Genomic DNA, 94,632 nt, shown 5'->3' with positions numbered 1-94,632 from the left:
CGCCAGCTGATCGAGTCGGTCAACGACACCCTCAAAGGCCAGCTCGACCTCGAACAGCACGGCGGCCGCACCATCGACGGCGTCGGCGTCCGGGTAGCCCAGCGGATCCTGGCGATGACCTCCGCGATCTGGCACAACCGCGCCACCGGCGCACCCATCACCAGGTCACTGATCGCCTACGACCACTGAGCCACATCGGAACTAATCGTCTAGATCTCGCACCCGAGCAGCAGATCGTTCTCGCCTGCGGACGAGGAGGTCGGTACGGCGCCGCCCGTCAGGTGCGCGCGCCTCGAGTTCTGCGGTGAACCCGGCGTCTTCTGCGGCTGGCGGTGCGCTCCTTCAGAGCCTTGTGCCTCGGGCTTTCCGGAGTCGTGGGGTGCCGTCGTCCGGTGCTGTAGTGGACCGCGACGGGGCGTCCCTTCCACAACCGCAGGAACATCCACTACGGGCAGCCCGGATCGTTCTTCCGGCACTCCAGGCATTCCAGGCACTCCAGATCGCCCTTGACGGTCTTGCCGTACAGCGACTCCCACAACAGCCGGTCCTCACGGACGTTGAGGTCGAGCTCAGAAAGGGTTGATCTCCCCGAGCTCCCTAAGAAATACACCGTGCTCCATACACCTGAAGCTGCGGGGAGCCACTGACAATGGACAGAAGGCGATTCTTGCCGGAGAGATCGCCCCTTCAGCCACCGACGCCAGCGCGAACTGCAGATCAGCCCGTTCTGCCTCTGCGGGAAGTGTCCTCGATGCGGGGCTCTGAAGTCCTGGTCGGTGCACGTCCCGAGCAGACGCGCGGATGATAAAGGTGAAGCTAAGCGTGTCGGGTCAGGTGCTGAGTGCGTGTCCGGTTGTTGCGTCGACGTGCTCCGGGATCTCGTCGTGGCGATCGCCCACGGTCGGTGTCCCGGTGGGTTCGAACATGAGGATGGCGGCGCCGGACGGAGCGTGCGGCCTGTGCTCTGTGCCTCGTGAAACGGTGAAGACCGCCCCCTGCGGGAGCAGGACCGTGCGCTCCCCGTCGGGCTCGCGCAGGGAGATGCGCAGCTCGCCGTCGAGTACCAGGAAGAACTCGTCGGTGTCGTCGTGTACGTGCCAGACGTGTTCGCCCTCGACCTTGGCGATGCGGACGTCATAGTCGTTGACTCGCGTGACGATGCGAGGGCTCCACAAGGCATCGAAGGAGGCCAGAGCCTTGCGGAGGGGAATGGGTTCGCTGCTCATGGGCTCATCCTGAGCTGTTTTGTATGGCCGCCGTGAGTGCTAGAAATCGCACATGGCGAAAGAATCCTCGCACGCAGCTCGCGCGACGGGCGTACACCGGGTCGTCGTGATCGTGGACGAGAACTCCAACCCCTTCGAGCTGGGCTGCGCGACCGAGGTCTTCGGTTTGCACAGACCGGAGATCGGCCGTGATCTCTACGACTTCAGGCTCTGTTCGCCCGAGCCCAGCACCCTGATGCGAGACGGATTCTTCACGCTCACGGGAGTCGCCGACCTGGAGGCGGCTGACACGGCGGACACCTTGATCGTCCCCAACCGGCCGGACATCGAAGTGCCCCGCCGTCCCGCCGTGCTCGATGCCGTCCGCCGGGCACACGCCCGCGGTGCGCGTCTGGTCGGCTTCTGCAGCGGCGCCTTCACACTGGCCGAGGCCGGAGTCCTCGACGGGCGCCGGGCGACCGCGCACTGGCAATGGGCGGATTCCTTCCGGACCCGTTACCCCTCTGTCCAGCTCGAAGCGGACGTGCTGTTCGTGGATGACGGTGACATCCTCACCGCGGCAGGCAGTGCAGCTGCGCTCGATCTTGGGCTGCATGTGGTCCGTCGCGACCACGGCGCCGAGGTCGCCAACTCTGTGAGCCGGCGGCTCGTCTTCGCGGCGCACCGGGACGGTGGGCAGCGGCAGTTCGTGGAGCGTCCCATGCCCGACCTGCCGGACAAGTCCCTGGCGCCTGTCCTGGCCTGGGCTCAGGAACGGCTGGACTCACCGCTCACCGTGTCCGGCCTTGCGGCGCGTGCGGCGGTCAGTCCAGCGACTCTGCATCGCCGCTTCCAGGCGCAACTGGGCACGACGCCGCTGGCGTGGCTGACGAGGGAACGGCTTGCTCTGGCGTGCCGGTTGATCGAGCGAGGCGAGTCCCGGTTCGAGGTAGTCGCGCGGCGCAGCGGGCTTGGCACAGCTGCCAATCTGCGCACACTGATGCGCCGCGAGACCGGCATCACACCGTCTGCGTACAAGCGTCGGTTCGGGCCGGAGGCGAGCTGACGGCGGGCATCCCCTGCCGACGAACCACGTGTGCTTCATCGTCTGCTATCGCCGGGGGCGAGCAGGCTTGTCAGCTCCGAGATCGCCTCGGGAGAGGGCTTGAAATAGCGGCGGACGTTCTCTGGGTTCTTGTGCCTCGACTTCGCCATCAGCATCAGCATCAGCAGGGAGGCACCATGCTCGCCTACGTGAGTGAGGGCGGAATGGAGGTACTCGTACAGATCCCAGTCAGTCCCCGGGCCGCGTACGGCGGTGAGCTCGTCCAGCAGAACCCGGGGCCGGGGCCTGGCCGTAGGAGAGACGGGCCAGGCCGGTGTCCGGGCGTCCTGTGCAGGAGCTCGCCGTCCGCGGCCACCGCATTGCGGTCGGCCAGGGGAGCTCCGCGCTTGAGCGGAGTAATGGCTGACGCCCGGCTGTCGAGGGGATGTTCGTCTCGTGAATTCACGCTAAGCTCCGTATCGGTGTTAGTTGCGTTGCGTTTCGTTGCGTTGAAGCACTGCGCAAGGAGCTCTCCTAACTCAGTGGTCTGAAAACCCGTTGGGAAGCAGGGCTCCTTTCGCGTTCTCGGAGGTACTCGTAGCTTGAGCACAGTGCTTGGCGACGTCTCCGATCTACAGACCGGCTTTCCCTTGAGTGCGTTGCCGGGCGCGTAAAGCAGCAGGCCAGAAGCTGCATGCCGTGATGCGCATCACTCTTTTCGGTGAGGGCAGTGCGGAAACCCCGGGAAAACCAATTAATCGCAGCGGAAACACTGAGCCCTTTTCAACCTCAGCGTGGCTGGTCACGCGGCTCGCCCCCGGTTGAGCCGGGCAGAGGCTCTAGGGGCAAGATGCCTTCGTGCCCACCATGGTTGTTGAGATCCACGTGCCGTTGCTGCCGACGCCCGAGCTGCCAGACGGCGCCTACCCGTTTCCCTGGATCGACGAGGTCGAAAACTTCCTGTCTGATCTCGAAGACCAAGGTGACCTGGAAGTCTTCGATGAGGGCGAGGAGGACGGGGACGTCTACGTCTTCTTCATCACCGGGGCCAGTCAGGGAGATCTTCTGGCGGTGGCGTCCCGCGTGGCCACGCTGGCCGGGGTCCCTGCGGGAACTATTGCGGTCGTCAGTACCGACGAGGCCGAGGAGTTCGGCCTCGGGCCACGGGTGGCGCTTCCACTGCCTGCGCTCTGAAGGCCGCTGCGGCGCCTCCGGCGGACTCGTCGAGGACCTGATCCTCCAGGGCGGCGTCGACACCTCGCTCATCCGCTGGGCGGCCGACGACGGCATCGGCCGCACGGCCCGCAACGGCCTGAACTTCGTCGAGCGCGGCTACGGCATCCGCGGCGCCCTCGGCGTCAGCGACCGCGCGCACACCGCCTTCTCCCAGCTGCGCGAAGGGGACATCAACTGGGACGCGGTCTTTTCCGCCGGTCCACGCTGTTCCACACCGGGGTCATCTTCGCCGGCCTGTCCGACACCACCGTGGATGTCGCCGACGAGGCCATGGCGGCCGCGCGGCGGCACGGTGTGACGGTCTCCTACGACCCCAACTACCGTCCGAGTCTCTGGGACGGCCGCGGCGGCCCCGACATGAGCGCAGCGACCATCGCCCACGCCCCGGCATCGGGCCGTCCGCCCGGCGCCACGGCCCTGGCGACGTCTGGCAGTCATCATCACCGCCTCGGCGACCCCCTGCGGGCGATACGCGTCTTCGCGGGCGCCGCCTTCTACGTGATCATCCTCGGGGAGTACGGCGAGGAAGCGGGAGTCCGCCGCTCCCACCGCTCCTGGCGGCACCCCGACGTCCTTCCCCGGCGATGACGACCACCTCGTCGCCGTCGGACCAGCGCCGACGGTCCGCCTTGGGCGGATTGAGGCGCAGCCCGTACCCGGGGGCCCGGTGGGCGTCGGCGTGGCTGCGGTAGCCGACGGCGCACTCGCCCCGGGCGCGTGCCGCCGCGACGACCGTGGCGAAGGACGTCTCGTGGCCGGTCACGACGTAGTCGGCGGCTGACCGCAGGTGGATCTGCGTGCCGCCGGCCGAGAACAGTTCGTCGAACACGTCCGCCAGGTGGGGGTTCTGGGAGATCTGCGCCATCAGCAGCCCGATGAGCTTGCCGCTGATGATCACGTCCGCTCCGGGGCCCAGTGGGGCGAGGGGCCGGTTGCCGTCGTCGGTGAGCTCGGTGACCACCGGCAGCTCCCGGCCGGTGCGCCGTTCGAGGTGGCGCAGGACGAGCAGGGTGACGAGCGTGCGGGTGTCCGGCTCCTCGGGGGGCTCACCGGCCCGTGGCTCCTGGCCGAGCACGATGACACTGTCGTAGGAGCCGAGCTCCAGGCCGGCCAGGGTCTCCGGGCGGGTGGTGTCGCCCCTGAGGGCCACACAGGTCCAGCCGGGGCCGTCGTCGTCGCCGACGTCACTGTCGTCGTCGCAGGCGGCCCCCACCACGGCCTCGTCCTCGTCCGCCACCACGTCGGCCACCGAACCCGGCGGTGCGTTGCGGCCCCACTCCCGCAGGACGAGGGGTGCGCGGCGGTTCCAGCCCAGCATCAGCAGCCGCTCCGGCCGGGTGTCCGACGGCCGGGGGCCCGCCACGGACTGCTCGTCGACCAGCGGCGCGCAGTCGGCGAGCTCGGCGGTGTCGTCGTCGGCGGCGATGACGAGGAGCTGGTCGTCGGGTTCGAGAACCGTCCGCGCGGGCGGGTTCAGCCAGGGCACCCCGCCGCGGATCAGCCCGACCGCGCTGGCGTTGCCGTAGGAGAGCAGCGCCTCGCCGAACTCACGGCCGGCCAGGGACGGGTGGGCGGCCGGGTAGAACTCGTCCCCGGCGAAGTCGAGCAGGCCGCGGTGGACCAGGGACAGTCCCGGGCGGCGCGCCGCCTGCGCGATCAGCCGGGCAGTGACGGTGTCGCTCTCCAGGACGACGCCCCGGGACCCGGCGGCCAGGCGGGCCGCGAGTAGGTAGCCGCTGTCGCGGACCGCCGCCACGACGGGCACGGTGACGTCGCCACCGCGCGCCGTCGCCCGCAGTGCCAGCAGCGCCTTGACGACGTCCGCGTCGCTGCGGGACTCGTCGGGCGGCAGCACGATGACCGAGTCGGCGGTGGCCGGACTGGTCAGCGCCAGCACGGCCGGGTCGGCCGACGGACCGCTGCGGCAGATCAGCCGGGTCCGGCCGGTCGGGCCGACCTTGCTCTGCAGGGACTCCTCCATGGCCGTCTTGTCCCGGTCGGCCAGGATCGCCACGGCCGACCGCCGGCGCTGGTTGGCGCCCGCCGCGACCAGTTCGCTCACCACCGTGAAGACCTGTTCCGACCAGCCCAGGACCACCAGGTGGCCGCGTTCCAGGAGCCTGGAGCGGCCGCGCCGCAGGGCGATGAGCCGCTCGGTGAGCCCGGTCGTGATGAGACCGACGAGGGTCGAGACATACACCAGGGCGACCAGGGCCAGCAGCACCGACAGCGCCACCTGGGCCGGACTGCCCGTGGTGCCACCCAGCCGCATCGTCTCCCCGGTCAGGCGCCAGATCGCCGCCACCTTCCCGGAGAGGGTGGCGGGGGCGTGCCCGCTCGTCCACACCAGCGCCGCGCTCACGGGGACGACGACGGCCAGGCAGACCATCACCAGCCAGCCCACCAGGGCCGAGGTGCCGCGTGCCAGGGTCGCGTCGAACCAGTACCGCGCTCGGGCGCCCGCCCCGGGCCGCTGTTCCACTGTGTTCCCCCTCCGCGCGCAGGTCTGTAGGGGGCAGTGTCCTGACCCGGCCTCGCGCGCCGGGCGGCAAGGGGCGCGATTCATTCCTTCGCCGTAATCGGGGGCAGGCGCCCGCCCCCGCGTGCCCCGCGCACCCGGTCACGCACCGGTTTGAACGGGGGCTTTCCCTCGTCCGTGGCAATTCACCACAACCCGGAGTGAACCGGTCCGGCGTGCCAGTAGAAGTTGCGGCATGACCGAGCATCACCAGGCTGACGCCGACCACGGCGGCCTGACCAGACGTACGCTCACGACGGCCGCGGGCACGACCGCCGTGGCCGCCTTCCTCAGCGCCGGCAGTGCGGCCGCCCTGCCCACGCAGTCGCCCCCGCGCAAACCCGCCCCGGCGGCGTCCCTCTCCGCCGCGCGCGGCGCGGACTTCGACCGCTGCCTCGCCGTCGCCCGGGCCCTGCTCGTCGTCGACGACGACGGTCGGCCCCTCGTCCCCGGCTACCGGCGCGTGCTCAAGGACGGCCTGCCCCGCACCCGGACGGCCAGGGCCAAGAAAGTCCTCGTCATCGGGGCCGGCCCGGCCGGCCTCGTCGCGGCGTGGCTGCTCCAGCGCGCCGGACACCACGTGACCGTCCTGGAGGCCAACGGCAACCGGGTGGGCGGGCGCATCAAGACGTTCCGCCGCGGCGGCCACGAGAAAGGGGCGCAGCCCTTCGCCGACCCGCGCCAGTACGCCGAGGCCGGCGCGATGCGGCTGCCCGGCAGCCACCCGCTGGTGATGGACCTCATCAGCCAACTGGGCCTGAAGAAGCGGCCGTTCTACTACGTCGACGTGGACGGCCGCGGACGGCCCGCCGCGCACACCTGGATCCACGTCAACGGCGTGCGCATGCGCCGCGCCGACTACGCCCGCGCCCCCCGGCGCATCAACCGCTCCTTCGGCGTCCCGCGCGCCCGCTGGGACACCCCGGCCGCGGCCATCCTGCGCTCGGTTCTTGACCCGGTGCGCGACGAGTTCAGCACGCTCGGGCCGGACGGCAAGCGCACCGACAAGCCGCTGCCCGAACGCATCCAGGGCTGGGCCAGGGTGATCCAGCGCTTCGGCGACTGGTCCATGTTCCGCTTCCTGACCGAGCACGCGGGCCTGGACGAGCGGACGGTCGACCTGATCGGTACCGTCGAGAACCTCACCTCACGGCTGCCGTTGTCCTTCGTGCACAGCTTCATCGGGTCCTCCCTGATCAGCCCGGACACCGCGTTCTGGGAGCTGGAGGGCGGCACGGCCGTCCTGCCCGACGCCCTGCTGGCCAAGGTCCGCGACACCGTGCGGTTCGACCGGCGGGTGACCCGGATCGAGTACTACGATCCCGACCCCGACCGGGCCGGCAGCGACACCCGGCACGTAGGCGCCCGGGGACCCCACGTGTGGGTGGACACCGTCTCCGAGGGACGGGGTGGCCCGGTCGTGCGCGAGCAGTTCACGGCGGACGCGGCGGTGGTGACCGTGCCCTTCTCCGGCCTGCGGCACGTGCAGGTCAGCCCGCCGATGTCGTACACCAAGCGCCGGGCGGTCACCGAGCTGCACTACGACTGCGCGACCAAGGTGCTGCTGGAGTTCAGCCGCCGCTGGTGGGAGTTCGACGAGGCCGACTGGAAGCGGGAGCTGGGCCGCATCGACCAAGGGCTCTACGACGCCTACCGCGCCGGACGGACCCCGGGCGACGGCAGCCTGCTCGGCGCCCACCCGTCCGTCCCGTCCGGCCACATCACCGCCGGCCAGCGCACCCACTACGCCGCGAACCGCGCCGTCAGCCGCGACCAGCCGGCCGCGGTCGACGTCGTCGGTGGCGGCTCGGTCTCCGACAACGCCAACCGGTTCATGTACCAGCCGTCTCACCCGGTGCCCGGCAGCGCCGGCGGGGTGGTCCTGGCGTCCTACAGCTGGGCGGACGACGCCCTGCGCTGGGACTCCCTGGACGACGAGGCCCGCTACCCGCACGCCTTGTGCGGGCTCCAGGAGGTGTACGGCCAGCGGATCGAGGTCTTCTACACCGGCGCGGGCCGCACCCAGAGCTGGATGCGCGACCCGTACGCCTACGGCGAGGCGTCCGTGCTGCTGCCCGGCCAGCACACAGAGCTGCTCACGTCCATCCCGGCCCCCGAGGGGCCGCTGCACTTCGCGGGCGACCACACCTCCGTGAAACCGGCGTGGATCGAGGGAGCGCTGGAGTCCGCCGTGCGTGCCGCCCTGGAGGTCCACTCGGCGTGAACCGCGCCGGGCACCGCTTCCCGTGCGAGGGGGCGGCGCCCGGCGTCTCGGCGGCCACACCCCAGCCAGCCGCGTCACCGACCTGTCCGGTCAGCACACCTAGTACTCCAGCAGGATTTCACTGTCTGACCTGGTCTTTTCGCCGGGTGGCGGGGATGTAGCGGGACTTCGATAGTGCGGGGGCGGTCTCACAGAGACCGCCCCTCGATCGTGCGACATCACCGCAGGTGGTGACAGCGGGCGGGGCAGCCTCCGAGGGTGGTCACCGAGTCTGCCGCCGCGCAGTGGGACTTCGAACTGGACGATCTCTTCCTGACCATCGGGCACCGCTTCGGCCGAGTCGAGCTCCGCCGCCGGATGCGGGACTACGTGCGCGGGCTGCTCGCCCCGGTCGCCCGCAAGGACAGCCGGCAGCTGGCCGAAGAGGCCGGCCACTCCACCCCTGACGGCCTGCAGCACCTCCTCGCCGGATCGAAGTGGGAGCCCGATGGCATCCGCGACGACCTGCGGGAATACGTCGCCGCCAAGCTCGGCGAGGCCGACGGTGTTCTGATCATCGACGACACCGGGTTTATCGAGGAGGGCAACACCTCCGCCCGCGGCCGGGCTCTACCGGTTGACTCCGGTGACGAGGGCGGTGCTGGTGCACAGGTCCACAAAAGGCCCCCGGTGCGCGTTGTGGCGTTGGGGATGGGGGTCTCGGTCAGGTAGGCAGCTGGTTGAGCTTGCGGATCTGCCGGTCGAAGGCCCGGGAGGGCACGAGGCGGCGCAGGGTGCTGACGCGTCCGGCGGTCGGTCCGGCGGGGTAGCGCAGCTTCGGCTTCGGGTCGGTCGCCGCGGCGACGATCGCCTTGGCGACGGTGGCCGGATCGTCACCGTCCTTCATCGCCGCGGCCATCACGCGCTCGAAGGCCTGTCGCTGCTGCTCGTAGACCGGCAGAGGCGTGGCGGGTTGTGGGGAGTTGGCCTCGAACGCGGTCCTGGTCACGGCGGGCTCCACGAGCAGTACGCGGACGCCGTGCTGGCGGACCTCGTGGTCCACGGACTCGGAGTAACCCTCGACGGCGTGCTTGGACGCGGCGTAGGCGGCCATGTAGGGCGCGGGGACGAACCCGAGGACGGACGAGATGTTGATGATCCGGCCGCCGCCCTGGGCGCGCATGTGCGGCAGGACGGCCCTGGTCATGCGGATCAGTCCGAAGACATTGATGTCGAACAGCTGTTGGTCCTGGACGAGGGAGCGTTCCTCCCCGGCGCCTGCAGAGCCGATGCCGGCGTTGTTGACCAGGACGTCGATCCGCCCGAACTTCTCGATCACGCGGTCGACCGCGCGGGCGACCGAGGTGTCGCTGGCCACGTCGAGGTCGAGGAACGTCACGCCCTCGCGGCGGTCGTCCCCTGAGGCTCGACGGCTCGTTCCGACGACCTCGAACCCTGCGTCGACGAGCGCGAAGGCGGCCGCCTTGCCGATACCTGACGATGCTCCGGTCACGAGTGCCACCGGCCGGTTTGTGGTCATGAAGGGCCTTTCTCGCTGATTGGATTATGACCGTAATACAATTACTCTAGGACGGAAGCCGGAGGGCGGCAAGCAGCCTCCCGGCCGGAGCGACGAGGAGGAGTGCGTGGCGCGCTACACGAAAGACCACAAGCAGGCGACGCGGCAGCGGATCATCGACGCGGCCGGCCGCCGGTTCAAGAAGGACGGCATCGACGGCTCCGGAGTCTCCACGCTGATGTCGGACGCGGGGCTGACCAACGGCGCCTTCTACGCCCACTTCGTCTCCAAGGAGGACCTCGTCGCGAACGCCGTCGCCGACCAGCTGGGCGCGCAGAACGCGAGCCTTGAAGCACTCGCGCCCGGCCGCGCCGGGCTCGAACAGTTCGTCCGCGCCTACCTGTCCCCCGGACACCGCGACGACCCCGAGAACGGCTGCCCCACCGCCGCCCTCCTCGACGAGATCGGACGCTGCACGGACGCGACCAAGCAGGCGTTCACCGACGGCCTGCTGACCGTCATCGACGACATCGCCGCCCGCCTGGCACCCGACAACCCGCCCTCGGCACGCGCACAGGCGCTCAGCGTCTTCGCCATGATGGTCGGGACGCTCCAACTCGCCCGCGCCCTGGCCGACCCCAAGCTCGCCGACGACGTCCTCGACCAGGGCGTCCACAACGCCCTCGCGCTCTTCGACGCCTCGCCTGTCCGTTAGGTCGTTTCTGATGGCTCTTGGACGGTGTCTCGGAGCCAGATGACGATCGCGGTGACGGTCAGGGTGCCGTTGAAGATGTAGTCGCGTTTGTCGTACCGGGTGGCCACCGCGCGGAACTGTTTCCACTTGTTCACGCATCGCTCGACTGCGTTGCGACGGCGGTACTGGACCTTGTCGAAGGCCGGGGGCCGGCCACCGGCTCGTCCCCGGCGCTTGCGGTGAAGCTGCTGGTCGTCGGGCTGGGCGATGGTGGCTTTGATGCCGCGCTGCCGCAGGTAGGCGCGGTTGTCGCGGCTGGAGTAGGCCTTGTCGCCGCGCACCCGGTCCGGCCGGCTGCGCGGGCGGCCCGGTCCGCGGCGCCGGACGCGTAGGCCGTCCAGCACCGGGGCGAACATCGGGCTGTCACCGCGCTGACCGGGCGAGGTCAGCCAGTGCAGCGGGCGGGCCCGGTCGTCGGAGAGCAGATGGACCTTGCTGGTCAGCCCGCCCCGTGAGCGCCCCAACGCCTCCCGCCCATCTGCCTCCTCACGCGTCCCGCCCATTTTTGCGGGTGGTCGGCCGGGGGCTTGCGAGGCGCTCCGGCCGCGTGCTGATGCGCCCGGCAGGACGTGGAGTCGATGTTCACCGCCCACTCCTGCCTGCCTGCCCGGCCAGCGAGCGCCCCGTCCGGGTCGCCGGCATCCGCCTCGATCTGTAACTCCTCAAGGACGGCCTGCCAGGTGCCGTCGGCCGACCAGCGGCGATGGCGCTCATAGACGGTCTGCCAAGGACCGTACCGTTCCGGCAGGTCAGGCCAGGGCACCCCGGTCCGGGCCCGGAACAACACCCCGTTGATCACCCTGCGGTGATCCGCCCACTGCCCACCCGGCTTGCCGTTACCGGGCAGGAGAGGCTCGATCTTCCGCCACTGCGCGTCCGTGAGCTCGTGTCGCCGCACCATAAGGGCGTCCTGCCCGGCCAACCAGGAGATCCACCCCGCCCACCCAAGAGCCATCAGAAACGCTCTAGCGCGCTCTTCGCCTCGTGGACGAGCCTGGCTGCCCCACGGAAAGCGGCGTACAGGCGCCGCTGCCCGTTCGGTGATGCTCTCGGGTCGTTTCACGGTCTTGCCCTCGTCGTAGCGGGTGGCGGGCCGCCGGTTCTTCGAGCCAGGTGGCCTTTCGGGCCGGGTGTTGTGGGTTTCGGTGCACGGGCGGGGCAGGGCAGATGCGGCCGGAGGTTCCGAAACCCCCGGCGGACGCGGGCCGGGGTGAGCCGACCGGGCTCGGCAGGCTTCTCCCACGACCGCCGCAAGTCGGCGGCCGCCTCGCGCAGGAGACGGATCTGGGTGTGCGCGGCGCCTCCATCGGCCCGGCGGTGAGGGCAACGCCGTAGAGGAACTGTGTTCAGTGCCCGCAAGAGCCGTGGAGAAACCAGGGAAATCGACCGTGTGTTCTTGCATTCGCTGGGCACCAGGAGCGACGGAGGTTGATAACAATGGTTCCCCTGCTTCTGGTTCTTCTGCTGGCTCTGATCCTCTTCGGCGCGGGCTTCGCGCTGAAGGCACTGTGGTGGATCGCCGTCATCGTGCTGGTCGTCTGGCTGCTCGGCTTCGTCATGCGCTCCGCGGACGCGGGCGGGCGTAAGGGACGCTGGTATCGCTGGTAACCCGCCAAGCAGCAGCATGCCTGTGGGCTCCGGATGCATCCGGAGCCCACAGGCATGTCCTGGATCAGGACATCTCTTCGGGCAAGCGGTGTAACAACCACCTTCCCGGGAACCGGGCCACATGTCTGGGGTCCGACGAAGCAGTGGAGCTTGCGTCTCCATACCACCGGACCCCAGCCACCCCGACATCCCGCTCCGCGCGTTCGCCAGACAACAGGTCACCCGTAAGTCGAGGCGCAGCCGTCAGGCCTCAGACCCGCCAACGGCCGTTGCCATGGCCCGGGAGAGCACTCCGCGGACCCCGGAAGGTCACGGCCGCCTGCTCCCGGCGCCGACCGTCGGGGGGGCGTGCACGGGCTGCGGTCAGGAGCCGACGATGCGGCGCACGTTGTCGACACCACCGCAGCCTTCCTTCAGCTGACGCTCGCGCTCTTCCACAAACGCCTCGCCCAGTTCCTCGCGGCGCTCCATGGCCACGTTCTCGCGCGCTCCGTTGAGGATGGTGCGCTCCTCTTCGTCGGCGTGATGGGTGACAGCCTGCACGAGATCTTCCAGCCTCTCGTCCCACTCCTGGGAGCCGACCTCGTCGACTTCAAGGAGTGCCAGGAGTGCCTTGTTGCCCTCCTCGTGCTCCTCCTCGCCGTGTTCCACCTCTTCGTCGTCGATCTTCTTGTAGCGCTTGAGTGCGGGATAGACCTTCGCCTCTTCCGCCAGTGCGTGCGCGATCAGCAGATCGGAGAATTCCCGCAGAGCGGCAGCCCGGTCGGCTTCGACGCTGCGCATCAGGCGAAAAAGCTCCTCCATCTTCCGGTGGTCCTGGAGAATGAGTTCGACGACGTCTCGTGTCTCTGCCATGGGAATAGGCACCACTTTCGTGCGGGGAACCTTGCCGAGATCCGGCTACCCCATCCACTGGAGTTCAGCGGGACAATCTGCTCGAACAACGAGCAGAACCCTGGACACCGGCCTGCACAGCCGCACCGAGAGACAGCCTGCCAAGGCGTCGGCATGAATGTGCACCACGTGTGTGAGCTGTCCTCATCGACCAGCTGGACGCCGCGGCATCGGCGACGTCGTCGTGGGTGATGCCGTGCACCCAGCGGGTGCCATCGCTGATCGGCTCGGTCTGCTCGGTCTGCTCGGTCGGCTTGACCAAGGTGTTCATCAGCTACTTGCGGGTGGCCGCGTCGATCACTGCGGTTTCGACGGTCTGTCCGTCCAGGCTAGGGGTTTCGGTGTCGAGAATGACCGCGTCGTCCGGTACCGGCAGCTCGCGCGCCGGCGCGGGTCGCCTCGCCCCATTCCGGGCACACAGGGCGATCTCGTCGGCGTACGCGGCGGCCGGGTCGGCGAACACTTCCTGAGAACCTCCGCCTTCCTCGGGCGCCGTCGGCCCATCACCACCGCGGCCCGGGTGGGGGCGAGGGCCGCATACTCACGCAGCGGCGACACCGCCCCCTTGGGCAGACCCCGGACGGCCTCCCAGCCCACGCCCGGCGTGTCCCGCACGGCCCGTACGTCGCCGAGCCGGAACAGCGCCACGGTGACCGTGCGGTACCGGCCGACCTGCGCTCGCCGCCCCCGTGCTCCAAGGGTGTCCGTGGGTGGCGAGTTCGCTTGAGCGACGGGCAGATGAACGGTTCGGGCCGGCGGGTGCCGTTCGTGCTCGGCGCGGTGCTCAGCCTGGTCGGCTTCTGGATCCGGCAAGGCGCCGAGGAGACGAGAAGCGCCGAACGGCAACAGATGCCGCGCCCCGGCCTGTTCGAGGCGCTGCGCCGCCATCCCCGCCAGTCCCTGCTCATCTGCGGCATCACGGCGGGCGGCACAATCGCCTGACACGAGGCCTGCTCGCCCACGCCCCCGCTCGTTATCGCTCGAACGCCGAACTGGTGAGGGTGCTGCACCGCCGAGCGCCGCAGCACGGAGGTGTCCGACGGAGCGGGCGTGCTGGTGTGCCTCGGTCGTCCGGTCGATGCGTGAACCGCGCGACCGGCTGCGAGGCCACCCGGACTGTCACCCTGCGGAACGGGCAGCCGGACGGTCCCCGTGCGGCAGGGCCCGCAGCGCCAGAACGCCGACCGTCGACCCGGCCGAGCAGGCCGCGCTCACCGAAGCACTCGGCGGCTGCTCGGACATCGTTGTCAAGGTCACCCTCGCCCCGCTGACCCTCCTGCCGCCGCTCCTGGCAGCGAACAGGGCGTCAGCGAGGGCCTGCCAGGTCGTGTGGCTGAGCGCCACCACACCGGGTGGTGCGGACCGTAGGCGGCGAGCAGGCGCAGGGTGGTGGCCGGCAGCGGCACCAGGCCCGGGTAGTCGCGGTAGCCGTCCGGCCTCAGATCGTCGCGGGTGGGGGCGTCGCTGTTCCACTGCCGCGCCAGTGCCGGCGGGCGAGTTCGTCGGCCTCGCGCCTGCGGGTCTGCATGGCGAACTGCCCGGCGTTCTAGGTGTTCCCTGGCAAGTCGTTGTGTTCGGCGTCCTTGCTGGACTTCTCCCACGAGGTACCGACAGCCGTGGCTCCTCTTTGTCCGCTAACGAGAGCGGGGAGAGGAGGAGAGCGGAGCGGTGGGAGGATTGCGAGGGTGATGGCAAGAACCAGTGACATCGAGAAGGCGGCCACCGTGCTGCGCGTCGGCGGCCTGGTGGCCCTGCCGACCGAAACCGTCTACGGTCTGGGAGCCAACGCGGAGGATCCCGCCGCGGTCTCGCGCATCTTCCAGGTCAAGGGACGCCCGTCCTCCCACCCTCTGATCGTCCACATCGACAGCGCGGATCACCTGGACGACTGGGTCGACAACGTGCCCGCGGCGGCGCGCCTGCTGGCCGAGCGGTTCTGGCCGGGGCCGCTCACGCTGGTCCTGCGGCGCGGCCGCCGCGTGCCCCTCGAAGCGACGGGTGGCCTGGAGACGGTGGCCGTTCGCGTGCCCGACCATCCCGTCGCCCTCGCGCTGTTGTCGGCATTCGGCGGCGGTGTCACGGCGCCGTCAGCCAACCGCTTCGGCTCAGTCAGCCCCACCACGGCGGACCACGTCCGTGCCGAGCTGGGTGCTGCCGTTGACTTCGTGCTGGACGGTGGCCCCTGCGAAATCGGCGTCGAGTCGACAATCGTCGACGTCACCGGCGAGACCCCGAGCATCCTGCGGCCCGGCGGCGTGACGCGCGAGGACCTCGAAGCAGTGCTGGGGCGTCCGTTCGCGGTTCCCGCGACCAGCCACATTCGGGTGCCCGGTCAGCATCCCTCCCACTACGCACCGCGCGCCCGGGTCGTGCTCGTCGAGCCCGAGAATGTCATCGCCGAAGCGGACCTCGCGCAGGAGCTGGGGCACCAAGTCGGCATCCTTCTTCCGCCGTTCCTTTCCGACGTCCCGGTGAAGGGGCACGCCGTGGTGGCGGTCCCCGCCTCGATGGACGCCTACGCGCGCGGGCTGTACAGGTTCCTGCGCGAACTCGACCAGGAAGGGTGTGATCTCATCATCGCCTCTTTGCCGGTGGAGAAGGGGCTGGGACTGGCGATCGCCAACCGGCTCCGCCGCGCCGCCGGACCCCGGTCCACGGTGTGACCAGCACCAACGCCATGCTGGAGACGTCGGGGGGCCTGTTAGTGGTTAGTGCCTCATGAGGTAGACGGTCCTGTGTACGCGCCGAAACCGACCTCGCGGGCGTCAACCAGCCGGAGAATGGCGGTCCGGACGGGATGGTTGACGCCATCGGCGACCCTGCGCCCGAAGTCGGCGGTGGGGGTGTCCGCGTGTCCGCCTGCCCAGTGCTGACCCTCGGCTTCGACGTCGACGAATACAGCGTTGTGCGCCGTGGCATTGCGGTAGGCGTCGTGGAAGGCGTTGGTACCGGTGGCATCCGGGTGAGGTGAGCGCGGCAGGGGACCGGCCGTGGCTGCACCTGCGCATCCTGCCAAAGGGTGCCGTCAGCGCGCCCGCGACGCGACGGCGGGTCACACCGAGCGGTCAGGATGCGGCGATCCCTGCCGCATCGAGGCCGTGGGAGGCGACGAGCTGTGCGCTGCCGTCGGCCAGGCGGTAGCGCAAGCCCACCACGGCGGTCTGGCCGGCGGCGACCTTGCCGGCGAGGACCCGGGAGCGGTCCAGCAGCAGGTCGGCGGTGTGGCTGATGTGCTCGGCGAGGATCTCCTCCGCCTCCACCCGTCCGGCGGCCCGCGCGGCCAGCACGCTGGGGGTCACCCGCTCGACGACGTCCCGGACGTACCCGGTCGGCGTCATGCCGTCCTCCAGCGCGGCGCACGCCGCGCCGACCGCGCCGCACGAGTCGTGCCCGAGGATCACGACCAGCGGGCAGCCCAGCACCTCCACGCCGAACTCGATGCTGCCCAGCACTTCCGGGCCCATGACATGGCCCGCGGTGCGCACCACGAACAGGTCGCCCAGGCCGCGGTCGAAGATGATCTCGGCGGCCAGCCGGGAGTCGGAGCACCCGAACAGCACGGCGAAGGGCTGCTGAGAGGGGGCGGTCTGGGCGCGGCGGGCGGCGTCCTGGTTCGGGTGCTCGGGGGTGCCGGCGACGAAGCGCTGGTTACCGGCCAGCAACAGCTCGAAGGCGTCGCGAGGCGACGGGGTCTGGATTTCGCTCATGGCCGCAGCCTATGAGCCGACACCCACCTGTCGCACCGCCTGGTCCCGCGGAGCTCGCCGAGGCGTGCCGCTGACGGCGTGGGCATTACCCCAAGGCGCCGGGGACGCCGGCACCGGAGGCGTACGGCGGTCGGTGCGGAACCACGGCGCGCGGCGCGGATGTCCCGCACCGTACGGCCGGCCTACCGCAGACGGGGGAAGCGCCGGCTGGCCCCCTTGGTGCAGGAACCCCCTGCTCGTCCTCCAGACCCGTACAACGAGCGAAGCGCCGCTCGCGCTGTCGGCCGAACGAGGACGAGCCGCCATGCGGTCCCGGCGCGGGGAACATCGTCGCAGGCGGGACCCTGGTCACCTCCTATCCGGCGCTGCACAGCAACTTCGGTCATGTGCGGCTCGTCGTCCCAGGCGACACATTGTTGGAGGCCGGGGCAACCGCCTCACCGCACTGAACGCCGCACCCCCCGATGCGGAGCGACCCGCGCGCCGGTGTGCCCCACTGTGCCGGCATACCGGCATCATCGTCCTTGCGTTGTGGTCAGGTCCGGCGACGAGCCCTGAGGACGCAGCCGGCGGCAGCAAGAGCGCCGGCCGTCAGGCCCACGCCGAGGCTGATGTCCCAGCCGGTCACTCCACCGCCGGACGCACCTCCAAGCCCGCCCTTGACTCCCCGCATCGGCGGGGTCGCCGTAGGAGCCACCGTGGACGGGGTGGCAGTACCTCGGCGCAGGAGTGCCTCGCAGGCGATCCCATCGTCGGGTCCCTGGTCCTCGTCGAGCCGATGAGGATCGCTGGGATCTTGGTTGAAGAAAGCCTGCGCGTCTTCCTGAAAGGCGAAGTCACGGCAGTCGAGGTCCTGGGCATGAGCCACACCGGATAACGGAGCGATCCACGAGACCGCCGCAACTATGGCTGTGACAGCGAGACGGATGGGCATGAACATCTCCTCAGCGCCGAAGCGGACCGTCAGCTTCGACCCTAGGAGCAACCCACCACCGAAGCCCGAGACCCTAGACCAAACGACTGACAGCGGCAGGACTGCAGGTGAGGCTAGTCACGTTCGACCACCTGCGGATTCTGGGATCGACCAAGCCCACGGAGACAGCGTCGGTCGACGCGATGGTCGCCGAACACCCATCAGCCGGAAGCGGGCCGTCGCGGTGTGGAGCGGGCGCCACCCGTGCGGGAGTACGCCAGCAGGCGGCCGATGTTCCGGAAGCGCAGGCCGGTGCTGGCCGGTGGTGGCCGGTGCTGTGACGCTTGTCCGGGCGCAATGGGTTCAGACGGTGAGTTGCAGCCTTTATCTGAAAAGGCGAAAGGTCGGGCTTCGGCCGGATCGTCGCAGTGACCCTCGTTGACCGTCTTCGCGTGCGAAGCACCCAAGCGGCCCGACATCCCGCCATGAAGTCCGCATTACGGGAAGAAACAACGAGGGAAAACGACCTCTCAGCCACATCGTCGGGCCTGGGGTGACTCCCCCTCAAGGCTCAATGCATTGCGAAAGTTGGTCGTATGTGCTGAGATCGACCATCCTGGAGCTTTTCGCGTGAAGGAACCGTCGTGCGTGCGAGTAGGAGAGCTGTGCAATCGCGTCGCACTACTGCCGCCCTGCATGTGGCGGTGGCGCTGTCGGTTGTTTCCTGGCCTCTTGCCGCGTGCACGCCTGGAGGAAACGCCTCGAGAGATCAGCCAGCCGCACCGGGCGTCTCTGAAGTTAGCGTGGCGCCCCGGTCCAAGGCTGAAAAAGAGGTTATGCGGCTGGTTCTCACTCACGAGGACTGGGGATTCTCTTTTCGGGTCGTTGAGGATCGCCATCCTCGCTGGAACGAATACGAGCAACCCGGCCGCCAGCAGTGCCAGTTACCGCGAAAAGACCCCGCTGTGATGCGGGCAGGATTCGAGCGGGGCGTCCTCAGTAATACCGTGCACGAAGACGGTCTTCAATCGGTGGAGTCCGCCGCGTTTCTCTGGCCCAGCACGCAGGAAGCTCGGATCCAGACCGCTTCACTGGCTAGGGCTTTCACCAAATGTCCCTCTCTGGTGACTGACAAGGGAGACTCCATCAAGGAGATTTCCCGGGCTCGCAACCTCTCCCTGGAGGGTGCCACGCTCGCCTTCGCCCGAACCGTACACATCACGTACAAGCCGGACCCTCAAGACCCGGGCCCGAACCGCATTCATCGATTCGAGGTCATCGCGTACACCGGAGATATCACGGTGAGGGCAACAGCCCACTACACTTCTCTCACTTCCGCACCGCAGCGCACCCGTATCGAACAGCGGGTAACGAAAGCTGTCCAAAAAATGTTGCATCGCAGCCGCCGCTGAAGTTGGTCTCGCCGACGACATACTTCGAGTGCCTCCGCAAGATCGCACGTTTCCTCGGGCGCACAAGGTCGCTTCGCCGACGTCGCAGACGTGCGCCACCACGCGAGCAGCTGCTCCGCGGGCGCGCGGTCTTCTTCTCCGGGCGGGAGGTGCTCTGTGCGGCCCGCACGCCGGAGCATGGTGACCGCGCTCGACGGGCACCCTCCCGGGCTTGGCAACGCCGTCGGATCACCATATGCGTGAGACCACGCCGGCATCGGGTGGCCGCCATACCTGCACGGGACCATCCTTCGGCCCGACCATGCCCCCGATCGTCGGACCGCCCAGCCCGCGCACTCATGAGCGAGGCGGCCGCCGGATCGGACAGCCGCCTCGCTCTGTATCCCTGCGCCCGGTCAGCCCCGGACGATGTTTTGGGCCTGGGGGCCCTTCTGGCCCTGGCCGATGTCAAAGGTGACGTGCTCGCCCTCGGTCAGCTCGCGGTATCCGCTGCCCTTGATTTCGGAGTAGTGCGCGAAGACGTCCGGTCCTCCGCCGTCCTGCTCGATGAAGCCGAACCCCTTCTCGGCGTTGAACCACTTCACGGTGCCGCTGGCCATACTGGTCGATCCTTCGTTCATGCCCGGGAACAGCCCTTCGCCCGGGCGTGCTCCGGCTCTGTGCACTCGCACGAGCCAACAGCCGTTGTACCCCAGAACACGGCGCTCACCCGACTGGCGACACAGCCGTTCTGGTTTTCCGGAGCAGAGCCGTCTTGCGGCCGCCGGGCCGACGAGTTCGGACAGTACGTCTTTCATGGCGAGCAAGCCGGAGGCGTCGGTGATCCCAGCCGCTAGGTCAGGCGCTGCGGGGCTTTCGGGGGGAGGTCTTCTTGGCCGTCTTCTTCGCGATGGTCCTGTGGGGGGCGGTGGTCTTCCGGGCGGCCGTCTTCTTGTCCGACATGTCGCGGGTCTGGGGCGTGTCCTTGCCGCGCGATGCCTTGGCCTTCGCGACGGACTGCTCCAGCGCCTCGGTGTACTCATCCGCAAACCCCTCCAGGCCCTCCAGCTCCATGCGGTCGATGAGGAGCAGTGCCTCGTCGATCTCCTCCTCGGACAGTTCCGCCATCTCGGGGGCCGGCTCGGAGGGGTCGCGGACTTCGTCGTCCCCGGGCAGCACGTGCAGGACGATCGTGTCGTCGCGGATCCGCAGTTCGGAAACCTCACCCCGCAGGCACCGCACCACGTCGGCGGTCACCTCGTCCGCCATCGGCCCGAGGCCGCCGGCGACGCGGGAGACAAGGTTGGCGGCCGTGTACTCCACGCTCTCGACGGTACGCCGGACGGGAGACCCATGAGCCGTCGCGCATCGGCAGCCTCCCTCTCGACGCGGCGCACACCCGGGCCGTCAACCGGTGGCGATCGCCGCCCCGGCGTACGCCACCGCCATCAGGGCCAGTACCGCAGCGGGCAGGGCCCGCACGGGCAGGTCGCCATGGCGCTGGTGAACCACCGCGGCAGCCACCATGAGCACAGCCAGCCCGGTTGCGGCGGCCACCCCGAGCGGGGCCGAAGCCAGGCCGAGCAGCAGTCGGCCGCTCCGGCCACTTCCAGCGTGCCGATCACACGGTAGAGCCCCGGCGACATGTCGAGATGAGCAGCTGCCTGACGCATGAACGGCACCGCGGCGATCTTCGCCAGGCCCAGGGGGAAGAAGACCAGGAACAGCGCGACAGCAAGGGTGGCGTGTGCGGCTGTCATGCCGATCTGTCCCTGCGCTCAGCGCCCAGGCGGGCGTAGTAGTCGATGAGGGCGGGGGCGTCCACGGCGCCCCGGTTGACGACCTGCTCGACCGGGACTCCTTGGAGGAGGCGTTTGACGGGAACTTCGAGTTTCTTGCCGGTGCGGGTGTGCGGAATGCCCGGTACTTCGAGGATCTCGTCGGGGACGTGGCGAGGTGAGGCCCCGGTCCGGATGGCTTCCTTGATCTTCTCGCGGAGCGGGTCGTCCAGGGTCACCCCGGCGGCTGGGACCACGAACAGCGGCATCCAGTAGCCGCCGTCGTCCTCCTCCGCGCCGATGACCAGGGCTTCCGCGATCTCGGGGAGGCGCTCGACCACGTCGTGGATGTCGGCGCTGCCGAGGCGTACACCGTTGCGGTTCAGCGTGCTGTCGGAGCGGCCGTGCACGATCACCGAGCCGTGGCTGGTGACCGTGATCCAGTCACCGTGCCGCCAGACGCCCGGGTAGGACGAGAAGTAGGCGTCGCCGTAGCGGGTGCCGTCAGGGTCGTTCCAGAAGTACAGCGGCATCGACGGCATGGGGCGGGTGACGACCAGCTCGCCGACCCGGTCCACGACCGGGAAGCCCTCGGCGTCGTGGGCGGCCAGCGCGACGCCCAGGTGGGGTGCGGACAACTCGCCTGCCCACACAGGGACGTTGGGTGCGCTGCCGGCGAAGCCGGACACCACGTCCGTGCCGCCACTGATCGACGCGAGCAGCACGCGCTCACCCACGTGGTCGCGGACCCAGGGGTAGGCGGAGGCCGGCAGGGTCGAGCCGGTGCAGCCGACCACGCGGATCGACGACAGGTCGTGCACGGACGGGTCGATGCCGAACTTGGCCATGCCCAGCAGGTACTGGGGGCTGGTACCGAAGACGGTCACCCGGTGGCGTGCGGCCAGTTGCCACAGGACGTCGGGCTGGGCGAGGGGCGCCGGGCTGCCGTCGTAGGTGCAGGTGGTGGCACCGGTCAGGAGTGTGGAGGCGACCAGGTTCCACATCATCCAGTGGGTAGTGGTGTACCACAGGAGCCGTTCGCCGGGGCCGAGGTCGGAGTGCAGGCCGAGCGTTTTGAGGTGCTCCAGCAGGACGCCTCCGTGGCCGTGGACGATGCCCTTGGGCAGGCCCGTGGTGCCGGAGGAGAACACGACCCACAAAGGGTGGTCGAATGGCACCGGCGTGCAGGTGAGTTCCTCGGTGCGGGTGGCGGCGTCCTCCCACGGGACGACCAGCGACGGGTACGCCCTCGACGGCCACGGCAGGCCCACGTGGCCCACCAGCAGCGTCGCCTTCAGCGTCGGCAGCGCGTGGGCGAGTTCAAGGGTGGCGTCGCGCCGGTCGTGGGCAGTGCCGTTGAAGAGGTAGCCGTCGGCGGCGATCAGGACGGTGGGTTCGAGCTGGGCGAAGCGGTCGGCGGCGGCCTTGGGCGCGTAGTCCTGCCCGCACACCGACCACACGGCGCCCAGGCTCGCGGCCGCGAGGAACGCGACGATCGCGTGCGGGGTGTTGGGCAGATAGCCGACCACCCGGTCGCCCGGTCCCACGCCCAGCTCGCGCAGGGTCGCGGCGACGGAGGCGACCTGGGCGCGCAGGTGGCTCGCGGTCACCTCGTAGCAGGAGCCGGTCTCGTCGAGGGCGATGACCGCCACAGCGTCGTCGGCGAGGTTACGCAGGGCGTGGTGGGCGTAGTTGAGGGTGGCGCCGGGGAACCAGCGGGCGCCGGGCATCCGCTCCTCGGCCAGCACCTGCTCGTACGGTGTGTCCGCGTCGATGTCGAAGTACTCCCACACCGCCCCCCAGAAGCCCTCCAGGTCCGTGACCGACCAGCGGTACAGGTCGGCGTAGTCGGCGCCGGACATCCCGACATGGCGGGCGAAGTCCATGAGGTTGCTGTCCGCGACGGCCTGCGGATCCGGCGTCATGAAAGGGTCGGGCACGCTCATCGTGTGACGCTCCTCAGCAGGCTGTCGTCGACGGTCCGTCGGGGCGGGTGGGGACTGCGGGTGGTGTGCAGGAGGGACGCCCAGGTGGTGGTGCCGGTGAAGTCCCGGCCCCCGGCGGGGACGACGTCCATCACGACGCGGTCGGGGCGCAGCAGGACGGCGTCCGCGCGGCCGGCGCGCAGCCAGGCGGCGAGTGTGCCGTCGTCGCCGAGGCCGGTGACGGGGATCGCCCGGACGCCGAGCGCGTGGGCGAGGGCGTTCAGCGAGGGCCAGGGATCGGCAGTGGTCAGGATGGTGAAGGAGTCGCCGAGCACCTCGTCGAGGCGGCTGCGCCGTCCGTCGGCGGTGATCCATGGTTGGGGGCAGTGCGTACCCGCAAGGCCCTTGCGGCGGCGGCGTACGAGGTGTCCCGTGGTCAGGGGCGGGCTGAGGTCGCGGCCGACCACCGTGGTGAGCCCGGGTACGCGGCAGGTCGCAGCCAGCACCCGGCGGCGGATCGCGGCGGCACTGTCCTGGCCGCCGGTCATGGCCCAGCCCATGGCGACCGCGAGCCGGATCACATGCCGGGCGTGCGGCTTGCGTTCACTCTCGTAGGTCTGCAGCATCCGCTCGTCACCGCCCTGTTGGAGGACGCGGGCGAGTTTCCACGTGAGGTTGTAGGCGTCCCGCAGACCAGAACACAGCCCTTGGCCGATGAACGGCGGGGTGAGGTGCGCGGCGTCGCCGAGCAGGAAGACCCGTCCGCTGCGCCAGCGGTCGGCGACGCGCGCCCGGAAGGTGTACTGCGTCTCGCGGACGATCTCGAAGTCCCCCTCGTAGGAGGGTGGCAGCCACGGGGCGACCAGCTCGCGGACCGTCTCCTGGCTGTCCCGCAGCCGGAACTCCCAGCGGTAGCGGTCCTCGCCGACACGCATGAAGGTGGCCGGCCGGTCCGGGTCGCAGACCTGGTCGACCCCCTCCCAGCAGCGCACGTCGGCTGTCGTGCGGACGTCGACGACGGTCCAGCGTTCCTCGAAGCGCAGGTCCTCCCATACGGCCCCGATGGCCTCGCGGGTGACGCTGTTGGCGCCGTCGCAGCCGAGGACCGCTTCGGCCCACAGCTCGTGCTCGCCGTCGTCGTCCCGGTAGGTCACGCGCACGGGGCCTTCGGTGTCGGGGCCGATGCCGGTGACCTCCACGCCGCTCCGCAGTTCGCATTCCGGGTGCCGGGTGAGGCCGTCGCGCAGCAGCCGCTCCAGCTCGGGCTGGTCGAACATGCTGGTCTGCGGGTAGCCGTGCAGACCGTGCCCGGTGCGGCGGAACTCGGCCATCACCCGGTGCCGGGCGTCCAGCAGCCGCAGCCCGTTCGCCGGGCGGGCGATCGCGGCGAACTCCTCCCCCACTCCTGCCGCCTGAAGGATCCTGCGCACCTCGTCGTCAGTGGCGACGGCACGCGGGAGCGGGTAGACGTCCTGGTGGCGTTCCAGGACGACGGTGCGGAGTCCGCGCCGGGCGAGGAGCAGGGCGGCGGTCACGCCCACCGGTCCGGCGCCGATGATCACCACGGGTACGTCCGCCCCGTCACGTTCGACGATCATGTTTGGCGTCTCACTTCGCGTCCGTGATAGGGGTGCGCTGCTCGCCGAGGTCGATCCGGCCGTCCGGCGTCGCGATCGTCGCCGTCATCACGTCACCCGTGTGCAGGTAGTGCGCGTTCTTCGCCTGCGACCTGAAGAACGCCTTCCATTTGACGGCGGGCGGCAGCAGGGCGCCGATCTTCTCGACCAGCTTGGGCGGGGCCTTCAGCGCGGTGCCACCGGGCGTGCCGGTCAGCAGCAGGTCGCCGGGGTCGAGGGTCTGGAAGCGGGCCAGCAGGGTCAAAGCCTGCGCCGGGCGGACGATCATGTCGGCGAGGGTGCGGTCCTGGCGCAGCTCGCCGTTGACGGACAACTGCAGTCGCAGGTCGAGGAGATGGGCGAAGTCGTCGGGCTCCAGCAGCGCCAGGTACGGCCCGGTCGGGGTGAAGGTGGGGTACGACTTGCTCTCGTAGAACTGCGTCTTGGTCAGCTGCACCTCGCGGGCGCTGATGTCGTTGATGATCACCAGCCCGGCGACGTACGAGGGGAGGTCCCGCTCCTCGACCACCGTGCCGATGGGCAGGGGCGCGCCCATGACCAGGCCGAGCTCGATCTCGTAGTCGAGGAACCTGACGTGGGAGGGGCGGGCGACGGCCTCGCCGGGTCCGCTGACCGAGCCGGACGCCTTGCGGAAGAAGGCGGGCGGGATGTCGCCGGTGAAGCCCGAGTCGCGGGCATGGCTGCGGTAGTTGACCATCTGGGCGACCACCCGGCAGGGCGTGGTGACCGGCGAGAGCGCCACCAGGTCGGCGACAGGCGTGCCCGGCTCACCCGAGAGTGCCGCGTCGCGTACGGCGTCACGGTCGGCGATCAGCTCGGCGGTGGTGACGGCCTTGGTGTCCACGGGGACGGCACGGTCACCGAGGACCGCCCACCATCCGTCGACCGTGCGCAGGACGTTCGTACTCATGTCATTGCCTTCATCAGGGGTCGGTCGGGGTCAGGAGTTGGCGGCCTTGAGCAGGCCCAGCAGGCGCGCCGCATCCATCTCGTTGTCGTCGCGCAGGGCCTGGATGACGTCGCGGACCCGCTGCGGGGAGGGGCTCGCGCCGAGGAAGTCGCGGGTGGCGGGCGGGCCCCACTGGGCCAGGCCGCTGGTCGACAGGGGTGCCCAGCCCGGCTCGACGTCGCTGGAGAACAGGTCGCCGTCGGCGAAGTGCTCCAGCATGAAGCGGTCGGGGTCGCGCCAGTAGTCGAAGAGCTGGCTGCCCTGGACGTGCCGACCGATACCCCAACTGTGCTTGTAGCCGCGCTCCTTGAGGTACTCGCCGCCGGCGGCGATGGAGTCCAGGTCGGTGACCTGGTAGGCGGAGTGGACGTACCCCGTGCCCGGGCCCAGGTGCATGGCCAGGGTGTGGTGGTCGGCCGGCACGTTGCCCAGGTCGCAGCGGATGAACGCCATCGTCGGGCCGCGGTCGCGCTGCCCGTCCAGGAACAGGAAGTCGGACACGATCATCCCGAGGGTGTCCAGGTACCAGTCCAGCGCCTGCGCGAACACCCTTGTCTCCAGCACCACATGCCCCAGCCGCTGGATACGGGAGGGTTCGCGCGGCGGACGCTGGGTGGCGTTCGTACGACGGTGATCCGTGCCGAAGTTGAACAGCAGTGGCCGCTGCTCCGGCAACGCGGGGAGCTGTTCGCCGCAGTGCACCACCCGCACCGGGAAGCCCGAGGGGTCGAGCAGGTCGACCGCCTTGCCGCCACCGGGAACGTCGGCATCCCGTACGGACGATCCGGTGGCCCGCGCCAGCCGGTCCAGGTCGGCCCGCTCCGCCGCACGGAACGCCGGGCCGATGAAACGGGACGTACGACCGCGCCGGATCACCATGCACGGCGAGCCCGCGAAGGTGCCCCGCAGCCACAGCCCACTCTCCGTGCGTGCGGCGACCTGGAAGCCGAAGTCCCGGGCGAAGACCTCGGCCCGCTCCAAGTCCGGCTTCTCGAACTCCAGCCAGGCCAGGTCCGCGACCTTGATCACGGGATTGCGGGAGCGACCGGGATGCTCACCGCGCAGGGCGCCCTGTTCGCTGTGCAGGTCCTGGTGGGCCGTCTTGACATCGGGCCCGTGGACGCGGGTTTCAGACATGGTGCCCTCCGAGCAGTATCGCTTCAATGAAGAAATCATCAGGTCTGACAATTCTGTCGTCAAGATATTCACGGCAGGATTGATGAACTCATCAGAGCTGCTATTGTCATCGCACGGGCGGGTAGACTCTGCGCATGTCTACGTCAGCACCGCCCAGCAACCGCTTCGAGCGGCGCCGCGCCGAGACCCGTCGGGCGCTCGTCCGCGCGGCCCGGCAGATACTGGCCGAAACCGGGGACACCAGCGCCAGCATCCAGGCGATCGCCGAACGCGCGGACGTCGGTTTCGGATCCTTCTACAACCACTTCGAGTCCAAGACGGAGCTGTTCGAGGCAGCCGTGGTGGACGCGCTGGAGGAGTTCGGCCGGAACTTCGATGAGCGCCTGACGGGGATCGACGACCCGGCGGAACTCGTCGCGGCGGGCTTCCGGCTCAGCGCCCGCATGGCCGACTCCCATCCCGAGCTGATGCAGGTCCTGCGCCGCCGCGGCCTCGGTCACATCCACTCGGACAACGGCCTGGCCCGGCGGGCACTGCGAGACCTTGAGGCCGGCCTGACGTCCGGCCGCTTCACCCCCGTCGATCCGGTGGTCGCCCTGACCGCACTGGGCGGAACCCTGTTGTCCCTGGTGGAGATGCGATTCGCCCGCCCCGACCTGGACGGCGACGAGGCCGCCGTGAACCTCGCCGAGATGGTCCTGCGCATGCTGGGCGTACCCCAGGACGACGCCCACGAAGTCGCCCGGCGCCCCCTCCCCGCCCCCGCCTCACCGGCCGCTTCCACGCGGTGAGCGACGGCTCGGCCGGAAGGTGGCCGAGCGGCCGGCGAAGTCGGCGCCGATCGCGTCCCGCCGGGGAATGACGGCGTACGGGTGCGGCCCTCGAGGACGTTCCACAGCGGGAGGGGGCCTGTTGAAAGGTCCTTTCACTATGAGCCTCCGATCAGGTCGCGTGGTCTGGTGCCGTGCGTCGCAAGGCACCGGAGCGCCCTCGATGGGGGTCCCCCGCTCGAGCGAGGCCGAGGGTGCGGGAGGAGCCACGTGGGCGGTCCGGCGACGCGGCGAGGTGCGGTGCCAGGCCGCGCGACCCGGGCGGGCATGGTGAAAGGACCCCTGAGGCGTGATCCACCCTGGTCAGCAGCGCCTTCAGCGAAGGGAGCAGCTCACCCTGGACGCTGCGGACGTCCGTGAAGGCGACCGGGGAGTGTGGGCTGCCGCGGCCGTCGGCCTGGTGATCAACGGAGCTGCGCTGTTCGGCACGTCCGCAAGATGCCGGAGCCGTGCCCCGCGATCGTCCGGCCCGCCCCACCCTCACCGGCGAAGATCTCTGCGGCGTAGGCCGCCATCGGCCTGATCGTGGTGGCCGCACTCGGCGGACCGACCGTCAGGGCCCGGCTCCGAGGCCCCGCCTGGGACAGGGAGGCGGGCCAGGTCACCCGAACCGAACCGCACGGAAGTGTTCCGCTGCGTCACCGCCGCCGGCCCGGCTCTCACCTCGTGCGCCCCTGCCCCATCAGGGGTGCGCGGCGAAGTACCGGGCGATGCCCGTGATCCCCTCGCTCACGGCTCCCTCGACGATGGGTGCCAGCGCCTCGGGAAGGATTTCCTGGCTGTAGACCACGCGTGAGCCGTCCGCGTCGGGAAGCACGTCGATGGTGCCCAGGTGGAAGTCGATGGGCTGAGGCATGCCTTCGACGAACCGGTACTGGAAGCGGCGCAGTGCGTCGTCCTTCGTCACGACGAGGGACTTCAGCGTGCCCTCGGCCGTGGTCAGGTGGCGGTGCGTGCCGTCGAAGTGCGCCTCCCGCACGGCCGGGAACCACTGCGGAATCATGCTCACGTCGGTGAGCACGGCCCAGACGCGGCCGGGGTCCTGTGCGAGTCGGGTGTCGAAGCGGAACGTTGCCAAGGGGAACTCCCTGGTTGTGGTGATGACGACTTCGGACAGGCGCCGTACGGCGAAGGATCAGAAGGGGTAGAGGGAATGCTCGGTGGAGAGGTGACCCAACGGGTGTTCGAGAAGGACTCGATGCCCCAGCGCCCTCCGAAGCGGCCGTAACCGGAGGCCGCGAAACCGCCGAAGGGTGCCTGCGGTTCGTCCCCCACCGACTGGTCGTTCACATGCACGATGCCGGTGCGGATACGGCGTGCCACCTTCAGGCCATGGGTGCCGTTCTCGGTGAGGATGCCGCAACTGAGGCCGTGCTCGGTGTCGTTCGCAAGGGCCACCGCCTCGTCATCGTCCGCGAAGGCCCTGACGGCGACGACGGGTCCGAAGGCCTCGGCGTGGTGCAGTTCCGCGTCCTCGGGCAGGTCGGTCAGCACGGTCGCCGGATACAGGGCCCCCTCCGGCCTGCCACCGCCGGTCAGGACGCGCGCGCCGTTGCCGACCGCGTCCGTGACCAGGGCAGCGACCCGCCACGCGGCGGCTTCGTCCACCAGCGGGCCGATGACGGTGCCAGGCAGGCCCGGATCGCCGCTCGGCAGACCGGCGACCTTCGCGGTGAACCGCCGGGTGAACTCGCCGACGAGTGAGGTGTGCACCAGGACGCGGTCGGCGCACATGCGGACCTGGCCGGAGTTCATGAACGCGGCGAACGCGGCGGCGTGTCACCCGCCACGGCACCGCTGTCACCGGCTCCGCATCCTGATGCACCCACCGCACCCCCGGTGCGGAGCCGCTCTCCCGGCTCCGCACCGGTCCTCGTACACGTCGCCCACCCGGCCGGGACTGCCCTGGCTGAACTCACCGGCGGAGGATCGCCACGCGGCGACCTGCGAAAATCCGAGTTGTTCAAGTCGCTGCCGGAAGTACCCGTGCGATCGACGCCGAGTTCGGCGTCGCGCAGGCCATGGTCGAGCAGCAACGGCTCCGACGACGTGCTGTCCTTCGTCGCGCCGTCGGCGATGGACAGCTGGAGCTTCGACGCGATGGACTTCGTCCGGCAGGCCGTCTCCCGTGGACTCGCACAGAACGACTGGTGCCTGACGAGCGTTCAGGCGGGCCTCGAGCCTTGGCGGAACGGCGTGGGGCAAGCGGTGAACTCCTTCTCGTCAACCGTCAACCGTCAACCTCGGCGGCGGCACACCCGGCCAGGAACTCCCGGCGGGCCCGCGGCATGCAAGGTGGCCTACAGCACCAGCGTGTGGCAGGGCGGCTTCACCGCCGATGTCACCTTGACCAACACGCATTCCACGCCGGTCAACGGTTGGAATCTCGCGTTCACCCTACGCGTGGGGCAGACGATCACCAGCGCGTGGAACGCCGGGATCTCTCCGTCGTCGGGAGCGGTCACGGCCGACAACCTGGCGTACCACGCATCTCTTGCGCCTGGCGGCCAGGTCTCCTTCGGCTTCCATGCCTCTCACAGCGGTGGCTTCACCTCCGGCCGCCTTCAACCTGAACGGCACGCCCTGCACCACCGCGTGATGTATTCACCATGACTCGCCTGATCCGAGCCGCCGGTCGGCCGGCCGCCCCACTGCCGAGCACACACCGGACCCGAGTCGCAGTCACTCACCCGGGACCCGCCCGCCAGGCTCGTGCCTGACGGGCGGCGGGTCCCGTCTTTCTCATGAGGCACCCGTCTCCGACTGTTCGCATGCGTTCCACCCGCGCACACGGTGGACATGAGCGGTCTTCGGGTAGGAGGTCTCGGCGTCCGAGCGTGGGCCGATCTCGAACAGGTCGATCATCAAGAAGAGCGGGTAGGTGGGAGCCTGACGCGTCCGCTTCACCATGACGCCCTCGCAGCCGATGATCGTGCCCGATGGCCCCCACACAGCCGTCCAGGTGTGGGGTTTCGAGGCGTCCAGAGGAAGGACGACTTCCGTCATGTCGGTTGTCAACCGCCTGTCCGAATGGGCTTTCACCCCGCACCGGGCGTGACTCTGCCCCTCGCCGACGGCGTCGGCGTCGATCTCGAAGACACAGATCTCACCGCTCTCCCCCTCCGACAGATGCTCCGTGCCCACAAGCCACGCCGCGAGCATGCACCCCTCGTCCACGCTCGCGCTCACCGTCACCTCCACCCGTCCGGCCGTGGGCGCCCAGAGCAGCCGCTCGGGGGTCTGCGTGCGGACGGCGAGTCCGTCGGAACGGTGTCGGTGTGTTCCCCGGTGAGATCCCACCGGGCCGGAGAACACGCCGGTCTGCACATTGGACACACGGAGCGGAGCGTCCTCCTCTCGCCAGTCCGGCTGGTCGGCGTCGATACGCAGCCGCAGTCCCGATTCGTCGATGTCGTAGCGTGCCCGAGACCGCTCGGGTGACGTCCAGTGAGGCAGATAGTGATCGACCCAGCAATCCTTCCTGAGCTGCGGAACGGCGAAATCGTCCTCGAAGTCAGGCTCACGAGCCGGAGAATCGGGGAGCAGCAGGACATCTTCACCCATGCCACCATCGTCCCAGACGACGGCCCTGGCCTGTCGGCGCTGCTCCCCCTGTGCGCGGAACGAAGCCGGCGATGTGCACAGCGCGTTGACTCATGAATGACGCGAACGCGACGTCGTCACCTGGCCGACTCAGCACGGGTCACGCCGGGAAGCCGTGTGCCCCGTTCCTTCGCCCCGTAAGATCGGATGATCTCGTGGGGGAGGTGGTCATGGGCAGGCGACGCCCCGGTACACCGACGCTGGAAGAGGTGGCCGCTCACGCCGGGGTGGGGCGTGGCACGGTGTCTCGCGTCATCAACAACGCGGCTGGTGTGAGGGAGTCGACGCGCGAAGCCGTGCAGCGAGCCATCGAGGAGCTGGGGTACGTTCCCAATCTCGCGGCGCGCTCCCTGGCCGGGCAGCGGACCGATGCCGTCGCTCTCGTCCTGACGGAGCCCGACTGGCGCGTGTTCGCCGAGCCGTTCTTCTCGGAGATCGTCCGCTCGCTCGGGGACGCGCTGGCGCACACCGGGATGCAACTGCTGCTGACCCTGGTGCGCTCGGACATCGAGCGCAAGCGCTTCCTGGAGTACGCGCGCGGCGGTCGGGTCGACGGGGTACTGCTGTTGTCCGTGCATGCGGGAGACCGGCTCCCGGACATGCTCGCCGAGGCGCGGCTGCCGACCGTGATGCTGGGCCGCCGCTCGGGCGACGAGTACGTCAGTTACGTGGACGCGGACAATGTGGGCGGTGCCCGCAGCGCCGTCTCCCACCTGCTGGCACGGAGCCGCGGAACGATCGCCACCATCACGGGGCCGCTGGACATGTACGTCGCCCAGTGCCGGCTGCGCGGCTACCGGGATGCTCTGACGCTTGCCGGCTTGAGGTACGAGGAGTCCTTGGTCGCCGAAAGCGACTTCTCGGAGGACAGCGGGCGCCGCGCCATGGCGGAACTCCTCGAACGGCACCCGGACATCGACGGCGTCCTCGCCGCGTCGGACACCACGGCGGCGGGGGCTCTGCATGCACTGCGTGCGGCGGGACGGCGCGTACCGGAGGATGTCGCCGTGATCGGTTTCGACGACTTTCCGCTGGCTCAGCGCACCGATCCGCCTCTGACCACCGTGCGTCAGCCGCTGGAGGAGATGGGCCGGGCCATGATCCGGCTGCTCCTGGAGGACATGGACGAGCCGTCGGTGGCCTACCGCCACGTCATCCTCCGCACGCAGCTGCAGGTCCGTGAATCGGCGTGACGAGCGTCTTCGCCCGCCGGGTGTCCCGAGCCGGAGACGACCGCCACGGGTTTCGGGAGCGCTCTCACTCGCTGGGCCGTGCCGGCGGTCCACCGCTCGGGTACATCGCCCGCCAGGCGCCTGCTGCCACCCGGATCCGGCCGCTACGTGTCCCCGATGACGATGATGTCCAGCGTCCGCGGTCCCTGCACGCCTTCGACGCGGTCCAGCTCGATGTCGCTGGTCGCCGAGGGACCGGACACGAGCGTCAGGGGCCGGTACGGATCGATGCGGCCAAGAGCCTCGGGCACATCGAAGACGATCTGGCCCTCGCGGACCAGGCAGATGTGCTGGTCCGGAAGGAGGGTCAGGGCCCGGCGCCCCTGGCCGGGGCCATGGTCGAGTATCACGGTCCCGGTCACGGCGATGGCGGTCGTGGCGGTGGTGAGCACCGCGTCCGCCGCGTCGAGCTGCCCCGGGGTCAGCGACGGGGAGTCCTGCAGCCGGGACCAGGGTCCTTGGGGAATCAGGCCGGCGGGAAGGCCCGGCGGGACGACCAGCGAACGTGCTCCGGTCCGCACCAGCGCGTCCTGGACCGCTATGGCGGCCCCCTGGCATGAGCCTGGCCGTCACAGGCGTGGACGCCGAGCACTCCGGGTCGCCTCCGCCACCGTCAACGCCATGTTGCAGGTCGGCGGCTCGATCGGCACCGCCCTGCTCAACACCCTGCCACCAGCGCCGCCACCGACTCTCTGACCGGCAAGGACCCCGGGGACCCCGCCGTGCAGGCCCATGCGGGCCTGGATGCCTACTCCACCGCCTACTGGTGGTCGGCCGTCTTCTTCGCCGTCGGACTGGTCATCAGCGTCATCCTCTACCGACGCGGCGTGCCGGAGCAGGACCCGGACGCCGCCCCCGTCGTACACATGTGACGTCGGAGAAAGGGCCGGACCGATCCGGTGTACCGGGTCGGTTCGGCCCATCGGCGCGCCGGCGTCGCCGGTCCTCTGCGGCGGGAAGTCGTACAGCCGACGTGGGTCCATATGACCGTTCCGGCCCCACCGAACACCGTGATGCTTGAGCATGCGGAGGTCGACCTCATCGTCGGCCGCAGACGGAGGTGGGCGATCGGCACCCTGGTCGAGCGCACCAGCCCGCTAGGGGCATCGTGCCGCGGAGACAAGACCCCCGCCGAAGCCATACCGGAATACCCGCAGGCCCATTGACCAGGTGATTCACAACGACTGCGGGATGCCGCCCGTCCCCGGTGGGAGAGCGGACGGCAGGCTGGAGGTGGCCCGAGAGCGTCGGCATCCCTGTCGGTGGGGTCAGCTCGTCACGCGGAAGGTGGCGTCGCTGCGTCCCGTGGCGGTGGTGATCGGGTCCAGCCGCAGTTCGTAGGCGTAGTGGCGGATGTAGTGGTCGGGGTGGTCGTACGACTGGAAGAGGACCAGGTGGGGTTGCGAGGCCGGCGACCTGGCGGAAGGTGGCGTCGGCGGCGAACTGGGCGGTGCCGTCGTTGTGGACCAGTTGGAAGTCGTAGTTGGCGTGGCGCAGGAAGTACCCGGGGAAGTTCACCGACTCGAAGGAGACGGTGCCGGGTCCCGCCAGGCCGGGTCTGAGCCGCAACTTGGCGTCCTCACTGGTGACGTTCTGGTCGATGCGTACGTCGAATTGGTGTGCCGCACGTACCGGTCCTGGAAGTCGTACGACTGCAGCCGGTTGACGGTGGTGCCGGGCCAGCGGGTGAGGACGCGGGTCTCCTCTCCTCGGCGGCCGTCAGGTTCAGGATCGAGCCGTGGCGCTTCTTCGGCCCGCCCACGTTGTAGCTGCTCGACGCCGGAATCTGGTAGGTGCCGATGGCGGAGGGGTGGTCGTCCTGCCCGGCATGTAACCACGCCCCGAGGCGTACTGGTCGAGGTAGAGGGTCCACTCGTTGCGGTCACGGAACCTCATCCACATCGGGCCCTCCACCTGGGAACCGGTCAGGCCGATGCCGGAGAGGTTGCCGAGAGTCGTCCAGGTCCCGAGGATCGAGTTGCTGCCTTCGAGGGTGATCTGGCCGTCGCCGGAGGCGCGCACGTAACGGTAGTTGCCACACCGGTCGGCACCTCGACGATCTGGGTGTCGATGAGTTGTCCTTGCGCCATGCCACCGTCGGGGAAGACGGCACAGTGGGTTGATGAGGGACTGGTGAACGCTGACCCGCCTATGCGACGCTTCAGGGACAACCAGCCTGGTCTGGTGAGAGGCCCCGCGCCGCCCTTGCTGGTCACCTTGTCGGTGACCGGGGCGCGGTACGGGTTGTCTTGCTCGGCTGTACGCCGCCCCACGCCGCGTGCTTGATGCCCTCCCCCACAGAGGGCGTGATGGGCTCGACCCCGGAAATCGAGGGGCGAACCGTGAGCGATCTCACCGTGCTTTCACAGCGGTACCCCGACCGCAGCGTGATCACCGTGCGCGGGGAGATAGATGCGCATACCTGTCCCCAGCTGGAGAGGGCCGCGGCCGCCATCCCGCTGAGCGGCAAGACGTTGTACGTGGACCTGTCGGGCGTGTCCTTCATGGACTCCAGCGGGCTGAACCTGCTCGTGCAGCTGCGTCGGCGCCTTCACGCCCAAGGCGTCGGCCTGACCGTCACAGGGCTCCAGCCCCAGCCCGCACATCTCCTGGAGATCACGGAAACCTACGCCCTCTTCACGGCCGATAGCACCGGGGTGGACGACTCGGATGAGGCGCTGACCGCATGACCTGTCCGGTCAGGTCAGCGGTGGACCAGACGCAAGGACTGCCGGACTGCGGGAGAGGGCGCACAGTCACGTCCCGTGCCCGAACTTCGTCGACGCCGACGAGCTTGGCGTCGGCGAGGCGGCGGTTGCCGTCGACGACGACGTATTCACCTGATGCGAGCTCTCTGTGTCCGCACCAATGCCGATGCCTGCAGCCGCCCCCAGGGGCGCACAGGAGGCAGCGGCGCGGACGGCGGCAAACTGCCAGCGGGCCCTTGCTCACCTCAGTCCGCTCATAGAGGCGAGCGGCCAGAGCCGCAGACAGAACGATGCCACTGGGAAGCTGGTCGGCGGGCCGCGTCAAAGGGGTGGGCTGGCCAGGCAGCCATGCCTGGCCGCGAGACGGCAAATGTCACCCGACCGGCCTACACGCTTTCGCGCCGGGCGAGCGCCATAGCCTCGTTCGGACCAGTCTGATCAGGAGCCTATGCCACCGCGTTCCCGTGATCACTGCTCCACCGGGAGGCGTCATGGTCGTGATTGCTCTGCTCCTGCCGGTGTTCCTCGTGCTCATGCTGTTCGGGCTGGACACGTTGGAGAACTTTTTGTTCCCCCAGCACACGAAAGAGTCCCAGCACACGAAAGAGTCCCAGCACGACGCGGAAGAATCTCGGAAGTCACTGGGACCTGCGGCAACCATCAGCTTCCTTGCGCCGTCTGACGAACCACCCGCTTAGTCCCCCTCAGCGACGGCAGGCTACAGCCGCCAGCCCGGGGCACACCCGCCTCGCACCGTCCAAGACGTCTACCTCGTGCGTGTGCGGCGGACGCGCGAACATGCTCGTCCTCCGGCTGCAGCGAATCCCCGGGGCCAGGCGGTTGCGCGGTCGGGTACGCGCGCATGGAGGGCTATGGTGCGGTGCGGCGGTCCCCCGTTGTGCGTGGCGGCTTGTCGGACTGCGCGTGGCGGAGGACGTGATGGGGCCCCGGCGCTGCTTCGTCCGCTGCAGCGGGCGTAGTTGTTCTTGTAGTACAGCTGGTGCGCCCGCTGGCCGGAGGTGTTGAAGCGGTCGTCGTCCAGATCCGGACTCGGTGATGCGGGCCGTGGCGGTAGAAATGCTGACGGAGCTGCTGGTGAGCACGGCGCTCCGCGCTTGGCGCCGCAACCTTCGCACCACCGTCGTATCGCACGCGTGGCAGTGCAGGTGCCACCGTTGGTGGCCCGCATGCCACCCGCGCCGGTCAGTTCACGAGGATCCGGTGGACAGCCGACCTATGGGGCGGCTGGGTGTCACAGCCAGCCGTTGCGACGGAAGGCCCGGTACAGCAGTCCTGCGCCCACAGCCATCACGGTGATTGCGCACGGGTAGCCGTAGCGCCAGTCGAGTTCCGGCATGTGGGCGAAGTTCATGCCGTAGATCCCGGCGATCATGGTGGGGATGGCGAAGATGGCCGCCCAGGCACTGATGCGGCGCATGTCGTCGTTCTGCCAGGTGCCCACCTTTGCCAGATGAGCGTCGAGGACGGAGGCGAGCAGGTCGTCCAGGGCGCGGACCTCGGTGTCGGTGCGGGTGAGGTGGTCGGTGACGTCACGGAAGTACGGCAGGACCTGCTGCGGCCAGTCATCCCGCGCGGTGGCGAAGGGCTGCATGACCGGGACCAGTGGCCCGACGGCGTCGCGGAACTCCACCACCTCCCGCTTGAGCGAGTAGATCTGCTCTGTGAGGTCATCCCGTGCGGACGAGAAGACGCACCGCTCCAGCTGCGTCAGGTCCGTCCGCACCTGCGCGGCAGCTTGTGCGTAGGCGTCGACGATCACATCGGTGACCGCGTGCAGGACGGCGACCGGTCCCAGCCGTGCCATGTCCGGCTGCTGCGCGAGCCGGCGCGCGGCCTCCACCGTGGGATCGTTTCCCCCGTGCCGGACGGTCAGCACGAACGACGGGCCGAGGAAGATCATTACTTCGCCGGTTTCCACATCCGCGCTCTGCTCGACGAACCACAGTGTCTTCACCGCCACCGCCAGGACATCGCCGTAGCGCTCCTGCTTCGGCCGCTGATGGGCCTGGACCGCGTCCTCGATCGCCAGAGGATGCAGCTTCAGGTACTCGCCCAGCCGCTGCAGCTCCTCCTGGCGGGGCTCGTCCAGGCGGATCCAGGCGAACTCGTCCTGCTTCAGCACCGCCAATCGATCCAGGACGGTCTGGCATCCCGCATCAGCCTGCCGACCGTCGATCGACTCGTACTCACCTGTCCGCTCCTGATAGATCGCACATTCCATGCTCATCGGATGCTTCCGCCACCGCATTCCATGCGCTACGGGAGTGCAAAGGGACTATCGCAGTGAGTCATCCGCACCGGGTGGCCACCAGACCTTCACGAAGGGCGGTTGCTGGCCGGCGGAACCCGGTGGAAAGCCGCTCGTGCGTTACTGGCCGGAGGGAGCCGTCGAGGCGCCCGACGGGACGACGCGAAGGACCTCCGGCCGGGCGCCTGGCCGCGCTGCCCAGCCGCTTCCCGCTTCGCACACGCCGCATACGGCGTCGCGGAAGTCCAGGACCATCACGCCGTCGATCTTCTCGATGCCGCCGGAGCCGAATCGGACCCACAGCGGGTAGGCGCCGAGGTCACCGGCGAGGGCAAGCTCCCGAGCGGACGCCGCGTCCGGTGGCAGATACTGCCACCCAGCAAGATCGCGTCGGTCGTCCTGGCCATGGTGCGCCACGAGCAGTGCCTGGCCGACATGGCCGGCGGCAACCATGTGTCCGAGACCACTGTCCGCCGCCGGCGCGACGAGCTGATCGCCCTCCTCGCCGCGCAGGCGCCGCGCCTGGACCGCGCCCTGAAGCAGGCCGCCCAGCAGGGCGGGGTGGCACGTCGGAGGGGCCGCGAGCCTGTTTCCGCTCTGCGCACGTTCAGCGGCCCCCCGCGGTGGGCCGCGCGATGCGCACCGGCTCCGGCATGGCCGGTGGCTGGCCATGCCTGGCCAGCCTGTCCGACGCCGCGCTGCGCGCACCCTGCGGATCGGGCTTGACCAGGTCGTCGACCGGTCCTCCATCCTCCGAGTCGCGTTGGACACCTGGGGCCGCACCGCACGCGGGGCACGGGGTGGCGTAGGCGGGGGCACGGGGGTTACCCGGCGGATATGGCCAGGTTGCATCTTCCAGGACGGACAGCGCATCGCATCAAGGACGAGGGGCAGGCACCGGAGGTGCCGACGCCCGAGGAGGCCGGGCCCGGGCCCGAGATCGAGCAGCGGGCCCCGGACGCCCCGACGAAGCTGCCCAGGCAGGCCTGGGGCTCTGTGCTCAAGGGGGCTCTGCGCGAGTTCAAGGACGACGAGCTGACCGACCGCTCGGCGGGCCTGACGTACTACGGGGTGTTGTCGCTGTTCCCGGCACTGCTCGTGCTGGTCTCACTTCTGGGCATCGCCGGGAAGTCGGCCACCGACACGGTGCTGGACAACCTCAAGCAGCTCACCCCCGGCTCAGCTCGCGACATCATCACCAGGGCGGTGGAACAGCTGCAGGGTAACGCCGGGGCGGGGTCCGTCATGGCGATCGTGGGTCTGGCGCTGGCGGTGTGGTCGGCCTCGGGCTACGTCGCGGCGTTCATCCGGGCGGCGAACAGGGTCTATGACATGCCGGAGGGGCGTCCGGTGTGGAAGATCCTTCCCATACGGATCGCGCTGACCGTGGTGCTGATGGTGCTTGCGGTGATCAGCGCGCTGATCGTGGTCTTCACCGGCGGCCTGGCGCAGCAGGCCGGGCAGGCTCTGGGGATCGGGGACACCGCTCTGACGGCGTGGTCGATCGCCAAGTGGCCCGTCCTGGTCCTCCTGGTCACCGTCATGATCGCGATCCTGTACTGGGCCAGCCCGAACGCCAAGGTCAAGGGATTTCGGTGGGTCACCCCCGGCAGCTTCCTCGCCCTGGTCATCTGGATGATCGCCTCAGCCGGGTTCGCGTTCTACGTCGCGAACTTCGCCTCCTACAACAAGACATACGGCACGATGGCCGGTGTCATCGTCTTCCTGGTATGGCTGTGGATCACCAACCTGGCCATCCTGCTGGGCCTGGAGTTCGACGCCGAGACCGTACGGCAGCGGGCCATCGCGGGTGGCTTGCCGCCGGACAAGGAGCCCTACACCCAGCCCCGCGACACCCGCACGTGGGACGAAGAGGACGTACGCCGCCTGGATGACGCATGATCGCGCCCTTGCCAGGAGAGGCTGATCCGGACTCCAGTGGCTTACTCCGTGGCATCTTGGGAAAACGTGCAGGCCATGAGGTTGCTTACGGCGTTGCGCGAATTTGATCGAGTGGGAACGCAGCAGGCGGCCCGCTATATCCCGCCCAGTGTGGGCAAGGCGCTCTCCGCGGTGGAGGAGAGCGCCGAGAGCACGAAGTTGTGGTGCGGCGCTGCCGCCGCAATGGCGTGGCTGGGCGGGTGGCGCGGCCGCAAGGCGGCGGCCGGCGGCCTGGCCGCCCTGGCGGTCGCGCAGCTGATCTCGAACGGCCTGTGCAAGCAACTGGCCGACCGTCCCCGGCCGCCGAAGGAGTGGTTCCCCCACGACGAGGCCGACGACCGCCCCGAATCCTCCTCCTTCCCCTCGGGACATACCGCCGCCGCTGTCGCCTTCACCGCCGCCGTAGCCCCCACATGGCCGGCCGCCGGTGCGGCGTGTGCCGTTCCCGCCGTCATGGTTGCGGTCGAGCGGGTGCAAAGCGGCGCCCACTACCCGAGCGATGTGACTGCCGGCGCCGCCATCGGCCTGGCCAGCGCCTGGCTCACCCGCCACGCTCCGCGCCTGTTCCTGCGCCACTGGACCTTCTAGCGGCCAGGACAGCGACTGCGCCGAGCACCCTGCCAGGCCCGGGAAGGCGGAGACAGGAAGCTGAGGCCTCGGCAATCCCGTGGTCAATGGGCACCTGCGGCAGATCAGGAGGTCACGCGAAGGTGTCAATTGACCTTGGCTACGACTCCCGCCCTGCCCGTCCGGTACGCGACCGGCCTGGACCCTAACGCCGCCTGTCGACAGGTCGGCAACTGCGCGCCATGTTCGTCGCCGTGGAGCACCAAGTCCCGCGCTGGACGGCGAGAGCCGACGCGCTCACCGCGCCGCGGCACAGCAGTGGCACCGCGCCGTCCTGGAGCGCGGCCCGGGTGCCCGGGTGTACGCGGCCGTGCGGGATGCCGTCATCCGCACGATCAGTCCCGGCAGATCCGCCTCGACTCCTCCGCCGGCGGGGGTGTACTTCCTGCTGTGTGCATCGGCAGCGCGGCGAGCCTGCAGCCGCCCCTGCACCATGACAGCGCCACGGGACAGTTAGATCATCTTGCGGAGGTTTCACCACACACCCACTTACACGCCCGCATTGATCTCGTTCGTCCGGTTTCACACACTTTGTAATGGTGAGCCGGACAGGGTGAGCCGAAACGCGACAAGAGAGAGGGTGAGACGGTGATCACCCACGAGCAGATTCCCACTGTGCTGGACCATCCGGTCTATGACACGGACGGCAACAAGATCGGCGAAGCCAAGCATGTCTTCCTCGACGACACCACCGGCCAGCCCGAGTGGGTGAGCGTGAGGACCGGCCTGTTCGGCACCAGCGAGTCCTTCGTACCCATCCACGACGCCTCCATCGTGGAAGACCACCTGGAGGTCCCCTACCGCAAGGACACGGTCAAGGACGCACCCAACGTCGACGTCGAAGCGGGCGGACACCTCTCCGAAGACGAGGAACACCGCCTGTACCAGCACTACGGCATCGACTGGGACGCGGCCTGGCAACAGGCCAACCAGCCTGGCGAGGGCGGCTGGGCCCGCCCCGGCACCGCCCCGGGGACGACAGTCCCTTCCGACGCTGACCTCGACGCCGCAGATACGGCCGCCATGTCCGGCACCGCACGCCCGGAAGCCAGGCAGGACGACGCCATGACGCGCTCCGAGGAGCGCATGCACGTCGGCACCGAACGTCGCGAGACCGGACGGGCGCGGCTGCGCAAGTACGTCGTCACCGAAGAGGTGCAGCAGACCGTGCCCGTGCGCCGTGAGGAGGTCCGCGTCGAACGCGAGCCGATCACGGACGAGAACCGGGACGCTGCCCTGTCCGGGCCCGACATCAGCGAGGCCGAGCACGAGGTCATCCTCCACGAGGAGCGCCCCGTGACCGAGACGGAGACGGTACCGGTGGAGCGCGTGCGCATGACGACCGACGAACGGACGGAAGAGGAGACGGTGCACGGCCAGGTCCGCAAGGAACGGATCGACACCGAAGGCGTCGACGAAGACCGGCGCGGCACCTGACAGAACCCGCATCCTGCGAGACGCACCGGTCCGCTCGGAACCTGCCCGAGCGGACCGGTCATATGTGTCTCGCAGTCCCGTCGCCCAGACACACCGTTGAGGGACACGCAGGTAAGGGTCGCCGCCGCAGGCCGCCAGCCCGCCAGCCCGCCAAGCCGCCCAAGCCGCCAGGCCGCCAGGCCGCCAGGCCGCCAGGCCGCACCTGCGGCTGCCCACATAACGGCGGTCCTTCGCCCTTGGGTCGCAGACCGTGCTTTGCCGCCCGCCCTGAACTCGCCTGTTCGGGGTACTCGCGCGCTCATCGAAAGGGCCGGTGCGCAATACAGCCCGGCCGGCAGGACTTTGGACGGACGGGAGGTGACCACCGTGACAAACACGCAGCCGCACCACGCCGGCAGTACGGACCGCTCCGGGCAGGAGCCGGTGGGCGAACTGGTGCAGCGAGCCTCGCAACAGCTGACCGAGCTGGTGCGCGGCGAACTGAGGCTGGCGCAGGCGGAAATGAAAGAGAAAGGCAAGCGCTACGGCAAGGGCGGCGGCCTGTTCGGCGGCGCCGGCGTCGTCGGTTTCCTGATGCTGCAGGCGCTCGTCGCGACCGCGATCGCGGCGCTGTCGGTGCCGCTGCCGGTGTGGGCGGCGGCGCTGATTGTCACCGCGGTGCTGGGTGTGATCGCCGCGATCATGGCCATAAGCGGGAAGAAGCAGGTCGAGCAGGCCGCGCCGCCCATGCCCGAGCAGACGATCAACAACCTGAAGGCCGACGTGGCCGAGATCAAGGAGAGTGCACAGCGATGACCCAGCCGCCTCACGACGAGCCCACCGCCGCCGACCCCGACGAGCTGCGCGAGCAGGTCGAGCAGACCCGCGAAGAGCTCGGGCAGACGGTCGAGGCGCTGGCGGCCAAGACGGACGTCAAAACGCGCGCCCAGGACAAGGCCGCCGAGGTCAGGGAACAGGCCGCCGCGAAGGCCAGCGAGCTGACGGAGCAAGCCGCCCTCAAGGCAGGGGAACTGAAGGCCAAGGCCGCAGACCTCGCCCACCATGCGCAGGACAGGATGCCCGACCCGGTCAAGGACAAGGCCGCCCAAGCCACCGAGCAGGCCCGGGCCAAGGCGGCCCAGGCCGGCCAGATGTGGCAGGAGAAGGCGCCGGAACGGTTGCGGCAGCAGACAGCCCAGGGCGCGCAGCTCGCACGGGACAACCGTCACCTGCTGCTGGCCGCGGCCGGCGTTGCCGTCGTGGCGTGGCTGGCCTGCCGTCGACGCAACGGATGAAGCAGGTCGCAGGCATCAATGATCGCCTGTAAGGCGGTCGGTCTGCCTCTGGGCGCCGTCAGCGGCATGCCGCGGGAGCGCTGTGCAAGCAGCTGCGGAAGATACTCGCCACTGACGCCCGGCTGCCGCGCATGAAGCGGCGGGAGGGCCGGTACGTGTCAGCGCCCATACCGGCCCTCCCACTCCGGACAGTACTCGTACGCAGGATGCTCACAGCCATGTCAGATCAGCACGCGGCTGCCGTGAAGACAGCCGCAGCAGTCATCGCCGTGATCCTCGTCGTTCGGGCAGCGGTCCTCCACCAGGGCGGACGAGCGCGACGCGGCCGCGCTGCCCTTCCGTACAGCAGTTGTCCGGGCCTCGATCCGGACGACCGTGTCGGTCACCTCGACCGACTCCACACACACGCCATCGATCGATCCCCAGTCGCAGCTGGCAGGTGCGCCGCTTAGGGGTCTGACAAAGGCGTTGGACGTGGCGGCGGGTGATCAGGCAGGTGGCGAGGCCGAGGAAGGCTTCGTGGATGTCGTCGCGTCGGTCCCAGCGGATGCGCAAAGCGACGGAAGCCGTGCAGTCAGGCGATGGTCCTTCGACCACCCGGCGGAAGACACCGAGGCCGGAGCCGTGTGCCTGGCGCCCTTCGGCGATCACTGGGCGGATGCCTCGCTGCCAGAGACCGGCCGGGCAGCACCTCTGTCAGGCGAGGACATTGCGCGGTGGCCGCCGCGGGGGACGCATGCGAGATCCCGTGCCCGGACGATGTCGGCGCGGTCAGCTGACGGTGACCCTGTCCCGCATGTATCGTCGACGAACTTCCCCGCCGAGGACCAGACGCCGGCGCCAAAGAGCCTCAGGGGAGCCGAGCACCGCTGCCCGGTGCAGGGGCCGGCTCCCGTTCCAGCAGTCCGGATCCGCCTTCTTCGTCGAGGCGCCGGCGGATGTCGTCGGCATCCGTCCGGGACGTACAGGTCCCAGGTCAGCGTCTTCGGCCACGCCGGCTCGACGCCGGAGCGCCGGGAACCGTCATGCGCACGTCCCTCACCCGGATCGCGCGGGCGACGACGCCATCATCCTGACCTGCGGGCCTGTGCCCACCAGGAGATCGGTCGGATGACTGACCGGGCAGGCCACTACCCCGCCAGGGCGGCGGTCACCATCGAGATGCCTCTTCCGGGGCCGCTGCACGTCGCGGGAAGCGGAGCCCATTGATGTCCCCCCTCATTAAGGGCGATGGGAGGGGGCACTCGTGTCCGACCGTGCAATCCCCTCACGTAGAAGGAGTCGACTCATGGTGATCGCCGCCGTGATAGCCGGGTGCGTGGTCCTGGCGGTACTGGCCTTCCTCGTCCCCCGCCTCTCGCGCCACCCCGAACGCGGCACGCAGCGTTCGCTCGGCGTGGGCGCACGCGCGGGCGGCAAGGCGCCCGGCCCTCTGGGCCGGCTCTTCAGCAAGCCTTTCCGCAGCGGTTCCCGCGCCGTGGGCCGCAGCGGCTCGGTCGGCCGCCGCGCCCGCGGCCGTATGCCGTTCTGACGCCGGCGCCACGCAGATCACGACGGACAGCCCGGACCGGCACGGTCCCGCACACCCATGCTGAACACATGGCCCCATACAGGAAGTGGTGTGATGAACAAGGATGCGTCGGACAAGCTGTTGGACGGGCTGACCGTGGACACCCGCCGGCGTGAGCAGCCGGTCGTGCTCGACCAAGCCGGGCGTCCCATCAAGACATGGCGGGAGAATTATCCCTACGACCGCAAGATCAGCCGCAAGGAGTACGAGCGGACCAAGCGCGTCCTGCAGATCGAGCTCCTCAAGCTCCAGCGGTGGGTCAAGGACACCGGCGCACGCCTGGTCGTGGTGTGCGAAGGGCGTGACGCGGCGGGAAAGGGCGGCACCATCCAACGCCTCACCGAGCGGCTGAATCCTCGCGGCGCCCGGGTGGTCGCCCTGGACAAGCCCACCGAGCGGGAGGCGGGCCAGTGGTACTTCCAGCGCTACATCGCGCACCTGCCCACGCAGGGAGAGATCGTCTTCTTCGACCGTTCCTGGTACAACCGGGCCGGCGTGGAGCGCGTCATGGGCTACTGCTCGAAGGACGAGTACGAGCTGTTCCTCGAACAGTGCCCCATCTTCGAGAAAATGCTCGTGGACGACGGCATCCGGCTGGCGAAGTTCTGGTTCTCGGTGTCCCGCTCCGAGCAGCGCACCCGCTTCGCCATCCGGCAGGTCGACCCCGTGCGTCAGTGGAAGCTCTCCCCCACCGACCTGGCCTCGCTGGACCTCTGGGACGAGTACACCGAGGCGAAGGTCGACATGTTCCGCGCCACCGACACGGAACACGCCCCCTGGACCGTGGTCAAGAGCAACGACAAGCGCCGCGCCCGGCTGGAGACGATGCGCAGCCTGCTGTCGCGCATCGACTACGCCAGGAAGGACGCCGAGGCGGTCGGCACACCCGACGCCCTCATCGTCGGTGCCGCAAACACCCTGCTCGAACCCGGCGAGGAGGACACGGCCCTGTCCCCCACACCTCTGTTTCCCCGAACCGACGGACCCGGCAGCCACCCCTCGTCCCGCTGACGGGAGGAGACCTTCTCCACGGGGACCGCTGTGCACGTCCCGCACACGCACGAGATCGGGGACGAGGTCTCCTGCGACGAGGCGCTCACCGTCGCCAGACACTGGAGCGGCCGCCCGGCTGCTCCTGGATGCCTCCGCCCGCGGCCACGCCAGCGGTCCCAGCAGTTCCCGCTCGCCGGCCTTCCAAGGGAGACGATCTGCCGGGGCTGTGGGGAACGGCTGAGGCCGGATGCCCGGCGAGCCGGGGGAGCCCGGCCCGGGGCGTTTTCTGTTCGTCGGCTTGTCGTTCCCGGCAGTGGCGGACAGAACAGCGCCTGCGTAGGCGCCTGACGGCTGTCCGGGGCGGTGTCGGCGAGGCGGACTGCCCGGAGTGCGGAGCCCGGTGGATGGCCGCCCGCCGCCACGTGAGGGACTACGAACGGCTCATCCAGCACTCCGAAAACTGATCACCTGGGCCGCCATCACCCTCATGACCAGGCGTCTCGCTCGGAAGGGCGCCACCCCGAGCTGGCCAAGGAAGCCGAAGCCGATGCCGACGCTGGTCGGCCGATGTTGCCGGGCAGTTGGCTCAAGGCCATGCCTTTGCTTCGGAATCTGTCGTCAGACCAGAGGCCGCGAGGAGGTCACTTATGATCATCGCGGACGGAACGCTCACTCGCGGTGAGTGATGATCCCATCGGCTTGGGGCCTGCCATGATCAAAGAGTTGCTTCAGGAACTCATGTCGACCGCGTTCGGCAGCTGGACTCCGCACGACGGGTGTCCGGATCCCGAAGTCACCGCTGCCGGGGAACGCTTGGGGATCTGCCTGCCGGACGCCATGCGTGACTACTACGCCGCCGCCGGCCGACACCCGCAGTTGATGGGCATGAGCGGCCACGAGCACACTCTCCGGGTAAGCGCACCCGAGCACCTGAGCGTCGAGGACGGACACCTGGTTTTCTGCGAGGAGAACCGCGGGCTCGCCCAGTGGAGCGTGCGCCCGGATGATGTCAACTGGCCCGACCCCAGAGTCCATGGCCGGAGCAAGCCCGGCGGGAAGTGGTACAGCGAATCCCGGAGACTGTCGTCCTTCCTGATAAACGTCGCCAGCAGGCAGGCCCTGAGGTCGTTTCCACATCAAGCCACGTGCCGGATCCGTGAACAGCAACTGGGGGCCATCGAGTCACTGCTCGGGTACCTCGGGTCTCACGAGATGCAAAAGGGCGGTCACTGGCTGAGCTTCATCGACCCAACGAGACGCGTTCTGGCCAGCTACTCCTACAACACCGACACACTGCGCGTCGCGGCCGTGGACCCCACCGCACTCGAATCCCTGCGCGAGCGCTCAGATCTGCCACTCAAACTGACATGAAGGGGCTATCCACACGCCTTCATACAGGACGGTGCATGCCGACCGATGCCGGGGCCGTCTGAGGAATCCGAACTACTCCAGCCCTCCACCTTGCTCGTACAGGTGCGTGGCGCGGAAGGGCCGCAGCGAGTGCGGCGTCAGCCTGCCCGACCGCGCCGGCCCGTCGCCGAACCGCGGCCGTACCTCGGCCAGCGACCAGGCCAGCAGCCGGCCCACCCCGTCGATCGCCGGCACCAGCCGCTGCCGGGGCCCGCTGCCCCGGGCTCCCTTCCCCACCCCCAGACGACCGGACCCGGTCTTTCAGGTATGCACCACCCGCAATCCGAAGCCATGATCAACCTCGCCATGGCCGACCTGCTGGCCCGCCGCCACACCGGCGAGAACACCATCTCCTGGCGCGACCCGACACCAGCACATCAAGCCGCATCCAGGGATGGAACACCAGGATGAAACGACCTCTCAGAACCCGTTCATCGACCACCCCGAGTGGGTCGAGGCGGCGGGTAGACCGACGGTGACGCGCGCTGAACTCCCTGTCACATCAAGGGAGTTCAGCGCCCCACCTGTCTCCTCGGTTACGAATCCATGACATGGGGACGTACAACTGGGATCGCCCGGCTCGAGTCGTACCCACTGAACGCGGCCTTCCGCGTACACAACCGACCGACTCGAAAGGCTCACGTATGTCCCGAGCACACCGCCGAACCCGTACCGCGCTCACCGCACCCCTGGCAGCCGCGGTGCTGCTCGCCGGAGGATTCGGCGCCATGGCTCTCACCGGGGGTCCGGCGCTGGCGGCCACCACATCCGCTGACGAGCAGGACGACTTCAACGGCGACGGATACGCCGACCTGGTCGTGTCGGCTCCGGACGCCACGATCTCCGGCAAGGCCAAGGCGGGCTACGTGGCCGTCATGTACGGCTCCGCCCATGGGGTCTCCACCGCCAACAAGAAACTCATCAGCCGCTCCACCAGCGGCGTTCCCGGCTCCGCCACCGCGAACCAGCGCTTCGGGACCAACTTCACCAAGGGCGACCTGGACGGCGACGGCTTCAGCGACCTGGTGATCTCGGGCGGCAGTCCCGGCTCCGTCATTCTCTGGGGCTCCGCCTCCGGACTCACCGGCGGCACGGCCATACCCGGGTACGGGCAGTCCCCCACGACCGGCGACTTCGACGGCGACGGCAAGACGGACCTCGCCTTGTTCGCCTACTTGTCCGGCGCCGGCGACGACCCGGCGAGCGGCGACGCCACCGTGTGGAAGGGACCGGTCACCCGTGCCGGACAGCCCACCGCCACCCTACCGCTGCTGGACAAGGCCGACTGGTGGGGTTACGACGCCCACGACGCGTCCTGCGCCACCAACGGCGGCTGCCAGGAGGACGGCGACTCGATCAGCGGGCCCATTCGCTCCACCCGGACCGGCGACGTCAACGGCGACGGCAAGGACGACATCGTCGCCTGGAAGTACGCGGGCGACGGCCAGTGGGGCAACCGCCTGTTCCTCGGCGGCGGCAGCACGGGCTTCACCAGCGGCTGGGTCCCCGCGGACGGCACGGCGACCGGTACGGGCACCGGCATCGGGGACGTGAACAATGACGGGTTCGACGACGTCGTCGTGGGCAACGACTGGAACGGCGGCAAGGTCAAGATCGCGTTCGGGTCGGCCTCCGGTCTGTCCGAGGAGCGCGTACAGACCTTCGACCAGGACCTGCCCGGCTTCCCCGGCGCGGAGGAGGAGGGCGACGGGCTCGGCTCCACGGTCTCGGTGGCGGACGTCAACGGTGACGGCTTCGGCGACATCGCGCTCGGCATCCCGGGCGAGGACATCGGCGACATCACCGACGCCGGGTCCGTCGCCCTGGTCCCCGGCAGCGCCTCCGGTGTCACGGGCGCCGGTACGCAGACCTTCCACCAGGACACCGCCGGGATACCCGGAGTCGCCGAGGACGACGACCAGTTCGGCGCGAGCAGCGCGCTGCTGGACGTCGACGGTGACGGCCACGCCGACCTCGCGGCCGGTTCCCTGGCCGAGAACAACTGGAACGGCGCGGTCTGGGTGCTGCGCGGCACGGCGACCGGTCTCACGACCACGTCGTCCCTCGCGTTCGGCGCCGCCGACCTCTCGGCGCCCGCCACGGGCGCCCGCTTCGGCGCGCTCCTGCGCTGAGCAAGCCCATCCGGCAACGGGGGTTCGGTGGGGCGGCCTGGTGCCGCCCCACCGTCATGTCCGGCCGGGGGCGAAGCGGCTTCAGCCGAGGTACGCGGGCCACCTCACCGCCTCGCTCCAGGTACGCCGGAACGAACATCCCCAGCACCCCGGGCGGCACGAACATCCGCAGCACCCGAGGCCATCGAGCGACGATGAGCCAGACCACCTTCAGGACGTGCGACCCGACGGTGTAGTCCGCCCGCCGTCGCAGTCGAACACGGCGGTGACGCTCCGCGACCGCTCCCCAAGATCTGTGCCAGAGCCCAGTTCTCATCGACATTACCGAGCCATTGGGTTCGCTCAGTATTGCCGTTGGCGGGTCAGGCGGGCTGCTCTTGCTGTCCGATCTGGCGTATCGCCGCCAGTGGGAAGGGGGTTGCCCGGCTCTCATGCCGGAAGTGGTGACAGAAGTCCCCCATCACTTCGGCGACCGGCGCGTAACGGCCAAGGACTGCCGCGATCGCAGCTGGGATTTCTCCCGGCGCCACCTGCTGGGCCCACGTGCGCACAAGCGCTTGGCGTTCTTCCGGCGCGCACCCGAACAGAGCGACGGCCAGCCAGTTCACCAGGTGCGTGAAGGTGTAGCTCTGGTCGTAGGTGCGGTGCTGCTCGAAGAAGTCGGCCTCGTCCTGTGTGAGCTCGAAGCGGGAGGAGATCGCGAGGCCGTAGTCGGCGAAGAAGAGCCGCCGACCGTCGGTCAGGATGTTCTGGAAGTGGGCGTCGAAGTGCAGCAGCCCGCGGGCGTTCATGAACGAGATGCCGGCTTCCAGCTCGTTGTCCACCATGGTGCAGGCCTGCTCGGCCACCTCGTCGCCGGCACCGATCTGGACGCCCAACCAGTCGTGCAGATTGTGCGGGAGGTACTCCAGGAACAGCGTGAGACTGGCCGACGACTGCTGGAGAGCTTCGATCCGACTGCGTACCTCTGCTCCGCCTCCCCAGTAGGCGACAGCTCGTTCGACATCGGCCAGTTCCTCGGGAAGCGGTTGGCCATGATCTGGGAGCACCCGCCAGTGGTACATCAGGGGGAAACCCTCGTAGTCTCCCGCGATCACCCAGTTCGTCGTCATGGTGTGCACGGCCAGTTCCCGCCAGGCTCCGAACCCCGGGCCGCCGATACTGCCCATGCCGTAGTGACAGAAGGCCGGCAGGCCGTACAGATTCGCCGTGGAATGAACGTTCTCCGGCCGCCGCTCCAGATCCGTCAGGCGTATCTGCTTGACGAAGACCGGTGTCCCGTCGACTTCCAGCAGCACTGTCTTCCCGCCGATGCCCGAACCGATCGGTGCGGCGGCGTCCACGAGCCCGCGCAGTCTGCGATCACTGCGCAGCGCCAACGATGTGGAAACGGCACCGTGGGCTGCCAGACGAGCAGCGCGGGACATGTCGGTGCGGGACATGTCAGTTCGCTCCAACTATGCCTCCAGCCGGGCACCCGCCTCTCGTGCAACCACTTCAACGAACGCCCTGGCAGGAGCTACCGCCACCCTCTCACGTCGAGGGCGATGGTCGCTCCTGGGGGCACAGACGGCGGCCCTGGCGTCCCGTGACATCAGTTCAGATCGACGTTGATCACGAACAGCCCTCGCCCGGCCCTCGGCTGGCGGACGCCCGCCGAGCTCTTCACCAGGCTCATCGCGACACAGGAGTGATCATGTGTTGCGACGCTCGCTCGAGTCCGCCGTTCAGAACGGCGGTGTCTCGTGCCACGGTCCGGTTGATCGTGCGGGTGGCTGGGATCGGTGCTGGTGGAGGACGGCTACGGCTTGCTCAACACGACCGAGGTCGATGAGGTACTCGGCAAGGTCATGGCTGTTGGTTGTCGGGTGAGGTGCGAGAGAGGTGACAGCCTCCTCAAGACGTCCGTCGCCAGCCAACAGCCTGGCAACGTGCGATACCGCGTACCACGTGTCGCCTTCGGGATGAGTCCTGGCCTGCTCAACCGCCTCGTCGACCCGACCGCAGGCGGCCATCAGCGAAAGCCGGATCCAGAAGAGCTCCCACTCCTCCTCCCCACGACGTGCCTCGAGGGCGTCGAGGTAGGCCAGGCCGTCCTGGGGTCGGCCCTGGTCGGTGTAGAGGGTGCAGAGTATGTGGACGATCCAGTCCTCGGCGCCGCCAGGAGCGTCGGCCAGTGCGCGCATCACCTCAATCGCCTCGTCGGCGCGGCCGTGGCGCGCCAGGAGTTGAGCGAGATCCACTGCAACGTGTGCCCGGCGGCAGGACGCATCGCCGGCATGCCGGTACACGGTGATCGCGCCCTCCACGTCGTCACGCTCCTCCAGGAGCTCCGCCAGACGCCGGGCGGCGATTCCGAACGGCTCGGTCGCCGCGTACGCATGCAGTTCTTCGATTCGGTCCTGCCGGGCCAGCAGATCGGCCAGCTGATCCCGGTTGTTGACTGAGGTCTTCTTCCGGGTGCGCAGCAGGGCGATGGCGTCGTCGACGCGGCCTTGGCGTTCACGGATCGTGGCGAGCAGTCCGATCGCCATGTCCGCGTCGAGGCCACGGCAGCACCACGGGTCGTCGCACCGGTGCTCGTCAGGGATCTGCGCGGCGAGCAGCGTGGCTGCTTCGTCGTCCCGGCCGGCGCTGGCCGCGACGTCGGTCAGTGCGACGGCGAGGGACCAGTCCTGAATGTGGGGCCGCAGGAGGCTGAATGCCTCGTCGCCCCGGCCGTGGCGGGCGAGCAGTCGCGCGTGGAATTCCAGTGCCTGCGGGTGCCCAGCCTCCATGCGTGATCGGGACAGCGCGATCGCTTCGTCGGCCCGCCCCCAGCTCTCCAGCGATTTGGCCGTGGTCCTGACAGCCGTCCACCAGCCTGTGGCCGCATACGGGGCGAGCACCTCCAGTGCCTGCTTCTCGCGGCCCTGACCGGCCAGCAGCCGCGCCCACTCCTTCGCGCAGAACCACTCCTCACGGCCGGCCCAGAACTGCACCTCGTCGGTATAGCCGAGTTCGAGAAGCCGGGAGACGAGGTGCGGCGGGATGCAGCCGGACTGTGTCCGGACCCGGTAGTCAAGATCACCGATTTCCACGACGACATACCGTAGCCCCACCCTCTGACAACGCCGGCAACACCCGTGCCTCACGCCAGGGCCGGCTGGGATCGTAGATGGCACTCCATTTTTGAACGCGTTCAACTCCTTGGTCTATGCTCACCGGTCAAGAAGGAGAGGTAGCCGATGAAGATCGTGATTCCTGGAGGCACCGGGCAGATCGGCGCGATCCTGAAGCGCGCGCTCGACGCCGCCGGCCACGAGGTCGTGATTCTCACCAGACACCCCGGACGCGAGGGCGAGGTCCATTGGGACGGGCAAACCCCGGGACCATGGACGGCGGAGGTGGACGGCAGCGACATCGTCATCAACCTGGCCGGACGCACCGTGAGTTGCCGGTACACGACGGCCAATCTGCGGGACATGATGGATTCCCGGGTCGACTCCACCCGGGTCGTGGGCGCCGCCATCGCGAGCGCTTCCCGACCGCCCCGGGTATGGCTGCAGATGAGCACCGCCACGGTGTACGCGCACCGCACCGACGCCCCCAACGACGAGGCCACCGGTGTGATCGGCGGTACCGAACCGGGCGTGCCGGACTACTGGGCGTACAGCGTCGAGATCGCCAAGGCCTGGGAGCAGACTCAGCAGCAGGCCGAAACACCGGCCACACGCAAGGTCGCTCTGCGCTCGGCCATGGTGATGAGCCCGGACCCCGGCGGGGTCTTCGCCGTCCTGCTGGGACTGGCACGCCTGGGTCTCGGTGGCCCCGTCGCCGGCGGGGCACAGTACGTGTCGTGGATCCACGAACACGACTTCGTGCGCGCGGTGCAGTTCTTGATCGACCGGGAGGACATCGCGGGGGCTGTGAACCTGTCGGCCCCCCATCCCCTGCCGCAGCGCGCATTCATGCGCGCCCTGCGCTCCGCATGGGGTGTACCGGTGGGTCTGCCCGCGACCAAGTGGATGGCCGAGGTCGGCGCGTTCGCTCTGCGTTCCGACACCGAACTGCTGCTGAAGAGCCGCCGTGTCGTCCCGGGCCGGCTGACCCAGGCGGGCTTTGACTTCCAGTACCCACAGTGGCCGCAGGCCGCGGACGAACTGGTGCGACGGGTACGTGAGCGGACCGAGGGCGGTTCAGCGGCACGGCGGTGAACGGACCCCGGGACGGCTGCCGCACCGGCTGCCCCGTCGGGCCCACGCACCGCACTACCCGGACCATCCGCGACAACCGCAGCAAGGCGTGCGGAGACACCCCCGGCATTCAGGGCAAGCCCTACCCCGCCCCGCGGCCCACCCGCCGTGGGGCCACGAGGGGCGTGGCCGGCCACGGCGGGCTGCTCGGTTGTGGGGTGGTTACGGGATGAAGCCGTAGCCCAACTGCTTGATGAGTTTGGTCTTGTCGCCCTTCAGGGACACCACGAGTGTGCGTGCCAGGGTGCCGCCGAAGCGGGTCCCGCCGTCGGCGGTCGGGACCGTGTCGATGAAGCTCTCCACCAGCCCGTTGGGCATCACGTAGTGCGAGTACTGCTGCGTCGGGGCATCCTCCGGGTTGCCCAGGACCAGTGCGCTGCCGTTGAGCGGCTTGTAGTCGCTGCGCAGGGACGAGCCGACGAATCCGTAGAGTCCGTCCCAGCCGCTCAGCCCAGGCGCGAACGTGAACTTGTGGCTGATGGTGAACAGGTAGTACTTGCCGTTACGGATGACCAGGTGGGGCCGTTCGGTCTGCTGGTTCACACAGTTGGCCGAGAGCAGCGGGGGCTGGAGCTTCCAGTTCTGCATGCTGTCGCCGTTGGCCGTGGCCAGCCCGATGTTCCCCGTGTAGTACTTGGCGTCCGCCGGCACCTCATGGCCGGCGGGGACGTCGCCTATGTCGCGCTTGGTGCACTGGTACGTGCCGGCGACACCGCCCGTGTTGCCCTCGAACAAGAGGTGGATCTTGCGGTCCCGGGGGTCTCGGAAGACGAACGGATCGCGGAAGGCGTAGATGATCGGGCCCGCCTGGGACTGTTCGAGGGTCTGGTACAGCTTGCCGTCGGCCTCGGCGATGATGCGGTGGTTCTTGAAGCCGCTGAACCACACGCGGTTCTTGTTCGCGTGGATCTTGCCGGTCGCCTGGGCCAGACGCTGCAGGGCGTCGTTGGGGTCGACCCCGCCGTTGTCGCGCCCGGAGGCGGTGTAGAAGGAGTACACCTTGTCGCCGACGAGCGCCGCCGAGCCGGCCCATTCACGTGAGCCGAACGAGGTGCCGGGCTGGAAGAGGTCACCGCCGTACTTCCAGCTCTTGGCGTCACGCGAGTAGAAGTAGCCGATCTTCGCGTACCAGTGGCGGTCGCCGAACGGCACCGAGCGCGGAGCCGTCAGCGAGAAGATGACGTGCCAGCCCTTGTAGGTGGCGGTCCGGGTGTTGAGCTTGGTGAGCGGCCAGGTGTCCCACAGCCACACCTTGTCGGTCATCACCGGGAAGTCCGGCGACACACGGGGGGCCGTGTTGGTCTTGTCCTGCCGGAGCTTCAACGCGTCCGCGCGGGACCAGACGGCGAAGTAGTCGTCGTCGGCGCCGTACTGCCGCGTGCCCGTCTGGGGCGAGGCCGGTCTGTCGGCGGAAGCCGGTGTCGCCACACCGCCCAGCAGCGCGACGGCCATCAAGCCCGTGGCCAGCCGGACCAGCACTCTTCGTGCTCTGCGCATGCGTCGTCCTTACACGTGGGGGGATCGAATGGAACTGAACTGGAAGCGCTTGCGATTCGCGCGTACCCCCCTTCCCTGCTGACACACCCTCAACTTCCGTCCCTGGAAATGAATTTCTGGGTTCAGGAGCCAGAGGGACGTCTCACGTGGTGATGTCGTGCGAGGGAGCTCGGTGCGGACACGGGCCCGGTCGGGCCCGTGGTCCTCTCGGATCAGTCGTGGGCGGAGGCGAGGTGCCAGACGACTGCCTTGTCCAGCTTCACCGAGCCGTTCTCGGCGAAGACCTGCACTCCCCGGCTCTCGGGGTCGGGGAAGATCTGGTCGGTGATCACGGCTTCGCCGCTGCCGCCGAAGACCTCGACGGAGGACCAGTCGACCAGGATCCGCAGCTTGACCTTGCCGTTCCTGGCCTTCAGGGGTGCGGTCTGGATGCCGGAGAACGTGCTGTTGAAGTCCACGGCGCCGGAGCGGGTGCGGTCGACGTACAGCTCCTGGGTCGTGGTGTCGTAGCCGATGACGGTTTCCTCGCCGCCGGCGCCGGTGCGCACCTTCAGGCCGAAGCGTTCGGCGTCCTTGAGGGAGAAGGTCGCCTCGATATCGAGTGCCTTGCCCTGGGCCGCGGGACCGATCAGGGGTTGTGTGGTGCTCTTGACGGTGACGCCGGTCGCCGTCGCGGGGTGCTTCTTGCGGAGGGAGTCCAAGCTGCTCACCGGCTTGCTGGTCAGCCGGATCCGACCGTCGATGGTGCGCAGGGCCATCTCCCGAGGGGCGCTCTGTGCTCCACGCCAGGAGGAGGTGGGGATGGCCCCGCTGTAGTCCCAGTTGTTCATCCAGCCGATCATGTAGCGCTTGCCGCTCGGCGCGTTCTCCCAGGACACGGCCGCGTAGTAGTCCTTGCCGTAGTCGGCCCAGTCGGCGCGCTGCACCACGGACTTGGCGGGCCGGTCAGCGGCGGTGAACTGATCGGCCAGGATGTGGCCCCAGCCGGCGGTGTTCATGTCGACGACCTGGATGCGTGCCTTCCTTCCGGCGTAGGGACGCAGGTCGAAGGAGGCCCAGTCCAGGGTTTCGCTGTCCGAGCCGGTGGCACTGCGGACGACCTCGCCGTCGACGACCAGGTTGACGGATGTCTCCCGGGAGACGGGCCGGGCCTTGGTGTCGGACAGCGTGATCTGGTCGACGTTGATGTGCCCCCAGCCGCCGGTGTTGTCGTCGACGACCCTGATCTGCGCTTTCTTGCCGGCGAGGTCGCTGACATCCCAGGAAGCCCAGTTGAGCGCCTCGGCGTCCTTTCCGGTCGCGCTGCGCACCACTTGGCCGTCGACAAGGAGTTCGAGGGCGGTGGGGTTGTCGGAACCGGCGGGGTGGTTGCCGCCGCCGATGAGGAAGTTGATGTGCTTCTTGTCGATGGTGAACTGCGGCGAGGTGAGGGTGCCGGTGGAGGAGTCGCCGTTCAGGTAGGTGTTGACCAGGCCACTGCCCAGGAATCCGGCGACTTCCTGCTGGTTGGGGAGGGTGCCGGTGGCCGGTGCGGAGCCGAAGGCGTCTCCGGTCGTTGTCCAGTCGCCGTAGCCGCCGCCTTCGAAGTCGGCGAGGACCGTCCCCTCGGGCGGCGGCCCCTGCTCCATGACCGTTCCGGACTCGTGCCGGTACCGCCCGCCGCCGATCTTGAAGTTCAGGTAGGGGCTGTCGACGGTGAATTCGGGTGAGGTGAGAGTGCCGGTGGTGCCGTCACCCGAGTGGAAGCTGTTGGCAAGGCCCTTGCCGTCGAAGCCCTCGACGGTCCGCTGCCCGGCCACCGCCCCGGCCGCCGGCCCGTCGCCGAAGGCGGTGCCCGTGGTCGTCCACGTCCCGAAGTCGGTTCCCTCGAAGTCCTGCACCACCGTGCCGGTGGGCGGGGTGTAGGTGCCCTTGTCGTCAGCGGTGAACCTCTCGCCGTCGAAGTCGCCGATGAAGTACTGGGCGGCCGAACCGCCCGCGATCCCACCGGGGTTGATGTTGACGACCAGGACCCACTTGATGTTGTTCTCGTCCCCGTCGACCGCGAGGGGGAACAGGTCGGGGCACTCCCACACCCCGCCCGTCGCACCGGCCGGCCCGAACTCGCTGAGCAGATCCCAGTCCTTGAGGTTCTTCGACGAGTAGAACTGCACCTTGTGCTCGGCCGACAGCGACACCGTCATCAGCCAGCTCTTGGTCGGTGCGTACCACTGGACCTTGGGATCGCGGAAGTCCCTGGAGCCGATGTCGATCACGGGGTTTCCCTGGTACTTGGTCCAGGTGCGGCCGCGGTCGAGGCTGTAGGCGAGCGACTGGGCCTGCTTGCCGCCGTTCTTGTAGGCACTGGTGTAGATCGCCACCATGGGCGGGTTCTTCCTGGTTCCGAAGCCGGTGGTGTTGTTCCAGTCGACGACCGCACCGCCGGAGAACACCATTTCCTCGTCGTCGTGCGACAGGGCGAGCGGCAACTCCTCCCAGCGCACGAGGTCCCGGCTCACCGCGTGCCCCCAGGACATGTCGCCCCAGGAGTTCCCGTTCGGGTTGTACTGGTAGAAGAGGTGGTACTCGCCCTTGTAGTGGACGAGGCCGTTGGGGTCGTTCATCCAGTTCTTCCGCGGAGTGAAGTGGAACTGGGGTCTGTAGGTCTCGGTGTACGTCGGGGTGTCGGCCGCGACCGCCGTCCGGGGGGCGAGTGGTGCTGCGGACAGGGCGCAGACGGTCGCCACCGCCGCGATCATCCGTGTACGGGCATGCCGGGATACACGTCCATGGCTCATGGTGTCTCCTGTGCTGCGGCTCTTCGCGCAGCGGAGCCTGCTGCCGGCGCGGAGCCGACCGGAAGTCGACGCCTTGCCGGCGCCGACGTCCACGGCGCCCCGACAAGAGGTGTCATCGTTGACTTATGTCAGCGATGACACCGAGTGGCCCGATGATGGGGGCACTCCGGTCGATGCGTCAACAGCCCGGGCGCCAGGTCACTCTCCGGGCGGCCGGCCCGACCGTCATGCGCGGCCGGCGATGGCGAACTGCTCCAACTGGCTTCGGGACGGCGGGTTGGGGCCGGCGACCGATCAGGTCAGAGCCGCCAGCCGGACGGCGAACCGGCGCGCTCGCGCGGCGTCACGGAGTCGAATCGGTGACCGGGGTCGCGTCGTCTGCCGGCCAGGGATGAACTGCGAATCGCCGCTGCGGCCGTCATCGTGGTGGCAATGATCACGACCAGGACGGATCCGTACCCCGTCACGCCCGCCTTCACCCTCCACTCCCCCGCTGGACTGATCCCGCTCCGCCCGGCCCGGTCCTCGCTGATGGCGCGACCAGCGCACTCGGCATCGACGCCGTGCAGTTGGGCGGGCCACGGAGGCACGCGTATGCCCCGGCGGTCGCGACCGCCGGGGCTGCTGCCCCTCACGCGGGCCTCGGCCCCTCGATCGCGTCGCTCCTCAGGAGCGCGGGAGCAGGACGATGCGGCCCGTGTGGGCACGGGACTCGATCATCCGGTGGGCCTCGGCGACGTCCTCCAGCGGGAGCGTGGCGTGCACGGCGTGCCTGACCGAGCCGTCGGCCAGGGCCTGCGCGAGCTCCTCGTGGTTGCGCAGGTATTCCTTGGGGCGGGCGGCCCGCCAGCGGGAGAGGGCGAAACCGGTGAGGTACTTCATCTCGATCAGCTGCATGGGGGAGATGGCAGGCACGGCGAGGCCGCCGCCGGCGGAGCCGTAGAAGACGAGCCGGCCGAAGGGGGCCAGAAGCTCCACGCCTTGGCGCAGCACCTCGCCGCCGACGCTGTCGAGGATGACGTCGACACCCTTGCCCCCGGTGGCCTCGCGGACCTGGTCGGGCCAAGTGGCGTCGGTGTAGTCCACGACGACGTCCGCGCCCATGGAGCGGGCGAAGTCGAGTTTGGCGGGGGAACCGGCGGTGGCGATGACCGGCCCGGCGCCCAGGCGCTTGGCCAGCTGGACGCTCAGGTGGCCGATGCCGCCGGACGCGGCGTGCACCAGCACGCTCTCGCCGGGTTCGAGCCGTGCCGTGCCGATCGTGCCGGAGGCGATGGGGCCGGGCGAGGGCAGGGCGATGGCCTGGCCTGCGTCCAGATCCTCCGGAACCGGCAGGACGGTAGCCGCGTCGACGACGGTGTACTCGGCGTACGCGCCGTGCAGGGTGAAGGCTCCCACGCGGTCGCCCTCGCGCACGTGGTCCACACCGGGGCCGACGGCCGCGACCCGGCCGATGACATCGCCGCCCAGAACGATGGGGAACTCAGGCTTCCACATGGGTGCGGGGAAGATGTTGCGGCGCATCTGGGTCTGTGCGAATCCGACGCTGACGGCGTCGGCGGCGATCAGGACCTCGCCCGGACCGGGCTCCGGGATCGGGACGTCCTCCACCCGCAGGACGTCGGGGTCCCCGTATTCGTGGAGACGGACGGCGCGCATCTGGTTCCTCCGGTCGTGATGGCGTGCTGCTGAGGCGCAGGGGTGTGAGGCAGTGGTGCGGGTGCGGCCGCCGGGGAACGGCGCCCGCACCGGAAGGGGCACCAGCGGGTCAGTAGCCGACCCCGGTGGTGGAGAAGGCGACCGGCTTGGCCGGATCCGCGTAGCACTGGAACGGGTCCCACTCGTTGGTGACCGGCTGCAGGCGGTACCAGCCGAACGAGGTGTCCGTGAAGCTGGAGCCGCCCGCACCGGTGGTGAGGGTGGCGGCGGACTCCGGAGCCTTGAGGACCACCTCGAGGTTCGGGAAGTCGAACTCGTAGCCGCCGGGCCACTCGCCGTCCGACTTCACGCGCAGGTCGTTGCCCGAGCGTTCGACCCAGAACTTGGCGGTGCCGACGTTGCTGCCGCCGGTGAGCCGGTAGCTCACGACCTTGGCGTTGGCCGGCACCCGGTAGTTGAACGACACCGAGTTCAGCAGCTTGTTGTAGTCGGCGACGGCCTTGATGGGGGCGGAGTCGAAGACCACCTTGAAGTGCTGGTTCGGCAGGACTTTCGCAGGAGCGGTGGTGGTGAAGTCACGCGAGTACTCCACCGGGATCCACTCGCCGGCATACCGGGTCTGGCAGATGTAGGGGAGCGTCGACGTCGTCGTCGTCCTGGCCGCCCCGGCGGACGCGGCCGCCGAGCCGGCCGTGGCCATGACCGCCGTCGCAGCGAGGCCCATCGCGGTCCCGATGCCCCCCGTCAGCTTCCACTTACGCTGCACTGATGTTCCTCTCTCGAGAACACGGGCTGGGGAGGTTCCCCTCGCCCGTGCACACACTCGAGGGTGAGGCTGGAGTGCTGTTCGAGTACCGATCCAGCCACACCGGCGACATCAGCCCACGCGCCGGAGGAATGCCTGTTCGAGTACGGCGAGCAATGTGTCGGGGTCCTGCACTCCGGACACCGGGGTTCCGCCGTCGACCACGACCGACGGCACCCCGTTCACACCGGCTGCGGCGGCCCGGCGCTCGTCCGCCCGGACCCGCTCGGCGTACGCGTCGCCGTCCAGCACCTCACCGGCCTCAGCGGCGTCCAGGCCGGCCGCCACCGCCAGGCGCAGCAGGACCTGGTGGTCGGCGATGTCGAGGGCCTCGGTGTGGTAGGCGTGGAACACGGCCTCCAGCAGTTCCTCCGCCCGGCCGCGGTCGGCGGCCAGTTGGATCAGCCGGTGCGCGTCGAACGTGTTGACCGGGCGAGACCGGTGGAGGTTCAGCTCCAGCCCCTCCCTGTCCCCGTGCGAACGGATCAGCGCCACCCGCGCGGGCACCGTCTGCGGGTCCATCCACTGCTCCATGGACTCGGCCGCGGTCGCACCCGGTTTCCGGTCCAGGCCGGGGTCGAGCTCGAAGCTCCGCCACACCACCCGTACCTCGTCGCGGTGGGTGAACTTCCCCAGGGCCGAGGCGATCCGGCGCTTGCCGATGTAACACCAGGGGCACAGCGGGTCGGAATAGATCTCTATCTGCATGTGTGACACCTGTTGTCCAGGAGTGCGCGGATGCGGTTCAGGCGACGGTGACGACGATCTTGCCCCGGGCGTGCCCGGTCTCGCTCTGGCGGTGCGCGTCGGCGGCCTGCTCCAGCGGGAAGGTGCGGGACACCTCGATGCGCAGCTTGTCCTGGGCGTACAGCGCGGTCAGTTCGGCCAGACGGTCCCGGGAGCGCTGGCTGAACACCGCACGCACCCCGAGCTCCTCGGTCCGCCCGAAGTCCACCAGGGTGGCGATCCGGTCGCGGTCCTTGACCAGCTCCACCGAGTCGTCCAGGGCGGAGCCGCCGATGGCGTCGAGAGCGACGGTCACCCCCTGGGGGGCGAGTTCGCGCACCCGGTCGACCAGGCCCTCGCCGTACACCACCGGAATGGCGCCCAGTTCCCGCAGGTAGTCGTGGTTGCGCTCGCTCGCGGTGCCGATCACTGTGGCTCCGCGCAGCTTGGCGAGCTGGACGGCGACGGTCCCGACGCCGCCCGCGGCGGCGTGCACGAGGAAGGTGTCGTTCGCGCCCACCTCCAGGGCCTCCAGGGCGGTGTGCGCGGTCTGCGCCGAGGCCGAGAACGCCCCCGCGGCCTCCCACGACATCCCGGCCGGCTTGGCGACGACCTGGTCGACGGAGACGACGAGGTACTCCGCGTAGCAGGACAGCAGGGCCCAGCCGAGAACCTCGTCGCCCACGGAGAACCCGGTGACGTCCTCCCCGAGCGCGTCGACCGTGCCGGAGAAGTCGTTGCCGACGATCTGGGGGAGCACGATCGTCTGCCCCGGCGGGGACCAGCCTGCGCGCACCGCGGTGTCGTACGCCTGCACGCCCGCTGCCCGAACCCGCACCCGAATCTGGCCGGGGGCCGGTTCGGGGGTCGCGACCTCGGCGGTGACCAGCACCTCGGGGCCACCGGGCTGGTGGAAGACAGCTGCCTTCATGACGTTCCTCATTCTTCGGTGGTGGTGTTCAGGGCCAGGCGCTCGCCGCCCGGCCCGCGTGAGAGAGCGGCGCGGGATGCTCCGCCGCTCAGTAGTTACCCAGCCCGCCGCAGACGTTGAGCGCCTGGGCCGTGACGGATCCCGCTGCGTCGGAGACCAGGTAGTCGACCATGGCGGCGACCTCGTCCACCTCGACGTACCGTCCGATCGGGACCCGAGTGGTGATCTTCTCCGCGGCCTCCTCGGCGCTGATGCCGTACGCCTCCGCGTAGTGCGCGCGCACCCGTTCCGCCATCGGGGTCTCGACGAAGCCGGGGCAGACCGCGTTCGCGGTGATGCCGGTCTTCGCCAGATCCAGGCCCAGAGCCTTCGTGAAACCGACCACCCCGTGCTTGGACGCGGAGTAAGGGGCCGCGGTGACCGCGCCCTGTTTGCCGGCCGTGGAGGCGATGTTGATGATCCGGCCCCAGCCCTTGCCGAGCATGCCGCCGGCGGCGAGCACCTCGCGCGTCACCAGGAACACGCTGTTGAGGTTGGTGTCGATCACGTCGTACCAGAGTTCGTCCGACATCTCGGCGACCGGGCCACCGCCGCTCCGGCCCGCGTTGTTGACCAGGATGTCGATCGTTCCGTACCGCTCCACGGCGCAGCGCACGAGTCGCTTCACCTCCTCGCGGTCGGCCACGTCACAGGTGGTGCCGTCCACCTCCATGCCCTTGTCCCGCAGGTCCTTCACGGTCTGAGCCAGACGGTCGGCGTCGCGCCCGCACACGTACACGCGGATGCCCTGCTCCGCGAGGTGGGCGGCGATCGCGAGCCCGATTCCGCTGGTTGCCCCGGTTACCAGCGCGACCTTGCCGTTCCCTGCCGCCATCATGCCTCCGCATCACAGTGATCTTGACCTTCCGGCCCCGGCGGGCCGTACGGAGGCTGACAGGCCGGTCTCGACCGGCACTCGAGACGCAGTCGAGGGGGCCGGTCGCCGAGCGGGAGGAGCCCGCCGACCCGGGAAGACGCCCACGACCTGATCTCGAGCGGTCTTTGAGATCGAGGGCGGAGCGTCGGACGAGCCACACGTGCCCGGAGCCCGGCGGCCGCGTCCGGCGACCCGTCGGCGGGTGAAGAAAGGAAATGTTGGATGCGCACCTTGAGAAGCGCCCGATGAACCGGCGCGTGGTCATCACGGGGATCGGCGTACGGGCCCCCGGAGGACCAGGCGTGAAGGAGTTCTGGGACCTGCTCACAGCGGGCCGGACGGCGACCCGGGCCATCTCATTCTTCGATGCCTCTCCCTTCCGCTCACGCGTCGCCGGCGAAGTCGACTTCCACCCGGAGGCCGAAGGGCTGACGCCCCGTGAGATCCGCCGGATGGACCGGGCGACCCAGTTCGCCGTCGCGAGCACGCGGGAGGCGGTGGCCGACAGCGGGCTCGCCTTCGACGCGATCGACCCGCACCGCGTCGGCGTGAGCCTCGGCAGCGCCGTCGCCGCCGCCACCAGCCTGGAGAACGAGTACCTGGTCATGTCCGACCGCGGACGCGACTGGGTCGTGGACCCGGACTACCTCTCCCCCCACATGTTCGACCACCTCAGCCCCGGGATCATGCCCGCCGAAGTCGCCTGGGCCGCCGGCGCCGAGGGCCCGGTGACCATGGTGTCCGACGGCTGCACATCGGGCCTGGACGCCGTCGGCTACGCCGTCCAGCTGATCCGCGAGGGCAGCGCCGACGTCATGATCACGGGAGCCGCGGACACACCGGTCTCGCCCATCGTCCTGGCCTGCTTCGACGCCATCAAGGCCACCACCAACCGCAACGACGACCCCGAGCACGCGTCGCGGCCGTTCGACGCCTCCCGCAACGGGTTCGTCCTCGCCGAGGGCAGCGCCATGTTCGTCCTGGAGGAGTACGGGAGCGCGCTGGCCCGCGGCGCCACCGTCTACGCGGAGATCACCGGCTACGCCACCCGCTGCAACGCCTACCACATGACGGGCTTGAAGAAGGACGGCCGGGAGATGGCGGAGGCGATCCGGGTCGCGCTCGACGAGTCGCGCATCGACCCCACGACCGTCGACTACGTCAACGCCCACGGGTCGGGCACCAAGCAGAACGACCGGCACGAGACGGCCGCCTTCAAGCGGTCTCTCGGGCAGCACGCCCACGACGTGCCGGTCAGCTCCATCAAGTCCATGGTCGGCCACTCGCTCGGCGCCATCGGCTCCATCGAGATCGCCGCCAGCGCGCTCGCCATCAAGCACAACGTGGTGCCCCCCACCGCCAATCTGCACACCCCCGACCCCGAGTGCGATCTGGACTACGTCCCGCTGCACGCCCGCGAGCAACGGGTGGACACCGTCCTCACGGTCGGCAGCGGCTTCGGCGGGTTCCAGAGCGCCATGGTCCTGCGCGCCCCGGGAGGAGCGACCTCATGAGCACCACCGTGATCACGGGTCTCGGCGTCACCGCCCCCAACGGCTTGGGGGTCGAGACGTACTGGAAGGCGCTCCTCGACGGGCGCTCCGGCATCGGCCTCCTCACCGGGTTCGACACCTCCCGCTTCCCGTCCTGCCTGGCCGGGCGGATCGACGACTTCGTCCCCGCCGACCACATCCCCGGACGCTTGTTACCCGCGACCGACCGGTCCACCCAGCTGGCCCTGGTCGCCGCGGACTGGGCGCTGTCGGACGCGGGCCTCCCCTGCGAGACCGTCGACGACTACGACATCGGAGTCGTCACCTCCAACGCGCTCGGCGGATTCGCCTTCACGCACAAGGAGTTCCAGGCCCTGTGGAACCAGGGCCCGAAGTTCGTCAGCGTCTACGAGTCCTACGCCTGGTTCTACGCGGTCAACACCGGCCAGATCTCCATCCGCCACACCCTGCGTGGCCCCAGCGCGGCCCTCGTAGCCGAGCAGGCCGGCGGGCTCGACGCCCTGGGCCATGCCCGGCGTACCATCCGCCGCGGCACCCCGGCGGTGGTGTGCGGGGGCGTGGACTCGGCCTTCGACCCCTGGGGCTACGCCTCACAACTGGCGGGCGGGCTGGTCAGCACGGAGACCGATCCCGGCCGCGCCTACCAGCCGTTCGGCTCCCGCGCCCGCGGCTACGTACCGGGCGAGGGCGGGGCGCTGCTGGTCCTGGAGGACGAGGCCACAGCCCGTGCACGTGGTGTGCGTGCCCCGCACGGAATCCTGGCCGGCTGTGCCTCCACCTTCGACCCGGCACCTGGCTCGGACCGGCCTCCGGCCCTGCGGCGGGCCATCACCGCGGCCCTCGCGGACGCCGGCCTCGGCCCGGCCGACATCGATGTCGTCTTCGCCGACGGGGCCGGTGTCGCCGAGCTCGACGCCGCCGAGGCGGCCGCCCTGCGCGAGGTGTTCGGCCCGGCCGGCGTGCCGGTGACCGCGCCCAAGGCGTTCACCGGCCGGCTCTACTCCGGCGGTGGGCCGCTCGACGTGGTCACGGCGCTGCTGTCCATCCGCGACGGGGTGATCCCGCCGACACCCGCACCTGACGGCGTGCCCTCCGAGTACGGCATCGACCTGGTGGCCGACCGCCCCCGCGAGTGTGCCGTTCGCACCGCGCTGGTTCTCGCCCGAGGCCGCCGCGGCTTCAACTCGGCGGTCGTCGTCCGTACCGCCGACCGCTAGTCCCGGCCGTCGGCCACGTTCCCTTCCCCGGACGGATGTCCGGGGGCCCTGCAGGCGGCCGCACACGTCCGCCTCCCCACCACCCAGGAGACCGCACCGATGACCACCGCCACCGCGCCCACCGTGGTGACCAGCGAGTTCTACGCGCAGGTCCTGCACTTCTACGCACACCAGATGCAGCACCTCGACGCCCGCCGCTTCGAGGAGTACGCCGCGTCCTTCACCGGGGACGGCGTCTTCCAGCACTCACCGGGAGCCGAGCCGGCCGTGGGCCGGGACGCGATCGTCCACGAGCTCGTCGAGTTCCACAAGAAGTACGACCCGGCCACCGTCCGGCGCCGCCACTGGTTCAACCACGTGGCCCTGGAGGCCCAGGCCGACGGCACCGTCAAGTCCACGGTCTACGCCCTGGTCGCCACCATCCGCCCCGGGGCCCAGCCGGAGATCACCCCCAGCTGCCTCGTGCACGACACCCTGGTGGTCGAGGACGGCGAGATCCTTTTGAAGTCCCGCCTGATCACTCACGACCAGGTGTTCTGAGGAGGGCCGGTGTCCACGACCACGCTCCCCGAGGGCGCGCGCCGGCCACGTCTGAGGGAGGTCGCGGACGGGGTCTTCGCGTACGAGCAGCCCGACGGCGGCTGGTGTCTGAACAACGCCGGCCTCATCGTGTCGAAGGGCCGGTCCGCGCTGATCGACACAGCCGCCACCGAGGCCCGCGCCAGGGCTCTCAAGGAGGCGGTCGGCACGGTGGTGTCCCGGCCGCCCGCCTACGTGGTGAACACCCATTCCCATGGCGACCACACCTTCGGCAACCACCTGTTCGCCGACGACGCGGTGATCATCGCGCAGGAGAAGGCACGCGAGGAGATGGCGGCGGTCGGCCTCCACCTGACCGGCCTCTGGCCGGACGTCTGCTGGGGCGACCTGTCCGTCGAGCTGCCCACCGTGACCTTCCGGGACACGCTCACCCTCCACGTGGGCGACATCCGGGCGGAGCTGATCCGGCTGGGCCCCGCGCACACCGCCGGCGACACCGTCGTCTGGCTCCCCGAACAGCGCGTCCTGTTCACCGGGGACCTCATCATGTCCGGGGCCACCCCGTTCTGCCTCATGGGTTCGGTGTCCGGCTCGATCGCGGCGGCCGAACGGCTGCGTGCCCTCGGCCCGCTGACCGTCGTCGCCGGGCACGGCCCCGTGGCCGGCCCGGAGCTGCTGGACACCACCCGGGACTACCTCAGGCTGCTCCAGCGCGTCGCCCGGGAGGGCGTCGCCACCGGCACCACGCCCCTGGAGGCCGCCCGTGCCACCGACCTCGGGCCCTACGCGGGCCTGCTCGACGCGGAGCGTCTGGTGCCGAACCTGCACCGGGCCTACGCGGAGGAGCGGGGCGCCGCCCCGGGGGCCCCGCTCGACGTGGAGCTGATGTTCTCGGAGATGGTCGAGTACCACGGGGGCCTGCCCGCCTGTCATGCCTGACCGTACGGCGCACCCGAGGTGTGCCACGTCCGGTCACCGTTGCCCCGCCCCCATGTTCCGCGAGGATCGGGTGGGGCAACGGCGTACCGTCAGGCGGCGGACGGAGCTCCGCTCAGCAGGCGGGCGTAGGCGCCGGCCGCGGTCGCGAACTGCAGACCGCTGTGCCCTGCCCCGCCGCTCACGTCGCGCGACCGGCGCTGCAACTCCTCCTCCTCGGCCTGGGCCCGGGTGCCGGCCGTCCGCAGCAGCCGGTCGACGGTGGTCGCGAGCATGTCGGCGGCGAGGGCGCAGTCACGGCCGTTGCGGGCGGACCCCAGGGCGGACCGGGCGCCCGCGTCCACGCTGCGGGCCACCCTCTCCAGCAGCAGCCCGGCTGCGTCGATCTCGCCCTCGGCACGGGCCAGCTGCTGCTCGAACGGGCCCGCCTCGGGGGCGGCGGTGATGCCGCCGCCCGCTGCCCCGAGCTTGCCGTCGACCAGCTCCCGCCAGCGGGTGAGCGCCCCTCGGGCGGCGCCGAGCAGCGGGGCGGCGAGCGTGAGTCCGTTGCCGGCCTTCAGCGGCACCTGGTGGCAGCCGGCGGAGGAATCGGGGGCGGTGCCGTCCAGGAGCACCTCCAGCGGGACCGACCGCTCCTCGGGGACCAGGACCCGGTCGAGCACGGCAGAGTTGCTGCCGGTGCCACGGAGGCTGACGGTCCGCCAGGTGTGCTCGACCGTGAGGTCGGCGCTCGGTATCGCGAGCACCCGGACCGCGGGCGGCATGGCCTCACCGCCCGGCACCCGGGCGGCGACCAGCGTCCAGTCGGAGAAGTCCACCGCGCTGACGTACGGCCAGGTACCTGAGACGAGCCAGCCGCCGGGTACCCGCTCGGCCTTGCCGGCCGGGATCAGACCGGCACTGACCACGGTCTGCGGGCCCTTCTCCCAGACCGCCTCCCGGCCGGCCGGGGGCAGGTAGGCGGTCAGCCGCCCCGCGCTCGCGGTCACCGAGGCGCACCAGGCGGCGGAGGTGCAGCCCTCGCCGACGACGGCAACGGCCGCCAGCAGGTCGGCGAAGCCGCCTGCCACGCCGCCGGCCTCCCGCGGCGCGAAGTGGCTGGTGAAGCCGGCCTCGATGAGGGCCTCCACCACGGGGCGGGAGAGCCGGCGCTCGGTGTCGGCCTCCCGGGCGTACCGGGCCGCGAGCGGGGCGGTCGCGGCGGCCGCCGTCATCAGGGGGGACACAGTGTGTTCATCGGACATCGTCACGGCTTCCTCCGGAGGGTCGGGTGGGCGGGCGCCGGCGCGGCCGGTCTCAGACCTGGATGCCCAGTTGGTCGGCGGCGGCCCGGAACGCCCCGGCGGGGTCGGGCAGTTTGTCGAGCGCGTCGCGGTAGCCGGCGCGTACGGCGGCCAGCCGGTCCCTCTCGGCCGGGTCGTACAGCACGGCCTCGAGTCCATGCACCACCGAGCGTTCGTCGAAGACCTCGGTCCGCACGACGGTGTCGGTGAAGGGGTTGTCCCGTAGGACCCCCTGCAGGAACTCGGTCCAGCGCAGTGGCCATCCGTAGAAGGTGTCCACCACGCCCGGGAAACCGTCCAGCCAGGTGCGGACCCCGGGGGTCAGGCCGCCCAGCGCCTTCGCGAGGCGCGCCGTACCGGCGGGCCCTTCGACCCTGTGGGAGTTGACGGTGAGCAGGCCCGGCACGTCGAGGAGGATGGCCCGCTCCAGGGCGTACGAGGTCAGGAACGCCGAGGCGACGGCATCGACGGCGCCCAGAACGTCGTGGTAGCGGCGCACGGTGGTCACCGGCTCGATGTGGACCCGCTCGGGCGGCAGGTCCAGCCCTTCGAAGTAGGGGCCGAGCACCACGAAACGGGTACTCTTCGGCAACTGCCTCAGGTAGTGGCCTAGCAGCCGGGGCAGCCGCCTGGCCGTCTCCCGGGTCAGGGGCGCGGCCCGGGTCTGCATCGTGTACTGCCACGGGAGGGTGGGGAACAGCAGCAGCCGCTCCCCGTCCCGGGCGCCCAGCGAACGGCGCACCTCGTCCCGTCGGGCGGTGGTCGGCGGGCGCAGGACCGGGTTGGCCCGGTAGGGCACCGCTCGGGTGCCGGACGGGTCCTGCGGCCGGTTCACGGGAACGGGCAGGAGGCGGACCGGCATCGTGCGGTAGTTGTCGTCGATGACGGCCGGCCTGCCGAGGAGGTCGACCTGCGGGGCGGTGCTCCCCAGGTCGTACAGGTCGATGGGGATCACGGGGACCCCGAGGTCCTGCACGTACCAGGGGTCGGTCTCGTAGTTGACCCGGTGGGTCACCCAGTGCGCCAGGTAGTCGCTCAGCACGATCGCGTCGGGCGCGAAGGAACGCACGACGCGGGCCACCGCGTCCCGGACCCGGTGGCCCAGCTCGGGGCCGACGGTGGTCCATCCGTGGCCGGCCGCCCGTATCTGCGCCTCGTTGTAGGCGTCGACGACGAAGTGGCTTTCGACCCCGTCGCCCTTGAGCCGGTTCGCCAGGTCGACCCCCACGGTCGTCTCGTGCAGGGTCTGGGCCAGCATGGACAGGAACAGCAGTCGCATGGGATCCCCCCGGTCCGGCCCGGCCCGTGGCCGTGGCCGACGTGTCAGACGGTGGCGCGGGTGTCCGCCAGCCGCTCGATGGCGCTGACGGCCTCGGCGGCGGTGGGCAGGCCCGCGATCTCGGTGGCCAGCTCGCCGGCACGGTCGCGGTAGGAGGGCGTGGCGAGCATGTCGTCGCAGACGGCGGCGATGTTCTCGGCGGAGTCGTCCGCCGGATCGACCATCGTCGCCGCCCCGTACTCGTGCAGGCGGACGCTGTAGTCCACGCAGTACGGGAGGTAGGGCACGAGCACCTGCGGCACGCCGTAGGAGAGGTAGCCCATGGTGGTGTTGCCGCCCGCGTGATGGACGGCCAGGTCGCAGGTGGGTGCGGCTTGGTGGAGCGGGATCCAGCCGGCTCGCACGTGAGCGGGCAGCGGCCAAAGCTTCTCGGCCACCGGTTCGGGCGCGGCGACCAGGAGTTCCACGTCCAGTCGCCCGACCTTCTCCACCAGCCCTCGGAGGATGTCGAAGTCCGACTCCGGCGTGACCCTGCTGCCCGCGGACACCAGAACCCGGGGCCGGTCGCCCCGGCGGTGCATCCATGGCGCGACCGGCTTTTGGGTCGAGTAGGGCACGTAGCGCATCATCTGCGCGTCCGGGGCGTCGCCGGGGCGCAGCGAGGGCGGGCAGATGTCGATGTACAGGTCGGTCCGGGGCATCTCGTACAGTCCGAGCCGCTCCAGTTCCGGGCCGAGTTCGGCGGCGGCCGCCAGGTCGATCGTGCGTGGTTCGCCCATGTCGATGGCCTGCTTCACGTACGGGGCGCCCGCGTACGCGGCGACGAGCGGGGCGGCGAACGCCAGGGCGCCGCCCACCACGACGTCCGGACGCCACCGGTCCGCCAGTTGCAGCAGCCCGTCCAGGCAGGCGGCGGCGTACCGGCCGAAGGTCCGTCCGTTGAAGATGTACCGCTCGTGCAGGTCCTCGGGGATCGGTACGCGCACTCCTCGCCGGTCGACCAGCGCCTCCTGCATCGTCCTGGTGGACACCGGCACCCCCGGGATGCCGGCGGCGTTGATGGTCCCCATGCAGTTCTCGGGAGCCGCCATCAGGACCTGGTGGCCGGCGTTGCGGGCTTGCTGGGCCAGCGGGACGATGCCGAAGATGACCCCGGAGGTGCCGCCGGCGACGAACAGGATCCGCATCGTCAGACGCTCTTGCGTGCGGTGATGATGCGGTAGCCGAGGTGGTCCCGTTCCAGCTGGGAGACCTTCCCGATCATCGCTTTGAACCCCTCGGCGAACGCGGCGCCGCCCTTGGCGACCACCTTCTCGTAGTTCTCCTCGACGATCCGGTCGATGCGGGCGGCGGACTTCCGCAGGTGGGCCTCGGCGTCGTAGTTCTCCTCGATGGTGAACCCGGCCTTCTCCAGCATCCCCGTGTACTGCTGCGGCGTGGGCAGCGAGTCGACGGTGAACCCCTCCACGAGGACCGCACGCCACTCGTCCGACAGCTCGGTGGTCTCGGCGTAGTCCGAGACAATCAGCACCCCGCCGGGGGCCAGTACCCGGTACATCTCGTCGAGAGCGGTCTGGCGGTCGGAGAGGTACATCACCGACTCCACGGCCCATACCGCGTCGAACGAGCCGTTGTCGTAGGGCAGATCCATCGCGTCCACCCGCTCGAAGTGCACCCGGTCGGAGAGCCCCGCCTCCTCGGCGAGCCGAGTGCCGGTGGCGACCTGATCGGCGCTGACCGTGATACCGGTGACCTTCCCGCCGGTGGCCTGGGCCAGGCGGATCGCGGGGCGGCCCTGGCCGCAGCCGACGTCGAGCAGGCGCGACCCCGGCTTCAGGCCGGTCCGCTCGATGAGGACATCGGTGAGGCGGTCCTTGGGATCCGTCTCCGGGTCTTCGTCGTCCCACCACCCGATGTGCAGGTTCTGGCCCATGAAGATCTCCCAGAGCCAGCCGCGATCGTCGTAGAACTCGCCCACTTCGTCCGGGGAGAGGGCCTGGTGCTCCGCCATCGGTGCGACTCCTCGCTGTCGTGCCTACGGTCGAAGGGAGACGTTTCCCACGGCAGGTCGAGGCGGGCTCGAAGCGCGATCGACCGGCCGCCTGGCCCGGATGCCCCTTGACCGGATTTCGAGGTGCCCTCGAGGGCGGCCCGCCACACTGATCGCATGAAGATCCTTTTCGTGGGCGCGGAAGGGGAGAAGGAAGCAACCGGCCCGGTCTTGTTCGAGGCCCCGCTGGCCCAGGCGGCGCGCAATGCGGGACACGAAGTGATCATGGCCGTCTCCGAAACGGAGTTGCCCGCCGTGCTGGAGGCGGGCGTCGCGGCAGTCCCCCTTCCCGACGCTGCTCCCAGCGACGGCCGCCGCGACGGGCGGGCGCTCGGCCGCCCGGCCGCCGGCTGGGTCGTCGCGCTGACCGATCTCGCCGACTCCTGGCGCCCCGATCTCGTCATCGCCTCGGACCCGGCCCATGCCGGCCCGCTTACCGCACATCACGCCGGCGTCCCCTGGGTCCACTTCGCCACCGGCCTCGAGGAATCACACCCGACCGACCTCGCCGCGGCCGCCGAACCCACCCCGGAACTGAAGCGCTCCGGCCTGCGGGCACTGCCGCGGCCGTCCTTCTCCCTCAGCGTCCTTCCCGCCGCGCTGCGCCCCGCCACCGCGGCCAAGGCCCTCGCGCTGCGGCACATCCCCTGCGCCCCCCAGGTACCGCTCAGCCCCTGGATGTACGCCGCCGGGCACCGGCCCCGCGTACTGGTTGCCATGGACGGCCCCGCCGACCCGGATGGTGGCCTCGGCCCAGACCGTTCGGCCGCCCTCCTCTCCCGGCTCGCCGGCATCGAGGCCGATCTGGTGGTCTCCACCACCGACGACGAGACGGCCGCCCGGCTCGAACCGCTGCTGCCCCCCGGTGGCCGGGCGGGACGCCTTCCGCTGGACGTACTGGTGCCCACCTGCGACCTGGTGGTCCACACCGGAAGCGCCGACGCCACCCTCGCCTGCCTGGCCCACGGCGTGCCGCAGCTCTGCGTGCCCGGCGCGAGCGTTGCCAGGAAACACGGCCTCGCCGAACGCATCGCCGCCCTCGGCGCCAGCCGCCTGCTCCGCGTCGGCGGCCGCGCCCCCGACGGCGACACCGACTCCCACGCCGACTGCCACGTCGGCGCCGATGCCGATGCCGCTGCCGCTGCCGCTGCCGATACCGATACCGATACCGATACCGATACCGCTACCGCTACCGCTACCGCCAGGATCGCAGCGTCCGTACGCGAGATGCTCGGCGACTCCTCGTACCGGGCCGCCGCGAGTCGGCTGCGGGAGGAGGTCCACCGCATGCCCGCGCCCGACGCGCTCATCGGCCGGTTGAAGCAGTCCGCGGCGGCCCACCGCGCGCCTCGCCGGACACCTGCCGCCCAGGCAACCAAGCACACCGCCCGCAACCTCCCGCACCGACCACCGGAGCTCTGATGGCCTCCTCCTCCGCCGCCCCGTCACCGGCCTCGGCCTCCGTACCCCGCCCAGGAGCGCTGTTCGTGTTGCTCCTGGGCTCGACGCTGACGATCATGGCCGGGACGGTGATCGCCCCGGTCGTCAGCGTCATCCGCGGTGACCTGGGGGTCAGCGGCACTGCCGCCGGCCTCATCCTGACCGCCCACGGCCTGTCCCTCGCCGTCGTCAGCCCGCTCGTCGGCTGGGCGATCGACCGATGGGGGGTGCGCACGCCCCTCGCGGCCGGCCTCCTGTTGTACGGAGTGGCCGGCGGCGCGGGCCTGTTCGCGGACACGTACGCCACCCTGATCACCAGCCGCTTCCTGTTCGGCATCGGCGCGGCCGCCCTTTTCAGCGGCACCACGGTGGCTCTGCTGGCGCTCTACCAGGGCCCGGAGCGCGACAGGGTGGCGGGCTGGCGCGGCACCGCCATCAGCCTCGGCGGTATCGTCTGGCCGCTGGTGGGCGGCGCACTGGGCAGCCTCTCCTGGCACGGCCCGTTCGCGGTGTACCTGCTCGGCATCCCCCTCGGGATCGCGATGCTGGTCGTTCTGCCCAAGGTGCCGCCCGCACCCCGTGGCAAGGGCGTCAGTGCCATCACACTGATCCGCCGTCAGCCGATCCTGCTCACCCTCTACGGGCTGTCCCTGTTCAGCTCGTTCCTGCTGTACGTGCTGGCCGTGTTCCTCCCTCAGCGACTGACCGAGGTCGGTGTCGCCGACCCGTTCGTCATCTCCCTCGTCACCACGAGCACCTCGGTGTCGGGCAGTCTCATCGGTTTGTTCTATGCCGGCCTCAAGGGCCGCTTCGGCTACGTCAACCTGCTGCGGACGGCCCTGGCGCTGTGGGCCCTGGCACTGCTCGTCATCGGTATGTACGGTCACCCTGCCCTGCTGACCCTGGGCTCCGCGCTGTTCGGTCTGGGCAGCGGAGTCTCGGTCCCGGCGCTCGCCATGATGATCGGTGAGACCGCCCCGCCGGCCCTGCGCGGGCAGGTCATGTCCCTGTCCGGCACCGCCAACTTCATCGGCCAGTTCGTCGCCCCGCTGGTCGTGGGCCCGGTCATCGGCGCCACGTCGATCGGCACCGGCTTCCTCGTCGCCGCGGGCCTGGGCGCCGCCGCGCTCGTGCTCTCCCTCGCCATGCGCTCCGGTGACGGCGGCGCCGCCGCCGAGTCGGCAGGGCCGCCGTCACCGGAGGACCGGCCGAAGGCCGACCCGAAGACCCAGGGCCCCGTGCAGGACCACGCTTGACCAACACACGGGCACTGGTGCTCACTCGGGCCCTGGCCTGACCCTTTGCGTTGCTTCCCCCGCTAACCAGCGCCTGGCCTGGGCCTGTTGCTGTTCACCTCGAGAGCGTGCGTGCTCGGTGCAGGGAAACGGCCGGAATCGTTCCGACCTCGTCTGCCTGGCCAAGTCCATCAGCGGGTACCGGACGCTCATGGCCCCGACACTCATCCGCCCCGAGTACGACGTGTGGAAGCGGGGCGAGCACAACGGCACGCTCCGCGGGTACGACCCCGGGGTCCGCGCGCTGTCGCTGTTCTGGTCCGACCGTGCTCTGGAGAACCGGACCACCGCCCTGGGCGAGCAGGTGCGCCGCGCCCTCACCGAGACCGCCCGCCGGCGCGGGCTGGCCCGGGGTCTGCCCTTCGACCGTCCCGGTGCGGTCCGCGACGGGTGCGACGCGCGTACGGGGCCTTGGGATGTTCGACGAAGCCGTCGCCTCGGTAGGCGGTAGTCGGTAGGCGGGTAGGCGGGTAGGCGGACGCTCACGGCCTGAACGGGCCTCATCGGGTCAGGCCGGACGAGGCAGGTCAAGACCTGTCCATAACGAAACCCCTCGACGGCCGACGCGCCACGGGGCGAGCGAAGGGAACAGCGGATGTCGGCCGACTTGGCGGGTTTCCTAGGAGTCGTTCTGGTGGCCTACCTGGTCCCCGGCCCGGACTTCCTGGTGGTGGTGCGCTCGGCGGCCGAGCACCCCGCAAAGGGACGAGCCGCGGCGCTGGGCGCCCAGACCGGGCTGTGCGTGCACATGCTCGCCGCCGCCGCAGGACTGTCGCTGATCGCCGCCCGCTCTCCCGTGATTTACGACGCCATCAAACTGCTCGGCGCGGCCTACCTGGTCTACCTCGGAATCCGGGCGGTCCTGGCCGCCCGGCGGGCCGCCCGCGAGCGCCGCGCAGAGACAGCAGCGGCAGAAGGCCCGAAGGGGCTTACCGCCCCGCGGGCCTCGGCCCCGGACGAGCCGGCCCGCGCCCGGTGGCGGTCCGGCTTCACCGAGGGCTTCCTCACCAACGTGCTCAATCCCAAGGCGGCGTTGTTCTTCCTCAGCATCCTGCCGCAGTTCGTGCACGGCGGCGGCTCGACCGCGCGGCACATCTTCTTCCTCGGCATCCTCGACGTCCTCATCGGCGTCGTCTACTGGTTCGCCCTCGTCTCCGTCGCCGCACGGCTGCGCGCCTTCCTCACCCGGCCGAAGATCCGCCACCGCTGGGAGCTGACGACCGGTTGGCTGTTCATCGCCATCGGCGTCGGCGTCGCCGCGGCCTCCTGAGGCGGGGACCGGGCACACCGGCCAGGAGGGGGTCCGATGCCTCCCCCAGCAGCGCACCCGCACTCCGGGCTCACCCGTATCCTGCGTCGTCCGCTCCCCCGTCGCCGTTGCCCACCGCTCGGCGAGCAGTTACGCGCGCATGCGTTCTACGCATCGGCATGAACCACGAAGTCGCAACCCTCGGCCGCCACCACGAGGACTCCGTGTTCTTCACCGGATGGCAGTGAGGCGCGGCGCACTCGGGTTTCCCACTGCGCTGGCCACAAGGTCGTCGCATCCCAAAGAATTCCCTCCAGGGGCACGTCGTCCAGCTTGGCGTTGGTGAGGTCTGCTCCGACGAAGTCGTTGCTGGCCCGCTCGACTTCTGCGACGACCTTGACCAGCGCGTCGGCGTGCTCGCAGCTTTGGACGAGGTCGTCGATGAGGTCCTGGGCGACCACCTCGACTCCGAACAGATAGGCGCGTCCCGTCGTCACGAGGGCGGCGACAGAGGGAGCCAGTTCCTCATCCACGAGTTCCCGGATGCTGTGGAGCTCATCGGCGAGGCGCTCGGCCGGATCGGCGAGTGCGGACTCGACAGCGTCGAGATAGTCCAGGCCGGTGACCGCGGCCTGGGACCGGTGCGGGGCGGGCCGCCGGGACATGCCCTCGAGGTGCTCACGGAGGTGTTCCACCGCAGTGTCGGCGCGGCTCAGCGGTTGTGCGCTGTCGCCCGCGAGTGCACAGAGGTCCTGAACGATACGGACCGCGGTGCGCACCGCCTCTGCCAGATCGAGGGGCCAGTAGTTGCGGACCAGGCGAAGCGTCTCTTCGCGGTATTTCACCCGGATCGTTGCAGGGCGGCGTGCCAGGGGGCCCCGGGCGCCCAGTCGTGCTTGGAACGCGGAATCCCGCTGAGCGGCACAGGCGTCCTGGGACATACGGCGGCTGACGGCCGTCCCGGTGGCGCGGTGGGTCGCAGCCAGCAGACGGTCCAGTGCGAGGTCCGGGGTACGTAGTTCGGGCGGCCCGCCATGGGTGTTGAGGCGGTCGACCACGGCAATGCCCAGGCGGTGGTGCACAGTCGACAGCAGGGCGTCGAGGTGGTCGGGGCGGTCGCCGTCGTCCTTCCTTTCCGCTGCGCGGGGATCGCTGCCCATCACGCCTTCCTCCTCTCGTTGGTGAACCGGCCCTCCAACTGCAGGCCGCGCTTGAGTGCTGCTCTCGCGCGGGCCAGGTTCTGGCGGACAGCCGCCTGGGTGGTGCCCATGGCGCGTGCGCTTTCCTCCGTGGTGAAGCCGTCCAGGTGCCAGGCCATCGCGGCACGTTGCTTGGCGGGCAGCTGATGCAGCAGACAGATAACCCGCCGTTCCTCCTCCCCCAGCTCTGCCGCGTGGGCCGGGGTCTGCCAGCGCAGGCTGGGCTGCGGTTCAGGCAGGTCCGCACAGGTCTCTTCGAGTTTCACCTGCTGGCTCACCCAGGACCGCCAGGCCACCGTGCGCAGCCAGGCGCGAGGGTAGGTGATCGTGACTCCCGGGGCGCACATCTGGGTGAAGGCGTCCTGCGCGGCATCCTGGGCCTCGGTCCATGACGCTCCTTGCAGAAGCAGGAAGCGGACCAGGGCCGGGTACTGCTCGTCGTGCAGGGCCCCTGCGAGCTGGATGCCCGGCAGCGGGACGGCATCTGTCTCCAGCGGCTCGGCAAGGTGCAGATCAGTGCTGACGACCTCGTCCACGCTCCCCACCCCCGCTCCGGCCAGCGGGCTCCGCCTCGTGGCCATCACGGTGGGAGACGGGCGCAGCGGACCGCCCAGTCATGCAGCGGACCCGCTCTGTCTGCTCCGCCTCACTGATGCGCCTCAGCTCCACAGACACGTTCAACCGCTGTCGAGTGATCTTCCCAATGGCGTTGATGACGCTGACGGCCACGGTCACCACCGCTGCGGTGATCACAGGCTCCATTCCGCACCCTTCCCTTTCCTGATTCGGGCTTCCAACCCCACCCTCACGGACACGACGCACCTCAACAGTGGCTCGACGCACAGGAGTTGTGACAATGGCCTGGTCACGGGGCTGCCGCCGCGACGGGAAAGCATTCATGGGGACAGTGAGGCCACAGCACAACCTCGTGCCGTCGGACCGCATCCTTTTGAGCCGCGTCTTCACCAGCGCGGTGAGCTGATCAGACTGCGTTGCGGGGCTTGGCCGGCGATCTCTCCTGCTGCGACCACGCGTCTCCGGCCAGGTCGGAACGCGAAGACATAGGGCGCCAGTTGACAGGCAGTCAGCCATGATCGGGAGTCGATCAGTTCCCGCTCTGTGCGGCTGCCCGGCCGAAATCGCGGGGTTCTGCCGTGGCGACCACCTCCCGCCCGGCCCCCACAACGGAAGGTTCCTCGATGGACAGTCACATCGTGCAGGTGAAGATCCACCCTGCCATCGGTGTCGCCCGCGTCGGCAACAGCGTCGAAGCACCCTTCATCGGCCCGGAATCACCGGACCAGAAACCGGCGGACCCGGGCTCCTACAAGGACGGTTCCGGGGCGCTCCGGAGACAGGCCGCCCGGTTCCGTGTGTACGGCTACAACGCCGCGGGGGAGGTCGTACGAGAGCTGAAGCCGGGCGCGGAGGGTGTCACCGAGATCCAGTGGACGGTGCATCTGGCCAACAAGAAGGCCGCCTGGTACCAGTTCCATCTGGCGCTGGACATCCCCGAGGGCAAGACGCTCGCGGCAGAGCAGTACGCCCGGCGCAACGCCGACGTCGTGGGCGCCGAGAGGAAGAAGCTGGTCAACGATCCCGGAAGCCGCACGGTGAGCGGCTCCAAGACCGAGACGCAGAAGTTCGACACCGGCAAGATCATGGGCAAGGCGGTGTACCTCGGCGAGATCTCCACCCGTTCCGACGGCCGCTTGGTGGTGCTCGGCGGCCGGGGAAGCTCCGCCTCCTACAGCAACCAGCCGATCACCGGGGTCGCCAACAACAACACCTGGTACGACGATGTGTCCGACGGCCCGGTGACAGCGAAGGTCCGTATCGACGGCAGGGAACTGACCGCCGTCCCGGCCTGGGTGGTGGTGGGACCTCCGCACTACGCCCCCGGCGTGAAGTCCATCCGTACCCTCTACGACCTGCTCTTCGACGTCTTCGTCCAGGCCGGTACGCTGACCCGCCCGCAGCAGATCTCGTTCACTGATCACATCGAGCCGATACTGCGCCGATTCTGCGATCTGCAGTGGGTCAACCAGGGTTTCGCGACCCAGTTCGGCTGGAACGGCCCGAACTTCTTTCTCTCGCCGGCGATGCGCAAGAGGCTCGCCGATCCCTCCAACCGGAGCCGGGAACTGCGCCGCCAGACGTACGCCGCCCTGCGCGACTACGACCGGGACGGAAAGTCCCCGCTGCCGTGGCCGTGGCTCTACGGCGACGCCATGGCCAGCAAGCCCAAGTCCGTCCTCCAGCACCTGGCTCTGTCACCGACCCAGGACTGGATGCTGCAGCGCTGGGCGGACGGAAAGTTCCAGGCCGCACCCCTGCGGCAGCCCCGCCCCTCGGTCGACGACGCCCCTGCCGCCGAGCAGCCCGGCCTGCTGGACCGGGCGGCCCTGGAGAACTGCGCCGCCGACGCGTTCCACCCGGGATGCGAGGTCACCTGGCCGATCAGGCACGCGAGCATGTTCAGCGAACCCTTCCGCATCCGGCACCGCGCCCCCGGCACCGCTGAAGTCGACTTCGGGCCCACCCTCACTGCGCAGGAGGCGGTGGCCGACAACGGCCCACTGCACGCGCAGGGGCCCGGAGACCTCACTCGCTGGATGGCCGCCCCCTGGCAGGCGGACACCGCGAGCTGCCGCTCCGGCTACGAGGTGCTGGCCAACCTGGGGCCCCGGTACAGCCCCTACCTGCCGACCTTCTGGCCTGCCCAGGTACCCAACCATGTGCTCAAGCTGGAGGACTTCGAGAAGGTCAACACGCCGCCGACCGGGAACAACGACAGCGCGCGCGAGGAGGCGTTCGAGCGGAGGGCGACCTGGCTGCGCGGACTGAGCGGCACCATGAACCAGCAACGCACACAGATGATCAAGGACTGGCACAAACTCGGCATCGTCGAGGTGCGCGACTACACCGTGGGCGACGGGAAGTTCCCCGAGAAGATCCTGGTGGAGTCACACCCGGGACAACCGCTCGATCAGGCCCCGGACACGGCGAACCTCGTCAACCTGCAGGTGCCCGAGGCGGGCCCGCATGTGCTGGCCGCGGTGGCGGGCACCGGGCCCGAGGCAAGGCTCGCCCCCGAAGCCGTCGAGGCTCAGTCCGCGGCACGAGTGGTCGGCGCAGCCGCCAGGGCCACCGGCTACCGCGAGGAAGAGATCACCGCCGGATACCTCGAGAAACTCGACCCCTTCCGCGAGGCGCGATGAGCACCGCGCCCGCTTCCGGCACGGACACCTACGACGTCGTGGTGGCGGGCGGCGGCCCTGCCGGTTGTGCCGCCGCCCTCGTACTCGCCCGTGCCGGCCGCTCGGTTCTGCTGGCGGACGCCGGAACCGGGCCGCCCAAGGTCGGCGAGACACTCGTGCCCGCCGGGCGGGTTCTGCTCGGCGACCTCGGCGTCGCCGACCGCGTTCTCGACTCCGGACACCTGCCCTGCTACGGCACCCTTTCCGCATGGGGTTCGGCCGACCTGCACGCCGTGGACTTCATCAACGACCCCCACGGCCATGGCTGGCACCTCGACCGGCAGCTGTTCGATCGGCGTCTGCGCGATGCCTCCCGCGCGGCGGGCGCCGAGGTCACCGAAGGCTCGGCCGTACGCGAAACAGCGCGGACACCCGACGGCGGCTGGACTCTGGTCCTGCGCGGCGGCACAGGCACCACCGACAACCGGTCCGGCACCGGCACCACCGACAACCGGTCCGGCACCGGCACTGCCGACAACCGGTCCGGCACCGCGCGCACGGTGCGCTGCCGCTGGGTGATCGACGCCACCGGCCGCGCCGCCGCGATCGCGGTCCGGTGCGGAGCCCGGCGGCAGATCGGTGACCGGCTCACAGCCCTGTACCTGCCACTGGCGCCGGACCCGCTGGACACCGACCGCCGCTCACTCGTCGAGTCCGACGAGGACGGCTGGTGGTACACCGCCCCACAGCCCTCCGGCAGGCGCCTGGTCACCTACTTCACCGACGCCGACCTGCCCGCCGCTTCCCACACCGCACAGCACTTCAGCCGACGGATGTCGGCCACGCGCCATCTGTCCCGACACGTTCGCCAGGACCGGCCCCCATCCACCGCGCCCCGCCGGGCCGCCGCCCACACAGCGCACCTGGACCAGGTGTACGCAGACGGCTGGACCGCCGCCGGGGACGCCGCCGCCGCCTTCGACCCGCTCTCCTCCCAAGGCGTACTGACCGCCCTCTACACCGGACTCAGCGCGGGCCTGGCCGTCGACGCCCGCCTGAACCGAGGCCCCTCCGGCACCGACTCAGCCCTCATCGCCTACGCCGACAAGGTCGCCGCTACACGAAACGCCTACCTGCGCGGCCGTCGCGTCATCCACACCCAGGAGTCCCGCTGGACTGACCGCCCCTTCTGGACGCGACGTCAGGCCTACCCCGGATGAGCCCACCCGACGAACGGCATGCTGTCGGAGCGTGTTCCCAGCATGATCGACGTGAAAACGGGAGGCGGCACATGGGGTCAGGGCCGGCGGGAAGGGCGGCATGACCAACCCCCCTCTCGACGAGGAGCCCGCCGAGCATCTGCGCTTCGTCCAGTACCTTCACGCCATGGAGTCCGTCGGCGAGGCGGAGGAGGCCGACCTGGTGGCCGCGGTCCTGCGTGACCAGGACGCGACGATGGCGGACAGTGCGGTGGGCCGCCATCTGGACCGCCGGGCCGAGAACTTGTTGACCGATCCCCGGTTCGTCGCATGGACCCAGGCCATGGCCGAGGTGATCGCGGATCGCGACTTCCTCACCCTCCGCCTGCGTGAGTGGGATCTGCTCAGGACCATCGCCCTCGATGGCCCCTGGACTTCCGAGGAACTCATCGGAGCAACCGACTGGTTCCAGCGGCTGGTTGCCACCACGCAGGTTGTGGCCTCTCCCAAAGCCCTCAAGCTGCTGGCCGAAGACGGACGGACCCGCCGCATCCGAAACGCGGCCAGCCGTCAGCTACGACACCTGGACCAGCCCAACTGATGTTTCTACGGGCGCCAGGAGGTGAGTCGGGCAGCGGGCGCAGGTCACCCGCCTCGCGCGGCTCCGGTCAGCCGGCGCTGGCAGATGCGCGCGGTGATCGTGTCGCGCGCGCCCCGGAGCGCGCGGCTGCCTCGACGTGAGAAGGTCCGACAGCTGCGGCCCTCGTGGCGCGGTAGGTGCTCGGGCTGAGGCCCTTCAAACGTTTGAACGCGGCGCTGAAGCCGAACGCGTCGGCGTAGCCGACGGATCTGGCGATCTCGGCGATGCTGAGGTCGGTGTCGGACAGCAGCACCTCGGCCTCGTCCATGCGGCACTCGGTGAGGTAGGCGAGGGGTGGGCGGCCCATCAGTTGGGTGAAGCGCTTGGCGAACAGTGCCCGTGAGACACCGGCACGGGCGGCCAGGGAGGCCACGGTCCAGGCTTGGGCGGGCCGGTCGTGGAAGGACTGCAGGGCGGGTGCGAGAACCGGGTCGGCCAGGCCCCGGTACCAACTGGGCGCGTCGGCGCCCGCCTTGTCGAACCAGCTGCGCAATGTGCACACCAGGGCCCAGTCGAGGAGCCGGTCCATCAGCGCCTGCGAACCGGCCGAGTGCTGGGCGGCGTCGGCGGCGGCCGTCTCCAGCCAGTCACAGACCTCGGCGTCCTCCTTGACCACCAGGACGGGCGGCAGGGCACGCACGAGCCGCTCGTGGCGGTGGCCCGAGGCGCGGTAGGCGCCCACGATCAGCGCGGTCGCCTGTTGCCCGTCGGCGCCCCAGTTGATACCGCCCAGTTCCCGGGTGCTGCACCCCGCGCTCTCGGTGAAGCAGGCGATCTCGTAGGCGGCGTGGGGACTGTGCACGGTGGTGGGGTGGTCCACGAGGTGGAAGGGTTCGGGTCCCCGCACGATGGCGGTGTCGCCCGCGCTGATCGCCCGCTCCGTCGCGTCGGGCAGCAGCAGGGTGCCGCCGCCTCGCAGCACGCTGATCATGATGAGCGGCGCGGCGTCGGCGAAGCGGATGGTCCAGGGCGCGGAGAGCACGGCGTGACTGACGACCGAACCCTCGGCCCGGATGCCGCTCAGGAGCGAACTCAGAGGATCCACATCCTCATCGTAGACGCTCTCCTATGTTTCGGAGCGTATCTCCCATGGATCATCTACGACTTCGGGGCTGTACTGAAGTCGTTCATCCAACCGGCCGAGACCACCGGGAGATACCGTGACGCAGCACGACAGCCGTTCCACAGCCCTCGTCGTCGTCGCACACCACCGCACCGATTCCCTCACCGCGCACACGGCCCGGCGGGCCGCCGCCCGGCTCGAAGCCGCCGGCTACCGCGTCGACCTGCTCGACCTGCACGCCGAGGGGTTCGACCCTCGGATGAACGTGGCGGACCAGCCGGACTGGGGCGACCGGGAGAAGAGGTACTCGGACGAAGTGCACGCCCACATGCAGCGCATCCTCGACGCCGATGCCGTCGTCGCCGTCTTCCCGGTGTACTGGCAGAGCGTGCCCGCCATCCTCAAGGGCTGGATCGACCGCGTATGGAACTACGGGTTCGCCTACGGACGCAGCAAGCCCCGTCTCGCCGGCAAGCGCATCCTGTGGCTGGGTCTGGCCGGCGCCCCTGGCGACGATCCGGTCGTCGAAGGGATGCACGCCCTCCTGGAGAGCAACCTGAGCGAGGGCATTGCCGCTTACTGCGGTTTCTCCCACTCCACCGTCGGTCTGCTCACCGACGCGGAGGAGCGCCCTCAACGCCTCGATGCCGAAGGCAACCTCCTGGTCGGCGACGCGATCACCGGTGCCGAACGGGAGGCTCACTACGCGGACTTCGACCGCCGAGCGGGAGAGATCCTGGAGAAGTTCATCGCCCAGGAAGTTGTGGCGGCCTGACCGTGGCCCTCGGTGAGTCTGCGGGTCGGTGCGCCGTGCGCGCCGGCCCGCGTGTCCGGCACGCACGGCGGCGACCCCGACCGGGCGAGCACCCCGACGCGAGCCGTGACGGCTGAGCTGTCTGGGGTGTGTGGAGTGACAGTGCGCTCTGGGATGTGGCGTTGCTGACTTCTCGCACCGATCCAGTGCGGCAGTCGGCTCGACGGCAGTACAAACGGGCAGTCGGCGGCACAGAGGGGACGGCATGGACGCGGTCTGGCTTGGCGTGGTCATGGTGGTGACTTTGGGCCTGGGGGTCCTGTGGAGGCTGCACAGGTATCCCGGCGGTTGGGCCTTCGCGTTCAGCTTCAAGTACGAGAAGGACCGCGAGGCCCTGGCGAAGGCTCGCGACAAGGCGCGTGCGCTGTCCCGTGCCGCGGCTGCGGCGGAGTCCGCTGCGCTGGCCGGACTCACGTCGGCGGAGGCCGCCTACGAACGGAGGTTGCGTCAGCTGGAGCAGCAGATCGCGCGGCTGCGGAACCCCGGAACCGGTAAGCGGTTGGACGGCCTGGGCGAGCTCGTCTTGTTCGAGCACGTCCTCGTGGTGACGTCCGGCCCTCGAACGCGCTCGATCGAGTTGGCCGGTCTCGATGCCCGCTTCGACACGGGCCGAACGAACCACTCGATCTACCTCACCGACGTCACCGGGCGGGTACTCCGCGCGAAATTCCCTCACCTCCTTCCCTCGACGGATGACCAACAGCGATTCGACGAGGACGCGGTGCGCGACTTCACCGTGAACATCCAGAACGCCGTCGCGGAGGAGAACACCTTCCGTGCCAGGCTTCCGCGCCAGCTCGCCCAGGCCGAGCGTGCGCTGGAGGAGGCTCGTGCCGACACCCGGGCGCAGGAAGCAGCGCGCCAGGAACTCGACCGGGTGCGGCAGCACAACCGCCAGGACCCGCACCGCAAGGTCGCGGACTCTGAACTGGAGGAAGCTCTCGAGGAGTGGGAAACCCTCACGGGACGGGTACCGCCCAAGTAGCCGAAGTAACGGACGTTCCGGGAAAGGTGGCGACACCAGAGAGCGCCGAGGCCCTCTTCGCCTTGTCACGACCGACCTGATGGCCCACCCTCCACCGGCGAACCCTCATCTGGGGCGACCCGACATCGCAGACACGTGAGCTCGGCGAGGTAGGTTGTGCGCCATGAGTTCGATCCCCGAACGCGAGCGGTTCGCTGGGCGTCTCGCGGGCAAAGTCGTCGTTGTCACGGGAGCAGCCCGCGGGCAAGGGGCGGCCGAGGTTCGGGCGCTGACCCGTGCCGGTGCCACTGTGGTGGCCACCGACGCGCGTCCCGACGGCGAAGGATGCCGGCGGCTCGACATCAGCAGTGAGAGCGACTGGGACGAACTGGCCGCCGAACTGCGCGAGACGTACGGCCAAGTTCACGGGCTGGTCAACAACGCGGGGATCATCGAGAGGAAGCGGCTCGAGGACGTGCGCCCCGAGGACATGGCACATGTGCAGGCGGTGAACACCACCGGTCCGCTGTTGGGTATTCAGCGCCTGTCCCCGCTCATGCCGCCCGGCTCGTCGGTCGTGAACATCGGGTCGGCCACCGCACTCACCGGCTATTACCCCGTCGCCTACACGGCGAGCAAATGGGCCCTGCGTGCCGTGTCGAAGATAGCGGCCACGGAACTGGGGCCGAAGGGGATCCGCGTCAACACGGTGCTCCCCGGCTACATCGAGACCGAGATGACCGCTCAGGCCACGAAGGCTTTTCGTGACGCGACCATCAAAGAGACACCGCTGGGCAGGAGCGGGACGGTCGACGACATCGCACCGCTCGTGGTGTTCCTGCTGTCCGACGAGGCGTCCTTCATCAGCGGTGCGGAGATTCCCGTGGACGGGGGACTCACTGCGCACGGCGGCGTCAAGTCCATCTCGGACGCGCTGAGGCATTGAGCGATCCGTCGCTCCGACGGCTCGTCAGACGTAGGTCAGCTCAGCAGCAGGTCAGGTCAGGTCAGCGGCCGGTCGGTTGACGGTCCATTCCGGTCCCTGGCCACTGCCACGGCAGCTGTCCAGGCGCCGTCCGCCCACACAGCACTGTTCGAGCGCCGCTTCATCGGGGGATCGGCGTGGCGCCGGTCGCGGCGAGAGACAGGTCCCAGAGCCGGGCCGCCCCGTCGGGGTCGATGGCGTAGGCGCGGACGCCGCCGTCGTCCATCGGGGTGTCGGGGGCGGAGACGCGGGCGACCTCGCAGTCCTCCAGGTAGAGGCCGCCTCGGCCCTCGAGGAGCGGGGACACGGCGGCCCACAGCCCGGTGGCGGCCCCCTGTGAGGCGGTCTTGAAACCATCGCCGACGACGTTGCCCTGCTCGTCCACCCAGCCGCGGTCGATCTGCGCCTGGAGCGTCATCTCCCGCTGGAGTCCGGTGATGATCTTGCCGGGGTGGAGGGCGAACGCCCGGACTCCGTCGCCCTTGCCGACGGAGTCGAGGTGTACGGCGAAAAGGGAATTGGCCGTCTTGGCCTGGCCGTAGGCCAGCCATGTGTCGTAGCCGGTGCGGAAGTGCGGGTCGTGCCAGCGGATGCCGGTCAGGGTGTGCCCGGCCGAGCTGTTGACCACGACGCGCGCGCCGTCCGCGGCCACCAGGAGCGGGTAGAGCTCGCAGACGAGGGTGAAGTGACCGAAGTGGTTGGCGGTGAGCTGGCCTTCCCAGCCGGGGCCGAAGCGCCGCTCCGGGGTCGCCATCACTCCGGCGACAGCCATCAGAAGGTCGATCCGGTCGAACCGGTCGCTGATGTACGCGCCGGCCGACCGGACGCTGTCGAGGTCGGCCAGGTCCATGGAGAGGACCTCGCAGTTCTTCACCTCCTCCAGCGCGGCACGGGCAACGTCAGGGCGGCGGGCCGGAACGACGACCCGGGCTCCGGCGGCCGTCAGAGCCCTGCTGGTCTCCAGGCCGAGCCCCGAGTAGCCCCCGGTCACCACGGCCGTCATACCGGACAGGTCGACGCCGGCCATGACGTCCTCGGCGGTGGTGGAAGCGGACAGGGACGAGCCGAGCGGCTGCTGATCAGTGAGGGTCATGTCGCTGACGCTACGATCTAGAGGGAGGTCTAGATCAAGTCCCGAAGTGACAACAGCGGCAGGGAGTGACAGGAGTGAGCGGCATGCCGACCACCCACGCCGGCGCGCAGTCGCTGAGCATCGGAGAGGTGGCCGAGCGGACCGGACTGAGCGTGCACGCGCTGCGCTTCTACGAGCGCGAGGGGCTGCTCGTCGGGCCGGTCCAGCGCACGTCGGGCGGGCGACGGCGCTACACCTCCGCCGATGTCGAATGGCTGCTGATCTGCGTCAAGCTCCGCGAGTCCGCCATGCCGCTCGCCGACCTCAAGCACTTCGCCGAACTCGTACGCCGCGGGCCGGGCAACGAAGCGGAACGTCTGCGCCTGCTCGACGCCCACCGGCAGCGCGTCGACGCGCAGATCCAGGCACTGGAGGAGTGCCGGTCCCTCATCGCCTGGAAGGTCGACGTCTACGCCGAGCACCTCGCCCGCGGTGAAGCCGACGGGCTCTGGGCCCCGACAACCTGAGGCGGGCGTTGCGGCCGTGACCGCGCGGCCTGGCCGCAGACGCCGGTCCGGTCGACGAGCGGCGCCGACAGGGCGCCGTCGACTGCCCGTGTCGAGCCGCAGCAGCGCGGTGTCCGCTCCCCCGCGCCGCCGGAGACAACGGTCGCCCGGGCGCGGGGGCTGCCGTTCAGGAGCGGAAAGCCGAGGGCCACGGGCTTGGTGGGCGCCCGCTCCGCGGTCGGCGGGACCTCAGGGCCCGCGTGACGACGTGGGCGCAGGTGCAGACGACGACGTCGGCGACGAGGAACCGACGTCCGCTCGAACCGCTCCCCCGCACGCCGACCGGTGGCGGCGGCCCCGCGCGGCATCACAGCAGCATGACAGCGGCGTATTCGACGGGGTTCGGCCATTCCGACCCGCTGGCCGGTGGGCGTCTGGCGTCGGGTGGGCAGCACGCGCATCGTGGATGTCGAGGGCTTCGAGTGACGGCGCACTGGACCGGTGGGCCACGGTGATCGGGAGCCTTGGGGGACAGGTGCAATTCCGGGTGCTGGGGCCCGTCGAGGTGTGGGTCGACGGGCAGAGGCTGCCGCCGTTTCCGCGCAAGCCGACCGCGCTGCTCACCGCCGGGCTCGTCGAGGCCGGAAAGCTGGTGTCGGTCGACCGGCTGGTCGACGCGGTGTGGGGTGATCATCCACCGGCGTCGGCGGCGAAGCTGGTGCAGGGGTACGTGCTCAGGCTGCGGCAGGTGCTCCACAGCACGGGCGCCCGAGAGGTGATCACGACCCGTCCTCGTGGCTATGTGTTCGAGCCGGAGGAGGGGCAGTTGGATCTTCTGCTGTTCCAGGAGCTGCTCGAACGGGGACGCGCGGACGTCGCGCGCGGCGAACACGGTGAGGCGGCGGATCTCTTCGAGGAGGCGCTGGGCCTCTGGAGGGGCCCCGCGCTCGGCGCTCCGACGACGCCGCTGCTCCAGGCCGAGGCGACACGGCTGGAGGAGATCCGGCTGACCACCGTGGAACGCCTGCTCGACGCGCGGCTGGCGCTGGGCGGCGGGGCGGAACTGGTGGGTGATCTCACCGGGCTGGTGGCCGAACATCCGCTGCGGGAACGCCTACGGGTGCTGCTGATCACCGCCCTGGACCGCTGTGGCCGCCGGGCGGACGCCCTGCGTGTGTATCGCGAGGGCCGTCGCCTCCTGCACGCCGAGTTGGGTATCGAACCCGGCCCCGAGCTTCGGGGGGTGCATGCCCGGCTGCTGGCGGCCGACCAGCCCGCCGAACCCGAAGCCGGGGCGCGCGCTGCCGCCGCCGGCCACGGAGCCGGCGTTGGCACGCGAACCGCAGGCGGAGCCGTCGGCGAGGCGTACGCGCGGTGGGAGGTACGGGCGAGGCAGGAGCCCGGCGAGGCGCCGGCTCCCGCACAGCTGCCCGCCCCGCCGAAGTGGCTGACCGGCCGTGAGACGGAAACGGCCCGTCTGGAGGCCGCGCTGCGCGAGGGCGGCGAGCACGGCCGGGTCTGTGTCGTGCACGGGATGGCAGGCGTCGGCAAGACGGCACTGGCGCTGTATGTCGCGCACCGGGTCGCGACGGCCTTTCCGGACGGGCAGCTCCATGCGGCGCTGGGTGGTGGGGACCCTGCCCGGACGGCCGACCCGGCCGAGGTGCTCGCGGGCTTCCTGCGCGCGCTGGGCATCGGACCGGGCCGCATTCCCCCTTCCCTCGCCGAACGAGCCGCCGCGTTCCGTACGCTGCTGGCCGGTTCGAGGGTCCTCGTGGTGCTGGACGACGCCGCGGACGAGGAGCAGGTGCGGTCGCTGCTGCCGGGCGCGGGCGGTGGCAGCGCCGTACTGATCAGCAGCCGCAAGGCCCTGCACGGGCTGGACTCCGCCGAGCGGGTGGGCCTGGACGTGCTGGACGCCGCGCATGCCCTGCAACTGCTGGCCCGCCTCACGGGTCCTGACAGGACGACGGCGGAGCCCGAGGCGGCGGCCGAGATCGCCCACTTGTCCGGAGGGCTCCCGCTGGCGCTGCGTATCGCGGGATCCCGGCTGGGGACGCGCAGCGCCTGGCCGCTCGGAGCGCTGGCCGAGCGGCTGCGCGACGAACACGTCCGGCTGGACGAGATGGCCTCCGGGGACCTGGACGTGCGGGCCGGGATCGAGGTCAGCTACCGCGCGCTCCCGGAGTCGGAACGGCTCGTCTTCCGTCGGCTCGGAATGCTCGAGTCACCGGATCTCGCGCCCTGGGTGGCCGCGCCGCTGGCGGGCATCGACGTGGCCGACGCGGAACGTCTGGTCGACCGGCTGGCCGATGCCCATCTGCTGGAGCCGCTGGGGGCGGACGGTACCGGCCGCGTACGGTACCGCTTCCACGACCTGGTCCGGCTGTACGCCAGGGAACGCGCCGACCTGGAGGACACCCGGCAGGACCGTTCCTCGGCGCTGTCACGGCTGCTGCGTACCTGGCTCGCGCTCACCCGCCGGGCCGGGGACCTCGACCCCACCGGTGTGCCGCACCTCGTGCCCCAGGGCCCCGGTGACGACACCGACTTGGGGCTGGGCCGGCGGCTGCTGGCCGATCCGCGCGCGTGGCTGCGGGCCGAGCACGGTTCGCTGGTCGCGGGGGTGGTGCTCGCCGCGCGCCTCGGTCTCGACGAGGAGGCGTGTGACCTGGCCTCGGCGCTCGTCCAGGCGTCCTTCCGGGTGAACAACCAGTTCGAGGAGTGGCAGCGGACGCACGACGCGGCTCTCGCCGCCGTCCGCCGGGCGGCGAACCCGCGCGGGGAGGCCGTACTGCTCACCGGCCTCGCCCAACTGCGCTACGAGCAGGACCGGTTCGAGGAGGCCGACCGCTGCTTCCGTGAGGCGTTGGCCGGGTTCGCGCGGCTGGGCGACCTCGGCGGCCGGGCCACGGCCCTCGCGGGCATCGCCGCCGTCGGCAGGGAACGGGGCAACTTCACCGAGGCGACGGCCTGTCTGGAACAGGCGCTGACCGCCTTCGAGACACTCGGGGACGTCGCGGGGGAGGCGAGTGCCCGTTACGACCTCGGGTCGATCCTGCGGGAGAAGGGCAACTCCGCGGAGGCGATGGTCCACCTGCGGAAGGCGCTCACGATCTACCGGTCGATCGGCAGCCGGCGTGGTGAGGGGCTGGCGCTGCGGGCGATCGGCCTGGTGCACCGTGCCGACGGTGACCTGGAGCGCGCGGAGGAGCAGTGCGCGCGGGCCCTGCACCTCCAGAGGTCGGTCGGTGACCGGCTGATGGAGGCGTACGCCGTCCAGGCGTTGGCCAAGGTCCGCTTCCGGCTGAGGCCCGACGACGCGGAGCTGCCCGCGCTGCTCGGCGCGCTACGGGTGTGCCGGGAGCTGGACGACGGGTTCGGTGAGGCCCTGCTGCTGCGCACACTCGGTGAACTGCACCTCGCGCAGGGACGGGTGGACGAGGCGTCGGCCTGTCTCGGGCAGGCACTGGACCTGTGGACCCGGCTGAGGCATCCGGTCTTCCGCGCCCGCACCCTGCGTGATCTGTCCCGTCTCCACGAACTCGTCGGCGACCGGTCCCGCGCCCGTGCGCTGCGTCAGGAGGCGCTGCTGACGTTCCAGCTCTACGGCACTCGGGAGTACGGCGAGCTCCGCGCTCTCGAGGAGGAGGATCCGAGCGTGCACACGGGCTGAACCAGGACTGAACCGGCACTGCGCTCCGGCTGTACCGCCGTCGCCCACAGTGAGGGGGCAGCGAAGGAACAGACCTGAAACAAGGGGGAAGAACCAGATGCGCAAGCGCACCATCGCGACCCTTTCCGCATCCGCCGCGCTGGCGGCCGTGACCGTCATGGCACCCACCGCGTCCGCCGAACCGAACCCGCCCGGCTGCGACCGGGGAGCCTTCTGCATCTACTCCGGCCCGGATCAGACGGGTTCGCTGCTGGTGGAGAGCCAGGGCAACTGGTCGGGCAGCGTGAGTGGGCGGTCCGTCTTCAACAACGGTACGAGCTTCCCCGGCGCCGACCACATCCAGCTCACGTGGACCTACAACGGGGGCACGTTCAGCGACTGCCTCCACTTCAACCCGGGCCCCGGCGACTACAAGTGGAACTTCGTGTCCGGCGTCGTCTTCAAGCAGGCCACCTGGCGTGGCGAGTGCTGATCCGCGTCACCGCACGCACGGCCGCCGCGGATGTCCGCGGCGGCCGTGCCGTGTCCCGGGGAGCGGTACGGTCCACGGCCACTGAACCGCGTTGTGGTGGGAGCGCTTGTTGACCGTCATGCGCCGTGTCGCACCGCCGCGCGCCCTGTGGTGATAGGGGGTGGATCGTCAGAATGTATCCCCGGCTCTGTTGGTGAGCCGGTTCGGCAGCACGGCCTGCCTGCTGCGTGAGTGGCCCGCCCTGACCGTCGGTCGGTCATGGCTTCCGGCAGACGGCGTGGCTGTCTCTCGGGGCATCGACGGACGGGTGAGGGTGCAGCGTGGTGGAGCCGCTTCGGTACGGGGTCGATCCCGGGCGCGTGGGACCGTACGAAGTGATGGGCCGTCTGGGCTCCGGCGGGATGGGCAGCGTGTACCTTGCCCGCAACCTGGGCGGCAGGCGCCTGGTGGCGCTCAAGACGATCCGCCCGGAGCTGTCGACGGTGCCCGGCTACCGCGAACGCTTCGCCCGCGAGATCGAGGTCGCCAGCAGAGTCCGCAGTCCGTACATCGCCCAGCTCATCGACTTCGATCCTGACGCGGAAGTGCCCTGGCTGGCGACAGAGCTTGTCCACGGCCCCGATCTCGCGGAGGTACTGACCTCGTACGGTCCGCTGCCGGCCGACAGTGTGCGGGTCCTGGCGGCGGGTCTCGCGGAAGCACTCGCCGCGATCCACGACGCGGGCATCGTGCACCGCGACGTCAAGCCGTCCAACGTCATCCTCGCGGAGACCGGCCCGCGTCTGCTCGACTTCGGGGTCGCGCGCCCGGTGCGGCAGGCCGGACTCACCTCGACGGGGCAGTTCGTCGGAACTTCCGCCTATGCCTCCCCCGAGCAGTTCCTCACTCAGGAGGTGGGGCCGCGCAGCGACATGTTCTCCCTCGGCGTGCTTCTCGCCGAGACGGCGGGCCGGGTCGCGGGCTCCTCGGAGCGCCCGGCACCCGCCCTCGACGTCATCGGGGGCAACACCCCTGCACTGCCGTCCCTGCCCCACGATCTGCGCACCCTCGTACGCGAGTGCCTCGCCCGAGCCCCCGCCGACCGGCCCGCACCGGCCGAGGTGCCCCGCATGCTGGCCGACCTACCACGCCCTGTGCACCAGGGCGGCCGGCCGTGGCTCCCGGCGCCCGTCTTCTCTTCCGTGCGCCAAAGCTCCGAAGCACTGCGGGCCCTCACACACCCGGCGACGGCCCTGGACCCCGGCCGGATGGACCAGGACCAGCCCACGGCGACAGCGGGCTCGGCATTCGTCGGCACCACCGGCGCCACGGCGATGCCCGGTTCGCGCCCTCCCGCGCCCGGCGTCCCGGCGGGGAGGAGGCCGGCCCTCCTCGTGGGGGTCTCGCTGGTCGCGGGTCTGCTGGTGGCGGCGGGGGCGGTGCTGATCGGGCGGGCCGGTGACTCCGGTGCCGGGCTCGGCGCCCAGGACGCCTCGCCCGGAGCGACCGTCACCGTCACGGCCTCGGCACGGCCGTTCGAGGACAAGCCGAACGCCCATACCGACCAGCCCCGGACGACCACCTCCCCCGTGCGCCCTTCGGCGGAGACCGCACGGAAGCCGTCGGCCCCGACGCCCAGGCAGCCCACGTTCACCCGAGGCGTGCTGGGCGTCTCGCGCTACCAGGACCCGGGGTACGCCGCCACGGTGACCTCCGTGACCGCGAAGAACCACCAGCTGACGGTGGCCCTGCGCGCGAGGGGAAGGGCCGACCTGCGGGACGCGACCACCACGTGTCTCGAAGTGCGGGGGCCGGACGGGACGTTCACCGTTCATCCGTTCGCTCAGCGAGCCGAGACAGCGCGGGCCGGTGCCTTCGAGGGGACCCTGACGTTCCCCCTGCTCGTGTCCGGGCGGTACGCCCTGCGCTACTCCTGCCAGAGCGACTACTCGGCGGTCGAGCTGGGCACGGCTCGTGTGCCCCGCGTCAGCATCTCCCGCTACAGCGACGAGTACTTCGCCGTCGTCCTGTCCACCGCCCGCACATCCAGCGGGCTCCAACTGGTGTTCGCCTCCACCGGGAGATCGGACCTTCGGGACCCCCGTACCTCCTGTCTGAACCAGGGCGGCGTGCCCGAGGGTCCCCTGAAGGTCCGGCTCGACCGCAGCGAGACCACGCTCGATCACTTCCACTACGGCGTCATGGACTTCCCGCCGGTCGCGGCGGACAGCAGCTTCACCTACTCATGCCTCGACGACTACAGCGCCGCCCCGCTGGCCTGATCGCCGGCGCGTGCGGCGCGTCGGCCGGCCAGCACGGCCAAGGGAACGGTGGCGGCCCAGCTGTAGATGGCGGCGCCCGGGGAGACGCTCGCGATCCCCACCGAGGCCAGGAAGACGATCGCCTGGGCGGGGAGCGGGACACTGCGCCAGTTCGCGCCCGCCGCGCGACTGAGGTGCAGATCGAGCGCGTACAGCACCAGCGCGGCCGCGCCGATCACGGCCCCGTACAGACCGGGGCCGAGGAAGCGGTCGCCGTAGTTCTCCAGGACGTGGGTGGGGAACGGGATCAAGGAGATCAGCACCAGGAACGCGACATGGAGCCAGAAGGCGTACGGGCCGATCTCCGTGGCGTTCCGCACCGCGGTCTGGTGGGCCCGCCAGAACAGTGCGATGACCACCGCACTCAGCAGGAAGGCACCCAGCTGGGACTGCACCTCGTCGAGCGCCCGGCGCAGTTCGGGCCCGTCGAGCCCTTCGGGCAGATCGATGTCCAGCACGAGCAGTGTCATGGCGATGGCTGTCACACCGTCGGTGAGAGCGAGCATCCTGTCCCTCGGCACGAGGTCCACCTGGGTTCGGGCTCGTCGCCGGTCCGGGCTTGGGTTCATGGCACCTGTGGTAGCAGCCCCGCCCCCGCGCGGACGGCCAACGACGCGCGGGGGCGACAGCCCGGCGGCGATCCTCGGTGGCGGCCCAGGGGCAGGCGGCACAGGGATTGCTGGATCGCAGGCCGGTGGATCAGCGGATCGCGGGCCGGTGGATCAGATGCCGCCCGTGTTGAGGAGGCGGTTGGGCGTGTCGGGGCGGACGCCGCGGAGCACGCCACGGGTGGCCGTGCGGTCCAGCCAGACCTGCGCCTCCTTGGGGGTCGCGCGGGGGTGCGCCGACAGGTACAGCGCGATCACGCCGGTCGCGTGCGGCGCGGCCCAGGACGTCGCGCCGAAGTCCTCCGTGACCGTTCCGCCGCCGGCGAGGGCGGCGGTGACCTTCTCGCCGGGTGCGTACAGGTCCACGCACCGCCCGTAGCCCGATCCGTAGAAGTCGCTGTCGTTCCACACGCGGTCCTTCGAGGTGGAGGCCGCGACGACGATCGTGCCGGGCACGCCGGCCGGGGACTGCTCGCAGGCGTCCTCGCGGCCGTTGCCGGCCGACACCACTGTCGGGATTCCCGCGTCGATCATCTTCTTCACCGCGGACTCCAGGGCCGCCGACCGGTGGTCGAGGTTGAGCGACATGTTCACCACGGCCGGCTTCTCGGCGTGGGCGGTGACCCACTTGACCGACTTCACGAGGGCCGCCTCGGCCTTTGCCGGGGAGGAGCCCTCGCCGTCGCTCTCGCACAGCAGGCCCTGGACCCGGACGAGCTCCGCCTTGGGAGCCACGCCGTACTTGGCTCCGCCGATGACGCCCGCGACGAACGTGCCGTGACCGACCCCTGTCTCGCCGAAGCAGTCACCGGAGTCCTTCTTTCCCACGAAGTCGGCGCCGAGGCGTGCGCGTCCACCGAACTCCTTGTGGGCGATGTCCATGCCCGTGTCGATCACATAGACGTGGACGCCCTTGCCCCTGGCGGTGGTGGTGAGCCTGCCGTTCAGGGGCCGTGAGCGCTGGTCCAGAATGTCCAGGTTCCACGGCACCTTGCGGGTGAGGGGCGACGCCGCGGTCAAGGGGGCGAGGGACTCCGCCGTACGGTGCGTGGGAGGCGTCGCGCGGCTCCCCTCGGCCGCCGCGCCTGCTTCGCCGCCGCAGGCCGAGGCCCCGAGTACCGTCACCAGGGCCATCGCCAC

The 94,632-nt window shown here is 70.0% G+C and carries 79 protein-coding genes and 14 pseudogenes (1 of these 93 running past the window's edge); 46 read left to right on the top strand and 47 right to left on the bottom strand.

Annotated features, from left to right (window positions below; genetic code table 11):
- Positions 1–189: pseudogene (locus tag ACZ4Z2_RS28455) on the top strand (IS982 family transposase); the annotation flags it as partial.
- Positions 190–830: 641 nt separating this feature from the next.
- Here ACZ4Z2_RS28455 and ACZ4Z2_RS28450 read toward each other — a convergent pair.
- The gene (locus ACZ4Z2_RS28450) at positions 831–1,226 is read right to left on the bottom strand and encodes a cupin domain-containing protein (protein ID WP_468079761.1); all 396 of its coding nucleotides are present in this window, start codon (positions 1,224–1,226) and stop codon (positions 831–833) included.
- A 52-nt stretch (positions 1,227–1,278) separates the two neighbouring features.
- Between ACZ4Z2_RS28450 and ACZ4Z2_RS28445 the strand changes: the two genes are divergently transcribed.
- Positions 1,279–2,271, top strand: a complete 993-nt coding sequence (locus tag ACZ4Z2_RS28445) for a GlxA family transcriptional regulator (protein WP_468079759.1) — start codon at positions 1,279–1,281, stop codon at positions 2,269–2,271.
- Positions 2,272–2,306: 35 nt separating this feature from the next.
- Here ACZ4Z2_RS28445 and ACZ4Z2_RS28440 read toward each other — a convergent pair.
- Positions 2,307–2,592: pseudogene (locus ACZ4Z2_RS28440) on the bottom strand (site-specific integrase); the annotation flags it as partial.
- Positions 2,593–3,117: 525 nt separating this feature from the next.
- Between ACZ4Z2_RS28440 and ACZ4Z2_RS28435 the strand changes: the two are divergent.
- The 3 genes and pseudogenes from ACZ4Z2_RS28435 to ACZ4Z2_RS28425 all read left to right on the top strand — a co-directional run bounded on the left by ACZ4Z2_RS28435 (position 3,118) and on the right by ACZ4Z2_RS28425 (position 4,074).
- A complete protein-coding gene (locus ACZ4Z2_RS28435; protein ID WP_468079778.1) occupies positions 3,118–3,444 on the top strand; it encodes a hypothetical protein in 327 nt (108 codons plus the stop codon).
- A 19-nt stretch (positions 3,445–3,463) separates the two neighbouring features.
- Positions 3,464–3,843: pseudogene (locus tag ACZ4Z2_RS28430) on the top strand (carbohydrate kinase family protein); the annotation flags it as partial.
- Positions 3,844–4,074: a hypothetical protein gene (locus ACZ4Z2_RS28425; protein ID WP_468079776.1), complete on the top strand. Its 231-nt coding sequence runs from the start codon at positions 3,844–3,846 to the stop codon at positions 4,072–4,074.
- Here ACZ4Z2_RS28425 and ACZ4Z2_RS28420 read toward each other — a convergent pair.
- Positions 3,989–5,968, bottom strand: coding sequence for a CASTOR/POLLUX-related putative ion channel (locus tag ACZ4Z2_RS28420; RefSeq protein ID WP_468079758.1), 1,980 nt, complete (start codon positions 5,966–5,968; stop codon positions 3,989–3,991). The genes ACZ4Z2_RS28425 and ACZ4Z2_RS28420 overlap by 86 nt on opposite strands.
- Positions 5,969–6,200: 232 nt before the next feature.
- Here ACZ4Z2_RS28420 and ACZ4Z2_RS28415 point away from each other — a divergent pair, with 232 nt between their 5' ends.
- Together ACZ4Z2_RS28415 and ACZ4Z2_RS28410 are read left to right on the top strand one after the other, a co-directional pair.
- Positions 6,201–8,228, top strand: a complete 2,028-nt coding sequence (locus tag ACZ4Z2_RS28415; RefSeq protein ID WP_468079756.1) for a flavin monoamine oxidase family protein — start codon at positions 6,201–6,203, stop codon at positions 8,226–8,228.
- A 258-nt stretch (positions 8,229–8,486) separates the two neighbouring features.
- Positions 8,487–8,825: pseudogene (locus ACZ4Z2_RS28410) on the top strand (transposase); the annotation flags it as partial.
- A gap of 106 nt (positions 8,826–8,931) precedes the next feature.
- Here ACZ4Z2_RS28410 and ACZ4Z2_RS28405 read toward each other — a convergent pair.
- Positions 8,932–9,747, bottom strand: a complete 816-nt coding sequence (locus ACZ4Z2_RS28405; protein ID WP_468079755.1) for an oxidoreductase — start codon at positions 9,745–9,747, stop codon at positions 8,932–8,934.
- Positions 9,748–9,853: 106 nt separating this feature from the next.
- On the opposite strand from ACZ4Z2_RS28405, the gene ACZ4Z2_RS28400 reads away from it, so the two are divergent.
- Positions 9,854–10,441 carry a TetR/AcrR family transcriptional regulator gene (locus tag ACZ4Z2_RS28400; protein WP_468079753.1) on the top strand — a complete coding sequence of 196 codons (588 nt, stop codon included), beginning with the start codon at positions 9,854–9,856 and terminating at the stop codon, positions 10,439–10,441.
- Here the strand turns inward: ACZ4Z2_RS28400 and ACZ4Z2_RS28395 are convergent.
- A protein-coding gene (locus tag ACZ4Z2_RS28395) for an IS5 family transposase (RefSeq protein ID WP_468079775.1) occupies positions 10,438–11,381 on the bottom strand; the annotation gives its coding sequence in 2 pieces (ribosomal slippage) (positions 10,438–10,950 and positions 10,953–11,381; 942 coding nt in all). The genes ACZ4Z2_RS28400 and ACZ4Z2_RS28395 overlap by 4 nt on opposite strands.
- A gap of 132 nt (positions 11,382–11,513) precedes the next feature.
- Positions 11,514–11,779, bottom strand: a pseudogene (locus tag ACZ4Z2_RS28390) (NF041680 family putative transposase); the annotation flags it as partial.
- 138 nt (positions 11,780–11,917) lie between these two features.
- Here ACZ4Z2_RS28390 and ACZ4Z2_RS28385 point away from each other — a divergent pair.
- A complete protein-coding gene (locus ACZ4Z2_RS28385; RefSeq protein ID WP_133931976.1) occupies positions 11,918–12,088 on the top strand; it encodes a DUF5670 family protein in 171 nt (56 codons plus the stop codon).
- Between the two features lie 363 nt (positions 12,089–12,451).
- Here the strand turns inward: ACZ4Z2_RS28385 and ACZ4Z2_RS28380 are convergent, their stop codons facing one another.
- Positions 12,452–12,943 carry a hemerythrin domain-containing protein gene (locus tag ACZ4Z2_RS28380; RefSeq protein ID WP_468079752.1) on the bottom strand — a complete coding sequence of 164 codons (492 nt, stop codon included), beginning with the start codon at positions 12,941–12,943 and terminating at the stop codon, positions 12,452–12,454.
- Positions 12,944–13,256: 313 nt separating this feature from the next.
- Positions 13,257–13,445 (bottom strand): hypothetical protein, encoded by a 189-nt coding sequence (locus ACZ4Z2_RS28375; protein WP_468079750.1) that lies wholly within the window; start codon positions 13,443–13,445, stop codon positions 13,257–13,259.
- Between the two features lie 260 nt (positions 13,446–13,705).
- Between ACZ4Z2_RS28375 and ACZ4Z2_RS28370 the strand changes: the two are divergent.
- Together ACZ4Z2_RS28370 and ACZ4Z2_RS28365 are read left to right on the top strand one after the other, a co-directional pair.
- A pseudogene (locus ACZ4Z2_RS28370) lies at positions 13,706–13,921 on the top strand (MFS transporter); the annotation flags it as partial.
- Positions 13,922–14,670: 749 nt separating this feature from the next.
- Positions 14,671–15,645, top strand: a complete 975-nt coding sequence (locus tag ACZ4Z2_RS28365; protein ID WP_468079748.1) for an L-threonylcarbamoyladenylate synthase — start codon at positions 14,671–14,673, stop codon at positions 15,643–15,645.
- 402 nt (positions 15,646–16,047) lie between these two features.
- On the opposite strand, the gene ACZ4Z2_RS28360 is transcribed toward ACZ4Z2_RS28365, so the two are convergent.
- Together ACZ4Z2_RS28360 and ACZ4Z2_RS28355 are read right to left on the bottom strand one after the other, a co-directional pair.
- Positions 16,048–16,689, bottom strand: a complete 642-nt coding sequence (locus ACZ4Z2_RS28360) for a carbonic anhydrase (RefSeq protein WP_468079746.1) — start codon at positions 16,687–16,689, stop codon at positions 16,048–16,050.
- 535 nt (positions 16,690–17,224) lie between these two features.
- A complete protein-coding gene (locus ACZ4Z2_RS28355; RefSeq protein WP_468079744.1) occupies positions 17,225–17,623 on the bottom strand; it encodes an excalibur calcium-binding protein in 399 nt (132 codons plus the stop codon).
- A gap of 815 nt (positions 17,624–18,438) precedes the next feature.
- Between ACZ4Z2_RS28355 and ACZ4Z2_RS28350 the strand changes: the two genes are divergently transcribed.
- The gene (locus ACZ4Z2_RS28350; RefSeq protein ID WP_468079742.1) at positions 18,439–19,014 is read left to right on the top strand and encodes a hypothetical protein; all 576 of its coding nucleotides are present in this window, start codon (positions 18,439–18,441) and stop codon (positions 19,012–19,014) included.
- A gap of 395 nt (positions 19,015–19,409) precedes the next feature.
- On the opposite strand, the gene ACZ4Z2_RS28345 is transcribed toward ACZ4Z2_RS28350, so the two are convergent.
- The 7 genes and pseudogenes from ACZ4Z2_RS28345 to ACZ4Z2_RS28315 all read right to left on the bottom strand — a co-directional run bounded on the left by ACZ4Z2_RS28345 (position 19,410) and on the right by ACZ4Z2_RS28315 (position 26,419).
- On the bottom strand, positions 19,410–19,613 hold the full coding sequence (locus tag ACZ4Z2_RS28345) for a cold-shock protein (protein ID WP_055711351.1): 204 nt from the start codon (positions 19,611–19,613) through the stop codon (positions 19,410–19,412).
- 238 nt (positions 19,614–19,851) lie between these two features.
- Positions 19,852–20,316: a hypothetical protein gene (locus tag ACZ4Z2_RS28340; protein WP_468079740.1), complete on the bottom strand. Its 465-nt coding sequence runs from the start codon at positions 20,314–20,316 to the stop codon at positions 19,852–19,854.
- A gap of 84 nt (positions 20,317–20,400) precedes the next feature.
- A pseudogene (locus tag ACZ4Z2_RS28335) lies at positions 20,401–20,753 on the bottom strand (DoxX family protein).
- Positions 20,750–22,717, bottom strand: coding sequence for an acetoacetate--CoA ligase (locus tag ACZ4Z2_RS28330; RefSeq protein WP_468079739.1), 1,968 nt, complete (start codon positions 22,715–22,717; stop codon positions 20,750–20,752). Before ACZ4Z2_RS28330 ends, ACZ4Z2_RS28335 begins: the two are co-directional and overlap by 4 nt.
- Positions 22,714–24,294, bottom strand: a complete 1,581-nt coding sequence (gene mhpA / locus ACZ4Z2_RS28325; RefSeq protein ID WP_468079737.1) for a bifunctional 3-(3-hydroxy-phenyl)propionate/3-hydroxycinnamic acid hydroxylase MhpA — start codon at positions 24,292–24,294, stop codon at positions 22,714–22,716. Before mhpA ends, ACZ4Z2_RS28330 begins: the two co-directional genes overlap by 4 nt.
- Before the next feature lie 10 nt (positions 24,295–24,304).
- On the bottom strand, positions 24,305–25,243 hold the full coding sequence (locus ACZ4Z2_RS28320; RefSeq protein WP_468079735.1) for a fumarylacetoacetate hydrolase family protein: 939 nt from the start codon (positions 25,241–25,243) through the stop codon (positions 24,305–24,307).
- Between the two features lie 30 nt (positions 25,244–25,273).
- On the bottom strand, positions 25,274–26,419 hold the full coding sequence (locus ACZ4Z2_RS28315) for a VOC family protein (protein WP_468079733.1): 1,146 nt from the start codon (positions 26,417–26,419) through the stop codon (positions 25,274–25,276).
- A gap of 134 nt (positions 26,420–26,553) precedes the next feature.
- Between ACZ4Z2_RS28315 and ACZ4Z2_RS28310 the strand changes: the two genes are divergently transcribed.
- The gene (locus ACZ4Z2_RS28310; RefSeq protein WP_468079732.1) at positions 26,554–27,210 is read left to right on the top strand and encodes a TetR/AcrR family transcriptional regulator; all 657 of its coding nucleotides are present in this window, start codon (positions 26,554–26,556) and stop codon (positions 27,208–27,210) included.
- Between the two features lie 721 nt (positions 27,211–27,931).
- Here ACZ4Z2_RS28310 and ACZ4Z2_RS28305 read toward each other — a convergent pair.
- Together ACZ4Z2_RS28305 and ACZ4Z2_RS28300 are read right to left on the bottom strand one after the other, a co-directional pair.
- Positions 27,932–28,252 carry an SRPBCC family protein gene (locus tag ACZ4Z2_RS28305; protein WP_468079773.1) on the bottom strand — a complete coding sequence of 107 codons (321 nt, stop codon included), beginning with the start codon at positions 28,250–28,252 and terminating at the stop codon, positions 27,932–27,934.
- Positions 28,253–28,384: 132 nt separating this feature from the next.
- Positions 28,385–29,025 (bottom strand): annotated as a pseudogene (locus tag ACZ4Z2_RS28300) (aldehyde dehydrogenase family protein); the annotation flags it as partial.
- Positions 29,026–29,271: 246 nt separating this feature from the next.
- Between ACZ4Z2_RS28300 and ACZ4Z2_RS28295 the strand changes: the two are divergent.
- Positions 29,272–29,848, top strand: a pseudogene (locus tag ACZ4Z2_RS28295) (cellulose binding domain-containing protein); the annotation flags it as partial.
- Between the two features lie 143 nt (positions 29,849–29,991).
- Here ACZ4Z2_RS28295 and ACZ4Z2_RS28290 read toward each other — a convergent pair.
- Positions 29,992–30,813, bottom strand: a complete 822-nt coding sequence (locus ACZ4Z2_RS28290; protein WP_468079730.1) for a hypothetical protein — start codon at positions 30,811–30,813, stop codon at positions 29,992–29,994.
- 209 nt (positions 30,814–31,022) lie between these two features.
- Here ACZ4Z2_RS28290 and ACZ4Z2_RS28285 point away from each other — a divergent pair, with 209 nt between their 5' ends.
- The gene (locus ACZ4Z2_RS28285) at positions 31,023–32,045 is read left to right on the top strand and encodes a LacI family DNA-binding transcriptional regulator (protein WP_468079728.1); all 1,023 of its coding nucleotides are present in this window, start codon (positions 31,023–31,025) and stop codon (positions 32,043–32,045) included.
- A gap of 143 nt (positions 32,046–32,188) precedes the next feature.
- Here ACZ4Z2_RS28285 and ACZ4Z2_RS28280 read toward each other — a convergent pair whose 3' ends face one another.
- Positions 32,189–32,605: a LutC/YkgG family protein gene (locus ACZ4Z2_RS28280; RefSeq protein WP_468079727.1), complete on the bottom strand. Its 417-nt coding sequence runs from the start codon at positions 32,603–32,605 to the stop codon at positions 32,189–32,191.
- A 26-nt stretch (positions 32,606–32,631) separates the two neighbouring features.
- Between ACZ4Z2_RS28280 and ACZ4Z2_RS28275 the strand changes: the two are divergent.
- Positions 32,632–32,956: pseudogene (locus ACZ4Z2_RS28275) on the top strand (MFS transporter); the annotation flags it as partial.
- A 396-nt stretch (positions 32,957–33,352) separates the two neighbouring features.
- Here ACZ4Z2_RS28275 and ACZ4Z2_RS28270 read toward each other — a convergent pair.
- Entirely contained in the window at positions 33,353–33,478 is a 126-nt protein-coding gene (locus ACZ4Z2_RS28270) for an AbfB domain-containing protein (protein ID WP_468079772.1), read from the bottom strand.
- A 67-nt stretch (positions 33,479–33,545) separates the two neighbouring features.
- Positions 33,546–33,653 (bottom strand): annotated as a pseudogene (locus ACZ4Z2_RS28265) (AbfB domain-containing protein); the annotation flags it as partial.
- Between the two features lie 773 nt (positions 33,654–34,426).
- On the opposite strand from ACZ4Z2_RS28265, the gene ACZ4Z2_RS28260 reads away from it, so the two are divergent.
- Complete coding sequence (locus tag ACZ4Z2_RS28260) at positions 34,427–34,774, top strand: STAS domain-containing protein (RefSeq protein ID WP_468079725.1); 348 nt, start codon at positions 34,427–34,429, stop codon at positions 34,772–34,774.
- Between the two features lie 1,270 nt (positions 34,775–36,044).
- Here the strand turns inward: ACZ4Z2_RS28260 and ACZ4Z2_RS28255 are convergent.
- Together ACZ4Z2_RS28255 and ACZ4Z2_RS28250 are read right to left on the bottom strand one after the other, a co-directional pair.
- Positions 36,045–37,040, bottom strand: coding sequence for a magnesium and cobalt transport protein CorA (locus ACZ4Z2_RS28255; RefSeq protein WP_468079723.1), 996 nt, complete (start codon positions 37,038–37,040; stop codon positions 36,045–36,047).
- Positions 37,041–37,181: 141 nt separating this feature from the next.
- A complete protein-coding gene (locus ACZ4Z2_RS28250) occupies positions 37,182–37,514 on the bottom strand; it encodes a hypothetical protein (RefSeq protein WP_468079722.1) in 333 nt (110 codons plus the stop codon).
- A gap of 384 nt (positions 37,515–37,898) precedes the next feature.
- Between ACZ4Z2_RS28250 and ACZ4Z2_RS28245 the strand changes: the two genes are divergently transcribed.
- The 5 genes from ACZ4Z2_RS28245 to ACZ4Z2_RS28225 all read left to right on the top strand — a co-directional run bounded on the left by ACZ4Z2_RS28245 (position 37,899) and on the right by ACZ4Z2_RS28225 (position 42,340).
- On the top strand, positions 37,899–38,963 hold the full coding sequence (locus ACZ4Z2_RS28245; RefSeq protein ID WP_468079720.1) for a YihY/virulence factor BrkB family protein: 1,065 nt from the start codon (positions 37,899–37,901) through the stop codon (positions 38,961–38,963).
- Between the two features lie 75 nt (positions 38,964–39,038).
- Positions 39,039–39,590 (top strand): phosphatase PAP2 family protein, encoded by a 552-nt coding sequence (locus tag ACZ4Z2_RS28240; RefSeq protein WP_468079718.1) that lies wholly within the window; start codon positions 39,039–39,041, stop codon positions 39,588–39,590.
- Between the two features lie 627 nt (positions 39,591–40,217).
- The gene (locus ACZ4Z2_RS28235; RefSeq protein ID WP_468079717.1) at positions 40,218–41,066 is read left to right on the top strand and encodes a DUF2382 domain-containing protein; all 849 of its coding nucleotides are present in this window, start codon (positions 40,218–40,220) and stop codon (positions 41,064–41,066) included.
- Between the two features lie 366 nt (positions 41,067–41,432).
- The gene (locus ACZ4Z2_RS28230) at positions 41,433–41,861 is read left to right on the top strand and encodes a phage holin family protein (protein WP_468079715.1); all 429 of its coding nucleotides are present in this window, start codon (positions 41,433–41,435) and stop codon (positions 41,859–41,861) included.
- Positions 41,858–42,340, top strand: coding sequence for a DUF3618 domain-containing protein (locus tag ACZ4Z2_RS28225; RefSeq protein ID WP_468079714.1), 483 nt, complete (start codon positions 41,858–41,860; stop codon positions 42,338–42,340). The genes ACZ4Z2_RS28230 and ACZ4Z2_RS28225 overlap by 4 nt, the downstream gene beginning before the upstream one ends.
- A 221-nt stretch (positions 42,341–42,561) precedes the next feature.
- Here ACZ4Z2_RS28225 and ACZ4Z2_RS28220 read toward each other — a convergent pair whose 3' ends face one another.
- Complete coding sequence (locus ACZ4Z2_RS28220; RefSeq protein ID WP_468079712.1) at positions 42,562–42,726, bottom strand: hypothetical protein; 165 nt, start codon at positions 42,724–42,726, stop codon at positions 42,562–42,564.
- A gap of 902 nt (positions 42,727–43,628) precedes the next feature.
- Between ACZ4Z2_RS28220 and ACZ4Z2_RS28215 the strand changes: the two genes are divergently transcribed.
- The 4 genes and pseudogenes from ACZ4Z2_RS28215 to ACZ4Z2_RS28200 all read left to right on the top strand — a co-directional run bounded on the left by ACZ4Z2_RS28215 (position 43,629) and on the right by ACZ4Z2_RS28200 (position 46,274).
- Positions 43,629–43,871, top strand: coding sequence for a DUF6411 family protein (locus ACZ4Z2_RS28215; RefSeq protein WP_404165044.1), 243 nt, complete (start codon positions 43,629–43,631; stop codon positions 43,869–43,871).
- 93 nt (positions 43,872–43,964) lie between these two features.
- Positions 43,965–44,921, top strand: a complete 957-nt coding sequence (gene ppk2 / locus ACZ4Z2_RS28210; RefSeq protein ID WP_468079709.1) for a polyphosphate kinase 2 — start codon at positions 43,965–43,967, stop codon at positions 44,919–44,921.
- A 386-nt stretch (positions 44,922–45,307) separates the two neighbouring features.
- Positions 45,308–45,447, top strand: a pseudogene (locus tag ACZ4Z2_RS28205) (IS5-like element IS4811 family transposase); the annotation flags it as partial.
- A gap of 134 nt (positions 45,448–45,581) precedes the next feature.
- Positions 45,582–46,274 (top strand): hypothetical protein, encoded by a 693-nt coding sequence (locus tag ACZ4Z2_RS28200; protein ID WP_468079707.1) that lies wholly within the window; start codon positions 45,582–45,584, stop codon positions 46,272–46,274.
- A gap of 72 nt (positions 46,275–46,346) precedes the next feature.
- Here ACZ4Z2_RS28200 and ACZ4Z2_RS28195 read toward each other — a convergent pair whose 3' ends face one another.
- The gene (locus ACZ4Z2_RS28195; protein ID WP_468079705.1) at positions 46,347–46,550 is read right to left on the bottom strand and encodes a hypothetical protein; all 204 of its coding nucleotides are present in this window, start codon (positions 46,548–46,550) and stop codon (positions 46,347–46,349) included.
- 407 nt (positions 46,551–46,957) lie between these two features.
- Here ACZ4Z2_RS28195 and ACZ4Z2_RS28190 point away from each other — a divergent pair, with 407 nt between their 5' ends.
- Entirely contained in the window at positions 46,958–48,445 is a 1,488-nt protein-coding gene (locus tag ACZ4Z2_RS28190; RefSeq protein WP_468079704.1) for an FG-GAP and VCBS repeat-containing protein, read from the top strand.
- 362 nt (positions 48,446–48,807) lie between these two features.
- Here the strand turns inward: ACZ4Z2_RS28190 and ACZ4Z2_RS28185 are convergent, their stop codons facing one another.
- Positions 48,808–49,887 (bottom strand): protein kinase family protein, encoded by a 1,080-nt coding sequence (locus ACZ4Z2_RS28185; protein ID WP_468079702.1) that lies wholly within the window; start codon positions 49,885–49,887, stop codon positions 48,808–48,810.
- 285 nt (positions 49,888–50,172) lie between these two features.
- Entirely contained in the window at positions 50,173–51,525 is a 1,353-nt protein-coding gene (locus tag ACZ4Z2_RS28180) for a tetratricopeptide repeat protein (protein WP_468079701.1), read from the bottom strand.
- A gap of 147 nt (positions 51,526–51,672) precedes the next feature.
- On the opposite strand from ACZ4Z2_RS28180, the gene ACZ4Z2_RS28175 reads away from it, so the two are divergent.
- Complete coding sequence (locus ACZ4Z2_RS28175; protein ID WP_468079700.1) at positions 51,673–52,641, top strand: TIGR01777 family oxidoreductase; 969 nt, start codon at positions 51,673–51,675, stop codon at positions 52,639–52,641.
- Positions 52,642–52,842: 201 nt separating this feature from the next.
- Here ACZ4Z2_RS28175 and ACZ4Z2_RS28170 read toward each other — a convergent pair whose 3' ends face one another.
- From ACZ4Z2_RS28170 to fabG, 7 genes are all read right to left on the bottom strand, one after another.
- Positions 52,843–54,177 (bottom strand): glycoside hydrolase family 68 protein, encoded by a 1,335-nt coding sequence (locus tag ACZ4Z2_RS28170; RefSeq protein WP_468079698.1) that lies wholly within the window; start codon positions 54,175–54,177, stop codon positions 52,843–52,845.
- A 212-nt stretch (positions 54,178–54,389) separates the two neighbouring features.
- A complete protein-coding gene (locus tag ACZ4Z2_RS28165; RefSeq protein ID WP_468079697.1) occupies positions 54,390–56,954 on the bottom strand; it encodes a GH32 C-terminal domain-containing protein in 2,565 nt (854 codons plus the stop codon).
- Positions 56,955–57,620: 666 nt separating this feature from the next.
- Positions 57,621–58,613: a quinone oxidoreductase family protein gene (locus tag ACZ4Z2_RS28160; protein WP_468079696.1), complete on the bottom strand. Its 993-nt coding sequence runs from the start codon at positions 58,611–58,613 to the stop codon at positions 57,621–57,623.
- 109 nt (positions 58,614–58,722) lie between these two features.
- The gene (locus ACZ4Z2_RS28155) at positions 58,723–59,379 is read right to left on the bottom strand and encodes a hypothetical protein (RefSeq protein ID WP_468079694.1); all 657 of its coding nucleotides are present in this window, start codon (positions 59,377–59,379) and stop codon (positions 58,723–58,725) included.
- Positions 59,380–59,490: 111 nt separating this feature from the next.
- The gene (locus ACZ4Z2_RS28150; protein ID WP_468079693.1) at positions 59,491–60,135 is read right to left on the bottom strand and encodes a DsbA family oxidoreductase; all 645 of its coding nucleotides are present in this window, start codon (positions 60,133–60,135) and stop codon (positions 59,491–59,493) included.
- Between the two features lie 28 nt (positions 60,136–60,163).
- Complete coding sequence (locus ACZ4Z2_RS28145) at positions 60,164–61,075, bottom strand: NADP-dependent oxidoreductase (protein ID WP_468079692.1); 912 nt, start codon at positions 61,073–61,075, stop codon at positions 60,164–60,166.
- An 88-nt stretch (positions 61,076–61,163) separates the two neighbouring features.
- Positions 61,164–61,949 (bottom strand): 3-oxoacyl-ACP reductase FabG, encoded by a 786-nt coding sequence (fabG, locus tag ACZ4Z2_RS28140; protein WP_468079770.1) that lies wholly within the window; start codon positions 61,947–61,949, stop codon positions 61,164–61,166.
- Between the two features lie 287 nt (positions 61,950–62,236).
- On the opposite strand from fabG, the gene ACZ4Z2_RS28135 reads away from it, so the two are divergent.
- The 4 genes from ACZ4Z2_RS28135 to ACZ4Z2_RS28120 all read left to right on the top strand — a co-directional run bounded on the left by ACZ4Z2_RS28135 (position 62,237) and on the right by ACZ4Z2_RS28120 (position 66,201).
- Positions 62,237–63,505, top strand: a complete 1,269-nt coding sequence (locus tag ACZ4Z2_RS28135) for a beta-ketoacyl-[acyl-carrier-protein] synthase family protein (protein WP_468079691.1) — start codon at positions 62,237–62,239, stop codon at positions 63,503–63,505.
- Positions 63,502–64,722 carry a ketosynthase chain-length factor gene (locus tag ACZ4Z2_RS28130; RefSeq protein ID WP_468079689.1) on the top strand — a complete coding sequence of 407 codons (1,221 nt, stop codon included), beginning with the start codon at positions 63,502–63,504 and terminating at the stop codon, positions 64,720–64,722. Before ACZ4Z2_RS28135 ends, ACZ4Z2_RS28130 begins: the two co-directional genes overlap by 4 nt.
- 99 nt (positions 64,723–64,821) lie before the next feature.
- Positions 64,822–65,262 carry a nuclear transport factor 2 family protein gene (locus tag ACZ4Z2_RS28125; protein ID WP_468079687.1) on the top strand — a complete coding sequence of 147 codons (441 nt, stop codon included), beginning with the start codon at positions 64,822–64,824 and terminating at the stop codon, positions 65,260–65,262.
- A 9-nt stretch (positions 65,263–65,271) separates the two neighbouring features.
- Complete coding sequence (locus tag ACZ4Z2_RS28120; RefSeq protein ID WP_468079685.1) at positions 65,272–66,201, top strand: MBL fold metallo-hydrolase; 930 nt, start codon at positions 65,272–65,274, stop codon at positions 66,199–66,201.
- Between the two features lie 89 nt (positions 66,202–66,290).
- On the opposite strand, the gene ACZ4Z2_RS28115 is transcribed toward ACZ4Z2_RS28120, so the two are convergent.
- From ACZ4Z2_RS28115 to ACZ4Z2_RS28100, 4 genes are read right to left on the bottom strand one after another with little or no spacing between them, the layout of a single operon-like run.
- Positions 66,291–67,442 carry an acyl-CoA dehydrogenase family protein gene (locus ACZ4Z2_RS28115; RefSeq protein ID WP_468079683.1) on the bottom strand — a complete coding sequence of 384 codons (1,152 nt, stop codon included), beginning with the start codon at positions 67,440–67,442 and terminating at the stop codon, positions 66,291–66,293.
- A 52-nt stretch (positions 67,443–67,494) separates the two neighbouring features.
- Positions 67,495–68,760, bottom strand: coding sequence for a DUF6365 family protein (locus tag ACZ4Z2_RS28110; RefSeq protein ID WP_468079681.1), 1,266 nt, complete (start codon positions 68,758–68,760; stop codon positions 67,495–67,497).
- Between the two features lie 44 nt (positions 68,761–68,804).
- Positions 68,805–69,947, bottom strand: coding sequence for a nucleotide disphospho-sugar-binding domain-containing protein (locus ACZ4Z2_RS28105; RefSeq protein ID WP_468079679.1), 1,143 nt, complete (start codon positions 69,945–69,947; stop codon positions 68,805–68,807).
- A 2-nt stretch (positions 69,948–69,949) separates the two neighbouring features.
- The gene (locus ACZ4Z2_RS28100; protein WP_468079678.1) at positions 69,950–70,771 is read right to left on the bottom strand and encodes a class I SAM-dependent methyltransferase; all 822 of its coding nucleotides are present in this window, start codon (positions 70,769–70,771) and stop codon (positions 69,950–69,952) included.
- Between the two features lie 156 nt (positions 70,772–70,927).
- Here ACZ4Z2_RS28100 and ACZ4Z2_RS28095 point away from each other — a divergent pair, with 156 nt between their 5' ends.
- The 4 genes from ACZ4Z2_RS28095 (at position 70,928) to ACZ4Z2_RS28080 (ending at position 74,815) form a co-directional block, all read left to right on the top strand.
- Positions 70,928–72,232 carry a glycosyltransferase gene (locus ACZ4Z2_RS28095; protein ID WP_468079676.1) on the top strand — a complete coding sequence of 435 codons (1,305 nt, stop codon included), beginning with the start codon at positions 70,928–70,930 and terminating at the stop codon, positions 72,230–72,232.
- A 65-nt stretch (positions 72,233–72,297) separates the two neighbouring features.
- On the top strand, positions 72,298–73,506 hold the full coding sequence (locus tag ACZ4Z2_RS28090) for an MFS transporter (protein WP_468079675.1): 1,209 nt from the start codon (positions 72,298–72,300) through the stop codon (positions 73,504–73,506).
- 190 nt (positions 73,507–73,696) lie between these two features.
- Positions 73,697–73,996 carry a hypothetical protein gene (locus ACZ4Z2_RS28085; protein WP_468079673.1) on the top strand — a complete coding sequence of 100 codons (300 nt, stop codon included), beginning with the start codon at positions 73,697–73,699 and terminating at the stop codon, positions 73,994–73,996.
- A gap of 144 nt (positions 73,997–74,140) precedes the next feature.
- The gene (locus ACZ4Z2_RS28080) at positions 74,141–74,815 is read left to right on the top strand and encodes a LysE family translocator (protein ID WP_468079671.1); all 675 of its coding nucleotides are present in this window, start codon (positions 74,141–74,143) and stop codon (positions 74,813–74,815) included.
- A 57-nt stretch (positions 74,816–74,872) separates the two neighbouring features.
- Here ACZ4Z2_RS28080 and ACZ4Z2_RS28075 read toward each other — a convergent pair.
- The 3 genes and pseudogenes from ACZ4Z2_RS28075 to ACZ4Z2_RS28065 all read right to left on the bottom strand — a co-directional run.
- Positions 74,873–74,944: pseudogene (locus tag ACZ4Z2_RS28075) on the bottom strand (DUF6207 family protein); the annotation flags it as partial.
- A gap of 17 nt (positions 74,945–74,961) precedes the next feature.
- Positions 74,962–75,954 carry a hypothetical protein gene (locus tag ACZ4Z2_RS28070; protein ID WP_468079768.1) on the bottom strand — a complete coding sequence of 331 codons (993 nt, stop codon included), beginning with the start codon at positions 75,952–75,954 and terminating at the stop codon, positions 74,962–74,964.
- Complete coding sequence (locus tag ACZ4Z2_RS28065; RefSeq protein ID WP_468079670.1) at positions 75,954–76,574, bottom strand: RNA polymerase sigma factor; 621 nt, start codon at positions 76,572–76,574, stop codon at positions 75,954–75,956. Before ACZ4Z2_RS28065 ends, ACZ4Z2_RS28070 begins: the two co-directional genes overlap by 1 nt.
- Positions 76,575–77,192: 618 nt before the next feature.
- Between ACZ4Z2_RS28065 and ACZ4Z2_RS28060 the strand changes: the two genes are divergently transcribed.
- The 3 genes from ACZ4Z2_RS28060 (at position 77,193) to ACZ4Z2_RS28050 (ending at position 80,993) form a co-directional block, all read left to right on the top strand.
- A complete protein-coding gene (locus ACZ4Z2_RS28060) occupies positions 77,193–79,214 on the top strand; it encodes a LodA/GoxA family CTQ-dependent oxidase (protein WP_468079668.1) in 2,022 nt (673 codons plus the stop codon).
- Entirely contained in the window at positions 79,211–80,413 is a 1,203-nt protein-coding gene (locus tag ACZ4Z2_RS28055) for an NAD(P)/FAD-dependent oxidoreductase (protein ID WP_468079666.1), read from the top strand. The genes ACZ4Z2_RS28060 and ACZ4Z2_RS28055 overlap by 4 nt, the downstream gene beginning before the upstream one ends.
- A gap of 100 nt (positions 80,414–80,513) precedes the next feature.
- Positions 80,514–80,993: a hypothetical protein gene (locus tag ACZ4Z2_RS28050; RefSeq protein ID WP_468079665.1), complete on the top strand. Its 480-nt coding sequence runs from the start codon at positions 80,514–80,516 to the stop codon at positions 80,991–80,993.
- Positions 80,994–81,147: 154 nt separating this feature from the next.
- Here the strand turns inward: ACZ4Z2_RS28050 and ACZ4Z2_RS28045 are convergent.
- Positions 81,148–82,077 (bottom strand): annotated as a pseudogene (locus tag ACZ4Z2_RS28045) (AraC family transcriptional regulator); the annotation flags it as partial.
- Between the two features lie 115 nt (positions 82,078–82,192).
- Between ACZ4Z2_RS28045 and ACZ4Z2_RS28040 the strand changes: the two are divergent.
- The 3 genes from ACZ4Z2_RS28040 to ACZ4Z2_RS28030 all read left to right on the top strand — a co-directional run bounded on the left by ACZ4Z2_RS28040 (position 82,193) and on the right by ACZ4Z2_RS28030 (position 84,819).
- On the top strand, positions 82,193–82,870 hold the full coding sequence (locus tag ACZ4Z2_RS28040; RefSeq protein ID WP_468079663.1) for an NAD(P)H oxidoreductase: 678 nt from the start codon (positions 82,193–82,195) through the stop codon (positions 82,868–82,870).
- Positions 82,871–83,114: 244 nt separating this feature from the next.
- On the top strand, positions 83,115–83,894 hold the full coding sequence (locus ACZ4Z2_RS28035) for a hypothetical protein (protein WP_468079661.1): 780 nt from the start codon (positions 83,115–83,117) through the stop codon (positions 83,892–83,894).
- A gap of 163 nt (positions 83,895–84,057) precedes the next feature.
- Positions 84,058–84,819: an SDR family NAD(P)-dependent oxidoreductase gene (locus ACZ4Z2_RS28030; protein WP_468079659.1), complete on the top strand. Its 762-nt coding sequence runs from the start codon at positions 84,058–84,060 to the stop codon at positions 84,817–84,819.
- 160 nt (positions 84,820–84,979) lie between these two features.
- Here ACZ4Z2_RS28030 and ACZ4Z2_RS28025 read toward each other — a convergent pair whose 3' ends face one another.
- Complete coding sequence (locus tag ACZ4Z2_RS28025) at positions 84,980–85,951, bottom strand: SDR family NAD(P)-dependent oxidoreductase (protein ID WP_468079658.1); 972 nt, start codon at positions 85,949–85,951, stop codon at positions 84,980–84,982.
- 83 nt (positions 85,952–86,034) lie between these two features.
- On the opposite strand from ACZ4Z2_RS28025, the gene ACZ4Z2_RS28020 reads away from it, so the two are divergent.
- From ACZ4Z2_RS28020 to ACZ4Z2_RS28005, 4 genes are all read left to right on the top strand, one after another.
- Positions 86,035–86,457: a MerR family transcriptional regulator gene (locus ACZ4Z2_RS28020; RefSeq protein ID WP_468079656.1), complete on the top strand. Its 423-nt coding sequence runs from the start codon at positions 86,035–86,037 to the stop codon at positions 86,455–86,457.
- Between the two features lie 526 nt (positions 86,458–86,983).
- Positions 86,984–90,112, top strand: a complete 3,129-nt coding sequence (locus ACZ4Z2_RS28015) for an AfsR/SARP family transcriptional regulator (RefSeq protein ID WP_468079655.1) — start codon at positions 86,984–86,986, stop codon at positions 90,110–90,112.
- Between the two features lie 97 nt (positions 90,113–90,209).
- Positions 90,210–90,584 (top strand): peptidase inhibitor family I36 protein, encoded by a 375-nt coding sequence (locus tag ACZ4Z2_RS28010; RefSeq protein ID WP_468079653.1) that lies wholly within the window; start codon positions 90,210–90,212, stop codon positions 90,582–90,584.
- Positions 90,585–90,943: 359 nt separating this feature from the next.
- Positions 90,944–92,845, top strand: a complete 1,902-nt coding sequence (locus ACZ4Z2_RS28005; RefSeq protein WP_468079652.1) for a serine/threonine-protein kinase — start codon at positions 90,944–90,946, stop codon at positions 92,843–92,845.
- On the opposite strand, the gene ACZ4Z2_RS28000 is transcribed toward ACZ4Z2_RS28005, so the two are convergent.
- Together ACZ4Z2_RS28000 and ACZ4Z2_RS27995 are read right to left on the bottom strand one after the other, a co-directional pair.
- Positions 92,821–93,405 (bottom strand): TMEM175 family protein, encoded by a 585-nt coding sequence (locus ACZ4Z2_RS28000; RefSeq protein ID WP_468079651.1) that lies wholly within the window; start codon positions 93,403–93,405, stop codon positions 92,821–92,823. The genes ACZ4Z2_RS28005 and ACZ4Z2_RS28000 overlap by 25 nt on opposite strands.
- Positions 93,406–93,606: 201 nt before the next feature.
- Positions 93,607–94,632, bottom strand: partial view of a S8 family peptidase gene (locus ACZ4Z2_RS27995; RefSeq protein ID WP_468079650.1) — the 3' portion only. Its footprint extends 30 nt past the window's final position; only the last 1,026 of its 1,056 coding nucleotides appear in the window; its start codon lies beyond the right edge, outside the window; the stop codon is at positions 93,607–93,609.

This window comes from Streptomyces sp. NPDC030183 (genome assembly GCF_055573455.1).
The sequence above is the reverse complement of the archived record's forward strand: the minus strand, read 5'-3'. Positions and strand labels throughout refer to the sequence as shown.

What these genes read in the sequence shown, in the direction of transcription:
- ACZ4Z2_RS28450 (WP_468079761.1), bottom strand. Translation starts at nt 1,226, where the DNA reads ATGAGCAGCGAACCCATTCCCCTCCGCAAGGCTCTGGCCTCCTTCGAT.
- ACZ4Z2_RS28445 (WP_468079759.1), top strand. Translation starts at nt 1,279, where the DNA reads ATGGCGAAAGAATCCTCGCACGCAGCTCGCGCGACGGGCGTACACCGG.
- ACZ4Z2_RS28435 (WP_468079778.1), top strand. Translation starts at nt 3,118, where the DNA reads ATGGTTGTTGAGATCCACGTGCCGTTGCTGCCGACGCCCGAGCTGCCA.
- ACZ4Z2_RS28425 (WP_468079776.1), top strand. Translation starts at nt 3,844, where the DNA reads ATGAGCGCAGCGACCATCGCCCACGCCCCGGCATCGGGCCGTCCGCCC.
- ACZ4Z2_RS28415 (WP_468079756.1), top strand. Translation starts at nt 6,201, where the DNA reads ATGACCGAGCATCACCAGGCTGACGCCGACCACGGCGGCCTGACCAGA.
- ACZ4Z2_RS28405 (WP_468079755.1), bottom strand. Translation starts at nt 9,747, where the DNA reads ATGACCACAAACCGGCCGGTGGCACTCGTGACCGGAGCATCGTCAGGT.
- ACZ4Z2_RS28385 (WP_133931976.1), top strand. Translation starts at nt 11,918, where the DNA reads ATGGTTCCCCTGCTTCTGGTTCTTCTGCTGGCTCTGATCCTCTTCGGC.
- ACZ4Z2_RS28380 (WP_468079752.1), bottom strand. Translation starts at nt 12,943, where the DNA reads ATGGCAGAGACACGAGACGTCGTCGAACTCATTCTCCAGGACCACCGG.
- ACZ4Z2_RS28365 (WP_468079748.1), top strand. Translation starts at nt 14,671, where the DNA reads ATGGCAAGAACCAGTGACATCGAGAAGGCGGCCACCGTGCTGCGCGTC.
- ACZ4Z2_RS28360 (WP_468079746.1), bottom strand. Translation starts at nt 16,689, where the DNA reads ATGAGCGAAATCCAGACCCCGTCGCCTCGCGACGCCTTCGAGCTGTTG.
- ACZ4Z2_RS28355 (WP_468079744.1), bottom strand. Translation starts at nt 17,623, where the DNA reads ATGCCCATCCGTCTCGCTGTCACAGCCATAGTTGCGGCGGTCTCGTGG.
- ACZ4Z2_RS28350 (WP_468079742.1), top strand. Translation starts at nt 18,439, where the DNA reads ATGCGGCTGGTTCTCACTCACGAGGACTGGGGATTCTCTTTTCGGGTC.
- ACZ4Z2_RS28345 (WP_055711351.1), bottom strand. Translation starts at nt 19,613, where the DNA reads ATGGCCAGCGGCACCGTGAAGTGGTTCAACGCCGAGAAGGGGTTCGGC.
- ACZ4Z2_RS28330 (WP_468079739.1), bottom strand. Translation starts at nt 22,717, where the DNA reads ATGAGCGTGCCCGACCCTTTCATGACGCCGGATCCGCAGGCCGTCGCG.
- mhpA (WP_468079737.1), bottom strand. Translation starts at nt 24,294, where the DNA reads ATGATCGTCGAACGTGACGGGGCGGACGTACCCGTGGTGATCATCGGC.
- ACZ4Z2_RS28320 (WP_468079735.1), bottom strand. Translation starts at nt 25,243, where the DNA reads ATGAGTACGAACGTCCTGCGCACGGTCGACGGATGGTGGGCGGTCCTC.
- ACZ4Z2_RS28315 (WP_468079733.1), bottom strand. Translation starts at nt 26,419, where the DNA reads ATGTCTGAAACCCGCGTCCACGGGCCCGATGTCAAGACGGCCCACCAG.
- ACZ4Z2_RS28310 (WP_468079732.1), top strand. Translation starts at nt 26,554, where the DNA reads ATGTCTACGTCAGCACCGCCCAGCAACCGCTTCGAGCGGCGCCGCGCC.
- ACZ4Z2_RS28305 (WP_468079773.1), bottom strand. Translation starts at nt 28,252, where the DNA reads ATGATTCCGCAGTGGTTCCCGGCCGTGCGGGAGGCGCACTTCGACGGC.
- ACZ4Z2_RS28290 (WP_468079730.1), bottom strand. Translation starts at nt 30,813, where the DNA reads ATGGGTGAAGATGTCCTGCTGCTCCCCGATTCTCCGGCTCGTGAGCCT.
- ACZ4Z2_RS28285 (WP_468079728.1), top strand. Translation starts at nt 31,023, where the DNA reads ATGGGCAGGCGACGCCCCGGTACACCGACGCTGGAAGAGGTGGCCGCT.
- ACZ4Z2_RS28255 (WP_468079723.1), bottom strand. Translation starts at nt 37,040, where the DNA reads ATGAGCATGGAATGTGCGATCTATCAGGAGCGGACAGGTGAGTACGAG.
- ACZ4Z2_RS28250 (WP_468079722.1), bottom strand. Translation starts at nt 37,514, where the DNA reads ATGGTTGCCGCCGGCCATGTCGGCCAGGCACTGCTCGTGGCGCACCAT.
- ACZ4Z2_RS28245 (WP_468079720.1), top strand. Translation starts at nt 37,899, where the DNA reads ATGGCCAGGTTGCATCTTCCAGGACGGACAGCGCATCGCATCAAGGAC.
- ACZ4Z2_RS28240 (WP_468079718.1), top strand. Translation starts at nt 39,039, where the DNA reads ATGAGGTTGCTTACGGCGTTGCGCGAATTTGATCGAGTGGGAACGCAG.
- ACZ4Z2_RS28225 (WP_468079714.1), top strand. Translation starts at nt 41,858, where the DNA reads ATGACCCAGCCGCCTCACGACGAGCCCACCGCCGCCGACCCCGACGAG.
- ACZ4Z2_RS28215 (WP_404165044.1), top strand. Translation starts at nt 43,629, where the DNA reads ATGGTGATCGCCGCCGTGATAGCCGGGTGCGTGGTCCTGGCGGTACTG.
- ppk2 (WP_468079709.1), top strand. Translation starts at nt 43,965, where the DNA reads ATGAACAAGGATGCGTCGGACAAGCTGTTGGACGGGCTGACCGTGGAC.
- ACZ4Z2_RS28190 (WP_468079704.1), top strand. Translation starts at nt 46,958, where the DNA reads ATGTCCCGAGCACACCGCCGAACCCGTACCGCGCTCACCGCACCCCTG.
- ACZ4Z2_RS28185 (WP_468079702.1), bottom strand. Translation starts at nt 49,887, where the DNA reads ATGTCCCGCACCGACATGTCCCGCGCTGCTCGTCTGGCAGCCCACGGT.
- ACZ4Z2_RS28175 (WP_468079700.1), top strand. Translation starts at nt 51,673, where the DNA reads ATGAAGATCGTGATTCCTGGAGGCACCGGGCAGATCGGCGCGATCCTG.
- ACZ4Z2_RS28170 (WP_468079698.1), bottom strand. Translation starts at nt 54,177, where the DNA reads ATGCGCAGAGCACGAAGAGTGCTGGTCCGGCTGGCCACGGGCTTGATG.
- ACZ4Z2_RS28165 (WP_468079697.1), bottom strand. Translation starts at nt 56,954, where the DNA reads ATGAGCCATGGACGTGTATCCCGGCATGCCCGTACACGGATGATCGCG.
- ACZ4Z2_RS28160 (WP_468079696.1), bottom strand. Translation starts at nt 58,613, where the DNA reads ATGCGCGCCGTCCGTCTCCACGAATACGGGGACCCCGACGTCCTGCGG.
- ACZ4Z2_RS28145 (WP_468079692.1), bottom strand. Translation starts at nt 61,075, where the DNA reads ATGAAGGCAGCTGTCTTCCACCAGCCCGGTGGCCCCGAGGTGCTGGTC.
- fabG (WP_468079770.1), bottom strand. Translation starts at nt 61,949, where the DNA reads ATGGCGGCAGGGAACGGCAAGGTCGCGCTGGTAACCGGGGCAACCAGC.
- ACZ4Z2_RS28135 (WP_468079691.1), top strand. Translation starts at nt 62,237, where the DNA reads ATGAACCGGCGCGTGGTCATCACGGGGATCGGCGTACGGGCCCCCGGA.
- ACZ4Z2_RS28130 (WP_468079689.1), top strand. Translation starts at nt 63,502, where the DNA reads ATGAGCACCACCGTGATCACGGGTCTCGGCGTCACCGCCCCCAACGGC.
- ACZ4Z2_RS28125 (WP_468079687.1), top strand. Translation starts at nt 64,822, where the DNA reads ATGACCACCGCCACCGCGCCCACCGTGGTGACCAGCGAGTTCTACGCG.
- ACZ4Z2_RS28115 (WP_468079683.1), bottom strand. Translation starts at nt 67,442, where the DNA reads ATGTCCGATGAACACACTGTGTCCCCCCTGATGACGGCGGCCGCCGCG.
- ACZ4Z2_RS28110 (WP_468079681.1), bottom strand. Translation starts at nt 68,760, where the DNA reads ATGCGACTGCTGTTCCTGTCCATGCTGGCCCAGACCCTGCACGAGACG.
- ACZ4Z2_RS28105 (WP_468079679.1), bottom strand. Translation starts at nt 69,947, where the DNA reads ATGCGGATCCTGTTCGTCGCCGGCGGCACCTCCGGGGTCATCTTCGGC.
- ACZ4Z2_RS28100 (WP_468079678.1), bottom strand. Translation starts at nt 70,771, where the DNA reads ATGGCGGAGCACCAGGCCCTCTCCCCGGACGAAGTGGGCGAGTTCTAC.
- ACZ4Z2_RS28095 (WP_468079676.1), top strand. Translation starts at nt 70,928, where the DNA reads ATGAAGATCCTTTTCGTGGGCGCGGAAGGGGAGAAGGAAGCAACCGGC.
- ACZ4Z2_RS28085 (WP_468079673.1), top strand. Translation starts at nt 73,697, where the DNA reads ATGGCCCCGACACTCATCCGCCCCGAGTACGACGTGTGGAAGCGGGGC.
- ACZ4Z2_RS28080 (WP_468079671.1), top strand. Translation starts at nt 74,141, where the DNA reads ATGTCGGCCGACTTGGCGGGTTTCCTAGGAGTCGTTCTGGTGGCCTAC.
- ACZ4Z2_RS28070 (WP_468079768.1), bottom strand. Translation starts at nt 75,954, where the DNA reads ATGGGCAGCGATCCCCGCGCAGCGGAAAGGAAGGACGACGGCGACCGC.
- ACZ4Z2_RS28065 (WP_468079670.1), bottom strand. Translation starts at nt 76,574, where the DNA reads ATGGCCACGAGGCGGAGCCCGCTGGCCGGAGCGGGGGTGGGGAGCGTG.
- ACZ4Z2_RS28060 (WP_468079668.1), top strand. Translation starts at nt 77,193, where the DNA reads ATGGACAGTCACATCGTGCAGGTGAAGATCCACCCTGCCATCGGTGTC.
- ACZ4Z2_RS28055 (WP_468079666.1), top strand. Translation starts at nt 79,211, where the DNA reads ATGAGCACCGCGCCCGCTTCCGGCACGGACACCTACGACGTCGTGGTG.
- ACZ4Z2_RS28050 (WP_468079665.1), top strand. Translation starts at nt 80,514, where the DNA reads ATGACCAACCCCCCTCTCGACGAGGAGCCCGCCGAGCATCTGCGCTTC.
- ACZ4Z2_RS28035 (WP_468079661.1), top strand. Translation starts at nt 83,115, where the DNA reads ATGGACGCGGTCTGGCTTGGCGTGGTCATGGTGGTGACTTTGGGCCTG.
- ACZ4Z2_RS28030 (WP_468079659.1), top strand. Translation starts at nt 84,058, where the DNA reads ATGAGTTCGATCCCCGAACGCGAGCGGTTCGCTGGGCGTCTCGCGGGC.
- ACZ4Z2_RS28025 (WP_468079658.1), bottom strand. Translation starts at nt 85,951, where the DNA reads ATGACCCTCACTGATCAGCAGCCGCTCGGCTCGTCCCTGTCCGCTTCC.
- ACZ4Z2_RS28020 (WP_468079656.1), top strand. Translation starts at nt 86,035, where the DNA reads ATGCCGACCACCCACGCCGGCGCGCAGTCGCTGAGCATCGGAGAGGTG.
- ACZ4Z2_RS28010 (WP_468079653.1), top strand. Translation starts at nt 90,210, where the DNA reads ATGCGCAAGCGCACCATCGCGACCCTTTCCGCATCCGCCGCGCTGGCG.